This window comes from Kribbella sp. NPDC020701 (genome assembly GCF_055562215.1).
Map to the genome: position 1 here is coordinate 51,748 of NZ_JBVHFT010000008.1, position 111,310 is coordinate 163,057.

Below are 111,310 nucleotides of genomic sequence, written 5' to 3' on the forward strand. Positions count from 1 at the left end.
ACCGCACCCCCCCCCCCCCCCCTCCCCACCCCCCCCCCCCCCCCCCCCCCCCCCCCCCCCCTCCTCCCCCCCCCCCCCCCCCCCCCCCCCCCGGGGTCGTAGGGTCGGGTTGTGACTATGGACGAGCCCAGGGTGCGGCCATTGCGGGCGCCGACTGTGTATCGGTTCCCTCGGTCTGGTGAGGGGTTTGTGGCGTGGTCGGACGTCGAGGAACGGCTGAGCGCGGCCAAGAACTATTGGTTGGCTACCGTGCGGCCGGATGGGCGGCCGCATGTGACGCCGGTGTGGGGAGTCTGGGTGGACCGCGGGTTGTACTTCGACGGTCTGCCGACTACCCGGTGGGGTCATAACCTCGCTGCGAACCCGCAGGCGGCCGTGCACCTTGAGAGCGCCGACGACGTGGTGATTCTCGAAGGGCTGGTGGAGGACCTGGAGACGACCTCCGCCGAGCTCGGTGACCGGGTGGTCCGGGCGTGGACCGCGAAGTACGGGCGGCTCGAGCCGGAGCCGGTCGAGAGCGGCATCTTCCGCCTCCGCCCACACACCGCCCGCGCCTTCACCGGCTCCCTGGACCGCGGCTGCGCCTGGACCTTCGAGCCCACAAAGTAGACAGAACAGCAACCGTCGGGGCCGGGCGGCAGGTGGCTGCCCGACACCCCCGTCCGCAACCCCGTGAAAGTACCGGCAGCTCGCCGTCTGCGGCGGCGAGCTCCGGGTAATACGCGGGGCCTTCGGTGGTGATGCAGTGAGGTGAGGCCCTTGTCGTTCTAGGAAGACATCCAGGTCTGGATGCCTTCGATGGTGCGGGGCATGGCTTCGGAGAGGTTTTCGGCGGCGTCTTCGGTGACGAGGATGTCGTCTTCGATACGGATGCCGATGCCGCGGAGGTCTTCGGGGACGGTGAGGTCGTCGGCCTGGAAGTAGAGGCCGGGCTCGACAGTGAGGACGTAGCCGGTCTGCAGAGGGCCCTTGCGGTAGGTCTCGTCGCGGGCGGAGGCGCAGTCGTGGACGTCGAGGCCGAGCATGTGGCTGACGCCGTGCAGGGTGTAGCGCTGGTAAAGACGGCTCTCGGGGTCGAGCGCCTCGTCGGCCGAGACCGGGAGCAGGTCCATCGCGTCCAGCCCGCGCACGATCACCTCCATCGCCGCCTCGTGCGCCGCCCGGAATGCGGCACCCGGCTTGACCGCGGCGATGCCCGCGTTCTGCGCGTCCAGCACCAGTTGGTACAGGTCGCGCTGGCGCGGGGTGAACTCGCCGTTCACCGGCAGCGTCCGGGTGATGTCCGCGGTGTAGAGCCGGCGGTTCTCTACACCCATGTCGAGCAGCATCAGCGTGCCGTCGACGACCGGGCCGTCGTTCTCGATCCAGTGCAGCGTGGTCGCGTGCGGACCGGCCGCGGCGATCGAGCTGTACCCGACATCGTTGCCCTCGGCCCGCGCCCGGCGCCAGAACGTGCCCTCGATCCAGCGTTCGCCGTACTGCCGGACCTTGTCCATCTCGGCGAGCACGTCGGAGAAGCCGCGGTGCGTGATCGCGACCGCGTCCCGGAGCTGCTCGAGCTCGAACGGGTCCTTCACCAGCCGCAGCTCGGACAGCGTCGTGGCAAGCTCGTTGTCGCGAAGGTCATCGGTCTTCACGCCGGTCAGCAGGGACGCGATCGACTCGTCCTCGTCGCGCCGTACCCGGGTCGGTACGTCGCCCTTGAGCGCGTCCGCGAGCCGGTCGACGTGCCGGGTCTCGAGGCCGAACTCCTTGGCCGTCTCGGTCAGCGACGGGCGCCGGCCGGCCCAGAGTTCGCCGTACATCCGGTCGCGCCAGAACTCCTCGCCCTCGCTGCGGTCGGCGCGCGGGCGGAAGTACAGGACGGAGTCGTGGCCGCTGGTGCCGTTCGGCTCCAGCACCAGGACCGCGTCGGAGGATTGGTCGCCGGCCAGCCAGGCGTAGTCGGTGTGCGGGCGGAAGACGTAGTCGGTGTCGTTCGAGCGGACCTTGTAGGTGCCGGCCGGGATCACGAGCCGCTCGCCGGGGAACGCCTGCGACAGCGCGTCACGCCGCTTCGCCGCCCACACGCCGACGTCGCTCAGCGTCACGTCCTGCCGCTCGGAGTCGGCCCAGCCCGAGTTCATGAACGCGCGCAGCTTCGGGTTCGGCTCGTTGTCGTGCGAGGCCGTCTTCGGCGCGGCGTTCTCAGCGGCGCCGGCGGTCTCAAGGGTGCCGTTCTCAAGGGTGGAGTTCTCGGCGGCGGTGGTCTCGGTCGTGTCGGTCATCGTCGACCAGTCCTCATCTCGGCGCGGGCACTGCGGTTCAGGGCCTAGGTGTGCAGTTGATCGCCGCGGAGGGTGCCGGTGTCGGGCAGTGCCTCGGCGGGGTCCGAGCCGATGCGGGTGATCGCATTGTGCTCGTCCACGAAGACTACGCTCGGCTCGAACACCTTCGCCTCCGCGGTGTCGAACATCCCGTACGCGATCAGGATGACCAGATCGCCGGGATGGATCAGGTGCGCCGCGGCTCCGTTGATCCCGACCACCCCGGACCCGCGCGGCCCTTCGATCAGGTACGTCGACAGCCGGTTCCCGTTGGTGATGTCGACGATGTCCACCTTCTCGCCGGGCAGCAGATCGGCCGCGTCCATCAACTCGGCGTCCAGCGTGCACGATCCGACATAGTCCAGATCCGCCTGCGTCACCGTCGCCCGGTGCACCTTCGACTTCATCAGTTCGCGCCACATGCGGCCCCATGATCCAGCCGAACCGCACCCCTGTCAGTGGCCACCGTCACCCCACCAGTTCACGCTCCCGCTCGGCCGGGAGGTGGCGGCGGAGGGTTTCGCCCTCGACGTCGACGTTGGGGAGGAGGCGGTTGAGCCAGTGGGGGAGGTACCAGGCGGAGCGGCCGAGGAGGGCCATGACGGCGGGGACGATGGTCATGCGGACCAGGAAGGCGTCGATGGCTACCGCCAGGGCCAGGCCGAAGCCGATTTCGCGGATCAGGGTCTGGCTGGACAGGATGAAGCCGGAGAAGACGGCGGTCATGATGACCGCGGCGGCGGTGACGACGCGGGCGCTGTGGGCGAAGCCGTCGACGACCGCGGTGCGCGGCTCGGCGCCGTGGACGTGTTCCTCCCGCATCCGCGTGACCAGGAAGATCTGGTAGTCCATCGCGAGGCCGAAGACGACACCGATGAGGAAGATCGGAAGCATGCTGATCACCGGCCCGGTCTGCCCCTCGATGCCGAACAGCCCGGCCAGCCAGCCCCACTGGAACACGGCGACCACCGCACCGAACGTCGCCGCGACCGTGAGCAAGAAGCCGAGGGTCGCCTTCAACGGCACCAGCAGCGACCGGAACACCAGCATCAGCAGCAGGAACGCGAGCCCGACCACCAGCGACAGATAGGGGATGAGCGCACCGCCGAGCTTGTCCGAGAAGTCGATGTTGACCGCGGTCGCGCCGGTGACGGACACCTCCGCGCCACCGTTCTCCGGCAAGGCCCGGATCGCCTGGACCAGTTCGTTCGTCTGCGTCGTACTCGGGCCGCTGGCCGGGATCACCGTCAGCAGCGCGGTGTTGCCGGCCGGGTTGAACGTCGGCGGCGTCACCATCGTCACGTCCGGCAGCCCGCGTACGGCGGTCGCCGTGGCAGCGGCCGCCGCCTTCGGGTCCGGCGACACACCGGCGTCGACGACGACCATCAGCGGACCGTTGAACCCGGCACCGAACCCGTCGGACAGCAGTTCGTACGCTTTCCGCTGAGTCGAGTCCGGCGCGGCGGTGCTGTCGTCGGGCAACCCGAGCTCGAGGTCGGCCGCCGGGACCGCCAGCGCGCCGAGACCGATCACCGTCACGAGCAGCACGGCCACCGGCCGGCGGGTGACGAACCCGGCCCACCGGCGACCCGCGGAGAGTTTGCCGGTCGCCTCGGGGTCGCCGGACCGCAGCCCGGGGATCCGCCCACCGAGGACCCGGCGGCCCGCGACCCCGAGCAGCGCGGGCAGCAGCGTGAGGGCGATCGCGACCGCGAGGACGACAGTGAACGCGGCGGCCAGGCCCATCTGGGTGAGGAACGGGATGTTCACGATGAACATCCCGGCCAGCGCGATCACCACGGTCATCCCGGCGAAGACCACCGCCGACCCGGCTGTGCCGACCGCGCGGCCGGCCGCCTCCTCGGGCTCCAGCCCGGTACTCAGCTCGTGCCGGTAGCGCGACATGATGAACAACGCGTAGTCGATCGAGACCGCGAGCCCGATCATCAACGCCAGGATCGGCGTCCCCGAACCGATGTCGATGAACCCGGTCGCGGCGGAGATCGCGGTCACCCCGATGCCGACCCCGATGATTGCCGAGAGCAACGGTAGGCCGGCGGCGATGAGTGAGCCGAAGGTGATCAGCAGGACCACCGCGGCCACTCCGAGGCCGATCACCTCGGTCAGGCTCTGCTCGTCCTGCGGCTGCATGGCGTCCCCGCCGTACTCGACGGTGAGGCCGGCCGCGCGAGCGGGCTCGACCGCGGTCGCCACGGCCTCCTGTGCCTCCGGAGTGACCTCCGGTGAAGGTACGTCGTACGTCACCTGGGCGTAGCCGGTGCGGCCGTCGGCGGAGATCGCCTTGGCGGTGAAGGGATCGAGGACCCTCGCCACCTGCGGAGCGTCGGTGATCCGGCCCAGGGTCTGCTGTACCTGTGCGGTGTTGGCCGCGTCGGTGAGCTTCTGGCCGGCGGGTGCCTGGAAGACGATGCGGGCGGTGGCGCTGTCGGCATCGGCCTGCGGGAAGCGGTCCTGGAGCAGGTCGACCGCGCGCTGCGACTCGGTGCCCGGGATCGAGAAGCCGTTGGCGGTCGGGCCGGACAGGGTGGCCGCACCGGCGATGCCGGCGGCCAGGAGTCCTAGCCACACGAGCACGACGAGTCGGCGTCGGCGGAACGCGAACCGGCCGAGCCGGTACAGGTAGGTAGCCATGCTGCCGATCGTTCCGGTCGGGCCCTGTCATCCGCGTCTGCCAGGAGTGGGCTTCTCGACGTACTGCGGATGCCGTAGGTCCCTACTACGTTTGCGGTACCTCGGCCGGCGGCAGTGTCGTCCCTGGACGTACAAGACCGGTCTGGTAGGCGAGCACGACCAGTTGCGCTCGGTCCCGGCAGTCGAGTTTCATCATCGCCCGGTTGACATGCGTCTTCGCGGTCGACGGCGACAGCACCAGGCGTACGGCGATCTCGTCGTTGGTCAGCCCGAGGGCGACCAGGCCGACGATCTCGCGTTCCCGGTCGGTGAGGGCGTCGAGTGCGGACGGGCCGAGGTCCTGGCCGACCTGTGGTTCGGCGAGGAAGCGGTTCATCAGGCCGCGGACCGCCTTCGGGGAGAGCAGCGCGTCGCCGCGGGCGACGACCCGGATCGCGTCGATGAGTTCGGCCGGCTCGACCGACTTGCCGAGGAAGCCGCTGGCTCCGGCGCGGATCGCTTCGAAGACGTACTCGTCCACTTCGAAGGTGGTCAGCACCAGCACCTTCACCCCGGCCAGCGCTTCGTCCCCGGTGATGATGCGGGTCGCCGCGAGCCCGTCCAGCTCCGGCATCCGGATGTCCATCAGGATCACGTCGGCGCGCTCGGTCCGGGCCAGCTCGACGGCCTCCCGACCGTTCGACGCCTCAGCAACGACCTCCAAATCGGGTGCTGAGCTCACCAGCACCCGGAACCCGCTGCGGATCAGCGTCTGGTCGTCGGCCAGCAGTACCCGGATCGTCACCTACGACTCCCGTCTCGAGAGGAAGAACAGCATGCACCCCGAAGCCCCCACCCGCCTCCGGTCCGGTCGTCAACTCCCCACCCACCGCCGTGACCCGCTCCCGCATCCCCAGCAGCCCGTGCCCGGTGGTCGAGGGAGTGCTCTCCGGACCGAGGCCGGGACCGCCGGGGAGGCGAGGTGCCGGCGTGCTGGGGGAGGTGTTCGTGACGTCGACGGCCAGGAAGCCTGCGTGGCGGGCCAGGCGGACGCGGACTGTGGCGCCGGGGGCATGCTTCAGGACGTTGGTGAGGGACTCCTGGATCACTCGGTAGGCAGTCAGCTCGATGACATCGGGGAGCGAACCGATCGAGTCCGGAGGCTCCCAGTCGACCTTCACTCCGGCAGCGACGAACGACTCGATCATCGAGTCCAGCTCGAGCAGGGACGGCGCGGGTGCGGTCGGCGGGGCGGTGCCTTGACGGCGTAGTACTCCGAGCAGGACGGTGAGCTCCCGGAGAACCGTACGGCCGCCGGAGCGGACCAGGGCCAGCGCTCGTTCGGCCTCGTCCGGTTGAGTACGCAGGACGTGAGCCGCGACGCCCGCCTGCACATTCATCAGCGCGATGTGGTGCGCGATCACGTCGTGCAGCTCGTGAGCGATCCGCAGCCGCTCCTCCATCACCCGGCGCTGTGCCTCCTCGTCGCGGGACCGCTCCGCGCGGACGGCCCGCTCCTCCAGCTCCGCCAGATACTCCCGCCGGTACCGGACCGCTCCGCCGATGGCCGCCGCGAAGAGGACCATGAAGGTCATTCCGAGGTTGTCGAGAAGGTTTCCGCCGATGAAGACGGCCGAGGAGATCAGGGTCGCGGCCGCCGTGACGCAGACCGCGGTCGAACTGGTCCTCCGGTCGTTGCGCACCACGACCGTGTAGATCGCGCAGGCCATGAACAGGACGATCGGGCTCTTGCCCTGTTCGGCGATCGCATACGCGATCGCGACGCCGGTGGTGACTCCGAGCACCACCAGTGGCGCGCGGCGCCGGAAGGTGAGCGCGACGGTACCCACGACGGCAAGTGCCACGATCGTTTGGTTCAGCTCGATCCGTTCGCCCACATGCCGGCCGCCCGGCACGAAGAGGTTGATCGCCAGGACGACCAGCGCGAGGGCGAAGTCCACCGCCAACGGATGCCACTTGAGGTCGCGGCAGTACCGCAGGAACGCGCCCATTCCTTCACAGTACGTGTTCCCCGGCGGAATCCGCGTCGTCCTCCGGCCGTATCCCCGCCGTACCGCGAACGCGGTATCAGACGGCGGAAGCTTGGACCGCGAGCTCGCGCAGAGCCTCGTACCGCGTCCGCAAAGCGCCGACCCGCTCCACCTCGTCGTCCACCGGTGTGAGGTGCTCGCCGCCTGGGGCCGGGGACAAGTTGAGGGCCACGGCCGCGGCACCGCGAGCGCCAACCTCAGCCTCCGCGCAGACCGTTGTGGGTCGAGCGAAGGTCGCGGTCAGACAGCGGCGCCACCACTCCGAGGCGTCGATGCCGCCACCGCCCAGTACGACGTCCAACTGCCGCCCGAACAGCGAATCGAGCATCCGCAGCCCACGGTCGATCTCCAGCGACGCGCCTTGTAGCGAGGCGGCCAGCAGGTCCGCGGGGTCGTCGTCGAAGGACAGGCCGAAGTACACGCCGGATCCACTCGGTACGGTCGCCGGCGGCCTGGTCCCGGCCATGAACGGGATCGCGATCGCCCGCGACGCCCCGATCTCCACACCGGTCGGCTCGTCGGACTCCAACTGCAGTACGCCGGTCAGCCAGGCGTGCAGGTTCCCGGCCGCCGAGAACGCCATCCCGGTCACCGCTCGCTGGTCGTCGACCCGGTAGCGCCACAGCTCCCACGGCAGCTCCGGCGCGTCGTCGATCGGATGCACGACCCGGACGGCCGCCGATGTGCCCACGGTCACGGCCGCAGTGGTCTCGTCGTACCCGCCGGACCCGACGTTCGACGCGGCGCCGTCACCGGTCGGCGGATGGACGGGTACGCCGACCAGCCCGGGCCACCGGCGTTCGTACTCGGCGGACAACATCGCGCTCCACCCGGTCGGGACGATCGGCGGGAGCTGGTCGGCCTTCACCCCGGCGATCTCCAGCGCCTCGTCGTCGTACGAACCGCCGGCCAGGTCGAGCGTGCCGGTCCCGGAGGCGATCGAGACCGACGTGACGCGCTGGCCGGTCAGTCGCTCGAGCACCAGGTCGGGCAGTCCGGCAAACGCTGAAGGGGAGCCTTCCGACAGGAGCCACGGGATCCGCCGGGGCCAGTACAGCCGGTGCAGCCAGGAGCCGGTCCGGGCGTGGAACGCGTGCTCGTCGAACGATGACCCGAGATCGAGGTGGACCGAGCGGGTGTCCGCCCAGGTGATCACCGGCGTGAGCGCAGCACCTTTGTTGTCGAGGGCAACGATCGAGTGCCACTGCGCGGACAGGACGATCGCGCCGATGCCGTCCAGGTGGCCGTTCTGCTGGAGCTCGTCCAGGCAGCCAAGCAGGCCCTCGACGTACTCGTGCAGGTCGAGCGTCGCCGAACCGTCGGAGCCGTAGGCCGGGGAGATCTTGTGACGCGCTAACGCTCCTGCAAGTGGTGACGCGTCTTCAGCCGACAGGACCAGGGCACGAGCTGATGACGTGCCTAGATCCAAGGCCAAGACCCGTCCGTCAGTCTTCGTCATGCAGGGCTTTCAGGAACGACGCCGCCCAGACGTTCACGTCGTGCGCGGCCAGGTGCTTGCGCATCGCCTTCATCCGGCGGCCGAGCTGACGGTCGTCGGTGTTCATCGCGTCGACGATGGTGTCCTTCATCCCGTTGATGTCGTGCGGGTTCACCAGGAACGCCTGGCGGAACTCGTCCGCGGCGCCGGCGAACTCGCTCAGCACCAGGGCCCCGGTGTCGTCGTACCGGGTGGCGACGTACTCCTTGGCGACCAGGTTCATGCCGTCGCGCAACGGAGTCACCACCGCGACGTCCGCGGCCCGGAACAGCGCGGCCATCTCGGTCCGCGAGTACGACGTGTGCAGGTAGTTGATCGCCGGAGTACCGATCCGGCCGTGCTCGCCGTTGATCCGGCCGACCAGGAGCTCGATCTCGTCCCGGAGCACGCGGTACTGCTCGACGCGTTCGCGTGACGGCGTGGCCACCTGGATGAAGACGGCGTCGTCGACCGACACCCGGCCCTCGTCCAGGAGCTCACCGAACGCGCGCAGTCGTTGCCGGATCCCCTTGGTGTAGTCGAGCCGGTCCACGCCGAGCAGGATGTGCTGCGGATTGCCGACTTCCTCGCGCATCTCGGCGGCCCGCGCGAGGGTCTCCGGCTTGCGGGCCAGGTCCTCCAGCTCGCCGACGTCGATGGAGATCGGGAACGCCTTGGCCCGCACGATCCGGTCGTCGGGCAGGTGGATGCGGTCGCCGCGGGTTCGCAGGCCCATCCGGTTGCGGGCCAGGCGGGCGAAGTTCGACGCCGCGCCCGGGCGCTGGAAACCGACCAGGTCCGCACCCATCAGGCCGTCCAGGATCTGCCGCCGCCACGGCATCTGCGCGAACAGCTCGGTCGGCGGGAACGGGATGTGCAGGAAGAACCCGATCCGTACGTCGGGCCGCAGCCGGCGCAGCATCGCTGGGACCAGTTGCAGCTGGTAGTCGTGCACCCAGACGTCGGCGCCATCGGCGGCGGCATCCGCGGCCGCCTCCGCGAACCGCCGGTTCACCGCCACGTACGACTCCCACCACTCGCGGTGGAACTCTGGTGCCACGATCACGTCGTGGTACAGCGGCCAGAGGGTCGCGTTCGAGAAGCCCTCGTAGTACAGCTGGACGTCCTCGGCCGACAGCATCACCGGGACCAGGTGCATACCGTCGTTGTCGAACGGATCCACCTTCTCGTCCGCGCTGCCGGTCCAGCCGATCCACGCACCGTGGTGGCGCTGCATCACCGGTGCGAGGGCGGTGACCAGACCGCCGGGACTCCGGCGCCACGCCGTACTGCCGTCAGGCATCTCGATCCGGTCGACCGGCAGCCGGTTGGCCACCACTACGAAGGAACTCCGTCCGTCAGGCATCTGCTGTCATCCACCCAGGTCTTCGTCGTCACCGGGGTAGCGCACCCCGATCTGGCTACGGGTTTCGTCGAGCAGTTCGAGAACCTCGATCGTCGCGACATGCGGCAGCGACGGGACCTCGATCAGTCCGTTGCGCAGCGCACGCATCACGTCCCCCGCCTCATAGTGGTACCCAAGGCCATGCGTCGGTACGTCGATCCGCTCGCTGCCGGCCGCCGTACTGCGCACGTAGTACTCAGGATGGTGGAAGCGGTGTGGCAGTTGCAGACTGCCCTCCGGACCGCTCACTGACGCGACCCAGGGGTTCTGCGACTTGAGACCGCAGGTGAGCGCGGCGACCGCGCCGGAGTCGTAGCGCCAGGCCATGGCGACGTTCAGGTCGATGCCGTCCTCGTTGAGCGAGCCGACTGCCTTCAGCTCGGCCGGGCGGCCCAGCGCCAGGTAGGCGAAGGTCATCGGGTAGATGCCGCCGTCCATCAGCGAACCGCCGCCGAGCGCCGGGTCGAGCAGGCGGGCGGGCAACGATGGCTTGTGGAAGGCGAAGTCCGCGACGACCTGCTGTGGCTCGCCGATCACACCGCTGTCGAGCTCCTTGAAGAACGCCTGGATGACCGGGTTGGTCCGCATCCACATCGCCTCGGCGAACAGCGTCTGGTGCTCGGTGGCGACGGCGATCAGATCCCGGGCCTGCTTGGCGGTCAGGGTGACCGGCTTCTCGCAGAGTACGGCGATACCGGCCTGGAGTGCGGTCCGCGCGATCGCGTAGTGCTGTGGGTGCGGTGTACCGATGTAGATCACGTCGACCGTGCCGGAGTCGATCAGCCGGCGGTAGTCGTCGTACGCGTTCTCGATGCCGAACTCGGCGGCGAACCGGTCCGCACCGTCATGGGACCGCGACGACACAGCTGTCACCACGGCGTCGTCGCCGAGCAGCTTCAGATCCCTCGTGAACGACGTAGAGATGTTGCCCGTAGCAACGATGCCCCATCTGACGCGATCTACACCCACTGGGTTAACTCCGGGGTCGGGAACGGTCCGTCTGCAGCGATTCTCGCTGTTTCGAAGGCGTGAGCCAAGCGAATGAGCGTGGAGTCACTCCGCGCAGTGCCACTGAACGTGATCCCGACAGGCAGTCCTGCGACCAGTCCGGACGGCACGGAGAGCAACGGATACCCTGCCAATGCGGCATGTGAGGACGAACTGCCCAGTACGTGGTCACCGTTGACCAGGTCGATGGTCCAGGCCGGTGAGTACGACGGGCAGACCAGGGCGTCGAGCTGGTTGTCCCGGAGCAGATTGTCGATGCCGTCCCGGCCGGCTCGCAGTGCGGTCAGGCGGGAGGCGACGTAGATAGGGGAGCTCAGCCCCCCTGTGGCCGCGGCCCGCTCGAACAGCTCCTGGCCGAACCACTGCAGCTCGACGTCCGCATGCGCTCGGTTGAAAGCGATCAGATCATCCAGCGTCCGCGGGCCGCCGGGCACGCGAGTGGCCAGGTACGCCGCCAGGTCGACCTTGAGCTCGTGGGCCAGCACCTGGAGCTGGTCCTCGTCGCCACCGGGGGTCGGCAACGACAGCTGGTCGACCAGCGTGGCTCCACACCGGCTGAGCGTCTCCAGCGCGTGCTCACTGACCTCGTCGAGGCCGGTCGAGTAGCCCCAGAGCGGGCCGCGCGGTACGCCGATCCGCACGTTGCTGAGGTCCGTGCCGCGGCAGTACTCGGAGTAGTCGGTCTTGTTCCCGGTGAGGACTGTGAGCAGGGCTGCCGCCTGGGCGACCGTCCTGGTCATCGGTCCGGCGGTGTCCTGGGAGTGTGAGATCGGGACGATGCCCTGCTGCGGAATGAGACCCACAGTCGGCTTCAGACCGACGATGCCGTTCAGTGCGGCCGGGCAAACGATTGAACCGTTCGTCTCGGTGCCGATGGCGTAGTCGGCCAGCCCTGCGGCGACCGCTGCGCCGGATCCGCTCGAGGAGCCGCCGGCGGAGCGGTTCAGCGCGTACGGGTTCCGGGTGAGGCCGCCGTACGCGCTCCAGCCGGAGGAGGACGCCGAGCCGCGGAAGTTGGCCCATTCGCTCAGGTTGGTCTTGCCCAGGACGATGCAGCCCGCCTCGCGGAGTCGCCGTACCAGTGGGGCGTCTTCCGGTGGCGGTGGCTGGTCGGCCAGCGCCAGGGAACCGGCGGTGGTCGGCAGGTCGGCGGTGTCGATGTTGTCCTTGACCAGGACCGGTACGCCGTGCAGCGGGCCACGCACCCGCCCTTCGTCGCGCTCCGCGTCGAGGTGGGCGGCCTGAGTGAGAGCGGCGGGGTTCGGCGTGCAGATGGCGTTGACCAGCGGGTCCACCTCACGACTCTTGGCCCGCAGCTCTTCCACCAGCGCCGCTGCCTTGAATTCCTTCCCCACCCCACCACCCCGGCCGGAAAGAGTTGAGCTCACCCGTCGATCCTGCCAGAGTTGCCCCGGTCCGGCCGTCCGCCGGCGACACGCTCCGTGTCGCCTGACCGGTGAATGACATGGTTGTTGTTCAGCCGTACAGTGGGGCGCGGACGGACGATCACCGACCGCACAGGAGTCACCAGCAGATGGACAGCGCGAACGCCAGCTCTCCCGGCCCCGCCGAAGCTGCGCCGCCGGCCGTTGCCGGACTCACTGAGCGCGATGGGGCGATCCTCGCGTTCGAGCGGCACTGGTGGAAGTACGCCGGTGCCAAGGAGCAGGCGATCCGGGACCAGTTCCAGATGTCGGCCACCCGGTACTACCAGGTGCTGAACGCGCTGATCGACCGGCCCGAGGCGCTTGCTCACGACCCGCTGCTGGTCAAGCGGCTGCGCCGGCTGCGCGCGGCCCGCCAGCGCGCCCGCTCCGCACGCCGCTTGGGTATCGAGGTCTGACCATGTCCCGCCCGAAGGGCGACCAAGGCCAAGTCTTGTCGTCGCTCGTCGCTGTGGCCGCCGTCGTCGCGATCGTGGCCGGCCTGCTGGTGCTGTTCGGTACTCGCGGTCACGACAGCGAGGCCGACGAGACGTCGGGCGCGACCACCCTGAAGCCGAGCGCGAAGCCGTCCTCGGGGCCGTCGACGATCGCCGCCAGCATCCCCAAGCCGTCCTCGAAGCCGACCGAACCGGCCACCACGCCGACCGAGGCCCCGTCGTCCACTCCGACGACCGAGCCGACCACCGAGCCCAGCTCCGAGCCGACGCAACCGCCGTCGACCCAGTCGACGACGATCCCGGCGGCTGAGCGGCCCGCGGTCGAGGTCTACAACAACACCGCGCGCAAGGGCCTGGCCGACTCGGTCGCGGGCCGGGCGCGGCAGGCAGGCTGGACCGTGGCGGGTTCCCCCGACAACTGGCACGGCAAGATCGCCGAAAGCACCGTCTACTACCCGCCGGGCATGCTCGACGCCGCCAACCAGCTCGCCCGCGATCTCGGGGTGGGCCGGACCAAGGGCGCGCTGGACAACATGAAGAAGGATCGCCTCACCGTGATCCTGACTTCGGACTACGCAGGATGAGCACTCCGGTCATCCAGACCGACGCCGGACGCGAAGGCTGGGAAGCGATCGTCGCCGACCCGGCCACAGCAGCGGTCGCGTCCGACTTCGACGGCGTCCTGTCGCCGCTGGTCGAGGACCCGGCCCGTGCTCGCCCGGCCGAGGGTGCCCTCGACGCACTGGCACGGCTGGCCCGCTCGGTGAAGCAGGTGGCGATCGTCACCGGCCGTCCGGCACTCGTGGCCACGGAGCTCACCGGTGTGACCGGTCATCCCGGTCTGGGCAGTCTCGTCGTACTCGGGCACTACGGGCTGGAGCAGTGGGACGCCGCGACCGGGAACGTGTCCAGCGACCCGGTGCCGTCCGGTGTCGCCGAGGCTCGCTCGCGGTTGCCGGAGATCCTGCGCGCGGCCGGCGTACCGGATGCCTTCGTGGAGGACAAAGAGAGCTCGCTGGCGGTGCACACGCGCCGGCTGCCGGATCCGGTCGGTGCGTTCGAGAGACTGCGTACGCCGCTGACCGAGCTGGCCGAGTCGACCGAACTGCGCCTGGAGCCGGGCAACCTGGTGCTCGAGCTCCGGCCGCCCGGGATCGACAAGGGCGTCGCACTGCGCCGGCTGCTCGAGTCCACGGGCGCAAGGTCGATCCTGTACGCCGGTGACGACCTCGGTGACCTGGCTGCGTTCCGGGCGGTCGAAGAACATCGCAAGACCGGACTGCGCGCCGTACTGCTGGCCACGCGGTCGTCCAATGCCACCGAACTGATTGAGGCGGCCGATATTGTCGTCGACGACCCCGCCGGTGTGGTGACCGTGCTCACTGCCCTTTCGGACGCGATCGCAGCACGCTGAACGCCTGCGTCACGGTCTTGCCGAGCGGCTGGATCGGCCGCTCGACGTAGCCGCCGTCCTTGAGTCCGGCCAGCCGCTCGAACGGGTTCCGCGACGCCGGATCGCCGGTGAGCAGGAATGAGATGATCACGCCGACGACGTACAGCGGGAGCATGAACAACCCGATCAGGCAGAAGTACTGCCACGAGTGCCGCTCCTCGTGCCGCACCAGCGCCTCGTCCTCGAAGTACGAACGCTCGTGCTTGCTGAGGATGACGTTCCCGATCGTGAACGCCCCCGCCACCGGGAACCCCAGCTTGTACCCGTTCGCAAAGAACAACCCCCGCGGCCCGCGACTGAACCGAGCCCGCCCGATCACCCCGACCCCCAACCCCGCCAAGGTCGACAGATTCAGGAAGTTCCCCACCACCTTCACCCGCTGCCACCCACTCATGCGGCTCAGTATCGGCTCATGGCGCCCCTTTGTCTTGATGTCGCAAACATCAGGACATGGCGTACGATGTCCTAAGAATTGAGACATCGGGACATTGGGGGCCAATGACGATCTTCAGCACGCCGGAACTGGATCTCGAGGATCGACAGGTCCTCGAGCAGATTCACGCGTTCCGGTCCGAGCTCACCGACGTACTGCGGGTTCCCCGGCGGTGGGCCGGCGGCCTGCGGCGGAGCATGTTGGCGCGCGCGATCCAGGGGTCGAACAGCATCGAGGGGTACGACGTCAAGCTCGACGACGCCGTAGCCGCGCTGGACGACGAAGAGGCGCTGAGCGCCGATGAGCGCACGTTCGCCGAGATCCGTGGATACCGGCAGGCGCTCGGCTATGTCCTCGCAATGGCGAAGGATGCGGACTTCGGGCTGGATGCGTCGGCTGTCCGGGGCATGCATTTCATGATGCTCAGTCACGACCTGGCGAAGAGCCCCGGCAGCTACCGGCAGGGTGTCGTCTACGTGCATGACGAGGCAACCGGGGAGAACGTATACGAAGGTCCCTCGGCGGAGGATGTGCCGGGCCTGGTCGCCGAGCTGATGGACGGCCTGGCGGCCGACGGCGCGGCGGACCCCTTGGTGCACGCGGCGATGGCTCACCTCAACCTGGTCATGATCCACCCGTTCCGCGATGGGAACGGCCGGATGGCGAGAGCGCTGCAGACACTGGTCCTGTCCCGGAGTGGCATCGGAGAGCCGGCCTTCTCGAGCATCGAGGAGTGGCTGGGCAGCAACACCGAGGACTACTACCGGGTGCTGGCGGCGACCGGCGCCGGCGGGTGGCATCCGCGGCGATCAGCCGCGCTCTGGGTCAAGTTCAACCTGCGCGCGCACCATATCCAGGCCCAGACGGTGCGGAGGCGGTATCGCGAAGCGGGCAAGCTGTGGCTGGCCTTCGACGAGCTGATCGCGGAGTACGGGCTGGCGGAGCGCGTCGCCGACGAACTGTTCGACGCGTCCCTCGGCTTCCGCATGCGCCGCTCGACCTACGTACGCCGGGCCGGGATCGAGGAACGGACGGCCACCCGCGACCTCGCGAGGCTCACCGAACTGGAGTTGCTGCGAGCGGTCGGTGAGACGAAGGGGCGGCACTACGTGATGGGTGATCGCCTTGCCGAACTCGTCCAGGGCGCACTTTCCACTCGCGAGCCGCTGATCGATCCATACCCGTGGATGCGAGAGCGGCTGGCGGCGGCGCCGACACCGATCCGGTAGTTGTCCGTGGGGTGAGTAAGACTTGGGGGGTGAGTTCGCGGGTGCGGGTTTGGCGGGTTGGGCGGGTGGTGGATCCGCATTCGGTGATCGGAGGGTTGCGGAAGGGGCCGGGGGATCCGGCGTATGTGTTCGACCCGGGGCGGCGGACGGTGTGGCGGGCTACGCGGACGCCTGACGGGCCGGTGCTTCTGCGGCTGACGCCGTACGCCGGGGAGGTGGAGGCCGAGGCCTGGGGACCGGGAGCGTCGTGGGCGCTGGACGGGGTGCCGGAGTTGCTGGGGGAGGCGGACAGCTGGGACGGGTTCGAGCCGTTGCCGGAGCACGCGGCGTTGGTGGACGCGGCGCGCCGGTTCCCGCATCTGCGGGTGCCGCGGACGCGGGCGGTGTTCGAGGCGATGGCGGCCGCGGGGATCGAGCAGGTCGTCACGGGCAAGGAGGCGTTCCGGGGCTGGCGGCTGCTACTTCGTGAGTACGGCGAACCCGCGCCGGGCCCGAACGGTCCGGACGGACGGATGATGATGGTGCCGCCCGCGCCGGAGGAGTGGCGACTGATCCCGTCCTGGCAGTGGTTGCGGGCCGGCGTGGAGAACCGCCGGTCGCGCGTCGTCGTGACGGCCGCGACCCGGGCCAAGGCGCTCGAGCGGACGCTGGAGCTCACCGACTCGGCCGAGATCGAACGCCGGCTGCGATCGCTGCCCGGCGTCGGGGTGTGGACGGCCGCCGAGGTCCGCCAGCGGGCTCACGGTGACGCGGACGCGTTCTCGTTCGCTGACTACCACGTGTCGCGCAACGTGTCGTACGCCCTGATCGGCGAGGAGCTGGACGACGACGGCTGCGCCGAGCTGATCGAGCCGTATCGCGGTCATCGGTTCCGGGTGCAGCGGCTGCTGGAGCTGGCTGGAATCGCTCACCCCCGCTACGGCCCGCGCAAGTCCCTGCCCACGCACACCCCGGGCGCAACGCATCGCTTGAGGTAGCGCTGGGCACCGGGCCACCACGATGACGATCGACGGGGACGGGCTGTACCTGGTGGCCGGCCTGGCATTGCTGCTCGGTGCCGTCCTGCCCCGCCTCTTGCGCCGGTACGCCGTCTCCGCGCCGATCGGCTTCCTCGGCGCCGGCCTGCTCCTCGGTCTCGCCGTCAACCGGCAGCACCTCACCCCGCTCGCCGAACCCAAGCTCACCGAGCACCTGGCCGAGCTGACCATCCTCGTCGCGTTGATGGGCGTCGGGCTCGCGATCGACCGTCCGATCGGCTGGCGGCGCTGGAGCGTGACCTGGCGTCTCCTGTTCGTCGCCATGCCCGCCTGCATCGCCGCGGTAGCCGGCGTCGGCTGGGGGCTCGGCCTGGCTCCCGCGACCGCGCTCCTGCTGGGAGCCATCCTCGTACCGACCGACCCGGTGCTCGCCTCCGACGTCCAGGTGCAAGGCCCGACGACCGGCGAAGGCGCCGAGCCGGAGGAGGACGACGAGGTCCGCTTCGCGCTCACCTCGGAGGCCGGGCTGAACGACGGCCTGGCGTTCCCTTTCGTCTACGCCGCCATCTTCGCCGCAACCAAGGGCGCAGTCGGGGGCTGGGCCCTCGAGTGGCTCGCCTGGGACCTGATCGGCCGGACGCTGATCGGCGTCGCGGTCGGTGCCGGGGCGGGCTGGCTGCTCGGCAAGATGGCCTTCTCCGCGCCGTCCCGCGCCTTCCGGCTGGCGGACTCCCGCGAACCGGTACTGGCGCTCGCGATGACACTGGGCGTCTACGGCCTGGCCCAGGTGCTGCATGGCTACGGCTTCGTCGCGGTCTTCGTCGCGGCCCTGGCGCTGCGGGCGGCCGAGCGCAGCCACGACTTCCACGAGGAGCTGCACGGTTTCGTCGAGCAGCTCGAACACATCCTCACCTGGGGGATCCTGCTGCTGCTCGGCGTCGCGATCACGGCCGGGTTGCTGAAGCCGTTGACGCTGACCGGCATCGGAATCGGGCTCCTGCTGGTGCTGGTGATCCGTCCGCTGATCGCCTGGGTCGCGCTGGCCGGTACGCCGATGCGCCGCTCGGAGCGGTGGGTGACCGCCGTGTTCGGCGTCCGCGGCGTCGGGTCGGTGTTCTACCTCGCGTACGCCGGTGCCGACTTCCGCACCGACCTGCCCTGGCTATGGGCGACGGTCGGCTTCACCGTCGTCCTGAGCGTCGTCGTCCACGGGATCGCGGCGACTCCGCTGATGCGGATGCTCGACGTACGCCGGGATCGGGCTGCCTGAGCGCGACGCGCCGGTGGAGGAGATCGCGCTCGCGGCCGGGTTCGCCACTCCGGTGACGCTGCGGCACCATTTCGCGAAGCAGTTGCAGACCTCGCCATCGGCGTACCGGCGGGCTTTCCGGGCCCGGCAGGGCTGAGACCTCGCGTCTCGGATGGTGGGAACGGAAGACACAATATGGACCCGATTGGGTAGTCTCGGGGGAGCTCATCCAGAGGGACTGAGGGAAACGGCCCGTTGAAGTCCCGGCAACCCTCCCCGTTGAGGTCCCGCTCCCGGGTTCCTCGCGGCGGACCGGTGCCAAATCCGTCCCGCGCCGAGATCCGGTCCCGGGGAAGATGAGAGGGGAACCTCACTCATGAGCCTGACCGCCGCCACCCACACGATCCGTGAAGGTGCCTTCGGCAACGGTACGCACCTGAGCTGTCGCGCCTGTGGGGCGAAGTCGCCGCTCGGTCCGTTCTACGCCTGTATGGAGTGCTTCGGTCCGCTCGAGGTCGGGTACGACTACCCGACCATCACGCGGGAGCAGATCGAGGCCGGTCCCAAGAACATCTGGCGCTACCAGCCACTGCTGCCCGTCCCGGTGGACGTGGCCAGCTTCCCGAACACCGAGCCCGGCTACACCCGGCTCATCGACGCCAAGAACCTGGCCCGTGAACTGGGCCTGCGCAAGCTCTGGGTGAAGGACGACTCGGGCAACCCGACCCACTCCTTCAAGGACCGCGTGGTCGCATCCGCCCTGAGCGCCACCCGCGAGCTGGGCATGAAGGTCTTCGCCTGCCCCTCCACCGGCAACCTGGCCAACGCCGTCGCCGCGGCCGCCGCCCGGGCCGGCATCCGCTCGGTCGTCTTCATCCCCAAGGACCTGGAGCGACCCAAGATCATCACCACCGCCGTGTACGGCGGGACTCTGGTGGCCGTCGACGGCAACTACGACGACGTGAACAAGCTGGCCTCCGAGATCGCCGGCGAGGAGGAGGGCTGGGCGTTCGTCAACGTCAACGTCCGCCCGTACTACTCCGAAGGCTCCAAGACGCTGGCCTTCGAGATCGCCGAGCAGCTCGGCTGGCGAATCCCGCAGCAGGTGGTGATCCCGGTCGCGTCCGGCTCGCAGCTGACCAAGATCGACAAGGGCTTCACCGAGCTCGGCAAGCTCGGCCTGGTCGACGCCACCGACTACAAGGTGTACGGCGCTCAGGCCACCGGCTGCTCGCCCGTGGCGCAGGCCTTCCGGGACGGCCACGACGTGGTCAAGCCGGTCAAGCCGGACACCATCGCGAAGTCCCTGGCGATCGGCAACCCGGCCGACGGACCGTATGTGCTCGACGTCGCCCGGCGTACCGGCGGTGCGATCGAGGACGTCAGCGACGAGGAAGTCGTCGAGGGGATCCAGTTGCTCGCCCGGACCGAGGGCGTCTTCGCCGAGACCGCGGGCGGGGTGACCGTCGCGACGCTGAAGAAGCTGATCGCGACCGGGCAGCTCGACCCCGAGGCCGAGACGGTGATCATCAACTCCGGCGACGGGCTGAAGACGCTCGACGCCGTGGCCGACCGGGTCGGCCCCAAGGTGACCATTCCCGCGTCGTACGACGCCTTCGTGAAGGCAGGCCTGCAGTGAGCGTGAGCGTACGGGTCCCCACCATCCTGCGGCCCTACACCCAGGGCGTGTCCGAGGTCTCGGCCGAGGGCGGGACGCTGAGCGAGGTGCTGGAGTCGCTGGACGGCTCCTACCCCGGCATCAAGGGCCGGGTGCTGGACGAGTCCGGCGAGCTGCGCCGGTTCGTGAACGTGTACGTCGACGATGACGACGTACGGTTCGCCGACGGCCTGCAGACCGCGATCAAGGACGGCGGCCAGGTCTCGATCATCCCCGCGGTCGCGGGCGGCTGATCCTGCCGGTGGTTCCGGGCGTCTTTCGTCCGGAACCACCGCTACCGTCACCTGCATGGCGACGAAATGGACCATCGGCGGGGATGCCGCCGATCCGCAGAAGCTGGCCCGATTCTGGGCCGCGGCCCTCGGGTACGTGATCGAGCCCGGATTCGACGATCCGGACGGCTCGGGGATCATCGATCCCGACGACGTCGGGCCGGCGATCGGCTTCCTCCGCGTGCCCGAGCCCAAGACCGCGAAGAACCGTCTGCACATCGACATCCGCGTGGCCGGTCCCGGCGCCCGCGACGCCGCCTCCGCGGACCGCATGCGCACGAAAGCCGCGGAGTTGGTGGCGCTGGGGGCTGTTGAGGTCCGCGAGGACTTCTACGGCCCCGAACTCGGCCACATCGTGATGCTCGATCCCGAAGGCAACGAGTTCTGCGTCGGCTGACTACGATGCTCTGGTGCGCGCTGTTGTGATCGAGCAGTACGGCGTTCTGCCCGCCGTACAGGAGGTTCCGCGGCCTGAGCCGGCGGATGGCGCGGTCGTCCTGAAGGTGGAGGCGACCGGGCTATGCCGGAGCGACTGGCACGGGTGGATGGGCCATGACTCCGACATCGTGCTGCCGCATGTCCCGGGCCATGAGCTGGCCGGGACCGTCGCCGCCGTCGGGGCTGGGGTCTCTGGCTGGCAGGTCGGCGATCGGGTGACGACGCCGTTCATCTGCGCCTGTGGTCAGTGCGAGCAGTGCCAGGAGGGCAACCACCAGGTCTGCCCGAACCAGCTCCAACCCGGCTTCAACTACTGGGGCTCGTTCGCGGAGTACGTCGCTGTCCCGTACGCCGAGGTGAACCTGGTCCGCCTCCCCGACGACATGGACTTCGCCACGGCCGCGGGCTTGGGCTGCCGCTTCGCCACGTCCTTCCGCGCCATCCACCAGGTCGGCCGTGTGGCTCCGGGCGAACGCGTCACCATCTTCGGCTGTGGCGGCGTAGGCCTCTCCGCGGTGATGATCGCCGCAGCTCTCGGCGCCGAGGTGATCGCCGTCGACACGAACCCCGACGCCCTGAAGCTCGCCCGCGAGTACGGCGCCTCCCACACCATCCAGGCGTCACCGACGGTCGTCGACGAGATCCACGCCCTCGGTGGTGCCCACGTGACCATGGATGCGTTGGGCTCCAACGCCATCGTCCAACAAGCCCTACAAGCTTTGCGCCCGCGTGGTCGCCACCTCCAGGTCGGCCTCCTCCCCTCCGGCGTGCAGCTCGACGTCGGCCGGTTGATCGGCCAGGAACTCCAATGGCTGGGCAGCCACGGCATGCCCGCCCACGCCTACCCGGAAATGCTGTCGCTAGTTGCTTCAGGCAACCTAAAACCCGCCGAGCTGATCACCCGCACGATCACCCTGGAAGAAGCCCCCGCTGCCCTAGCCGCTTTGTCCAACGGCACCCCAGCCGGCGTCACCATCATCCAACCCACACCCCACTAACCACCCACGCGCTGCGTAGCACGCGGGGGTGTACTACAGGCGGATCAGATACACCGTCGGGGGACGCCCGGTGCGGCCGTGTTGCTGGGTGCCGGTGGGGGCGGCCAGGCCGGCTCGTTCGAGGCGTTTGAGGACTCGGCGGGCGGTGCGGAGCTGCACGGCCAGGTGGTCGGCGACGTCTTGGGTGGTGAGGCCGTCGGGGAGGGTGGCGGTGAGTTCGCGCATGCGGGCGAGAGTCTGGGTGTTGAGGCCGACGCGGCGGGCCAGGAGCGGGAGGCTTTCGGGGCCGCGGCGGGTGGCGGGCTGGTCGCCGGAGGGCTCGATGACGATCTCGACGTCGTCGGACATCGACACGACGCCGGCGACCGCGCCGATCGACTCGGCCCGGCTGACTGCGCGGCGGGCGAGTGCTTCCGCCTCGGCCGCCGTACGTCCGACGCCGAAACCGACGTACGCCGTGCTGTGCCGGGCCGCGAGGTGGTCGAGCAAGGGCATCCGGGTGAACTGCTCGGTTGCCTGCTCGAGCAGGCCGCGGGTGGTGACGACCAGATGCCGCCCGTCCGGCAGCGCGGCCAGGCTGCCGCCGAGCGTGATCAGATCACCGGCCAGTGCGTCGTCCGGCTCGGGCAGTGCGATCACGCCGAGCGCTACCTGCGCGTCACCGACGTGCTGCCCGGTCGTCGTCAAGACCAAGGCCTGCAACGTCGACCGGATCGAGTAACGGGAGGGCGCGAGCCGTACCGACGGCATCTCGTTCTCCAGCAAATGGAACGCCGAGCCGAGGCAGCTGATCGCGACCTTGGTGTCGTGCTTGTCGCGGGCGGTCCGGTGGAAGGCGACGATGTCGTCGGAGGTCAGGCCCGGCCGGTACGGCAGCACGTGGATCTGGTCGGTCGGGAGCTTGGCCTCGATCAGCGTCTCCAGCACCTCACTACGCCGCAGTGTGTCGATCGAGAACTGGGTGACGTTGTGCCCGAGCCGGAGCAGTTCGACGAGTGCACGGAGCAGCGTGGCGCCGTCGTACGACACGTACATGGCGGGCCGGTCGATCACGCCGGCCTCGGTGGCGATCGTGTACGGCACGACCCCGGTGAACAGCAGCGCGTCGACCTTCTCGTGCGCCTGCTCAACGAGGTCGACCGCCTCGGTCTCGTGCCGGTAGGGCAGCGGGAGCAGGGTCGCGCCGCTCGGCGGACCGACCGCGATCACCCGCAGCACCAGGTCCTCCGGACCGACGACGCCGACAGTGAGCGTCATCAGGCCACCGCGCCCGGGGCTGAGCTGATCTGCACGGCACTCCTTCGACGACTTCTGGTCTGGCCCTCAACTCGCAGAATAGCGCAGCCGGCCCCGGGCACTTGACGTTCAAGGCGGCTTCTCTTAGTTTCGGTCAAGACCACAATTGTCGCCACTCGAGGCGGTCGCCGGTGTGGGTGGAGCGTCGGAGGGAGCGAGCCACCTAACGGGCGAGATCCTCGAGGCAGCGGATGACCAGGTCGCGCTCACCAAAAGGCAGCGTCGGGCCGTAGGGGTCGTAGGCGGCTTCCGCTGGGAGCAGGCCTTCCCACTCGGCTGCCCAGAGCATGCGCTGCACGTAGCCCTCGATCGGGGCGTAGAAGGTGGCCGCGGCGAACCGGTCCAGCCGTTCTGAGGCGGTCAGGAAGCCACTGTGGTCCCCGGACGTCCAAGCCTCGAGGACGGCGGCGGACAGCGGGACCTGGGCCGCGGCGATCCCGACGAGGGCCGTATCCGCGCCCCACATGAACGAAGGCCCATACATCCGGTCCTCACCGGTGATGAGCAGCTTCCCGGTCCCACGCCCGGCCCAGATGGCGTCCTGGCACCCGATGGCCCGATCCAGCGTCGCGGTCTTCACCCCGAGCATGGACGGCAGCGATAACAGCTCACGGATCAGCGAGGGCGGGTACGGATACCCACCAGCCTCGCCATGGAGGTAGAAACCGACCAGTGGCAGCCCACTCTCCGCCGCCACCCGCTCGTGCAACGCCACCGCCTGCGCATGCCCGTCCGGCAACTCTCGGAGCGCAGCCAGCGGATAGACCATCACCGCGTCCGCTCCGCCCGCAGCCGCCTCCAGAGCCATCGCTACCGTCGCGTCAGTGGCCTCCCGCAGGCTCTGCGCCGACGAGGACCGCGGTACGCCGACTCCCGCGACGATGGGCACGTCCGTAGCCTGCCGCCACGTCTCCAGCACCTTGGACCGGTCAGCCGCGGACAGGTAGAGCCCACGCCCGGTGTGGGCCCACACTGCGACCCCACCGACGGACTCTGCCGTCAGAGCGCCGGCGTACGCGGTCAGAGCGTCGTACGCGACGACGCCCTCTGAGTCCATCGGAGTGACGACTGCGGGGAGCAGTGTGCCGCGGAGTCGTTCGACGAGCGGGTGCATGAGGGACCTCTCAGACGTCGTGGCCGAGGCCTGGGCGCTTGGGTACGTCGATCCAGCCGTCGCAGTCGGCGAACACACTCGGAGCCAGCGGGTCCTCGTCGACCATCAGCGGCCCGACCAGGTCGGCCGCGACGGTGGCACCCGGTACGGCGGCCGCCAGATGGACCGCGGCCAGGGTCGCCACCCCCAGCTCCGGCATCGAGCCTACCTTCACCGCGAGCCCGGCCGCCTCGGCCACGTTGGCGATCTGGAGGGCGCGATGCAGGCCGCCGACCTTGAGGATCTTGATGTTCAGTACGTCGGCCGCCCCACGGCGAGCGATCTCGAGAGCATCATGCAGTGAGTGCATGCTCTCGTCGACCATCACCCGGACGTCGAGCCGCTCACGCAGCCGCACCAGCCCGGCCAGGTCCCAGCGCGGCAGTGGCTGCTCCAGCAGGGTCAGACCGGCTTCGGTCATCTTGGCGAGGTAGGGCAGCGCTGTGGTCGCGTCGTACCCCTCGTTAGCGTCCAGGCAGAGCTCTGCGTCGGCAGGGATCGCCGCACGGACCGCACGGATCAGCTCGAGGTCCTTGGCGGGGTCTTGGCCACCTTTGACCTTCAGATGCCTGAATCCTTTACCGGCGTACTCCGCGGCCTCCAGAGCCATCTCGTCGAGCGTGCCGAGCCCGACCACCCACGTCGTCTGCACGCGTTCTCTGACACTGCCACCGAGGATCGCGTGCACAGGCCAGCCGCTCAGCCGACCGGCCAGGTCATAGAGCGCGATGTCCAGTCCGGACTTGGCTACCTGCTGACCGCGGAGCACGGCGTCCATCAGTACGTGCGCACCGGCCCGGTCGAGCGGGTCACGGCCGATCAGGGCCGGCGCCAGGTGCTCCTCGATGGCCGCGGTGACTCCGGCCAGCGTCTCACCGGTGTACGCCGTCATCGGTGAGGTCTCACCGATACCGACCGCGCCGTCGGCGGTGTGGATCTCGACCACCAGGCTGACCAGCTCGGTGCTGATCCCGCTGCTGATCTGGAACGGCCGACGGTACCGCGCACTGACCACGCGGGTCTTGATCGCGCTGATCGGACCTACTCCGGTCCCGGCCGGCAACCCGACCGGATGCGATGCAACACTCAATTCCGGCTCCTCGGGTCGCAATCTGATCGGAAAGCATTTACGGTCAAGACCGTAAATACCGCGAGCGCTCTCTGTCAACGGAAGGTGGCACCCCCGATGCGGCTGGGTCTCTATCTGAACCTCTACGGCACCCCGGACGAGCGCCCGCGGCTGGCCGACGCGGTCGAGCAGGCACGGCTGGCCGAGCAGGCCGGCTTCGAGTGGATCGTGCTCGGCGAGCGGCATCTGCACCGGCCCGGGTACCACGAGATCCTCACGTCGCTGACCTGGCTGGCGGCCCACACCGAGCGGATCGGCCTGGCCACCGCCGGGATCGTGGCCCCGCTGTACGACCCCGTCGTACTGGCCGAGACGCTCGCGCACATCGACGTACTGTCCGGTGGCCGGCTGACCGCGGGCTTCGTGCTCGGGTACCGGCCGGAGGAGTTCGCGCTGTACGGCGTGACGCAGGCCGAGCGGGTCGCGCGGTTCGAGGAGGGCCTGGAGATCCTGACCCGGTTGTGGACCGAGGACGAGGTCACGTACGACGGCAAGTTCACCAGCATCCGCGCGGCGTTCCTGTCGCCGCGACCGGTGCAGAGTCCGCGCCCGAAGCTGTGGAACGGCGGCCGCGTCTCCGCGATGCTCGAGCGGACCGCACGGATGTGCGACGGCTGGACCACGTCATTCAACGAGCTGGACTCCGACCTCCCGGCCAAGATCGCCGAGTACCACTCCTACCCGCGCGGCGAAGGCACCCTCGGCGCCGAGGTGATCCTGTGCCGGGAGGGTTTCTGCGCGCCGACGTCGCAGGACGCGCGGCAAGCCCTGGAGGAGCCGCTGCGCGACCTGTACGACGCCTACACCGGCTGGAAGCGTACGTCGGCCGACGCGAGCCGCTACACCCAGGGCTGGGACGAGATCGCGGACCGCAGTGTGATCGGGTCGAAGGCCGAGTGCGCCGAGCGGCTGGCGCACTACGAGGAAATGGGTGCCGACGGCATCATTCTTCGCATCCAGCCGCCTGGCATGCCGCAGCACGACGTACTCCGCTCGATCGAGGCCTTCGGAGAGCTCGTCAGCTAGCCGGCGCGCCGGCCTCCTCCGGTTGGACCGGCTCCGGCTCCGGAGCGGGTACGGCGGGCAGTTCCTTGACCTCGGCACCGGAGATCAGGCCGCTCATCCAGCGCGTCGACGGGTCGGCGTCCAGCAGCAACGCCTTGACCAGCAGCGACAGCGGGATGGCGAGGACGGCGCCGAGCGGCCCGAGGATCCAGGCCCAGAAGACGAGCGACAGGAACGTCAGCGTGGTGGACATGCCGACCGAGTCGCCGACGACCTTCGGCTGGATGATCGACTGGATGATGAAGTTGATCACGCTGTACGACACGATCACCCAGAGCAGGGTCTCCCAGCCGCCTTCGAGCAGGCCCAGCAGCGCCGGCGGGATGACCCCGATGAAGAACCCGACGTTCGGGATGTAGTTGGTGATGAAGGCGAGCAGCCCCCACAGCCACGGCAGCGGGATGTCGAGGATGTAGAGCACGCCGACGTCGATCACGGCGACGATCAGCCCGAAGACGCTCGAGACGACCAGGTAGCGCGTCGTACCGCGGGCGAAGCCGAGCAGGGCGCCGGAGACGTCGGGCCGGATCCGCGCGGCCTCGACCAGCCGGTCGGCGAAGTGGGTCGCGTCCAGACTCATGAAGAACAGCAGCACCACCACGAAACTGAGGTTGGAGATCACCCCGAGCAGCCCGGTCAGCCAGCCCTGCAGGACGCCGAGCAACTGCCCGAAGTCGACCTTCTGCAGCGCCGACTGGATCTCGTCGGTCCCGATCCCCCGATCGGCCATCCACCCGCGGACGTCGTCGACGATCCCGGCGAAGTCGTCCTTGTACGTCGGCAACAGGGTCGCCAGCTTGGCGACCGACAGGAACATCGCCGCCGCGAGCCCGAGCAGCACGACGTTCACCACGATGAGTGCGACCAGCCCGGCCACCCACTTGCGGGCGCCGCGCCGGATCAGCAGGCGGCGCAGCGGACTGACCGCGATGGTCAGGACCAGGGCGAGGAACGCGGGCCCGACGATCCCCGAGAAGGTGCGCAGGCCGGCGGCCGTGAGGACCGCGGCGCCCGTCCCGAGCAGGACGACGACGCCGCGCGGCAGCACCGGGACCGGGGCCGGCGGCTCGGCCGGTACTTCGGAGTCGGCGGCCGGCGGCGGATCGTCTCGGGGTACGGAGCGGTGCCCGGTCACTGTCGTGACCTCCCTCCCGGCCGGGATCGAGGGTTCGAACATCGCTCACATCCGCTCCACCGGCATCACTCACCCCGGATGAGACGGCGCCCGGACGTCGTCCGCCAAGGGTGAAGCGGGGCCGCCGGGCGCGCGCCTACTGTCGATGCGCACTCGACACGCAGTCGGCGTGCACCTCAGGGGAGGGGTGGCATTGATGACCCAGGAAGGCACCAACCAGCAGCAGAGGCAATCGCCGTGGGCCACGAGCGCTGTCACGTTCGCCGCGACCATGATGGTCCTGCTCGGAGTGTTCCAGGCGATCGAGGGGCTCGCCGCGATCATCGACGACCAGTACTTCGTCGTCGTCCGGGGGTACGCGTTCGACCTGGACACGACGACCTGGGGCTGGATCCACCTGATCCTCGGGCTGGCCATGCTGGCGGCGGGTATCGGCCTGTTCTACCGGACGGTCTGGGCCGGGGTGGCGACGCTGGTCCTGGCCGTACTCAGCGCGGTCAACAACTTCTTCTTCATCCCCTACCAGCCGGTGTGGTCGCTGCTGGTGATCGGCCTCAACGTGTGGGTCATCTGGGCCTTGACGCGGCCGAGAATGATTCGCACCTGACGGTCGGCAGACGGCCAGACGATGACCGGCCAGAGCGTCGCGGACTGGTTCCTGCTGCCGGACGAGCGAGGCAATCCGTGGACCTGCATCGACCGGATGGGCGACGTGGACGGGTCGTGGGTCGAGGGCAACCTGGTCCGGCCGCTGATCGAGGGCGTGACCTACTTCCACCACCTGTACGAAGAGCTGAGCGCCCTGCGGCCCGGTGATCGGGTCTACTTCACCGACTGGCGGGGCGACGCCGACGAGAAGCTGCTCCCCGACGGACCGACGGTCGGGGCCGTGCTGGCCGACCTGGCCCGGTCGGGCGTCGAGGTCCGCGCGCTGTTGTGGCGGTCGCACTCGGATCACCTGCAGTTCAACGCGCGCGAGAACCGGCGGCTCGGCACCAAGCTCAACGAGGCCGGTGCCGAGGTGTTGCTCGACCAACGGGTCCGGCGGCTCTCGTCGCACCATCAGAAGCTGTTCGTGATCCATCACCAGGGCGAACCGACGCGGGACGTCGCGTTCGTCGGTGGTATCGACCTGTCGCACCAGCGGCGCGACGACTCCGACCACCGCGGGGATCCGCAGCAGGCGCCGATGGACCGACGCTACGGCGATCGCACGCCCTGGCACGATGCCGCGCTCGAGTTGCGCGGGCCGATCGTCGGAGACCTGCTGCGGACGTTCGTCGAACGCTGGGACGACCACCATCCGCTCGACCGGCGGACGCCGTACCGGATGATCGTGCAGCGGCTGGCCCGGATGCCGCGGCATCCGAAGCCACTGCCGGAGGCGTTCCCGGATCCGCCGCCGGCCGGTCCACACAGCGTCCAGGTGTTGCGCACCTACGCGTACAAGCATCCTGGCTACCCCTTCGCGCCAGACGGGGAGCGCAGTGTCGCCCGCGCGTACGGCAAGGCGTTCGGGCGGGCGCGGCGGCTGATCTACCTGGAGGACCAGTACCTGTGGTCCGAGCTGATCGCCCAGGGGATCCACGACGCGCTCGAACGATCTCCTGAGCTGCGCGTGATCATCGTCGTACCGCGCTATCCGGCGTCCGACGGCGTGTTCAGCGGGCCGCCAGCCAGATTCGGTCAGCTGCGCGCGGTCCGGATGCTGCGCCGCACCGCGCCCGAGCGGGTGGCGATCTACAACCTGGAGAATGTCAGCGGCACACCCGTCTACGTCCACGCCAAGATCTGCGTGGTCGACGACGTGTGGTTCACGTGCGGCTCGGACAACTTCAACCGGCGCTCATGGACGTCCGACAGTGAGCTCACCTGCGCGGTCCTGGACACGACTCCCGACCATCGGCTGCCGGGCGATCAGGATGCCCGGCAGTTGGCCCGCGATCTGCGGCTGGACGTGTGGTCGGAGCACCTGGGGCTGTCGCGGGACGATCCGGTGCTGCTCGATCCAGGATCCGGCTTCGAGCTCTGGCGGCGTACGGCGGCGGCCCTGGGCGCCTGGTATGCCGGCGGGCGGCGCGGCGAGCGACCCGCGGGTCAGATTCGCCAACACGACCTGCAACCGCTGAGCAGATGGCAAGCTTTGTGGGCGGAGCCGCTCTACCGGATCGTCTACGACCCGGACGGAAGGCCTCGCCCGCTGCGTCGACGGGGCGAGTTCTGACCGTGCCGGGATGATGTTCAGGCAAAGGGAGGACGGATGGGCGTCGAGATTGTCTTCTGGTGCGTTGTCCTGGCGCGCTTCAGCCTGCCGCTGCTGATTCCGCGCTACCCGCTGCCGGCCATCATCGGCTGCCTGCTGCTCGACGGTGTCGACCAGACCATCTTCCAGACCTTCGGCTACGACCCACCGAACTATCAGAGCTACGACAAGGCGATGGACGTCTTCTACCTGGCGGTCGCCTACCTGGCCAGCCTGCGCAACTGGACGAACCAGCCGGCCGTCAAGATCAGCCGCTTCCTGTTCTTCTACCGGCAGGTCGGGGTGGTGCTGTTCGAGCTCATCGGTGCCCGCTGGCTGCTGCTGGTGTTCCCGAACACCTTCGAGTACTACTTCATCGCGTACGAAGGCGTTCGCAGCCGGCGGAACCCGCTGCGCTACACGATGAAGTTCTGGGTGCTGGTCGCCGGCGGGATCTGGATCTTCATCAAGCTGCCGCAGGAGTACTGGATCCACATCGCCCAGCTCGACCTGACCGACACGATCCGGGACGTCCCGTGGTTCCTGCCGGCCCTCATCGTCGCCGTACTGGCCCTGCTCGCGGTGGTGTGGTTCGTCATCCGTCCCCGGCTCCGGCCGGCCGACTGGCCGCTCCGGCTCGCCGCGGACCCGCTGCCGGTCGCGATCGACGAAGCGAGCGAGCGGGCCGCGTACCGGGCCGCGCACCAGAAGGTCTTCGACTGGGCCGCGGTGGAGAAGATCTTCCTGATCGGCCTGATCAGCGTGATCTACGGCCGGGTGCTGCCAGGCGTCGAGGCGAGTGACCTCGCGCTGTTCATCGGTATCGCGGTCTTCGTGGTGATCAACTCCGCGATCGGGCTCTGGTCGTCCCGGCGCGGCTACGGCTGGGACTCCGCGACGATCTCGTTCGCGGTCGTCTTCGCGACCAACGTCGTCCTGGTGTTCCTCGCCGATCTGCTGCTGAACCGGCGCAACGACGATCTGCAGCTGACGGACACGTTGTTCTTCGTCTTCCTGGTGAGCATCCTGACGATGCTGTACGACCGGTACCACCCGGTCAACGAGTACCGCGTCGCCCACGCCGTCAAGGACGACGTCAGTCCGTGATCCCGCTGTCGCAGAACCTGAAGGAGGTCACCCGGCGGTTGGAGGCGACGTTCGCCGGGCGTTGCGTCGGTGCCTTCATCGACCTGCGGGGGATCGACCGCGCCATGGTCATCGCCTCGCAGGCGCTCACCGCCCTGATTCCGTTGCTCATCCTGGTCTCGACGCTCGCGCCGGCGGATCGCCGCGATGTCGTCTCGCACGGGTTCATCCGCAAGTTTCACCTCAGCGGCAGCGCCGCCGAGGCGGTGACGGAGGTGTTCGCGCGGCCGGCCGGCGGTGCGAGCGTCGGCGCACTGAGTGTGCTGATCCTGGTGTTCTCGGGGTTGTCGCTGGCCCGGCGGATGCAACGGCTGTACCTGGAGGCATGGCACCTCGACCCGCTCTCCGGCGTGCGCGGCTCGTTCAACACGTTCCTGGGGCTGGCGGCCCTCGTGATCGACATCGGGCTGCTGGCGCTCGCGCGGAGCGTCGTGCGCGCTCTGCCCTTCGACTGGCTGTTCAGCCTGCCCATCTCGCTGGTGAGCGGTTTCCTGCTGTGGATCTCGATTCCGTGGCTGCTCCTCGACGGCCGGGTGCAGTGGCGACGGCTGGTGCCGACCGGCGTGATCGCGACCATCTGCGCCAGTGTCTACAGCCTGGTTGCCACGGTCTACATGCCCGCGCAGATGGAGACCTACAGCGAGCGGTACGGACTCTTCGGGGTCACGCTGGCGCTGGTCGGCTGGCTGCTCGCCGTGTCGCTCATCCTGGTCGCCGCGACCGTGGTCGCGGCCGAGTTCGATCGCAGCCAGGGTGTGTTCGCGCGCTGGGTCCGGGCCCGGCTTTCCCCCACCAAGGGTGATGCCGGGTGAGACGGTGGTGCCGATGATGGCCTCGTGGGTACTCCAGTAGATGACTCCGGGCTCCCGACCGACCCGGGGACCCTGGCCGACGGGCCCCCGGCAGACTCCGGGACCCCGGCCGACGGGCTCCCGGCAGACTCCGGGACTCCGATCGACGTGCCGCCGGAACCGTCAGCTCCCTCAGCACCGACGGCACCGGCAGCGCCAAGCCGCGAGCCGATCGACGTCGTCGATGTCATGGTCGGCGCCACGGCCCTCGCCGTCGCCGTCACGGGCATCGTCGGACGCCGGGTGCGGAGAGTGCTAGGTCCGGCGGTCGGCGTGCTCCGCAGGCCCCCGGTGGTGCCGACGCGCTACCACGCGGACACTGTGCTGGCGAATCTGGCCCAGTACGGCGCCGCAAATCGCCAGGAGCTGAGAGGCCAAGTGCTTGCGCTTCTCCAGCCGGTGGTGCCCAGGGTCGTCACCGTCCTGCTGGAACCGATCGACCTCACCCAGCTCGTCAAGGACAACGTGGACCTGAACGAGGTGGTCGCGTCCGTCGACATGGACGAGATTCTCGCCCGGATCGACATCGCCGGGATGGCCGAGGGGGTGATCGCCGAGGTCGACCTGGCCGAGATCATCCGCCAGTCCACCGGCTCGGTGGCCTCCGACTCGGTGCGCGGCGTACGGATGCAGAGCGTGGCGGGCGATGAGGCGGTCGGCCGGGCGGTCGGCCGGATCCGGCTGCGGTTCGGCCGGAAGGTGCCGGCGACGGAATCATGACCGTCGACGGGATCCCCATCGTCCCGAGGGAGGCCCGCTGGTTCCAGGGCCGGCCGGCCGGCCTGGTCACCCGGACGATCGCCGGTTTCGTCGATGCGATCGTGGTGGCCGCCCTGATCCTGATCGGCTACCTGGGCGTCAACGGGTTCCTGTTCCTGATCGATCCCCGGGGATTCCAGTTCACCGAGGCGTCACCGCTGCCGATGGTGACCACAGCGCTGCTGGCTGCGTTCCTCTACCTGTTCGCCGCCTGGTGGATCACCGGCCGCACCGTCGGCTGCCATCTGATGGGGTTGCGGGTGGTCAATCGTCACCGCCGGCGGCTGCCGGCGCACATCGCGTTCCTCCGGGCACTGTTGTACACGCTGTTCCCCATCGGGCTGGTGCTGTGCGCCGGCGGCCGCAACCACCGTTCGCTGCAGGATCTCGTCCTGCGCACCTTGGTCATCTACGACTGGCAACCCAGACACCTCGACTAGGAGTTCACCATGGCGGAGCCAGAGGTCACCACGTCCAGGGGCAGGCACGTGCAATCGTCGGGATCCGGCGAGGTCCAGGTGCCCGAGTGGCCGAGCAAATGGGTCGGCTGGATCCTGTTCGCGGGCGTGATGATGATCGTCGAGGGGATGTTCCACGCCTTCCAGGGTTTCGTGGCCTTGTTCGAGGACGACTTCTACCTGGTCGGCCGGCGCGGGCTCACCATTCACCTCGACTACACGGGCTGGGGCTGGATCCATCTGGCGCTGGGCGTGATCGTGATCGCGGCCGGGATCGGACTGCTCAACGGCCGGCTGTGGGGACGGATCGCCGGCGTGATCCTCGCCGTGGTCAGCATCCTGGTGAACGTCGCCTTCCTCGCGGCGTACCCGATCTGGTCGACGATCATGATCGCGGTCGACATCCTGGTGATCTGGGCGCTGACCGTGCACGGCGACGAGATGCTCGTGATGCGGGAGGAATCCGGTCAATCGTGACGGTGGCTGAGGCCCGCCTGCACGGCGGTCAGCAGCGCTTTGGCGCCGATACCGACGATCAGCAGGTCGCCGAACATCTGCACCATGGTGACCACGCGGGCCGCCTCGGAGACCGGGGTGATGTCGCCGAACCCGACCGTCGAGAAGACCGTCACGGTGAAGTACATCGAGTCGGTGCGGGTCAACGGTTCGGAGAAGCTCCCCCGGTGGGTCTGTTCGATGACGTAGTAGGTCGCGGCGAAGACGACCAGGAACAGGGGTACGGACGTGGCCAGCGCGCCGATCGCCCGGATCCGCGGGTACGGCGACCTGGCGATGTCACGGAGCTGCCAGAAGAGCACGAGGGTCACCACGACGAGCCCGACCAGCAGATAAACGGTCACGGCATCGTCGGCGAGGTTCATCGGGAGGACGTAGTAGCCGACGACGATGACCGCCGAAACCAGCAGGGAGCGCAGCAGCGACGTCCGCGCGAGCCGGTGTCGCTCGCCCTTGGAAAGGCGTCGGTAGGAGGCCTCGGCATCTTTCACCCCGCTCAGTAGAGCGCACCGGCGACGGTCCGGCATCCTCTCCGCTGGAGGAGATCGCGGCGGCTTCATCCGCCGTGGGTGATGCTCGCCCGCGGGCTCGGTTGTTGGCTGGACGGATATGCACGAGCACGACCGGAGGGGGCGCGACGGTATGGATGCACGTGGCACGACGGCGGTGCAGACGCCCACAAGCACGATCGGCCACCTGACGGTGCCGGCCGGCCGGCTGACCCCGGGGCAGCGGGCTCGCCGCGGACTCGCGGCACGCACGGTGCTGCCGCCGCGCGCCCAGGCGGAGCTGGTGCTGTCGCCGAAGCGGCCGGATCCGGTCGACGCGATGGAGGACCAGGCGCGGGACCGCGTTCCCGAGCTGGTGCCGGTGCGCCATGGCCGGATGCTGGAGTCCCCGTTCGCCTTCTTCCGGGGCAACGCCGCGGGGATGGCGGCCGACCTCGGCGCGGGGCCTGTGTCGGGTCTGGGCGCCCAGCTGTGCGGTGACGCCCACCTGTCGAACTTCGGCCTGTTCGGATCCCCCGAGCGCCGGCTGCTGTTCGACGTCAACGACTTCGACGAGTCCGCCCCCGGTCCGTTCGAGTGGGACGTCAAACGGCTGGCCGCCAGTCTCGCGGTCGCCGGCCGCGGCAACGGCTTCTCCGGCAAGGAACGGCGCAAGGTCGTTCGGGAGGCCGTCCGGCGGTACCGCGACGCCACCGCCGACTTCGCCACCATGCGGGCGCTCGACGTCTGGTACGCGCGAGCGGACATCGACGAGCTCGAGCAGGCGCTGCGCGACAAGCTGAGCTCGAAGCGGCGCAAGAACGTCGACCAGGCGTTGTCCAAGGCACGCAGCAGCGACAGCCTGAAAGCCTTCGCCAAGCTGACCGAGCTCACCGACGACGGGGTGCGGATCAAATCGGATCCGCCGTTGATCGTTTCGATGGCCGACCTGCTGCCCGACGCCAGCCGGGCGGAGCTCGAAGACCAGATCAGCAACCTGCTGCTGCGCTACCGCCGCACGCTGCCCAGTGAACGCCGGGCCCTCTTCGACGAGTTCGAGTTCGTCGACCTGGCCCGCAAGGTCGTGGGTGTGGGCAGCGTCGGTACGCGCTGCTGGATCGTGCTGCTGCGCGGCCGCGACGACGGCGATCCGTTGTTCCTGCAGGTGAAGGAGGCGGGTCCGTCGGTCCTGCGAGCGCACGTTCCGTCCGCCTTCCGGCAGCGCGGGCCGCGGAACGAGGGCGAGCGGGTCGTGCACGGCCAGCGGCTGATGCAGGCGGCCAGCGACATCTTCCTCGGCTGGCAGCGGGTCGAGGGCATCGACGGCCGGGAGCGCGACTTCTACGTGCGCCAGTTGCGCGACATGAAGGGGTCCGCCGAGGTCGAGCGGATGGATCCGAACGGGATGACGATGTACGGCGCGCTCTGTGGCTGGACCCTGGCCCGGGCGCACGCCCGCTCCGGCGACCGGATCGCCCTCGCGACCTACCTGAACAGCGACGACGCCTTCCCGGACGCGATGGCCGACTTCGGCGAGGCGTACGCCGACGTGAACGAGCGTGACTACACAGCGTTCGTCGACGCCGTCAAGAGCGGGCGCCTTCCAGCGGAGACCGGTCTGTAGGAGGCCGGCCGAGGAACTCGATCACGGCCACCGCGAACAGCACCACCAAGGCGATGACCACGACGACGGTGACGGTCGGCCGCGACCACAAAGTGAGTACGAGCGCGCCACCGACGACGCTGGCGATCAGGAGCAAACGCTTGTGCGCGTACGTCCAGCTTCCGACGCGTCCCGTGTTCAGACCGGCCGACTCGGCCGATCCACGCAGTGAGCCGATCCCCTTCTTGAACCCGGTCCGAGCGCGGACGGCGGAGACCGACGGGCCGCTGAAGAACGCCGCGATCGCGACGATGAGTGCGAGTGCCCCGACCGCGCGGATGCCGTACCGCAGGTATCGCACGATCGTGTCGAAGATGACTCCACCGGCGTCGCGGGACAGCACTTCGGGCGGCAGGGCGTTCAGGTAGAGCGCGCGCCCGACGGCCAGGCCGACTCCCAGCGCCAGCATGCCGGCCACGACGCCCAGCGCGCCGAGGAGGAGCGCTCGGCGGTGGTCCCGGGCGACGTACACCCCGGCGACGAACAGGATCAGGGCGATGATCGGCAGCCAGACACCGAGGGTGTTGAGCAGCCGGTAGAGGCCCTGGGCCTTCGTGACGCTGTCGGACTGCGCCAGTACGATCGATTTGTCGATCGTCGGAATGCGGTCGGCCAGGCCGAAGCCGCGGGCGACCAGCCGCTCCTTCACCTGCGCGATGATCGGCGCCAGGTTGAGCGTGACTGTGTCGTTCTGGGCGCTGAGGGCGCCACCCTGGTTGCCTTCGAGCATGTTGACCAGGGCCGTGTGCGCGGTCCGGTTCGCGGTCTGCCAGACGTTGGCGAACTCGGGGCTCGCGACGAAGTTGTTGACCTGGTCCCGGATGAACCCCTGCACACCGTTGGCGAGCGGCCCGCTGAGTGCCTGCAGGTTGCTCGCCACCCGCGGGGGCAGACCCTGCTGGGCGATCGCGTTGAGGGCCTCCGTGGTGATGCCCTGGATGTCGATGGCGTTGAAGATCTCGTTGGTCACCGCGTTGGCGACCGTGGCCTGCACGGCGGGGTCGCTCGCCAGCGGTGCGACGGTTTCGATGTACCGGTCGGTGTCGGAGATCTGCCGGCTGGCCCAGACGGCGGTGGCCGACAGTGGCGCGAGTACGCAGGCGAGCGTGATCAGCACCGCTGCCGAGATCGCCCGCCAGCGGTGGGCGCGCGTAGATCGTTCCGGGGCCCCTGGCACCTCGTGTTTCGCGGCGTCGAGCTCCACCTCGAGCTCCGCCACGCGCCGGCGCAGCTGTGCCAGCTCCTCGCTGTCACTCATGACCCCACAGTGGTGGCCGGGGGCCTGGACGTCCTCACCTGCAACGGATGATCTTCAGGCTTTCAGCCCCGACATCGCGATGCTGTCGGTCAGGTAGCGCTGTAACAGACCGAACACGAGCAGGCTCGGTACGACGGTGATGGTCGCGCCGGCCATGATCTCGTTGATCGGCACCGCCTGGGTCTGCAGCGTGGCCAGGCCGACGGTCAGGGTCTGCATCGTGCCGGACTGGCCGATCACGAGCGGCCACAGAAAGTCGTTCCAGTGCCACAGGAACACGAAGATCCCGAGCGTCGCGAGCACCGGGCGGATCAGCGGCAGCACGATCATCGTGAAGATCCGCCACTCCGGGGCACCGTCGATCTCGGCCGCCTCGAACAGTTCGTCCGGGAGCTGGCTGATGAACTGGCGCATCAGGAACACGGCCTGCGAGTTCGCCAGCGTGGGCACGATCAGGCCCCAGTAGCTGTCCACCCAGTCCAGCTGCGAGACCAGGATGTACGACGGGATCAGGGTCGCCTGGAACGGGACCATCAGCGTGGCCAGGAACGCCCAGAAGATGATCTCCCGGCCGGGGAACTTCTTCTTCGCGAACGCGTAGCCGGCCATCGAGGCGAACAGCAGCACGCACACGACCGACACCAGCGAGTACAGCAGCGAGTTGACCGTCCAGCGCGGGATGTCCGAGCTCGACAGCACCCTCGAGAAGTTCTCGAAGGTGAAGTGGGCCGGGTTCAGCGCGCCCGGGAAGGTCTGGCCGCTCGGCGGTGCGAACGCGACCAGGACCATCGCCGCGAACGGCACGATCGTGACGATCGCGGTCAGCGTCAGCAGGGTCGGCAGCGTCAGCCGGGCAGCCGGCCGCTGTCCGGCCGCCGAGGTCTCCTTCTGCTCCCGCACGGGTGGGCGGTCGAGCACGTTCACCATCAGTCGTCCCTCCCGACCAGCCGTCGCTGCACGAGCGAGACGATCAGCACGATCAGGAACAGCACCAGACCGATCGCGCTGGCATAGCCGAAGTCGAAGTACTTGAAGCCGCTGTCGTAGAGGAAGTACACGAGCGAGTAGCTGGAGCGGACCGGGCCGCCGCCGGTCATCACGTACATCGCGTCGAAGACCTGGAAGGCGCCGATGGTCTCGATGACCAGCACGAAGAACAGCACCGGGCGCAGTTGCGGCAGGGTGACGTAGCGGAACCGCTGCCAGGTACTGGCGCCGTCGATCATCGCGGCCTCCAGGTACGACTTCGGCACCGCCTGCAGGCCCGCGAGCAGGATCAGCATCGAGTAGCCGAAGCCCTTCCAGGCCGAGGTGACCGCGATCGACGGCAGCACCGACCCGGACTGGCCGAGGAAGTCGACCGGGCCGACGCTCACCAGCGCGAGGACGGCGTTCAGCAGACCGTCCTGCGCGTCGTAGATCCATTTCCAGAGCACCGCGGCCAGCACGATGCTGGTCACGTAGGGCAGGAAGAAGACGCCGCGGAAGAAGCCGCGCTTCCAGACCACCTGATGCAGCAGCACGGCGGTGCCGAGCGAGAGCAGCACCGTCAGCGGCACGAAGATCACCGTGTAGGTGATCGTCACCACCAGCGCCTCGTGGAACACCTTGTCCGAGAACAACCGCGTGTAGTTGTCAAAGGCAATGAAATCCCACGTGCCGCTGATCCGGTAGTCGGTCAGCGACAGGAACAGGGCGCCGATCGCCGGCAGGAAGCGGAACAGCAGGAACAGCAGGAACATCGGGGCGACGAACAGCAACCCGATCCAGGGCCTGCGCCGAGGCCCACCCCCTGAGCGCGACGACCGGCCGGCCGCGGGTCCCGCCCGACCCGCGACCCCGTCGGCCGATGCCGTCGGCACACTATCCGTCAACGTTGCCTCGCGAGCAGGTCGTTGGCCTGCTTGGCGGCGTCGTCCAGCGCTTGTTGCGGCTGCTTCTTGCCGGTCAGCACGGCCTGGATCTCGGTGCTCAGCATCGACATCACCTGCCGCGCGGACGGGTTCGCCTCACCGGGGACGGCGTACTGCAGGGCGTCCTTGAACTTCGCGGCGTTGGGGTCGGTCGACTCGTACTTCGCGTCCTTGCGCGGCGAGTAGTAGCCGGACGCCTTGCTGAGCGCGTCCAACTGGGCCGGCTGGACCATGAACGACAAGAACTTCTTCGCCCCGTCGGGGTTGCCCGTCGCGGCGTTCATCACGAGACCACCCGGGATCCCGTACCCGACCTGCTTCTTGTCGGTCAGCGGCGCGCCGACCTCGACGTTCGCCGCACCCCAGGTCTTCCCGACCGTGGCAGCGTCGGCCGGGACGCTGGTGAACGCCATCGCCACCTGCCCCTTGCCGAGCGCCGAGTCGGTGATCGTCTGCACGCTGGTGAGTGCGGTCTTCGAGATCGCGCCCTCGTCCCACAGGCCCTTCAGGAAGATCAGTGCCTCCAGACCCGGGGCCTGGTTGAACGCCACGGTCTTGCCGTCGTCGGCGAACACCTTGCCGCCGGCCTGCCAGAGCAGCGGGTAGAAGCTGAGGTTCAGCGTCGCCTCCGGCGAGGCCGAGTAGTCCAGCGTGGAGAACCCGGCGGCTTTGATCTTCGGAGCGGCCGCCTTGATCTCGTCCCAGGTCTCCGGCGGCGTGCTGATCCCGGCCTTGGTCAGGATCGTCTTGTTGTACATCGTCGTCGTGACGGTGTGGTAAATCGGTGCGCCGTACACCTTGCCGTCGACGGTCAGGCCCGGGATCGCGGCCGGCAGGAAGCTGTCCTTGTCCGGCTCGACCACGTCGTCGATCGGCTCCAGCGAGCCGCTCTTGACGTACTGCGGGATCTGGTCGGGGATCATCAGCAGCACGTCCGGGCCCTTCTTGCCCGAGAACGCGGCGGCGAGCTTCTCCTCGCGGTTCGCCCACGGCTGCATCTCGACCTTCAGGTCGATGCCGGAGTTGGCCGCCTCGAAGTCGGTCTCGACCTTCTTCCAGTAGGCGTCGCTGATCGCCTGGTCGGCGATGACCGGGTACATCCAGAGCGTGACGCTCTTCTTCTCCGACGAGGAGCCCGAGTCGTCGTTGCCGCAGGAACTGAGCGCGGCGGCGAGCACGAGCGCCATGAGTGGTGCCGCGATGCGGCGAACGGTCGAAATCATCACACCCCCAGGGTGTCCGGAAAGTCAGGGCCGGAAATAGGAGACCGAATAACGGTCAGGACCGAAAGTAGCCGGGTCGAATTTCGGCTGTCAACGGCTGATATCAACTCGGAACAGGGTGGAGCCACTGGTGAGCAGCAGCTGGTGATCTCCCCGGACGCCGAGCCGCCGGTGCGGGTGCTCGACGAACAGCGTCGGGATCGCCTTCTTTCCGGGCGCGATCCGGTAGATCTTGTTCAGGTCGATGCTCACGTAGACCGCCTCCGGGGTCGCCACGATGTCGCCGCTGGACGTCGTGCTCCCGAGCGTGAAGGACTTGAGCACCTTGCCGCCCTGCGGGTCGACGGCGAACACGGTCTTGCCGGCCACGCCCCAGAGCAGCCCGTCCGGTCCGATCGTCACGGACGATACCGTGGCCGCGCCGGGCACGGGGACGGTTTCCCACAGCTTGCGGGCCTTGGCCACGTCCCAGGCGAACACGGTGCCCGCGTCCCGGGTCGGTGGTGTGGTCGCGAGTCCGCCGGCGATCGACGTACCGCCGTAGACGATGCCGTGACTTGCGGTCAGGCCGAAGACGCTCTCGTCCTGGACCACATTGCGGTACTTCTGCGCCGTGGTGGTCTTCGGGTCGTAGATGACCAGCGCGCCGCCGAGCCGGTCGCCGTCGGGGACGGTGCCGACGGCAATCTTCCCGTTCACCTCGACCAGGGCACGCGCGCGGGTCTGCAACAGGTCAGGCTTGAGGTTCAGCAGTTGCTTGGGGTTGTCAGGCGTACCGGGCGGTCCGGGGGAGTACTCCGGACTGCTCCAGGGCTGGCTCTGGTCGTAGGCGTAGAGCCGGGCCTCGGGGTAGGCGCCGATCCACAGCTCGCCGTCGGACCCTTCCAGCAGGGCCTCGACCTGCGAGAACCGGTTGAAGGTGGCCGCGCCGGTGGACGGGTCGACCACGGACACGCCGCCGTTCAGGAAGCCACCGGCGTAGATCTTGTCCTTGCCACCGGCCACGGACAGGATCTCGATCGGCTCACGTCGTACCTGGGTCTGGAAGATCTCGGACTTGCCGGTCTGCGGGTTGTACCGGAACTCCTCGCCGCGCCAGAGCGTGCCGACCACGCTGGTGCCCGGGTAGTCGGGCAGGCCGAGGTCGGCGTACCCGATCGAGCGGGCGTTCTGGATCCGGCCGGTGAAGGTCAGCCCGGTCCCGGTCAGCGTCTTGGTGGCCGGGTCGTACTTCTTCAGCTCGCTCGCCTGGATCAGGTAGATCTCACCGTTCGCGCCGACCGGAGAGATGTCCAGGCCGTGGGCGTTCGGGATCTCGTCCACCCAGGTCCGGCTCGCGACGTCCCAGACGTAGAGCGGGCCGGGGAAGGCGGTGCTGATCCGGGCGTAGACGCGGCCGCCGCGGGCGTTCAGGTCGTAGACGACCTTGTCGGCCGGGTCGCCGAGTCCGGGCGGCGAGGGGAGCTCGGTGATCGCGCCCGTCGTGGCGTCGACCTCCATGATGTGCGCGTCGGGCAGCGAGCCGGTGTAGATCTTGCCGTCGGCGTAGTCGATGCTCTTGACGTACGTCTGGCCGGGTTTCACCGTGCCGTAGTCGCGGACGGCGCCGGTCTGGTCGTCGTACCGGAAGACCTTGCCGTTCGGGAACGTACCGCCGTACACGTTGCCTTGGTCATCGGTTGTGATGCGCCAGATGAAGCTCTCGGTCGCGATCGGCCGGCCGAGGTCCTCGACCGTGCCGCCCGGGCGTAGGCGGTAGAGGTGGCCGTTGTTGTACGTGCCGACATAGATCGTGCCGTCCGGCGTGGCGGCCACCGCGTAGCTGCCGTCGGCGCCGGGCAGCGCCGCGGAGAGCAGGCTGGCGCCGGTGGCCGGGTCGATGGCGTTCAGGTACGCCGGGCTACCCGTGGAGACGTTCCAGATCGCCGTCTTGCCGTTCGGGCCGGGAGCGACGGTGCCCCCGATCAGGAGTACGTCGGACAGCGGCGTACCGAGCGAGACGAGCGTGCCGGTCGGTGGACCGGGTTCGGCCTGCGCAGGTGTGGTCGGAGTGGTGACGAGTACGGCGGCGAGCGCCACCGCGATGAGCGAGCGGACTGATCGCATGCGATGCCTCCGGGGTGCCGTATTTACGGTCCTGTCCGAAAGTGAAGCTCTCACGGTGTGGCGAAGTCAACCACTCAGCCGGATTTGCCGCTACTGGCAGAGTTCGCCCGGTTTACGGCCTCGGCCGTTAAGTGCGTCAGGAGGTTGTCGAGCATCTCGCGGGTGGCGGCGAAGTAGCTGTTCTCCCGATGCAGTGCCCGGTGGAACGCGGCCAGCTCGGTCGGCGAGATCGTGTTCGAGAACGTGCTGATCTCGGTCAGGTCGAGCCGGCGGTTGAACAGGTGCACGGTGTCGCGCCACCGGTGCAGCAGGCCGACCAGCTCGGCATCGCGGCGCAGCCCGAGGGCGCCCGACACCAGAGCGAGGTCGACCGCGGACACCACCAGCCGCGGGTAGACCTGCCGGGTCGTCGGGGTGTTCGGCGAGAACCGGTCGTCGCTGAGCAGCCGGGTGTTCTCCCGCAGTTCGTCCGCGACCGCCCGGAGTACTTCCGTACGGCGTTCTGCCTCGGCAGTCAGCCGCTCGACGAAGATGCCGGTCAGCCCGGCGACCAGGGTGAGCGAGTTGACGGCCGGCTCCCACCGCGAGTTCTCCGGCCAGAAGAACCAGATGACGCCGAGTACGAACGCCAGCGCGAGCAGCCCGTAGCTGACCGCCGTGACCACTGTCCGCCGGTACGCCGCCCAGCGCGCGTCGACCAGGGGAAGCGCCAGCCGGAGCTGCCGTAACCGCGCAAGCACCCGTGACCGCGCGCGGCGCACCTCCGGATCAGGCACGCCATCACTCATGTGGACCAGATGTCGTCAGCCAGGCTCGAGGTGGTGAGGTCCCCGGCCGAGCCCGGCGCGAGGAGGAGCAGGTCGAGGCCGAAGGGACTCGGGCGGCGCGTGTACCGGAAACCGGAGTGTGCGTGCTCGATCGGCGTCAGGTCGCAGGCGGTGGTGAGCTTCTTCAGCCTCTCGGTGGAGAACTTCCGGGTGGTGTAGAGCAGGATCGTGTCCTCCGGCTCGAGCACCACCTCGGTGTGGTCCGGCAGCCCCATCACGATCGGCTCACCGGTGTTGTTCTGCCAGACGATCTTCACCCGCAGCGCGTCGTCGGTCTCGACCTCGCCGCGGAAGTCGATCCGGTCGTTGTCGATGGTCAGATCGGTGTTGTAGCGCAGGGCGCTGGTGACGAACTCGGCGAAGGCGCGGGTCTGGTGGTACTCGTCGGCGGCCGCCTTCGCCGCCTCCGGGTCCAGGCTGCTGGTGGTGGCGACCTCGAGCAGCAGCCGGTCCTGCGGCCGCAGCACCCGGGTGAGCGTGCTGAGCAGCTCCTCGTCGCTCTCGAAGTTGGCCAGCGTGTTGCCGGTCAGCGTGAACAGGATCGGGTCGTCGCCGACCAGCCGGGACAGCATCTGGGCGAGCTCGTCCATGTTGTCGGCCATCGAGAAGTCGAGCTGCACCGGCAGCACCTGCGACATCGGGAACCGGGCGCCGCGGACCGGCTCCAGAGTGCCCATCCGGAGCATCTCCGAGCTCATGTCGACCGGGATGTAGAACATGTCCCGGTTGTGCCGGCGCATGTCGCCGAGGATCGTGCGGTCCTTCACGCCGGTCCCGACGCCGAGGCTGACCAGGTGGAATCCGCCGTTGTCGACGTGCGGGCGGACCTTGCGCCAGTGCCGCAGGAATGACTCCGCGCCGGCCTTCATGACCAGGTAGAACGGGTCGTTGGTGGCGTTCGCCCAGGCGATCGTCGGGCCGATGCCCCAGTAGGAGAAGCCCGAGGTGATCTGCTTGCCGTCACCGGTCTTGGAGAACGGTCCGCGCAGGTCGCCGGTCAGCGTGGCGAGCTTGTCGGTCTGGTCCTCGCCGACCAGCAGCAGCGACCACGCGAAGTCGTCGTCGGACAGCGCCTGCTCGAGCTTGCGGATCACGGGTACCGGCTCTGTCACGTCTCCACCCCTCACACGGTGAGACGACAGGTTACCGGTTGTCGCGGATCGGTGCAGTCCGGAAACCCGGGTGCGGCGGCAACTGGTTGCGCCGCGCTCAGACCGGGGTGACGGTGTCGGCCTCGCGGCCCTTGGGGCCGTCGACGATCTGGAACTCGACCGGCTGGCCGTCCTCCAGGGTCTTGTAGCCGTCGGAGACGATCTTGCTCCAATGGACGAACACGTCGTCCTGGCCGTCGACGGCCAGGAAGCCGTAGCCCTTGTCGGCGTTGAACCACTTCACGGTGCCGCGCACCATCGGAACTCCTTGACCACGGGACCCGCTTGACCCGGACCCCTCGGGTACTCGCCCCCGGCCAAGAGCCGTCGAGCGGTCCACAAGCCTAGCCGAGCCCGCTTCTCACCCGAGCGACGATCCCACTGCAGAGTCAGCCGCGGTGCGAGGCGGCCAGGCCGATGACGCCGGCGGTGACGAGCAGGAGGGCGCCGGTGACGCCGAGGTCGTCGGTCTGCAGGATGCCGTTGTCGTTCAGCATCCAGATCGTCGCGGCGCCGGTCAGGATGGTGCCGGCGACGACGCCTGGCACATCCGCCTTGGTCCGCTTGTCGGGGTGCTTCATCGGCGCTCCACCTTGATACTGCCCAGCCTGAGGTCCAGGTCCAGGGTGACCTGCTCCGGGCCGGCCTTGCCGTCGGCGCCGAGGTCCTTCACGGTCAGCTCCGCATTATGGCCGCCCTTGTGCTCGTTCAGCCAGGCCACGTCGCCCATCTCGGTCGACAGTTGCCCGTCGACGTCGACGTTCTCCGGCAGCTTGACGACCACCTCGCCGACCCCGCCGTGCACCTCGACCTTGGCGCCCGGCGCGAACTTCGCCTTGGTCAGGTCCAGGATCACCGAGCCCGCGTCGAACTGGTAGCTCGTCCCGGTCGCGGTGATGGTCTGACCGACCGGCGCGACATAGTTGGTGTCGGCGAAGTTGCGGGGCCCGTTCGGGAACACGGTGCTCACCACCGCGCCGGCCGCGAGCAAGAGGCCCAGCGGCAGCAGCGCCAGCGTGCGGCCGACGAATCCACCGACCAGCATGCCCGCGCCGAGCGTGGCCAGGCCGATGATCAGCATGGTCGCCGTCGGCGCGCCCGCCAGCGCGGCGATCCCGATCGCGAGACCGGTCAGCAGTACGACGATCGACTTGATTCCGCGGACGCCCTTGGCGGGCGGTCCGGCCGGCTTCGTCCGGGCGGGCGGAGGCCCGGTCGGCGGCTCGTCGACGTACAGGCCGAGGGGGTCGTCCTCGGTCCACACAGCCTGGACCGGTTCGACGGTGCGGTCCTGGGGTCGCTGTGTGGCCGAGGACGCCGAACCCGTCGGGGGAGCTGACGGGCCGGTCTGAGGAGGCATGTACGCCGAAGTGGTGGGCTGCTGGTACGCGGCAGTCGTGTCCTGGGGCCGCGGTGGCTCACCGCCTTGCGGCTGGTTGTTCCACTGCGTCCCGGGGCCGTTCCAACTGACACCGCCGCGCCGGCCCTTGCGGTGCTTGGCGGCCAGCCAGATCACCGCGAGCACGATCAGCGGGCCGGGGACGAACCGGCCGATGTTGAACGACGACATCATCGCGATGGCCACGAACACGCAGACGCCGATCACGATCGGCCACAGCCACGGGTGGTCGGGCCGGACCCGGTCGCCGAGCAGACCCTGCGCCGCCGAGCGCTCACTGCCCTCGTCGGGCATCAGCACCCAGGCGGCGATGTAGAAGATGACCCCCGGACCGCTGATGATCAGGACTGCCATCACCACGCGGATCAGGACCGGGTCGATGTTCAGCGCGCGGCCGATTCCGCCGCAGACGCCGGCCACCCACCGGTCCGACCGGCTCCGCTGCCAGCTCTGCACGTTCTGCAGGCCGCCGCGGTCGAACCCACCGGGTCCACTCTGGTTCTGCTCCATGACATCGATAGTGGCGCGCCCGGCGCCCTGATCACATCGGGGATGCCCCCAGAGGACCCCGGAGTCACCCGGACGCCGGGCGCCGCCAGGCAGGCTTTCGGGGTTCTCCCGGAGGGGACCCTGAGCAGGGTCGACGGGTGCTGAGGAGACAGCCGGGGACAAGCCTGCTGGTGTCGGCCCCGTCCACATGTGACGATCGTTGTGATGAGCCAGCCAGCAGCCACGCCCTCGGGCGGGTCCTCCGCGAACGGAGCCCCTCCCGAGTCTCCGCCTGCGCAGGCTCAGTCTCCCGGCACGGACCAGTGGCAGTACAAGGGCTGGGGTCCGAAGGGGCCGAAGCAGTACCAAGGTCCGTACGCCGCCTACGCCGCCCGGCAGGCCGCCGCCGCGCAGGCCGCGGGAGCCGTGGCCGGGAACGGGTACGCCGGTGCGGGCGCGGCGTTCAGTGGACCGGCCGGGCCGGGCTACGGGCCAGGCTTCCCCGGGCAAGCGTCCGGCGGTCAGCCGGGTCAGCCGAGGCCGCCGATCGACGCACCACCTGTCCGCCGGGCGTATCGCCGTACCGAGGGACGGATCGTCGCCGGCGTCGCCGGGGGGATCGCGGATCACCTCGGTGTGTCGGACACGGTCGTCCGCTTGGTGCTGATCGCGGCCACTGTGTTCGGCGGGTTCGGCGTACTGATCTATGCGGCGTTGTGGTTCCTGATGCCGCTGGCGCCCCAGACCATGCCGGCCGCGCCAGGGCTGGCGGCGCACACGCGGAGCGGGATGCGCTCGGACGAGCCGCCACCGCCGGTGACCGAGGCCAAGGAGCGGAAGCGGGAGAAGAGCCGCGGTCAGGTGACGGCGCTGGTGGCCATCGGCGTCGGGCTGCTGCTCCTGCTGCAGGTCGCCGGGCTGGGGATCGCCGGGAAGATGTTCTGGCCGCTGGTGTTCGCCGGCACCGGTCTGGCGCTGATCTGGCGACAGGCTGACGAGAGTCAGAAGGCCGAGTGGACCAAGGGGATGCGCGTCCCGTTCCTCGGTGTCCTGCTCGGCAAGGGTGGCTGGAAGTCGCTGACCCGGATCGCCGTCGGCCTGGTCCTGATCGGGACCGCGGTCACCGTGTTCCTGGTGCAGAACGGCCGGCTCTCGATGGTCGGCGACGTACTGATCGCGCTGTTGCTCGCGGTGGTCGGGCTGGGTGTCATCGCCGGGCCGTGGGTGCACCGGCTGACTCGGGACCTGAACGCGGAGCGGGCCGAGCGGGTCCGGTCGCAGGAGCGCGCGGACATGGCCGCCCACCTGCACGACTCGGTCCTGCAGACGCTGGCGCTGATCCAGAAGCAGGCCGACGACCCGCGCGCCGTGGCCCGGCTTGCGCGGTCGCAGGAACGTGAACTGCGGTCCTGGTTGTACGACGAGGACGACATCACCGACCAGACACTCGCCGGTGCCGCCAAGCGGGCCGCGGCCGAGGTCGAGGACTCGCATGGCGTGCCGGTCGAGGTGGTGACGGTCGGGGACTGTGACCTGACCGAGGGGCTGGCGGCGATGGTCCGGGCCGCGCGCGAGTCGATGGTGAACGCGGCCAAGCACTCCGGTGCGGCGAAGATCGACGTGTTCGTCGAGGTGGACGGGGACCGGGCGGAGATGTTCGTCCGCGACCGCGGCAAGGGGTTCGACGTCGACGGCGTGCCGGACGACCGGCTCGGCCTGCGGCACAGTGTGATGGGCAGGATGGAACGGCACGGCGGCCGCGCGATGGTGCGGTCCGATCCGGAGACAGGGACCGAAGTGCGACTGGAGATGGACAGATGAGCAGCAGGCGCGTTGTCGTCATCGACGATCACGACATGTTCCGGGCCGGGGTACGCAGCGAGATCGGCGCCGCGGTCGACATCGTCGGGGAGGGATCCGACGTCGACACCGCGGTCAAGGCGATCGTGGGTACCGAGCCCGACGTCGTACTGCTGGACGTCCACCTGCCCGGTGGCGGCGGTATCGAGGTGATGAAGCAGGTCCACCAGCGGCACCCGGACGTCAAGTTCCTGGCGCTGTCGGTGTCGGACGCGGCCGAGGACGTGATCGGCGTGATCCGGGCCGGTGCTCGCGGCTACGTCACCAAGAACATCAGCGGCACCGAGCTGATCGACGCGATCAACCGGGTCGCGGACGGTGACGCGGTCTTCTCGCCACGGCTGGCCGGCTTCGTCCTGGACGCCTTCTCCGGCGCGATCGACATCGCGACGGTCGACGAGGACCTGGATCGCCTGTCCCAGCGAGAGCGTGAGGTGCTGCGGTTGATCGCGCGCGGCTATGCCTACAAGGAAGTCGCCCGCGAGCTGTTCATCTCGGTGAAGACGGTCGAGACCCACGTCTCCTCGGTGCTACGCAAGCTCCAGCTGTCGAACCGCCACGAACTCACCCGCTGGGCCACGGACCGCCGGCTCGTCTGACCCACCCAAGCCCTCTCCGCCCCGCATGCATCGTCACGCGTTCGAGGGGAGAACCTGGGCGTCGACAGGGGAGGGAAATGTCCCTCATAGGGGGTAAAACCCTCCCAGGTTGACCTGCCGGTCGCGGGCTCAGTCCGGTTGCCAGGACGTACGGCGGACCGACCTGGGGAGGCCGGTGGCACTGGGCGCACCGAGCACGCGTGAGATCCCGCGGGCGGCGGCCTTGATCAACGGGACCAGGGTCAGTGGATCGTGGCGCCCGTACGGGACGACCGTCGACACCGCGGCCACGACCCGGTCGTCGGCGCCGTACACCGGTGCCGCCACCGACAGGCTGATCTCCTCGATCGCGCGACTGCTGATCACATACCCGTCCCGCCGGATGTCCGCGAGCCGGCGCCGTAGCTGCTCGCCGTCGGCAACGGTATGACGGGTGAAGCGCTTGAGCGGTCCGGCGATCACGGTCTCCTGCAGTTCGCGGTCGGCGTGGGCCAGCAGCACCAGGCCCACGCCGGTCGCGTGCAAAGGCAACCGGCCGCCGACCCGGGTGAACACATGTACCGCACCGCGGCCGGAGATCCGCTCGAGGAACACGGCATCTGCCCCATCGAGTACGGCGAGCTGCGCATGCTGCCGGGTCGCCTCGAACACGTCCTCCAGGAACGGCATCGCGAGCTCGCGCAGTCCGAGGCCGCGCGGAGCCAGCGCGGCGAGCTCCCACAGCCACAGGCCGATCCGGTAGCGGCCGTCGGCGTCACGCTCGAGCGCGCCGCCCTGCAGCAGCTCGCGCACCAACCGATGAGTCGTGGTGAGCGGCAGTCCGGAGCGCCGGCTGATCTCCGAGAGAGTCTGCGACGGCGTGCGATGGCTGAAGGTGCGCAGCACCGCCAGCAGTCGCGAACTCACACTCGCCGTCATGCGCGCAGTATGGCGTTCGCTGAGCGGAAACCGTGTGCTTGCGGTGAGTGGAAGGTCAAACGCTCGTACGACGCTCAGCGGTTGGCCGACGTGTAGGGCAGGAGGGCCATCTCGCGGGCGTTCTTGATCGCCCGGGCGACCTGCTTCTGCTGCTGCACCGACAGCCCGGTGACCCGGCGGGAGCGGATCTTTCCGCGGTCGGAGATGAACTTGCGCAGCAGCGCGGTGTCCTTGTAGTCGATGTAGGTGATGCCGTCGCGGTCGAGCGGGTTCTGCTTCGGCTTGCGTTTGCTGGTCGGGGCCGGACGTCGAGGCATGGCCACCCCTCCTTTGTTGAATGTCGTTTTCATTTAGCATAACGCAAGGGCCTGCCGGTGGCGGGTTTTGGACAGGGCAGACATTCGCCACCCCGGCAGAGGCGGTACCGGCTTGGTCGCTGTTATACCGTCGACTGCTATGGAGCGGAATCTCACAGCCGAACAGCTCGCGCTCTTCGAGAAGGAGTTCGCGTCGAACCCGCAGTACCGGGTGATGCAGAACGCCGTCACGCAGACGCCGGTCAATACCATCGCCCTGGACCGACAGGTGGTCACCTCGATCGACCACTCGGTGTCGAACCTGCTGGACGACTGGAAGGTGACCAACCAGAAGAAGAGCGGCCGTTGCTGGCTGTTCGCCGGGTTGAACCTGCTGCGCGCCGGCGCGGCCGGGAAGCTCGGGGTCAAGGACTTCGAGTTCTCCCAGAACTACGTGTTGTTCTGGGACAAGTTCGAGCGGGCCAACTTCTTCCTCGAGGCGATCATCGACACCGCGGACCGCGACGCCGACGACCGGACGGTGGCGCACCTGCTGTCCGACCCGATCGGTGACGGTGGCCAGTGGAACATGTTCATCGCGGTCGTCCGCAAGCACGGCCTGGTGCCGAAGTCGGCGATGCCGGAGACCGAGAGCTCGTCCTCGACCGGGCAGATGAACGACATCCTTCGCAAGCTGCTCCGCCAAGGTGCGCGCGACCTGCGGGCGCTGGACGGCACGGAGGCGCGGCGCGACCGCAAGCAGGAGATCCTGACCACGGTGCACCGGGTGCTGAGCATCCACCTCGGCACGCCGCCGCAGAAGTTCCTGTGGCAGTGGAAGGACGGCGACAAGGCCTTCCACCGCGACGGCTGGACCACGCCGGCCGAGTTCGCGGCGACGTACGTGCAGCTGCCCGTCGACGAGTACGTCTGCCTCGTGCACGACCCGCGGGAGACCAGCCCGGTCGGCCGGACCTTCACCGTCGACTACCTGGGCAACGTCATCGACGCCCCGCCGGTGGTCTACCTGAACGTCGACATCGACCTGATGAAGCAGCTCACCCAGGACGCGGTCGTCGGTGGCGAGCCGGTCTGGTTCGGGTGTGACGTCGGCAAGCAGATGAACGCCGACCTCGGCTACTGGGACGCCAAGCTCTACGACTACGGCTCCGTCTACGACACCGAGTTCAGCCTGAACAAGGCCGACCGGCTGGTGCACCACGAGACGCTGATGACGCACGCGATGCTGTTCACCGGTGTGGACGTGCTCGACGGTCAGCCGCGGCGCTGGCGGGTGGAGAACAGCTGGGGCGACGAGAAGGCGGACAACGGCTTCTGGACCATGAACGACTCGTGGTTCGGCGAGCACGTCTTCGAGATCGCCGTCCGTCGGTCCGCCCTGCCCGCCGAGCTCCAGGCGCGGCTCGACGACGAGCCGATCGTCCTGCCGGCCTGGGACCCGATGGGCGCCCTCGCCGACTAGAGGATCAACCGCAACGCCTCGGACGGACGCTCGAGGGTCGGCAGGTGGCCGGCCCACGGGAGGTCGATCCGCTCGACGTTCGGCAGCCGCTCGGCCAGGTACGTCGCGGAGTCGGCGAAGAACTGGAAATCATGCGCGCCCGTGATCAATCGCACGGGCGCGCTGATCTTCTCCGGCTCGACGGCGTACTCCTCGTTGTCCACGTCGTCACCGGCGGCGATCTGCACCTCGTAGGCCCGCTTCTGCATGGCCCGGAGCAGCTCGCGTGCTTCATCGTCCGCGTCCGGCCCGATCCAGCTCCGCACCATCAGGTCGGTGGCCGCGTCGACGTCACCGGCCTCGAGGAACTGGTTCTCCTCGGCCCACACCGCCCGCAGGTCGTCCGTCGGTAGGACGTTGTCCGTCGGCGCGCAGATCAGCACCAGCCGGTTGAACCGCTCCGGCTGCCGGCTGGCCGCCTGCTGTACGACGTACCCGCCGAACGACGCACCGACCGCGGCCACGCTGTCCACGCCCAACTCGTCGAGCAGTTCCAGCAGATCGCCCGCGTCCGAGTACTTGGCGCCCGCCTCGAGGGGAGTCTCGCCGTACCCGCGCAGGTCAACCGTGATCACCCGGTGGTCCGCCTTCAGCTCCTCGACCTGCCGGCCCCACATCCGCGCATCCGCAACTCCCGCGTGCACGAGCAGCATCGCCGGTCCAGTCCCAACCACCGCATGAGAAATCGTCATGCCCGCACCCTGACTCGTCCGGCGGACAACCGCAAACCCGTTTAGCGCAGGCGGATGACGGTGAATCCTTCGGCGTAGCGGTTGGCCGGGAAACCCGCGGCGGTCGCCCGGCGGCGGCTCAGGGACCGCATGTGGTCGGCGAGCGTCTCGGGATCGCGGTGCTGGCTGGGGTGCGACATCAGGGCGGCGATCTTCTGGTCCATGGTGTCGGTGATGTCGACGTAGTGGTTGAGGTCGGCGTGCTCCATCATCCAGAGCTCGCCGACGTCCCACGCCTCCTCGACGAGTTCGGTGAAGGAGTACGGGTTGCCGGCCGCGGGGTAGAAGGCGCGGACGGTCGCCTCCGCGGCAGCGAGGTGGTCGGGGTGCGAGACCTGGAGACGGGACCAGTCGCGGTCGGGGGACTGAGTCAGCAAGCGCTGCGGGCGGATCCGCCGGATCAGCTGAACGATGTCCCGGACCAGGTCCGGAGTCGGCTCGACCGCGCCGTCGGCGTACCCGAGGAAGTGCAGGTCGGTGACGCCGACGTGCCCGGCCGCCGCGGTCTGCTCGGCCCGGCGGACCGCGGGGATCTCGGCCCGGTCCCGGTCCGGCTCGAAGCCGCCCTCCTGACCGTCGGTGACGATGCAGTAGTGCACCTCGATCCCGGCCTTGGTCCACATCGCGACCGTGCCGGCGCCGCCGAAGTCGATGTCGTCCGGGTGCGCGACGACCGCCAGCACCCGCTCGATCTCACTGTCCGGTCGTGGATTCCCCTCAGGCACGCTCACCCGTCGACCCTAACTGGGTACTTGCCTGGCACGGCAAGCTGGTTTCCAGGGAGGGGACGATGGACTTCGGCGGCGTGTGTGAACCACAGGACGTCGGCCTCGACGCCGGCCGGCTCGCTGCGGCGCTCGAGCTGGTCGAGGCTCGTGGAGCGATCGCGCAAGTGTGTGTCGTCCGCGACGGCCAAGTCGTGGTCGACCGGAGCCTCGGCTGTCCGCCGGACGCGCTGTTCTGGCTCTTCTCCGCGAGCAAGCCGTACGTCGCCATCGTCATCCATCACCTGGTCGAGTCCGGCCGTCTCCACCTGGACGATGCGGTGGCGGCGTACTGGTCCGGGTTCGGGCACAACGGCAAGCGCGAGATCACCGTCCGTCACGTGTTGCGGCATCGGTCCGGTGTGTCCCACGCCGGGTCGTACTTGGGAGATGTCCGTGCGATGGCCGACTGGGACCGGTCGCTGCAGCGGATCGAGGACGCCCGGCCACGCTGGCCGATCGGCACGGTCGCGTACAGCCCGCTGGCCTACGGGTTCATTCTCGGCGAGGTCGCCCGGCGCTGCGCCGGCCGGCCGATCGAGGAGCTGGTACGGCGCTCAGTCCTCGAACCACTCGGGGTCGCCGACACCTACCTGGGGTTGCCGGAGGACGAGTGGGAGCGGTCTGTCCCCATCCGTGCTGCCGGACCGGCCGGCCCGTTCATCCAGTCGGTGGTGAACCGCCGCAGTACGCGGGAGGCCGTCGTACCGGCGGCTGGGATCTCCACCACCGCGCGGGACCTGGCCGCGCTCTACCAGGCCCTGCTGCAGGGCGGGCTCGGTCCGGCCGGCCGGATCCTGCGGCCGGAGACGCTGGCGATCGCGGTCGAGCCGAGCAGCGAGGGCGAGTTCGACCCGGTCGCGCGGGCGCCGATCCGCTGGTCGCAGGGGTTCCAGCTCGGCGGCCCGCGCTCCATCCCGGGAGCGGTCAGCTCGCTCGGGTCGGCGAGCAGCCCGCGCGCCTTCGGTCACAACGGCAGCAACTGCTGTCTCGGCTGGGCCGACCCGGACCGGCGGATCGCCTACGCCTACCTCACCAATCGCGTCGGCCGCCCGAAAGCCGACCTCGCCCACCACGCCGCCGTCTCCGACGAGATCCTCGCCGCGGCGGACTGATCAGGCGAAGGCGGCGAGTGGGACCCGTTCGGTGATCACCTCGTCGACGATGCCGTACTCCTTGGCCCCTTCCGCGGTCAGCACGTGGTCCCGGTCGGTGTCGTGCCGCAGCCGCTCGATCGACTGCCCGGTGTGCCGCGCCAGGATCTCCTCGACCTGTCCACGGACCCGGACCACCTCGTCGGCCTGCAAGATCAGGTCCGGGATCGTGCCCTGGCCACGGGCGGCCGGCTGGTGCAGGACGATCCGGGCATGCGGCAGGACGGCGCGACGCCCCGGTGCACCCGCGGCCAGCAGCACTGCCCCGGCCGAGATGGCCTGGCCGACGCAGTACGTCGCGATCGGCGACTGGATGAACCGCATCGTGTCGTAGATCGCGAGCATCGCGGTCATGTCGCCGCCCTCGCAGTTGATGAAGATCCCGATCTCCTGCTCGGGCTTGTCCGCCTCCAGGTGCAGCAGTTGCGCGATCACGGCGTTCGCGACGCCGGAGTCGATCGCCGTACCGAGGTAGATGATCCGCTCACTGAGCAGATGCGAGTAGACGTCCATGATCCGCTCGCCGCGCGGGTGCTGCGCGATGACATTGGGAATCGTGTAGCTGCTCATGCGGCCGCCTTCCGTGCGGGCATCACTTGGTCGAAGGACTCGACGATGTGGTCGATGAAGCCGTACTGGCGGGCCTGTTCGGCGGTGTACCAGTGGTCGTGCAGGGAGTCCTCGTGCACCGTGTCGAACGGCTGCCCGGTGTCCTCCGCGATCAGCGCCAGGACCGTGTCGCGGATGTGCCGCAGGTCGTTGGCCTGGATCTCGATCTCCACCGCGGATCCGCCGATCCCGGCCGATCCCTGATGCATGAGCACCCTTGCGTGCCGCAGTGCGTAGCGCTTGCCCGGCGTACCGGCCGACAGCAGGAACTGTCCGGCGCTGCAGGCCAGTCCGATCGCCAGCGTCGACACGTTGCAGGGCACCAGCCGCATCACGTCCCGGATCGCGAGCATCGACGGCACCGAGCCGCCGAGCGAGTGGATCCACAACGCGATATCGGCGTCCGGGTCCTCGGCGGCCAGCGTCAGGATCTGGGTCGCCAGCAAGGTCCCGTTGTCGTCGTCGAGTGTTCCGTCCAGTACGACGATCCGCTGCCCGAGCAACCGCTGCCGGGCCGACTCGTTGAACAGCGGCGCTTTGTTGTCTTCTGCCATGTCTTCCACCCTGACCGGGCGAACCATGGTGACCCCAGCTTTTCTGCTGACGGCAAGTCTGCCCACAGCGGACAAGGTCCTGCTCTGGCTCGGCAACCCCGACCCGGTGGTGCTCCAGCTCACCCGCCAGCTGTCCTGAGGACCCGCCGTACCCGATCGGCGAAGTCCGCGGGGAAGGTGTGGCCGAGTCCGGGGATCCGCTCGATCGTGCAACCGTAGGCAGTCAGCCGCTCCTCGGCACCGTCCACGACCTCGAGCAGGTCGTCGCCGGCACCGATCCAAATCGTTGCCGGTGACAACGGTCCCGTCGCCTCCTCCGGAAGCTCACGCAGCGCGGGCGCCGAGTCGGGAGGTCTGTGTCATGGGCGGACCGCTCGGCCGAGGATGTGGGGGGCGGCTGGGTTGAAACCGGTGGGTGGGAAGTCGAAGCGGTCCAGCGTGGTGATCGTGAAGCCTGCGGCGGTGATGGCGGCCGCTGTGTCGCGGTGCAGGTGGCAGCCGCCGCTGAACCAGGGGTAGACGGTGGCGTCCGCGACTCGCTGGACCGTGGTCAGCCGGCTGCCGGCCGACCCCGCGACGTGTTCGTAGAAGCGGAGTTCCCCGCCGGGACGGAGGATCCGGAACGCCTCGGCCAGGGCGACTGCCTGGTCCGGGACCGAGCACAACACGAGCGACGTGACCACGGCATCGACCGAATCGTCCGCGAGCGGCAGGCGTTCCGCCGTACCGTTCACGACCTCCACGCGCACCGGCGCGACGGTGGCCAGGTGCTCGGCCTTGGCCCGCAGGTACGGCTCGGGCTCGACGGCGACGACGCTCGTCACCTCGGCCGGGTAGTGCGCGAAGTTCCCGCCGTCCCCGGCGCCGACCTCGAGCACCTGACCCGCCAGCCCGTCCAGCAGTTGCTTGCGGTGCCCGGCCACGCCGTGGTCGTCCAGCTGTGGCCGCACCCGCGCATAGAGCCGCGCGAACATCGGATGTCCCATGCCCACCCACCCTAAGGTGCCGAGGAGACACCCCGTTCGAACCGGCGTTCGGTAACTGTCGGAGGGAGCGCCTAAGGTGTTGGGTGATGACTACGCTGTTCTCGCCTGATGAGCTCCCGGTGCCGCTGGAAGAGCCGAAGACGCATCGGACAGATCCGGATGCGCTGCTGAAGGGGCTCAATCCGCAGCAGCGGGCCGCCGTCGTGCACGCGGGCAAACCGCTGCTGGTGGTGGCCGGTGCCGGGTCCGGCAAGACCCGGGTGCTGACGCGGCGGATCGCCTACCTGCTGGCGGCCCGCGACGCGCACCCCGGATCGATCCTGGCGATCACGTTCACCAACAAGGCCGCCGCCGAGATGCGCGAGCGGGTCGTGGACCTGGTCGGCCCGCGGGCGAAGCTGATGTGGGTCTCGACGTTCCACTCGTCGTGTGTGCGGATCCTGCGCCGCGACATCAAGCGGTTCGGGATCAACTCGACGTTCTCGATCTACGACGACACCGACTCGCGCCGGCTGATGACGCTGGTCTGCCGCGAGCTCGACCTCGACGTGAAGCGGTACAACCCGCGCGCCGTGCTGAACTGGATCAGCACCCAGAAGAACGAGCTGATCGACCACGAGACCGCGGCGGCGAAGACCGAGAACCATCTCGAGGAGACCTACGCCGAGTGCTACCGGGTCTACCAGGAGCGCCTGGCCCAGGCGAACGCGCTGGACTTCGACGACCTGCTGATGACCACGGTCAACCTGCTGCAGGCCTTCCCCGAAGTCCGTGAGTACTATCGCCGCCGCTTCCGCCACGTGCTGGTGGACGAGTACCAGGACACCAACCACGCGCAGTACACCCTGATCCGGGAGCTCTGCGGCGAGGACGACCCGAACTACAACGGCCCGACCGCACCGCCGGCCGAGCTGATGGTGGTCGGCGACTCCGACCAGTCGATCTACGCCTTCCGTGGCGCGACGATCCGCAACATCCTCGCCTTCGAGGAGGACTTCAACGGCGCCGAGACGATCCTGCTGGAGCAGAACTACCGCTCCACCCAGACGATCCTGACCGCGGCCAACGCGGTGATCAGCCGGAACGAGGGCCGCAAGGCGAAGAACCTCTGGTCCGACCAGGGCCAGGGCGAGCAGATCGCGGTGTACGTCGCCGACAACGAGCACGACGAGGCCCAGTTCGTCGCCGACGAGATCGACCGGCTTACCGACGCGGACGGGGTGAAGCCGTCCGACGTGGCGGTCTTCTACCGGACCAACGCGCAGTCTCGTGTTTTCGAGGAGGTCTTCATCCGCACCGGCCAGCCGTACAAGGTGGTCGGCGGCGTCCGGTTCTACGAGCGCAAGGAGGTCCGCGACGCGCTCGCGTACCTGCGCGTGCTGGTCAACCCCGAGGACACCGTCTCGCTGCGCCGGATCCTCAACGTGCCCAAGCGTGGCATCGGCGACCGGGCCGAGGCCGCGATCGAGGCGCTGGCGGCGCGGGACCGGACCTCGTTCGCCCAGGCGCTGCGCCGGGCCCAGGACGCGCCGGCGATGGCGTCGCGGTCGGTGAACGCCGTCCAAGCCTTCATCGACATCCTCGACGAGCTGACCGCGATGGTCGACTCGGGCGCCCCGCCGGACGACATCCTGGACGTCGCGCTGCACCGCTCCGGGTACTACGAGGAGCTGCAGAAGTCACCGGATCCCCAAGACGAGACCCGGCTGGAGAACCTCGACGAGTTCATCTCGGTGGCGCGCGAGTTCGTGGAGGAGCGGACCGCGGCCGGTGAGGCCGCCGATCTGCAGGCCTTCCTGGAGCGGGTCGCCCTGGTCGCGGACGCCGACCAGATCCCGGATGCCGTCGAGGACGGTGGCGTGGTCACGCTGATGACGCTGCACACCGCGAAGGGACTGGAGTTCCCGGTGGTCTTCCTGACCGGGATGGAGGACGGTGTCTTCCCGCACTCGCGGTCGCTGACCGATCTGAAGGAGCTCGAGGAAGAACGCCGGCTCGCGTACGTCGGGATCACGCGGGCCCGGCAGCGACTGGCGATCTCGCGGGCCGCCGTCCGTTCGGCGTACGGCGCTCCGCAGCACAACCCACCGTCGCGGTTCCTGGAGGAGATCCCGGCCGAGCTGCTCGACTGGCGCCGGGACGAGTCCGCGATCACCCGCTGGTCGGGCACCGGGACCACCCGCGGCAGCGGGATCTCGAGCCGCTACGAGCCGCCGCGCAAGACGGCCTCCGACAAACCGGTGATCAGCCTGAACCCGGGCGATCGCGTGGTGCACGACAGCTTCGGCATGGGCACGGTCGTCGTGGTCCGCGGCGAGGGTCAGCAGGCGCAGGCGGACATCGACTTCGGATCCGAAGGTGTGAAGCGGTTGCTGCTGCGTTACGCACCGGTAGAGAAGATCTGAGGCATATCTCCGTCAAGGTTTTGGACGTTTACCTTGTGTAAGCGCCGGAGATTGAGACAATCAAGGATCTCGCCCCCTCCCGGAAGCGTCCTCCCTGATGCCCAAGTCCTCGGCAGGCAGTCACCGCCGGATCATCCTGGCGGGGGCCAACCCTGGGCTGCGGCTGTTCGACGAGAACGGCAAGGTGACGGCGTACGCGTCGATCTGGATGGTCGACTGGTCCATCCGCGGCCCCGGTACGGCGGTGGTCCTCTGGTTCGACGGGATCGTCCGGGTGGTCTCCGAGGACGTCGACCTGGCCGCCTGGCTGGAGCGGTACTTCGTCCGTTCGTTCCTCGAGGTGCAGGGCCTGCCGTGGCACGAGCCCGCGATCGAGCGTGACCTGGTCCAGGTCTCGATGAACCTCGCCGAGGGCCTCACCGCCAAGGCGGCCGACATCCAGATCGAGATGGGCGGCGTCCTCGACCGCCGGCTGTTCGCGACCGACAACTTCCAGCTGGCCGACGGCAACCACAGTCTGAGCCTGGTGATCGCGCCGGTCCGGTCCGCCACGGTCTCGATCGGCGGCGCCTCGGTCCCGGGCTTCGTGCAGGTCGATGGCTCACCCGACAAGCCCGGCTCGTCCGCCTTCCTCACCACCGCCGAGGTCTGGCAGCGCTGACCCTCTGCCTTACGCTGTACGAATCGAGCGTAGGAAGGGGATACAGGTGGCGACCCAAGCGTCTGAGCCGCGGACTCCGCTGAGCCGGGACCGGGTACTGCGGGCCGCGGTGGCGATCGCCGACGCCGACGGGCTCGAGGCCGTCACGATGCGCCGGATCGGCGACACGCTCGGCGCCGAGGCGATGTCGCTGTACTACCACGTGGCGAACAAGAACGCCCTGCTCGACGGCATCGTCGACGTCCTGATGGACGAGCTCAACGCGGTCGTCGACGGTGACGACGCCTCCGGCGGCTGGAAGGCGGCGATGCGGCGCCGGATCCTGACCGCCCGGCAACTCATGCTGCGGCACCCCTGGGCGCCGCGGCTCCTGGAGAGCCGGACGACGATGCGACCGGCGGTGGTGCTGTACCACGACCGGCTGGTCGGCCTGATGCGCTCCGGCGGCTTCAGCTACGACCTGGCACACCACGCGCTGCACGCCTTGGGCAGCAGGGCGCTGGGCTTCTCGCAGGAACTGTTCGATCCGTCGGCCGGCGCCGGCGCCGAGTCCGAGCGCATGCTCGTCGACCTCGCCGACCAACTCCCGAACCTGGTGGGCATGCTGTCCGAGATCGCCCACGACGACCCGGACTCCACACTCGGCTGGTGTGACGACCAGGCCGAGTTCGAGTTCTCCCTCGACCTGATCCTCGACGGCCTCGATCGACTCCACTGACCCCTTGACTGTTCTTACAACGTAAGCCAACCTTACGACGTGAGACTTACGTTGTAAGGGGGCGGTTATGAAGGCCATCGTTCAGTACCGGTACGGATCACCCGACGGACTGGAGTTCACCGACATCGACCGGCCGGCGCCGGGCGATCACCAGGTGCTGGTCAAGGTGCGTGCGGCCTCGGTCAACGCCCGTGACTGGCACGTCATGCGGGGCGATCCGTACGTCGCTCGCCCGTCCGCCGACCTCGGCTGGCGCCGCCCCAACGTGAAGGTCCGTGGCACGGACTTCGCCGGCACGGTGGAGGCGGTCGGCTCCGCGGTGACCGGACTGCGGATCGGCGACGAGGTGTACGGCGAAGCGCCCGGAGCCTTCGCCGAGTACGTCGTCGCATCCACGGACAGGGTCGGCGCGAAACCGGCCAACCTCACCTTCGACCAGGCGGCGGCGATACCGCTGGCCGCGAACACCGCCCTGATCGGACTGCGGGACGTGGCCAAACTCCAGGCCGGGCAACACGTCCTGATCAACGGAGCGGCCGGCGGCGTCGGCACCTTCGCCGTCCAGCTCGGCAAGGCGCTGGGGGCCGAGGTGACCGGGGTCTGCAGCACCAGGAACGTCGAGCTCGTCCGGTCCCTCGGCGCCGACGAGGTCATCGACTACACCAGCACCGACTTCAGCCGCACCGACCGCCAGTACGACGTCGTCCTCGATCTCGTCGGCAATCGGTCCCTGACCGCCCTCCGACGAGCGGTGACCCGCAACGGCATCCTCCTGCTGTCAGGTGGCGGTCTGTTCACCGGCGGCAGCCTCTTCGGCCCGCTCGGCCTGATGATCCGAGGGATGGCCGCAGCTCCCTTCGTCCGCCAACGCGTGCTCCTCTTCAACGGCGCGGCGAGCAAAGCCAACCTGGTCGCCCTCCGCGAACTCGCCGAAGCCGGCAAGCTCACCGCGGCCATCGACCGGACCTACCCTCTCGCGGCCGCGGCCGACGCCATCGGTTACGTCGAGACCGGGCACGCCCGCGGCAAGGTGGTCATCACCGTCTGAGCGCCCACCAGTTGTCCATCCGCTCGATCGCGCGCTGATCACCGCCGAGCACGCGCTCGATCCGGAACAGGTACGCCGCGATCCCCGCTGCCCCCTGCATCCAGCCCACTCCCGGCGGCAGCAGCGGCTCGTCGTTGCGGTACTCGATGAAGCGCCAGTACGCCGCCGGCCCGTCGTGGATCGCCGGTTCCACCAGGGCATCCGCGAGCCGTACGGCGAACTCCAGGTCCTGCTCGTCACCGTTGCGGTGCCACGAATCCAGGCAGACGTCGCCGACTCCCGCCGTACCGCAGCAGCGGCCGTCGTTGTCCCAGAAGCCCGGGTGGATGCGCTCCGGGACACCCGAGTACCGCACGCTGTCGAGGCACCGCCGGTGCCAGGTCATCGTCGACTCACCGGCGACCTGCTTCACTCCGGCGTAATCGAGTGCCGTGAAGAGCAGCGACGTACCCGGAGCGCCGTGACACCAGTTGTAGGTGTACTCGTCGCCGTGGCGCTCCGCCCACGGGATCACCCGCGGTACCCGGAATCCCTTGTCGTCGTTGATCCCGAGCGTGACCAGATGTTCGGCGCCTCGCTGGGCAGCGGTCACGAGTTCCGGCCGTCCCAGCTCGACGCCGGCTGCCGCGAGTACCGCCGCGATCCCGGACAAGCCGTGCGAGAAGTTCGGCATCTCGACGGGCGGGTCGAGCACGAATCGGCGCGGCACGAACAGCCAGTTCAGGCCGCTCGGCGTCTCCTCCTGCTCGGCCAGCAGGTGATCGGCCGCCCGGTTGGCCAGTGGCCGGGCGGCCTCGCCGTGGCGGAGAGCCCACAGGGCGCCCATCAGGACACCGGCGGTCCCGAGGGTGGCGTCGTTGGCGACAGCGCCCGGGCGGTACTTCTCCTCGTTCTCCAGGTAGCTCTCGTGCCAGCCGTCGCCGGTGGCGAGCTCCAGGGCACGTTCGACTGCCGCAGCGGAGCCGGGCTCCCCCAAGGCTGTGAGGACTCCGATGCCGCTGGGCAGACCGTCGAAGTACGTGATGCTTGCCTCGGTCGGGATGGTGCTGCGGATGCGGTTGGCGATCGCGCTCGCCAGGTGCTGCTCGTCGTCCGTCCACGGGCGAGTCAGTTTGATCTCCGCCAGGGTGTGGGCGAGTCCGCCGAGGCCACTGTGCATGCCATCGGCGTACTCGGTCTGCCTCTCGCCGCCGGCCGACTCCGGGATCCAGGGGACGTCGTCGTCCCACTGCACCTGCTCGAGGACCCAGCCCCAGGCCCCTTCGGCAAGAGCGCCGTACGTCGTCATGGCCGGGCGTTCCGCATCCGGATGCCGCTCCACTCGAGCGTGCTGACGGTGACCTGGGACCAGAAGTCGTGCAGCCGTGTCAGCACGCGCAACTGGATGCCGGCTTCGTCGTGCAGCTCGAAGAGGTCGCCGACTCGCTCGGGCGGACCCAACGGCCGGACCTCGGTAGTCGCGACGACGGCCGCATCGTGCTCGACGAAGGCGTCGGCGGGCAGGCGGTAGGCGTAGAGCTCGACATTGCGCATCGCGTCCAGCCAGCCGTACTCGACGGCGTGCACGCGGGTGCCGGAACCGGCGCCGATGATGCGGTCGCGGTCATCGGAAGTGGTCGAGGGGCCGACCCACGCCATCGCGCGGGGGCACTGCCTCGGGAACCAGTAGTCGGGGGCTCGGTCATGGCCGACGGCCCACACGTAGGGGGTGACCTTCTGCGCCGTCTTCGCGACGTGCGGCCGGAAGACGTCGATGGTCGGGTCTTCGGAGAAATGCAGGACCTCACCAGATGCCGGGCGCATGCGCGGCAGCTTAGTCAGGTGTCAGCTGGTGGTGCCGGGATTTACCGGATCAGCCGGCGGTGTACGGGTCGAGGCCGCAGTGGTTGCGCAGCCAGGGTGCCGGGTCGATCGCTTCGCCGCCGTCCGGGTGGACCTCGAAGTGCAGGTGCGGGCCGGTGGTGTTGCCGGTCATACCGACCGCGCCGACCTGGTCACCGGCGTACAGCGTCTCGCCGACACTCACGCTGAACTTCGACATGTGGTTGTACCAGGTGACGGTGCCGTCCTCGTGCCGGACCTGGACCTGGCGGCCGTACGGGCCGGCCCAGTCGGCGAAGATCACGACGCCCTTCATCACGGTGTTGATCCGGGTGCCGATCGGGGCAGCGAAGTCGAGGCCGGTGTGGTTGTGGGCCCAGCGGCTGCCGCCCTGCCCGAACGTCGCGGTGATGTGGTAGCCGGTCAGCATGATCTCGCAGCGGGTGGCCGACTCGCGGGCCTTCTTCTCGGCCTCGTCGGCCTTGGCCTTCGCCAGGGCGAGGGCACTCGCGCGCTTGGCGGTCAGGGCCTGGCTGGCGGTGAGCTTGGCGGCCCGGGCCTTGGCCAGCTGGGCGGCCGCGGCCTGCTTCTTGTTCGTGCCGGTGTCGGCCAGCTGGACCCGGGAGGAGTCACGGGTGGCGAGCTGGCGGGCCTGGATGCGTGCCGTGGTGATGCCGGACAGATTCCCGTTGTCCAGGCTCAGGGCGGCAAGGTTCACCGCCGAGTTCGCCTGCGTCGGCGAGGCGAGCGAGCTGTGGCTGAATCCCACGGCTCCTGCCGCCGCGGCAAGCGCCGCGGTCAGACCGACGATCTGGGTACTGCTGGGAGTATTACGCCTGGCAACACGATGCTTGGCACTGTGACGTGATGCGCCGGGTTTGCGCGCAGCGTTGCCTGGCGTGTCGCGGTCGCCCGCGGCACGGTGCTGGGACACAACGTGGCCTTTCGGTCACAGGGGAGGGGCTAGGGGAGGGGGGCCGAAGCTCTCTTCCATCTCCTGCGGGGGTTTATTCCCGCTGGGGACTCACGCACGATAACGGATCAGTCACGAGCCCACAAACCCCGCCACCCACTTTTCCGCGCCACCTTCACGAAACTTTTGCATGAGCCGCTGCACGTGCATCTGGCGGAAGGCGTCCAGAAAGCTGCTTCATCAGGCAAAACTGAGCATGTCAGAACAAGGGGGGAGGTCAGGCGACCGTGTTCTGTCCGGCGTCCCGGCCATCGTCCCGCTCGTCCAGGTGAGCCAGCATCCCGGTGATCTGGTGCACGACGTCACCATGGAACGGCAGGGACAGGTGGCCGACGCCGCGGATCCGCACGTTGCTCGCGATCAGATCGGGATGCCGGATCCGGGCCCGCCGCTGCGGCACGATCAGCTGGTCGACGTCGCTGTAGAAAGCGACGAACCGGGTCCGGCAGTCCGGCGCTGGCTCGGCCAGCTCGGTCATCAGCTCGCTATCGGGCCGCACCTGCTTGACCAGCGGCCACGGCAGCAGCCGGGCGGCGACCGTGCCCTGGTGTGGTGTCCCGAGCGTGACGCAGGTGTGCACCCGCTCGTGACCGCCGAGCCGCTGGGTGTAGTACCGCGCGATCAGTCCGCCCAGGCTGTGCCCGACGACGTGGATCTGATCGGACCCGGAGGCTTCGCAGATCGCCTCGATCTCCTCGCCCATCCGTTCCGCGGTACGGCGTACGTCGACCGTCAGCGGTGAGTACGAGAACGTGTGGATGCTGCTGAACCCGCGCCGCTGCAGTTGCCGGCGCATCAGCGCGAAGATCGTGTGGTTGTCGATGATCCCGTGCACCAGCAGGATCGGCGTACCGGCCGCGCGGACGTCGCTGACCAGCAGGCTGCGCTGGGCCGGGGTCAGGCCGGCCAGGGTGAGTCGTTCGGTCCGGGAGCCGGAGCTGCCGACCAGGCCAAGCGGATACATGGCCAGATGCGTGGTGAGCCAGCCGATCTCCACGGCCGCGCCGTGCAGTACCCGGGGCGTCAGGGCGGAGCGGGCGCCGTACGCCAGTCCGTCCAGCGCGCCGCGGATGTCGTCCTGCCAGGTAGTCATGGGCGACTCCTCACAAACCAGACCCCCCGAATGGTCCGATCTCTTTCAAGGTAACCGGTTCCCTTCGCGCGTGTCGGGGAACACACACCTTCGTGTCTTATCCGTGAGGTACGGACCGGTTAGCCTGCGAGCATGCCTGCTACGAGTCCTCTGCGCGTCGTCGTCGCCAAGCCTGGCCTGGACGGCCACGACCGTGGCGCGAAGGTCGTCGCCCGGGCCCTCCGGGACGCCGGGATGGAGGTCATCTACACCGGCCTGCACCAGACCCCGGAGCAGATCGTCGAGACCGCCATCGCCGAGGACGCCGACGCGATCGGGCTGTCGGTGCTGTCCGGTGCGCACATGACCCTGTTCAAGCGGGTCCGCGAGCTGCTGACCGAGCGCGACGCCGAGGACATCGTGGTGTTCGGCGGCGGAATCATCCCGGACGCCGACCTGCAGCCGCTGGCCGAACTCGGTGTGCACAAGATCTTCACCCCCGGCGCGACCACCACCGAGATCGTCGAGTGGGTCCGCAGCAACGTCGGCGACGCCTCGGCCTCACCGGCCTGAGTACCGGAGGTGCCCGGATCCGCTCCGGAGCGTGATGACGACTGCCCGGAGTCGTTCTGAACGGTTACGGCGCGTTCAGTAAGGTTACTTGCGGGTAATACCGAATCGTTAAGAAATACCTGGTTGTGCGGGCTGTCGAATCGCGGTCGCATACAGCCATGCGGCTGTCTGTTTCAGAGACCGTCGAGTGGAGACGTTGTGTGTGGCTCAGAACACATCGGCCCCGTTCTCGGTTACTGTCCGGACAGGGCGGATCGCAGTGCGGTGGGGACTGTGACCCACTGACGCAGGACCAAGCGAGTCCCATCGGGAGAGGGCAGGTAAACGATGAGGTTTGAACGATCACACACACGCAAGGCGGCTTTCGTGGCCGTCGCAAGCAGCCTGGTGTTGCTGGCGTCCGCGTGTGGTGGCGGGAACGATGAGAGCAGCGGAGGTACCTCGACCGGGGGAGCGCTTGAGGGTCGCGGCCCGATCAACTTTGCCACCGGCAAGGACACCTCCGGGAACCTGACGAACCAGGTCGCCGCGTGGAACTCGCAGCACCCGGACGAGAAGGTCACTGTGTCGGAGCTGCCCGAGTCCGCGGACCAGCAGCGGGCACAGATGATCTCGAACGCGCAGAACAAGTCCGACGCGTTCAGCGTGCTCAACCTGGACGTGGTCTGGACCGCGGAGTTCGCGGCCAACCGCTGGGTGACGGAGTTGCCGGCGGACCAGTTCCCGGATCTGAACAAGTTGCTGCCGTCAACGGTCGACACCGCGAAGTACCGCGACAAGCTGTACGGCGTGCCGGTGACGTCCGACGGTGGTCTGCTGTACTACCGCAAGGACCTGCTGGACAAGGCCGGTCTGCAGCCGCCGAAGACCTGGGAAGAGATGGTCACCGCCTGTGCCAAGGTGAAGGCACTGCCGGAGGGCAAGAACATCGGCTGCTACGCGGGCCAGTTCGAGAAGTACGAAGGCCTGACCGTCAACTTCTCCGAGGCCGTCAACGGTGCCGGTGGAGTCGTCGTCGGTGACGACGGCAAGCCGAACGTCGACACCCCGGAGGCGCTCGCCGGTCTGACCGCCCTGACCGAGGGCTTCAAGACGGGCTTCATCCCGAAGGCCGCCATCACCTACACCGAGGAGCCGGGCCGCCGGGCGTTCCAGGAGGGCAACCTGCTCTTCCACCGCAACTGGCCGTACGTGTACGCGCTGGCGAACAAGACCGACGGCTCGTCGAAGATCGCCGGCAAGTTCGCGGTCGCGCCGCTGCCGGGTATGACCGGCGCGGGCGTGTCCACCCTGGGTGGTCACAACTACGCGATCTCGGAGTTCGCCAAGAACAAGGCGACCGCGGCGGACTTCATCAAGTTCATGTCCAGTGAGGAGCGGCAGAAGGCGAACGTCGAGAAGACGTCGCAGGCACCGACCTGGGCCTCGCTGTACGACGACCCGGACCTGAACAAGCAATTCCCGTACCTGGCGCCGCTGAAGGCCTCGATCGAGGGCGCGAAGTCGCGGCCGAAGGTGGTCAAGTACGGCGACGTCACCACGGCGATCCAGGAGGCGGCGTACGGCGCTCTGACTGGCACGATGACGCCGAAGGACGCATTGACCCAGCTGCAGACCAAGTTGAGCTCGCTCATCACGCAATGACCGAAGCGGCGGGGCCGGTGCGCAGCTTCACAGCTACGCGCCGGCCCCGGCCTGTCGCTGCCCGCAGGCGGGCAGAGAGAAGGAGGCAGAGGTGAGTACAACCGCCCCGGTCGCAAAGCGGCCGACGTCGGAAACCACCAAGAAGCCCAAGCGGCGGAGCTCGTTCAACGAGGGAACCGGCCGGCTGGCCGCGCTGCTGCTGTCGCCGACCATGATCGTGCTGATCCTCGTGGTCGGGTTGCCGATCCTCGCGGCGTTGCGCGAGTCGCTGTACACGAGCGGTCAACAGATCGACGAGTCGGGCTTCATCGTCCAGGGCTCCAAGTTCGTGGGGCTCGACAACTACACGGCGATCTTCTCCGGCGAGACCGGCACCCGATTCTGGAACGCCTTCTACAACACCACGTTCTTCACCGTCGCCTGTGTGGTCCTGGAGACCGTCCTGGGTGTCATGATGGCCCTGGTGATGCACAAGGCGTTCAGGGGCCGCGCCATCGTGCGGGCCAGCATCCTGGTCCCGTGGGCGATCCCGACCGTCGTCTCGGCGCTGCTGTGGAAGTGGATCTTCCAGGCCGACGGCATCGCCAACGAGATGCTCGGCACCCAGATCCTGTGGTCCACCGAGGGCTGGCAGTCGGTGGTGTCAGTCATCGTCGCCGACACCTGGAAGACCGCGCCGTTCATCGGGCTGCTGGTGCTCGCGGGCCTGCAGACGATTCCGGACGAGGTCTACGAGGCCGCGAAGGTCGACGGCGCGAAGGCGTGGTCGGCGTTCGTCCACATCACGATGCCGTTGGTGAAGCCGGCGCTGCTGGTGGCAGTGCTGTTCCGCATCCTCGACACGCTGCGAATCTTCGACCTGCCGTTCGTGCTGGTCGGCCCGAACAAGGAGTCGGTCGAGACGCTGTCGATCTTGGCGTACCTCGAAGCCAACCAGACCCGGTACGGGCCGGCGGCGGCGTACGCGACTTTGCTGTTCATCTACGTCGCTGTGGTCGCGTATGTGTTCGTGAAGCTGCTGGGTGCCGACGTGTTCGGTGACGCCATCCAGCGGAAGTCGAAGAAGAAGAACGGCAGGAATGGTCGCGCCCAGGCCAAGCAGACCGACCAAGGCGCCCCGGTGGCCGGACTGACCGCCGGTGGCGGCTTAGGAGGTGAATGATGACTGTTGCTGAGAAGGCCCCGAGGGCGATCGACATCAAGGCGGCCGAGGCACCGTGGTACCGGCGCTGGCTGCCGCTGATCGGTGTCGCGGTGATCGTGCTCTACTGCCTGGTGCCGTTCTTCTGGATGGTGGTGTCGTCGCTGCGCCGGCCGACCGACCAGTTCGACAACTCGATCATTCCGTCGCCCATTTCGTTTACCAACTTCACCGACGTGTTCAAGCCCGGCACCGGGTTCCAGCGTGGTCTGCTGAACAGCCTGATCGTGGCAGGTACGGTGACGATCCTGACGCTGATCATCGGGATGGTGGCGGCGTACACGCTGGCCCGGCTGGAGTTCCGGGGCAAGAACTTCGTGCTGGCGATCATCATCGTCACCTCGATGTTCCCGGGCATCTCGCTGGTGATCCCGCTGAAGAAGCTGTTCGTCAACATCGACTGGATCAACACCTACCAGGCGATGATCGTGCCCAGCCTGTCGTTCGCGCTGCCACTGGCGGTGTGGCTCCTGACCGCGTTCTTCCGGCAGATGCCACGAGAGCTCGAGCAGGCCGCGATGGTGGACGGCTGTACGCCGGCCCAGGCGTTCCGCAAGGTGATCCTCCCGCTGGCCGCACCGGGGGTGTTCACCACCGCGATCATCACCTTCATCGCGGCCTGGAACGAGTTCCTGATCGCGCTGAGCATGGTGAACAAGAAGGAGTACCAGACCGCCAACGTGGTGATCTCGCAGTTCACCGGTGCGTCGGGACGTGACCAACCGTTCGGCAGCCAGATGGCCGCCGGTGTGGTGGTGACGATCCCGCTGGTGATCGCCGTGCTGCTGTTCCAGCGCCGTATCGTCGCCGGCCTCACGGCAGGTGGCGTGAAGTGAGCTGGTTCCGCCGTCGTGCGGAAGAGCGTGACCGCCGGGACCGCGACGACCGGGACCGGCGGGACCGCGAGGATCGGGACCGGCGCGACCGGGAGGACCGGGAGCGCTGGGAACGGGACGAACGGGATCGCCGCGACCGCGAGGATCGCGCCCGATACCGTTAGGTACTCGCAGAAACGGCCGGAGCTGCTGCTCCGGCCGTTTCTCTTTTCAGATCTCCAGCCAGGCAGTGGCATCCGTTGGCAGCTGGGTGCCGGTCAGAGGCTCACTGGTGAGCAGGATTCGCTGGTGGGGCGGGAGCTCGACGGGGGCATCGGCGAGGTTGACCACGCAGCGGAAGCTGGGATCGCGGGTGAAGGAGAGGACGCCGGGGACGGCCTCCTCGTCCCAGGCGAGGCGGCCTTCGCCAAGCGCCGGGTTCTCGCGGCGGACTCGCAGGGCGGCCTTGTAGAGGTTGAGGTGGCTGTCCGGTGCGGGTGCCTGCGCCTCGGCGGTCAGCGGAGCCCAGTCGGCGGGCTGGGGCAGCCAGGGCTGATCGGTACCGGGACCGAAACCGTACGGCGGTTCCGAGCCGGACCACGGGATCGGGACGCGGCAGCCGTCGCGACCGCGGACGGTGTGGCCGGAACGCTCCCAGGTGGGGTCGTCGAGGACGTCCTCCGGCAGGTCCTCGACCTCGGGGAGACCAAGCTCGTCGCCCTGGTAGACGTAGGCACCGCCGGGCAGGGCGAGCTCGAGGAGGACGGCGGCCCGGGCGCGCCGGCGGCCGAGCTCGAGATCGGTGGGTACGACGCCCGCACCCTTCAGCGCGTCCCGCTTGTTCCGGCCGTACCGCGTGCGATGCCGGATCGTGTCGTGGTTGCTCAGCACCCAGGTCGCCGGTGCCCCGACGGCCCACAGGTTGTCCGTGGTGTGGTCGATGACTTCACGCAACTCCGTCGCGTCCCAGGCACATTGCAGTACGTCGAAGTTGAACGCGGAATGCAGTTCGTTCGGCCGCACGTACTGCGCGAGCCGCTCCGCCGGTGACAGCCACGCCTCCGCCACGAACACCCGGGGGCCTTGCGGCGTATCGGCGTACTCGTCGGCGATCGCCCGCCAGCGCTGGTGGATCGTGTGCACTCCCGGCTGGTCGTAGAACGGGTGGCCGACGTACTTCTCGTGGGTCGGATCGCCGTTGTGCAGCAGCTCCACTTCAGGCATGGCCGGATCCTTGGCCATCGAGTCGGCCACGTCGATCCGGAACCCGTCGACGCCACGGTCGAACCAGAACCGCAGGATCGCGTCGAACTCCTCGATCACCTTCGGGTTGTCCCAGTTCCAGTCCGGCTGGGAGATGTCGAACAGGTGCAGATACCACTGCCCGTCCTCGATCTGCTGCCACGCGCCGCCGCCGAACGCGGCCGGCCAGTTGGTCGGCGGCAGCCCGCCCTTCTTGCCGTCGCGGAACCAGAAGAGGTCGCGCTCCGGAGAGCCCTTGCCCGCCGCCAGTGCGGCCTTGAACCACGGGTGCTCCCAGGAGCAGTGGTTCGGCACGAGGTCGATCAGGATCCGCAGCCCGAGGGCGTGCGCCTCCGCGATCAGGGCGTCCGCGTCCGCCAGGGTGCCGAACTCCGGGTTGATGTCCCGGTAGTCGGACACGTCGTACCCGCCGTCGAGCAGCGGAGACGGGTACCAGGGACTGATCCAGATCGCGTCGACGCCGAGGTCGGCCAGGTACGGCAGCCGGGCCCGGACGCCGTTCACGTCACCGGTCCCGTCGCCGTCGGCGTCGGCGAAGGAGCGCGGGTACACCTGGTAGACGACGGCGCTACGCCACCAGTCGTCAGCTGGTCTGGTTCCTGGGTCACTCATGTGACCTAGCCTGACACGAGGAGCCGGACCGGCTGTGACGGTCGTCTCAGCGACGACCCCGACTGTTGCCCCGAGCGCGAGGGTGGCTAGTGTCAGGATCCCGTACAGGCGAGAGAGGGACCACACTCGTGGATCTGATGGAATTCCAGGCGAAGACGGTCTTCGCCAAGCACGGAGTGCGGACGACCGTGGGTGCGGTCGTCACCACGCCGGAGGAAGCCCGCGCGGCGGCCGAGAAGATCGGCGGCCGGGTGGTCGTGAAGGCCCAGGTGAAGACCGGTGGCCGCGGCAAGGCCGGCGGCGTCAAGCTGGCGAGCAGCCCGGACGAGGCCGAAGAGAAGGCCCGCGAGATCCTCGGCCTGGACATCAAGGGTCACGTCGTCAAGATCCTGAACATCGTCCCGGCCGCGGCGATCGCGGAGGAGTACTACTTCTCCTTCCTGGTCGACCGGGCGAACCGCAACTACCTCTGCATCGCGTCGGCCGCCGGCGGCATGGAGATCGAAGAGGTCGCGCACACCAACCCGGACGCGGTGGCGCAGATCTCGATCGACCCGGCCACCGGAGTGGACGAGGCGAAGGCGCGTGAGATCGCCGTCGCGGCGAAGTACCCCGCCGACGTGATCGACGCCGTCGTACCGGAGATCGTCAAGCTGTACGGCGTCTTCATCGCCGAGGACGCCTCGCTGGTCGAGGTGAACCCGCTGGTCAAGCTCGCCGACGGCAACGTCGAGGCGCTGGACGGCAAGGTCACCCTGGACGAGAACGCGGACTTCCGGCACCCGGACCACGCCGAGTTCGAGGACATCTCGGCGGCCGACCCGCTGGAGGCCGCGGCCAAGGCCAAGGGCCTGAACTACGTCAAGCTGGACGGCTCGGTCGGCATCATCGGCAACGGCGCCGGCCTGGTCATGTCCACGCTGGACGTGGTCGCGTACGCGGGTTCGTCGTACGGCGTGAAACCGGCCAACTTCCTCGACATCGGCGGCGGTGCGAGCGCCGAGGTGATGGCGAACGGGCTGGAGATCATCATCTCCGACCCGCAGGTGGAGAGCGTGTTCGTCAACGTCTTCGGCGGCATCACCGCCTGCGACGCGGTCGCGAACGGCATCGTGCAGGCGTTCGAGTTGCTGGCGAGCCGGGACGAGCACGTCACCAAGCCGATGGTCGTCCGGCTGGACGGCAACAACGCCGAGGAGGGCCGCCGGATCCTCGACGAGGCGGGCCTGGCCGGTCTGGAGCGGGTCGACACGATGGACGGCGCCGCCAAGCGCGCCGCCGAGCTGGCTGCGAAGTAAGGGATCGCCGAACAATGTCTATCTTCCTGACCAAGGACAGCAAGGTCATCGTCCAGGGCATGACCGGCTCCGAAGGCACCAAGCACACCACCCGGATGCTTGCCTCCGGCACCAACATCGTCGGCGGCGTGAACCCGCGTAAGGCGGGCCAGAGCGTTGAATTCACAGCCTTCGACGGCCCAAGTGTCGCAGTGCCGGTGTTCGGTACCGTCGCGGACGCCGTGAAGGAGACCGGCGCGAACGTGTCGGTCATCTTCGTGCCGCCGAAGTTCACCAAGGACGCGGTGCTGGAGGCGATCGAGGCCGCCGTACCGCTGGTCGTGGTGATCACCGAGGGCGTGCCGGTGCACGACACCGCCGCGTTCTTCGCCGCCGCGCAGGCCTCCGGTACCACCCGGATCATCGGCCCGAACTGCCCCGGCATCATCACCCCGGGCGCGTCGAACGCCGGCATCATCCCGGCCGACATCGCCGGCCAGGGCCGGATCGGCCTGGTCAGCAAGTCCGGCACGCTGACCTACCAGATGATGTACGAGCTGCGGGACTTCGGGTTCTCCACCGCGATCGGCATCGGCGGCGACCCGATCATCGGTACGACGCACATCGACGCGCTGGCCGCGTTCCAGAACGACCCGGACACCGACGCGATCGTGATGATCGGTGAGATCGGTGGCGACGCCGAGGAGCGGGCGGCCGCGTTCATCAAGGAGAACGTGACCAAGCCGGTCGTCGGCTACGTCGCCGGCTTCACCGCGCCGGAGGGCAAGACGATGGGCCACGCGGGCGCGATCGTGTCCGGCTCGTCCGGTACGGCGGCCGCGAAGCAGGAGGCCCTCGAGGCCGTCGGCGTGAAGGTCGGCAAGACGCCGAGCGAAACCGCCAACCTGATGCGCGAGATCATGCAGGGCCTGACCAAGTAACCCAGGCACCAAGAGAACGGGACCTGCGCTCGCAGGTCCCGTTCTCTCGTACTACTTGTACGACGCCGATCGTTCGGCGGCCCGGATCACGGTCTCGTTGAACGCCGTGTCCGAGATGTCCAGGTCCTTCAGCACCGGGAACAGCACGTAGACCGCGCGATCCCCGGACCCCGCGATGCCGATCCGGTAGGTGAACTTCTTCCCGTTCCCGGTGTCGTACGTCGCCAGCCAGCTCTCGCCCTTGATCGTGCTGGTCGCGATCGAGCCGGTGGACTCCACCCTCGCGTTCGAGACCGCCTTCTCACAGCCGTCGACGTTCTTGCGGATCTGGGTGACGAAACCGGCCGCCGCCGTCGGGGTGGCGAACTTCGCGACCGTGTCGTCGAGGCCGAACTCGGTCGGCACCTTCGCCTCCGGCGTGACGTAGGTGAGCGTGCCGTACTTCGTTGCCTTCGCGGTCTTGAAGTTGATCTTCTCGCACCCGGTGCCGGCAGTGGTCTTCGCGCCCGGGCTGCTGACCCACGGCTTGTCGATGTCGGCCAGCACCGGCAGGTCGACCGGCGCCATGTACCCAGGAGAGTCGGTGGCGGGCAGCAGGCCGGCCGTCGCCACCGGTGCCGTGGTGCCGCAGCCGCCCGACTGGGCGCAGATCTTCTTGACTCCGAGATTCGCCGCGGCCAGGACCGCGTCCGGCTTGGGCGGCGTAGCGGAGATGGTGTCGTGCTCGAGCACCACGGTGGCCTGGCCGGCCAGCGAGACCGCGATCGTCTTGTACTTCGTCTTGGTGCCGGACGGCTGGCCGAAGACCGCGAGCACACCGCGCTCGCCGACCCCGGTGGTGACGTAGCTCGCGGTGAGTCGGGTCTGCGCGGCCGAGCACTGGCTCAGCCAGCCGACGATCGAGCTGTACGCCTTACCCGCGGCGGCCTTGTCGTTCGACACCTCGACGTACTGGACCGCGGTGTCCTTGGTGGCCGAGTTCTGGAGCGTGCGGACCCAGGTGCGCAGCCCGGCCGGGTCGGCGAACCGCTGGGACTGGCAGACGAACGCCCTGTCCGGGGCGGTACCGCCGTCGTCGGTCTTGGTGACCGCCCAGGCGCCGGTCGCGGACAACGGCTTCGCGCTGGTGCCGTCGAGCAGCACCTTGTTGTCGGCCAGCATGTCCGGGTTGGACGGCTTGTCGTCGGACGGGCCGTTGCCGACCTTCGGACCGGACGAGTTGTCGCCGCCGAACGCGTTCAGCGCCGCGACGCCGCCGCCGCCGACCAGCACCACGACCGCCGCACCGGCTGCGATCGTCTGGTTCCGCTTGCGCGCCTTCTGCCGGCGCGCTTCCCGGGCAGCGGCGCGACCGCCGCCGCGCGGTGCGCGGTGGGAACCGGCCAAAGCTCGACCTCCTGACTGATTCCACCCGACAGTACCCGGTGGACCCTTGCCGCTCACAAACAGCTACCCACAGGTCAAGAAGCGGGAACCGAGCGTGAGCGAGCGGGCTGAAGTCTTCCATATCCGGCGTGTCAGGACGAGTGGTGTCCAGCGACGGGGTGACGATGGATGTCAGATGACCGACATGCTGAGCCGCCCGGGTGCCCGTGACGGCGGACCACACCAGGCTCCCGGGCCCGCCCCCGAGGTCACTGCCCCGACCAAGCCCGTGGTCGTCTCGGCCGTGATCTCCGCCGGCGCCTGCCTGCTCACCGGACTCCTGACGTGTGCGGCGGTCGCTGTGATCGGTTGGCTGGCCGCGACCTTCGGTGGCGCCTCCGGAGCGATCCGCGCGGGCGCATCGGCCTGGCTGGTCGCCCACAAGGCCGGAGTGACGCTCGGGAGCGGTTCCCTGACGGTCGCACCGCTCGGTCTGACCTTCTTCTTCGCCTGGTGCCTGTATCGCGGTGGCAAGTCCGCCGCCCGTAGCAGCGCGGCCGACCGGACCAAAGACCTGATCCTGCTCTCCGGGGTGTTCGCCGGCGTGTACGGACTCGGTGCGCTCGTCGTGGCGTTGCTCACGGCCGACGGTGCGCTCAACGTGTCCCCGCTGTCCGCGTTCCTCGGGGCCGCCTCAATCGCCCTGGTCGCCGGCACCCTCGGCGTACTGGTCGAGTCCGGTGCGGCCCAGGACATCGCCGACGCGACTCCCAAGGGGTTGCGGGACACCGTGCCGGCCGCGGTCGCCGCCGTACTGACCGTGATCGCGATCGCCTCGGTCCTGTACGGCGTACTGCTGGCGATCCACTTCTCCCGGATCACCGGGATGCTGGAGCTGCTGGACGCCGGTGTGATCGGGTCGGTGGTGCTGTTCGCCATCTGCCTGATGCTGGTGCCCAACATGGTCCTGTACGTCGTCTCCTTCCTCGCCGGACCCGGATTCCAGCTGGGAGTGGGTACGACGATCGCCCCGACCGGAGTGGATGTCGGGAACCTGCCCGCGCTTCCGCTGCTGGCCGCCGTACCCGCGGACGGCGCGACGCCGACATACTTGCTCGCACTGACCGCCGTGGTGCCGCTGGCCGCTGGCGTGGTCGCCGGACTGGTCGTGGTGCGGCGTGGGCTCGCGGATCAGGACGCTGACGCGCTCGGCTGGGATGCGTTCGCGCTGCGTGGCGGTATCGCGGCCCTGCTCGCCGGGGTGCTGCTGTACGCGCTGATGGCGATGTCGGGTGGTTCGGCCGGACCAGGCCGGATGTCGGCCGTCGGGATCCCGGCCGCGCTGCCGGCGGCCGGCGTACTGGCCGCGGGGATCGCGATCGGGGCCTCGATCACGGCCGCGGTGGCCGCCTCCCGCCGACCGGCTGACAGCGAGGCCGACGCCGCGGGATAAGGTTTGGCGCGTGACAGACCCGGTTGCGCCCACGCCCGAGCCAGCACGCCTCGTCGTGCTCGTGTCAGGGTCGGGTTCGAACCTGCAGGCACTCCTGGACGCCTGCGCCGACCCGGCGTACGGCGCTCAGGTCGTCGCCGTCGGTGCCGACCGGGAGGGGATCGCCGGGCTGGACCGGGCCGCGACCGCCGGAGTGCCGAGCTTCGTGCACAAGGTGAAGGACTACGCGGAGCGGGCCGACTGGGATCGTGCGCTGACCGCGTCGGTCGCGGAGTACAAGCCCGACCTGGTGGTGTCGGCCGGGTTCCTGAAGCTCGTCGGTGACGACTTCCTCGAGGCCTTCGGCGACCGGTACATCAACACGCACAACGCGCTGCTGCCCGCCTTCCCCGGCATCCACGGACCCCGGGACGCGCTCGAGTACGGCGTGAAGGTCGCCGGGGCGACGTTGTTCTTCGTGGACGGCGGCGTCGACACCGGGCCGATCATCGCGCAGGTCGTCGTAGACGTTGCCGACGACGACACCGAAGAAACCCTGACCGAACGGATCAAGGAGGTCGAACGCCGCCAGCTGGTGGAGTGGGTCGGCCGCCTCGTCCGCGAGGGCTGGACCATCACCGGACGAAAGGTTCGACTGAAGTGAGCACCGACCGCAGGCCGATCCGCCGGGCGCTGATCAGCGTCTACGACAAGACCGGTCTGGAGGAGCTCGCAAAGGCACTGTCCGAGGCCGGTGTCCAGATCGTGTCGACCGGTTCCACCGCGGGCCGGATCGCGGCGGCCGGCGTACCGGTGACCAAGGTCGAGGATCTGACCGGGTTCCCGGAGTGCCTGGACGGGCGGGTCAAGACGCTGCACCCGATGGTGCACGCCGGTCTGCTCGCCGACGTCCGCAAGCCCGACCACGTCGAGCAGCTGGCCGAGATGCGGGTCGAGCCGTTCGACCTGCTGGTGAGCAACCTGTACCCGTTCACCGAGACCGTCGCGTCCGGCGCGTCGGCGGACGAGTGCATCGAGCAGATCGACATCGGTGGGCCGTCGATGGTGCGCGGCGCGGCCAAGAACCACGCCAACGTGGCTGTCGTGGTGTCTCCTTCGCGGTACGGCGAGGTCGTCGCGGCCTTGGGTGAGGGTGGCTTCTCGCTGGAGCAGCGGCAGCGGCTGGCGGCGGATGCGTTCGTACACACTGCGGAGTACGACCTGGCCGTCGCATCGTGGATGGGCAACGTGCTGACCGACACCAGCGACGGGACCGGGTTCCCGCGCTGGATCGGGTCGGCTTGGGACCGGTCCGCCGTACTGCGGTACGGCGAGAACCCGCATCAGCCGGCGGCGCTCTACCGCAATGGCTCGGACGGTCTCGCCGCGGCGGCGCAGCTGCACGGCAAGGAGATGTCGTACAACAACTATGTCGACGCCGACGCTGCCCGTCGTACCGCCTATGACTTCAGTGAGCCGGCGGTGGCGATCATCAAGCACGCGAACCCGTGCGGGATCGCGGTCGGCAAGGACATCGCCGAAGCGCACCGCCGGGCCCACGAGTGCGACCCGGTCTCGGCGTACGGCGGTGTGATCGCGACCAACCGGCCCGTGTCGGTGGACATGGCCAAGCAGGTCGCGGAGATCTTCACCGAGGTGCTCGTCGCACCGGCGTACGACGACGGCGCGGTCGAGATCCTGCAGGGCAAGAAGAACATCCGGCTCCTGGTCGCGCCTTCGGCCACCGAGGGCGACGCCGTCGAGATGCGGGCGATCAGTGGTGGCCTGCTGCTGCAGCACCGCGATCGCTTCCAGGCGTCCGGCGACGAGCCGGCCGCGTGGACCCTCGCGGCCGGCGACCCTGCCTCCCCGGAGGTCCTCGCCGACCTCGCGTTCGCCTGGAAGGCCTGCCGCGCGGTCAAGTCCAACGCGATCCTGCTGGCTTCCGACGGCGCCTCGGTCGGCGTCGGCATGGGCCAGGTGAACCGCGTCGACTCCTGCCGCCTGGCCGTCTCCCGAGCCGGCGACCGCGCCACCGGCTCCGTCGCCGCCTCCGACGCCTTCTTCCCCTTCCCCGACGGCCTCGAGGTCCTCATCGAAGGCGGCGTCAAAGCAGTCGTCCAGCCCGGCGGCTCCATCCGGGACGAGGCAGCCATCGAAGCCGCCGCCAAGGCCGGCATCACCATGTACTTCACCGGCACCCGCCACTTCTTCCACTAGAACGCAAGCAGGCACGACACCCGGTGCCCCCCGTGCCAGGCACCGGCCCAAAGCACGCCAGGGAAACCCCACGGCTAGTTCGGGACTATGAGGCCCAGGGTGATGATTGCGGCGCCGGTGGCCAGCAGGAAGGCGGTGTCGAACATGCGGCCTCGGACGTGGAGGAGGCCGGCGGCGGTGTCGGAGAGGGTGGCTCGGAGGAGGCCGGCGAGGACTACGCTGCCGGCGAAGATGATGACGCCGTTGCGCCAGTTGTAGAAGGTGAGGACGACGAGGCCCGTCGCCGCCACCAGCAGCGACAGGACCAGGGGCCATTCGTTGCGGCGCTGGGCTTCCCCCGCCATCAGCACGTCACGCTCGTCTCGATCGTCCGGCCGCCGCTCATCCGGCCAGGCTCGCTTCGGCGGCTTCGACGACGTTGGTGAGGAGCATCGCGCGGGTCATCGGGCCGATGCCGCCGGGCATCGGGGCAATCCAGGCAGCCTGCTCACGGGCGGCCTCCTCGATGTCGCCGACGATCTTGCCCTCGGCGTTCCGGCTGGTGCCGACGTCGAGGAGTACGGCGCCCGGCTTCACCATGCCGGCGGTGATCAGGCCGGCCGAACCAGCCGCGGCGATCACGATGTCGCCCGTACGGACGACCGCGGCGAGGTCGGTGGTGCCGGTGTGGCACTGGGTCACGGTCGCGTTCTCGCTCCGCCGGGTGAACAGCAGCCCCATCGGCCGGCCCGCGGTGACGCCGCGGCCGACAACGACCACGTGGGCTCCGGCGATCGGTACGTCGTACCGCCGCAGGATCTCCACACAGCCCTTCGGCGTGCACGGCAGCGGACCGTCCTGGCCGAGGACGAGCTTGCCGAGGCTGACCGGGTGCAGGCCGTCGGCGTCCTTGACCGGGTCGATCAGGCCGAGGATCTCGTTCGTGTCGACGTGCTTGGGGAGCGGCAGTTGGACGATGAAGCCGGTGCAGTCCGGGTTCTCGTTGAGCTCGCGGACCTTCGCGGCGATCTCGTCCTGGGTCGCGGTCGCCGGCAGCACGACCTGGATCGACGAGATCCCGACCGCCGCGCAGTCCCGGTGCTTACCCGCCACGTACGCCCGGCTGCCCGGGTCGTCCCCGACCAGGATCGTGCCGAGCCCGGGTACTACGCCCTGCTCGGCCAGCTTCGCGACCCGGACCTTCAACTCGTCCTTGATCGCCGCCGCCGTCGCCTTACCGTCCAGAATCTGCGCCGTCACGCCACCAGAGTCTGCCATGCGGTCCACTGCCGCCCGCATCCCAGGCCCCGATGGCGCTCGCTGATCCCGGTGGGCCGGACCTGCGCCACTCACCAACCCCGGCTGCGGGGGCAGGTGGCGGTTCGTCAGCTGACCAGGTTGTAGACGGTGGTGTTGCCGACGGTGGTGGCGGTGTAGTTGGCGGTGACCCAGGCTTGGATCTCGGAGGCTGCGGATGAGTTGCCGCCGCCTCCGCCTTGGCCGCCGGAGATGTAGTAGGCGATCTTGCCTTCGGCGACCCATTCCTTGAACTGGGCCAGGGTCGGCGCGTCATCGGTGCCGCTGAAGCCGCCGATGGCGATGACGGACTTGCCGGTGGCGAGCTCGAGCGAGGCCGCCGACTGGGAACCACTGGTGGCGGCAGCCCAGGTCGTGGTGGTCTTCTCCAGCAAAGCAGTCAGCTCACTGCTGGCCGAGGCATCCCCACCCATCCCGCCGCCCGCCTGCTGCTGGGTTGTGGTGGAGCCGGTTGTGCCCTGGGTGGAGCCGGAGCGGCTTGGCGGGGTTCCGCCCGAGCCGCCGCCGTCGCCACGGGTCCCTCCGCCCATTGCGCTGCTGCTGGGGCCTGACGTCGGGATCGAGCCGTTGTGGGCGTGCGATGCAGTCGACACCGCGTACGCCGTACTCCCGAGCCCGAGCGACACCACCAACGCCAGCACCACAGCCGGCACCAGCCGCCGCACCCGACGACCACCGACCACGAGCGCCGCGCCGACCACACCACCCGCGAGTACGACGTACTTCGCCCAAGGCACGAAGTCCGCGGTCCGGACGAGCAACACGTAGTCCCACGCGCCCGTCGCCAGCACCATCGCAGCCAACGTCAACCGCGCCGCCAGCGAAGCCCGCTGCTGCCAAGCGATCCGAACCCCCATCGCCACCAGCCCCGCGATCGCGGGCGCCAGCGCGACCGCGTAGTACGGATGAACGGTCCCACTCATGAAGCTGAAGACGAGCGCGGTCACGATCAGCCAACCGCCGAACAGCACCAGCCCGGCCCGGACAAGTGAGGTCCGCGGTGCACGACGCGTCAGCCACAACCCGCCGACCAGCGCGATCAACGCCGCAGGCAACAACCAAGAGATCTCGGTACCGAACGCGTCACCGAACATCCGCGTGATCCCCGTGCTCCCACCAAACCCGGTGTTCGCACCGCCGCCTCCGCCACCACCGTTGCCCGAGCCACCCAACAGCCGCCCGAGCCCGTTGTAGCCGAGCGCAAGCTCCAGCAGCGAGTTGTTGGTAGACCCACCGATGTACGGGCGACTGGACGCGGGCCACAGTTCCACCAGCGCCACGTACCAACCGGCACTCACGATCACCGCACCCAAGGCACCGAACAGATGCAGCAACCGTCGCCGCACGGACGTCGGCGCCGCGATCAGATACACCAGCGCGAACGCCGGCAGCACCAGGAACGCCTGCCCCATCTTGGTCAGGAACGCGAACCCGATCGCCACCCCCGCCAGCACCAGCCACCGCGCCGACGCCTTCTCCAGCGAACGTACGACGAAGTACGCCGCTGCCACCATGAGCAGCACGAGCAGCGCATCGGGATTGTTGAGCCGGAACATCAGTACGGCGACCGGCGTCAACGTCAGCGTGGTCCCGGCGATCAGCCCGGCCACCGGACCGGACACGCGCTTCACGGTCAAATAGAGCAGCCCGACAGCGGCGATCCCCATCAGCGCCTGCGGCGCCAGCACGGTGAAGCTGTTGAACCCGAAGACCCGCGCGAACGCGGTCGCGACCCAGAGCGCGGCCGGTGGTTTGTCGACCGTGATCGCATTCCCCGCGTCGAGCGAGCCGAACAGCCAGGCCTTCCAGCTCTGTGTCCCGGCGAGCTCGGCCGCGGCGTAGAAGCTGTTGCCGTACCCGGAGGCGGTCAGGTTCCACAGGTAGAGGAAGGCCGTGCCGATCAGCAGCGAGAGCACAGCCGGTCGAACGTACGCCGCCTGTTCAGCCGGCCCACGCATGAGCCGCCGGAGCCGGCCTGGTGGTCGCGCCGGCGGGTCGGTACTGAGCGGCTCGGCGGTGGTGCGGGCTCGATCGAGCACGGTCGTCATCGGTCTTCTCCAGTCCGTTCGAGAGGTTCCACTCGAACGATGACAAGCCGGACTCCCACCACCCTGGACGTGCGCTGGGAGCTTCCTGTGAGCCCATCCGGGAATGCGCACTCGCTTGCCCCGGTTGGAGCAGATAGTTTATTCTTGAACTACCTGAGCAAGGAGAAACCATGCCCGCCGTGACCGTCAGTGACATCACTGTGTTGCCCCGCGTTCATCAGCCGGATCCGGCCGTCGCGCAGGAGCGGGCGGTGAAGTCGGTGACCTCCGCCCCGAGTGGATACGAAGGTGAGGGGTTCCCGGTCCGGCGCGCGTTCGCGGGCGTGGATCTGCGCGATCTGGACCCGTTCATTCACATGGACCAGATGGGTGAGGTCGAGTACGCGCCGGGTGAGCCGAAAGGCACGCCGTGGCACCCGCACCGCGGGTTCGAGACCGTCACCTACATGCTCGACGGGATCATGGAGCACCAGGACTCCAACGGCGGCGGCGGTGTGATCAGCAACGGCGACACCCAGTGGATGACTGCCGGAAGCGGACTTCTGCACATCGAGACCCCGCCGGAGCACCTGGTGCTGAGCGGCGGCCTGTTCCACGGCATCCAGCTCTGGGTGAACCTGCCGAAGGCGCAGAAGTGGGCGCCGCCGCGCTACCAGGACATCCGGGGCGGTGACTCGGCCCTGCTGTCCACCGCGGACGGCGGCGCGCTGATCCGGGTGATCGCGGGCTCGGTCGACGGCCACAACGGCCCCGGCTCGACTCACACCCCGATCACCTTGGTGCATGCGACCGTCAGCCCGGGTGCCGAGCTCGTGCTCCCGTGGCAGCCGGACTACAACGCGCTCGTCTACGTCCTCGCCGGTCAGGGCACCGTCGGCGCCGAGCGCCGGCCGATGCGCAAGGGTCAGCTGGCCGCGTTCGGCCCCGGCGACACGATCCGTACGGCGGCCAGTACGTCGCAGTCGCAGGCCGAACCCAACCTCGACGTCCTCGTCCTCGGCGGCCGCCCGATCCGCGAGCCCGTCGCGATGGCCGGACCGTTCGTGATGAACACGCGTGCCGAGGTCATCCAGGCCTTCGAGGACTTCCAGGCCGGCAAGCTCGGAACCATCCCGGCGGTCCACGGTGCGCCGACGGAGCTGCGCAGTACCGAGTAGGCCTGACCTGGACAACCTGAAGCCCCGGTTCTACCTTAAAAACAAGGGGATCGGGGTTTCAGGGGGGCAACATGTCGCGTTTCCGTAAGCCGGCGCGGGGCGCGCCCGCAGTGGCGCTGGCGACCAGGCCGACAACACCGTTCCCGGCCTCGGTTCCTTTGCCGGTCGATTTCCAGCCCGACGGCATCGCCACCGGCCCGAACGGCACGTTCTACGTGGGATCGCTGACCAGCGGTGACATCTATCGAGGAAGCCTGCGGACCGGTGCCGGGCAGATCTTCGTCCACGCGCCGCCGGGCCGGGCGGCCGTCGGGATGAGGGTCGGGCGGTCCGCCAAGCGGCTCTGGGTCGCCGGCGGTGCCACTGGACACGCGTTCGTGTACAGCACCAACGGCGGTTCGACGGTCGCGGACCTGACGCTGACCCGCACCACCAACACCTTGATCAACGACGTCACGGTGACCGGCAACGCCGCCTACTTCACCGATACGTTCAAGCCGGTGGTCTACAAGATCCCGATCGGCCCTCGCGGCTGGATCGGCGCACCGCGGACCGTGCAGCTGAGCGGACCGGCCGCGGTGATGGACGACAGCCCGAACCTGAACGGCATCGACGCCACCCGCGACGGCAGACGGCTGATTCTCGCCCACTCCTCCCGCGCCACGCTGTACCTGGTCGACCCGGCAACCGGCGCCAGCCGGGCCATCGACATCACCGGCGGGGAGCTCACTGCTGGTGCGCCGGGCGGCATCCTGCTGGACGGCAGGACCTTGTGGGTCGTGGAGAACTTCGCGAACCGCCTGGTCAGGGTGAAACTCAGCCGCGACCTGACCAGGGGCCGCATCACCGAGGTCGTCACCGACGACCTGTTCCGGATGCCGACCACGATCGCGGAGGACGGCCACCGGCTCGCGCTGGTCAATGGGCGCCGCGACCTCGGGACCCCGCCGCCGTTCGGGCCCGGCGCTCCGCCCGGTACCGACTTCGACGTGGTCCAAATCGGCAAGTCCTAGCCCTCGGGGCAGAACAGGAACAGGGTGCATCCCGCCGAGGTCTGAGGTACGTGCGACGACCCGGCAGGGCAATGGATGAACGAGCCGGCCGGGTAGTCGCGCGTCCCGTCGTTGAAGACGCCGTCGACGACGTAGACCTCCTCTGGCCCGGGCTCGTGGACGTCGATGCCCTCCCAGCTGGAGCCGGGGGCCATCTCGAGCACATGGGCCGTGGCGACGCCGCCCGACCACAGCGACCGCAGCCTGATGCGGGGAGCCCGCCTGGTCAGCATCTGCTCGGGGGCGTACGCGCTGGCCGCGACCGGCCTGCTCGACGGCCGCCGGATCACCACCCACTGGCGGTACGCCGATGAACTGCAGCGCAGCTTCCCCGCTGTGCAGGTGGATCCCGATGTGCTCTACATCGACCACGGCGACATCGCGACGAGCGGCGGCTCCGGCACCGGGATCGACCTGTGCCTCCAACTCGTCCGCAACGACCACGGCGCCGCGTACGCCGCTCAGGTTGCCCGGCGGATGGTGATGCCGCCGCATCGCGAGGGTGGTCAGGTGCAGTACCGGACCGAGGCAACGCAGTCCACCCAGTCACTGGGCGGCGTACTCGACTGGGCCACCGACAACCTCGCCGAGCCGATCACCGTCGACGACCTCGCGGCCAGACTCAACGTCTCACCGCGGACGCTCGCTCGCCGCTTCGACGAGCAACTCGGTACGGCGCCCGGACAATGGCTGCTCGCCCAGCGCATCGCCAGAACCCGAGTCCTGCTGGAGGAAACCGACCTCCCGGTCGACACGATCGCCACCCGCGTCGGCCTGTCGTCGGCCACCAACCTGCGCCGCCGCTTCCGCACCGCCCTGCGAACGACCCCCAGCGCCTACCGTCGCGCCTTCCGCGCTCAGAAGTCCCGGCCGGCGGTGCGCCGTACTGGGGATTGAGCTCGCCGCGGACGCTCTTGAACATCAGCGCGAGATCGTCGTACCGATCTCCGGCGCCGAGTCGGCTGAGGTCGAGAATGCCGGTGAAGCGAAGTGTTTCGGGGTCGATGACGCGTCACGCCCCGCGAGCTCGCTGGTCAGCAGCTAGTTGTTGCCACGGTCAACGATCTGCGGAGAGGGGAACCCGGTTCCCGAGATGGATCGGCTCGGCGCCGGCAGCGCCGAACCGATCCACCAGGGCGTCAAGATCCAGTCACCGAAGATTACGGTGCAACGCCGAGATCAGCTCCCCATTTGCTGTGTCGCCGTCGAGCGACCAGATCATCGCGCCGCCGAGATCACGGTGCGAGATGTACTGCGCCTTGCGCTTCATCTCGACCGGGTCGTCCCAGGTCCAGAACGTCGTACCGTCGAACAGCCAGGCGAATCCGGCCTTGTTGTCCCGGTAGACGGTGTAGTTGGACAGGGTCGCCTTGAGGTAGCGGTAGTCCTCGGTGCCGGCCTCGAATGTCGCTGGTGCAGGCCCGGTCGACGGCTGGAACAGGCCGTTGTTCTGGTTCGTCACGCCGGTCCAGCCGTGGGAGTAGAACGGCACGCCCATCACCAGTTTGCTCCGCGGCGCACCGCGGGACAGGTAGGCGTCGATCGTCACCTGCGAGCTGAACTCCGGCGTGGTCGGATCGGCTTTCGGTCCGTCGATGGCCGACTGCTGGTTCGTCAGTTGTTCCCAGGGACCGTGGTAGTCGTAACCCTGCGTCGTACCGAAGGTCAGGTCCTTGAACAGCTTGCGAACCTCGAAGCCGTTGTCGATCATCGTCGGGTTCGCCGGCAGGAACGCGGTCAGGTTGTAGCGACCGGGCCGGGACAGGCGGTCCAGTTGCGTGCGGTACTCGTGCACGAGGGCGGTGAAGTTCTGCTTGTCCTCAGGCCGGATCACGTTGCCCGGGTTGCCTTCGCTGCCGGGCCATTCCCAGTCGAGGTCGATCCCGTCGAAGATCCCCTTCGCCGCGCCCGCGGGCAGGCCGGGCAGGTTGCCCTTCAGCCACATGTCCAGGCAGGACTTCACGTGCGCGGCCCGCGAGGCCGGAGTGAGGGCGGCGTCGGAGAAGGTGGCCGAGCCGGTCCAGCCGCCGAGCGAGATGCTGATGTGCAGCTTCGGGTACTTCTGCTTCAACTGCTTGAGCTGGTTGAGATTGCCGTTGAGCACCTGCCCGGGTGCGTCGGCCGTGCCGTTCACGCTCTGCTCGGCGGTGAACGGGCGCTGGTAGTCGGCCCACGGGTCGCTGCTCACGCAGTTCCCCTGTGCGTCGACGAATCCGAACGCGTAGTTGATCTGGGTCAGCCGGGCCGCCGACCCGTTCTTGACCAGATCGCTGACCAGGAAGTTCCGGGCGTACCCACTCCAGTTGGTGTAGTACCCCACCACGCGCTTGTCGCTGCCGTGTGCTTCGGCCGGTACGGCGGAAACCCCCGCCAGCACCACCGCGGACGCCACCAGCAAACCCACGCTCCGACGTTTCATTTCCAACCCCCACGGGACGGTCCAAGGGACGAATTGCGCTCACAGTAGGCCGGTTCCGTGGACTTACACAATGTCTCTGCAAAAAGTCTCTGCAAAAACTAGTCTGGGGTGGTGATCAGACCTGCGACCGAGTCCGATGCCGAGGCAGTCACGGCGATCGCCCAAGTGGGGGCCGGGAGACCGTCGGCGACCGGCACCGCGTCTTCTTCCGGAAGAGCCTCACGTAGGGTCCCGGTATGACGAGTGTGCGTGAGGATCTGGCGCCGTCCGGCGTACTGCGGGCGTCCATCAACCTGGGGAATCCGGTGCTGGCGCAGGGGACGCCGGAGGAGCCGGCCGGGGTGACCGTCGACATCGCGCGCGAGCTGGCCCGGCGGCTCGAGGTGCCGGTGGAACTGGTGTGTTTCGACGCGGCCCGGAAGTCCTTCGAGGCGATGACGACCGGTCAGGCCGACATCTGCTTCCTCGCGATCGACCCGGCGCGTGCGGGTGAGGTCGCGTTCACCGCGCCGTACGTCGTGATCGAAGGCGTCTTCGCCGTTCCGGCCGGGTCCGGGCTGACCGCGGTCGCCGAGGTGGATGCTCCTGGTGTCCGGATCGGGGTGCGGAAGGGGTCGGCGTACGACTTGTACCTGACCCGCGAGTTGCGGCAGGCAACGGTTGTCCGGAGTGACGAAGGTGTTGACGTGTTCCTGGCCGAAGGGCTGGAGGCAACGGCCGGGGTCCGGCAGCCGATCACCCAGTTCGTGGCCGAGAACCCCGGGGTCCGGCTGATCGACGAGCGATTCATGGAGATCCGGCAGGCCGTCGGTACCACCAAGACGCGCAGTTCCGAGACCGTTGCCTACCTCCATGGTGTGGTCGAGGAGCTCAAGGCGAGCGGCTTCATCGCCGAATCCCTGATCCGCTCGAACCAACCCGACGCCGCCGTCGCCCCGCCCGCCTGATGCCGCTGCCCTAACGGGCAGTGAGCAGGCAACTTCATGCCGTGGCTTCGCGACCCCCCAAGGGCACCACGATCTCCCTCAAGTCCCACCTGCTAGACGCCACAGGCAACACCACGGACCTGACGGTGATCAACGCCTACCCAGTCCGATAAAGCCCGCGTGCCCCGGGCTCCGCCCGGGGCACGCGGTAACAGAAGAGCCGAGGAGGCGCGAGGGGCGCCGCAATGGTTGCTGCGGCGTGCGGCTTCTCCAACTAACTCGCGCCCCGGGCGAAGCCCGGGGGGGGGTTTTGGGTTTGTTTTGGTGGGGTCAGCCCAGAAGTTTGAGGGCGGCTACTGCGTCGCGTTCTTCGGCGAGTTCGGTGGTGCTGGCGTCGATCCGGGTGCGGGAGAAGTCGTTGATGTCCAGGCCCTGGACGATCTCCCAGTTGCCGTCCTTGGTGGTGACGGGGAAGGAGGAGATCAGGCCCTCGGGGACGCCGTACGAACCGTCGGACACGACCGCCATCGAGAGCCAGTCGCCGTCGGCCGAGCCGCGCAGCCAGTCGCGGGTGTGGTCGATGGTGGCGGCCGCGGCGGACGCCGCCGACGACGCGCCGCGCGCCTCGATGATCGCGGCGCCGCGCTTCTGCACGGTCGGGATGAAGTCGTTCTCCAGCCAGTCCTGGTCGTTCACGACCTCGGCCGCGTTCTTACCCGCTACCTCGGCGTGGAAGATGTCCGGGTACTGGGTCGCGGAGTGGTTGCCCCAGATCGTCACCTTCTTCAGGTCGGTGACGTGCGTACCGGTCTTCTTCGCCAGCTGTGCGAGCGCGCGGTTGTGGTCCAGCCGGGTCAGCGCGGCGAACCGCTCGGCCGGGATGTCCGGCGCGTTGCTCTTCGCGATCAGCGCGTTGGTGTTGGCCGGGTTACCGGTCACGGTGATCCGGATGTCGTCCGCGGCGTGCTCGTTCAGCGCCTTGCCCTGGACGGTGAAGATCGCGCCGTTCGCCTCCAGCAGATCGCCGCGCTCCATCCCCTTGGTCCGCGGCCGCGCACCCACCAGGAGCGCGACGTTGGCACCGTCGAAGATGACGTTCGGGTCGTCGCCGATCTCCACGCCCGCCAGCGTCGGGAAGGCGGAGTCGTCGAGCTCCATCACGACGCCCTCGAGTGCCTTCAGTGCCGGGGTGATCTCCAGCAGCCGGAGCTCGACCGGCGTGTCCGGCCCGAGCAGTGCGCCGCTCGCGATCCGGAACAGCAGGCTGTAGCCGATCTGACCAGCGGCCCCGGTAACGGCCACCTTCACCGGTGTAGTGCTCACGACACGCTCCTCGAACTCATTTGACTGTGTGCTTCGGACGCTAGCAAGCCGCGCGCCCAACCCCAACGCTGGGGGCGGACCGAATTGCTCACATCCCGATGCATCATTCACCGACCGGCCATCCGGCGTACGTGGGGCCGCCGCTGCGGTGCCTGAGGGTTTCTCCCAATTCCTGATTTGTAAGGATGGGCGCCGACTTCATCGAGCCCGACCTGGTCACCACCAAGGACCGCGTCCTGGTCGCCCGGCACGAGCCGGAGATCGGCGGTACGACGGACGTCGCGGCGCACCCCGAGTTCGCCGGGCGGAAGAAGACCAAGCTGCTCGACGGGGTCGCGGTCGCCGGCTGGTTCACCGAGGACTTCACGCTGGCCGAGCTGAAGACGCTGCGTGCCAAGGAGCGGATCCCGGCGATCCGGCAGCACAACACGGTGTTCGACGGGCATTACCAGATCCCGACGTTCCAGGAAGTGATCGACCTCAGCCGCCGCCTCTCCAAGGAACTCGGCCGCCCGATCGGGATCTACCCGGAGACCAAGCACCCGACCTACTTCCAGCAGCAGGGCCTGGCGCTCGAGCCCGAGCTGGTCAAGGTCTTGAACCGCAACGGCCTGAACCGTAAGGACGCCAAGGTGTTCGTGCAGTCCTTTGAGGTATCCAATCTGAAGGCCCTGCACCAGCAGCTCCGGGTCCCGCTGGTCCAGCTGACCAGCTCGGCCGGCGCGCCATACGACTTCGTCGCGTCCGGCGACAAGCGCACGTATGCCGACATCGTGAGCGCCGCCGGGCTCCGTGAGGTCGCGAAGTACGCCGACGGCCTCGGTCCCTCGAAGGATCAGGTGATCCCGCTCGACGCGACCGGCAAGCTCGGCAAGCCGACCAGCCTGGTCGCCGACGCGCACCGGGCCGGCCTGGTCGTCCACCCGTACACCTTCCGGGTGGAGAACTCCTTTCTCCCGGCCGACTTCGACAGCTCCGCGGTGCAGACCGACTCGGGCAATCTGTTCGGCGAGATCGCGGCGTACCGCAAGGCCGGGATCGACGGGCTGTTCACCGACAACACCGACATCGCGGTCGCGGAGGAGCGGGAGGCGCGCTAGCTGAAAGGATGGGTGGGTGGAACGCAAGGTCGAGACCGGGACCGCGAGTGTCGAGGCGGCGGCTGATGGCACCTTCGTGCTGCGGGTCGACGGGTCCCTGCAGTCACAGGTCGATCTTGCGGATCCCACCCACCTGGCCTTCGAGTACATGCGCCGGATCGGTGACGTCGTGGACGCCTTCGCGCCGCGACGTCAGCCGCTCGCCGTCGTGCACGTGGGCGGCGCGGCGCTCAGCCTGCCGCGGTACGTCGCCACGACGCGCCCCCGCTCCCGGCAGATCGTCCTCGAACCGGACGAGGACCTGACCGAGTTCGTCCGTGAGGCGCTCCCGCTGCCGAAGCGCTCCGGGATCAAGGTGCGCGGCGTCACCGGCCGGGCCGGGATCACCGAGCTGTACGACGACTCGATGGACCTGATGATCCTGGACGCGTTCGAGAACGAGGCCGTCCCGGCGAACCTGGTGACCACCGAGTTCTTCACCGAGTGCGCGCGCGTCCTCCGGCCGACCGGCGTACTGGTGGCGAACCTGATCGACGGATCCGCCGGCCTGCCGTTCATCCGCCGTACGGCGGCGACCGTGCGGACCGTGATCGGCGACGGCGTCGTACTCGCGGAGCGGAAAGTCCTGCGGGGCAAGGGATTCGGCAATGTCATCCTGGTCGCGTCACGCCGGCCCGTCCCCGATCTCACCGCGGCCGGCCGTCGGGCTCAGCCGCCGTACGACGTGATGCCGCTGGCTGACCTGGCCGGGAAGGCGGCGCCGCTCACCGACGCCGAGGGTTTCGTCACGCCGCCCGCGCCGCCCGGCACCTTCCGGAGCTGAGCCGGTCGAGCGCTTGCGCGACCGCCGCTCGCTCGGTGCGTGTCGCGCCGACCGCGTGGACGAGGTGGTCGAGGCGATCCCGTCGGGCCAGCCGAGTGCCCTGGAACCACGCCTGGATGGTGGCCCGGGGGATGCCGGTGAGCTGCTCCAACGCCCGCAGCGACCGCGGGCGGGCGAGTGCGGACAGCGCGCTGCCCAGGTCTTCCAGGGTCTCGGTGGTCTGCAGCAGTTCGACGATGTCCTGGGGGTCGCGGCTCGCGGACTCCCAGTGCCGCCGCCAGACCGGCAGGAGGTCGGCGGCCACTCCGCACCCGGTCACGAAGGCGGCGGTGACCTCCCAGGTCGGCAGCTGGTTGCCGCTCGCCGCGCGCACCAGATGGGCGTGCGAGTAGTGCGCCTGTCCGGCCAGTTCGCGATACGTCAGGCCGGAATGCCGTCGTACTCGCTGTAACGCGGCGGCCAGGGCCTCTACATCCTGCACGTGATCGAACATAACTCAACATGATCAAACAGATCAAGTGACAAGGGTCAAGTTACGATTGGGCCATGTCTGCCGCGAGGGTTGCCGCTCTGACCTATTACCCGGTGAAGGGCCTGTCCGGCGTGTCCGTCGACCGGGCCGAGGTCGGACCGGCCGGCCTGCGCGACGACCGGTGCTTCATGCTCGTCGAGCCGGACGGCACGTTCCTCAGTCAGCGCAGCCTGCCCGCGATGGCGTCACTGCGCGCCGAGATCGCCGGCGAGGCGCTCCGGCTGTCCGGTCCCGGCGCCCCGGATCTCGAGATCCCGATCCAGTACGACGGCAAGCGGCGCGACGTCAGCCTGTTCGGGAAGTGGTTCGGCCAGGGCGTTGTCCAGGACCCGGTCGCCGACGAGTGGTTCACCGACCGCCTCGGCAAGCCGGCCGCGCTGGTCCGGGTGACCCCCGAGCACGATCGGCCCGGCTGGGGTGTGCACCGGGGTCAGACCGGGTTCGGCGATGCGCATGCGCTCATGATCGCGTCCCTGTCCTCGCTGGACGGACTGAACGAGCGGATCGTCGAGCGTGGCGGTGACGCCATCCCGATCAACCGCTTCCGGCCGAACATCGTCGTGGCCGGCTGGTCCGAGCCGCACACCGAGGACAAGGTGCTGCGGATGTCCGCAGGTTCGGTCGGGATCGGGTACTCGGCGCGTTCGATCCGGTGCGCGGTCCCGACCGTGGACCAGGCGACCGGTGAGAAGTGTGGTCCCGAGCCGACCCGGACGCTGGCGTCGTACCGGCGGCAGCCCGACTACGGCGGCGGGGTCAGCTTCGGGATGAAGGCCGCGGTGCTTGCCGAGGGCACCATTTCGGTCGGCGATGAGATCGCGGTCCACGAATGGATCCCGGCCGGAACCGATCCGGCGCCCGACCGCCGGTAGCTTCCTGCGGTGGACCGCACACGCCCCCCCGGCGGTCGCACACGTTGGCCGTCACGATCCGTGCTCGTCAAGTGCTCAACCAACACTCGTCGCGACCCCGTGCTCGAGCAGCCTGACGCGGTCCGCCAGACCGGCGTCGGCGAACGCCTTCACGAACTGATCCGGGCCTTCGGTGAAGTGGGCCCAGCCTTCGGTGTGGACGGGCACGATGGTCGCGGAACCGAGGAGGTGGGCGGCCTCGACCGCGGCGTCGGAGGTGAGCGTGAGCGCCGCGCCGTCGAGGAGGGCCGTACGCGCGCCACCCGCGAACAGTACCGCCACGTCGATCGGCCCGAAACGATCGGCGACCTGCTTGACCACGTCGACCGACGCGTTGTCGCCGGAGACGTACACGGTCGGCAGCCCCTCGCCGCTCAGCACGAATCCGGTGACCACACCCAGGACCGCCTCCGCGCCCTCAGGGCCGTGCAGTGCGGGTACGCCGGTCACCCTGATCACACCGCCGTCCGGACGCGGCAGTTCGATCGTCTCCCAGTTCGCCAGGCCTCGTACGCCGGGAATCCGGGTGGCCGCTCCTGGAGTCGACAACACGGTCGGTACCGACGGCAGCAGGGCGCGGCCGGCATCGTCCAGGTTGTCCTTGTGCTCGTCGTGCGAGAGCAGGACGACGTCGATCGGACCGAGCTCCGCGGCCGGGATCGCCGGGCCGATCAGCTTGGTCATCACCCGGCCGGGCAGTTGGTAGTCCCGGGGCTCGTCGAACGCCGGGTCCGTCAGGAACGTCAGGCCACCGAGACTGAGGACGGCGGTCGGGCCGCCGATGTGCGTGATCTTCATGTCCACGATCCTCGGCTCCGCCCCGCGGATCCACCATTGGCCCGAGAGCCACAGTTCCTGAAGATCGGGCCATACTGTTCCCATGCGTACAGTCGCCGTCCTCGCCTACGACGCGATCAGCCCGTTCCACCTGTCCGTGCCCTGCCTGGTCCTCGGCGATCGGCACGTCGCGCCGAGCCGGTACGACGTACTCGTCTGTGCCGAGCAACCGGGATCACTGCGGACGAATGCCGGCTTCGGCGTCACGGTCGACCGCGGGCTCGACGTGATGGACGAGGCCGACGTGGTGGTGCTGCCGAGCTGGGATCCGGGTCGCGAGGCGTCCGCCGTACTGATCGATGCGATCCGGCGGGCGCACGCGCGGGGAGCGACCGTGGTCGGGTTGTGCGTCGGTGCGTTCCTGGTCGCGGCGAGTGGGATCGCGGACGGGCGGGAGGTGGTGACGCATTGGCGCTGGGCGGAGCAGTTGCAGGCGCGGCATCCGGAGCTGACCGTACGGGCGGATGTGCTCTGGTCGGATCTCGGTGATCTCATCACGTCCGCGGGGACGGCGGCGTCACTCGACTGCTGCCTGCATCTGGTGCGCACGCATCATGGCGTCGAGGTGGCCGAGCGGCTGGCCCGGGACATCGTGGTCGCTCCGCATCGCAGTGGTTCGCAGGCGCAGTACATCCCGGTGCCGGTGCCACCGGATCCCAGCGACGACGTGATCGAGAAGGCGATGGTGTGGGCTCGCGCGCGGCTCGATCAGCCCGTGTCACTGGACGAATGGGCGACTGCGGTCGCGATGTCACGGCGTACGTTCACGCGGCAGTTCCGCGCCCGGACCGGAAGCTCGGGGCAGGCCTGGCTGCTGCGCCAGCGGCTGGACCGGGCTCGGCTCTTGCTGGAGACGACCGATCATCCGATCGAGCGGGTCGCGGGTGAGAGCGGCTTCGGCAGCAGCGCGGCGCTACGGCATCACTTCCATGCGGTGCTGGGGACGACGCCGCAGCGGCATCGGCAGGAGTTCGGTGCTCTATAGCACCAGGAGAAGCATGTAGAAGGCCGGTGCGGCGAAGGTGATCAAGAGGATCCAGGCGATCATCCGGTGCCGGGGCTTGTCCCGGCTGAGGGAGGACGCGAAGTAGAGCACGGCGCCTTCCTCGGTGTGCCGGCTCAGCCCCATCCGCCGGGCCTCCTCGGGGCGCGGATCCGGGCGCTCGTCCGGCAGCGCGTCCGGCGGAATCCCGAAATGCGCGGGCCGGGCCGGTTCCAGATCATCGCGTTCGCCGAACATCCAGCCTCCCGCAGGTTGGTGCGACCATGAGCAGTCTCCCCATGGTCGCACCAACCCCCAGCAGGTCCTACGAGAAATCCGCCACCCACGCGACCCGGGTCTTGCTGGAGCAGATCAGCGGGCACAGGATGCCGCTGTCGTACGGCGATCCTTGGGCGCCCACACCCAGCGTCGTCAGACCGCAGTTGAGGACCGTGCTCCTGTTGCTGCTCATCATCTGGTCGAACGCCTGTTGCGCGGACATGTTGTCACCGCCGGCGCCGGTCTCCGACCCCGAGCTCTTGTTGAGGCTCTTGCCGGACGCCGCCCGGTCGCCGGCCTCCTCGCGTGCACCGCCGGTGAGGTTGGGGTCCTGCTTGAGCGGTGCGCATCCGCTGTTGACGCGGGCGTTGTCGATCAGGTTGAACAACTGCTTCTCGTCGCCCGTCATCTGTCCGTCAACCGGCGGAGGCGGCGCAGTGGTCGTCGGGCGGGGCTGGGTCGTCGAGACCGTGCGGCCCGGGGACGTCGGGGCCGTTGTCGGCGTCGTGGTCGCCCGATCTTTGGTGGGGGTACCGGTCGGGCCGTCCGTCGGGCTGGTGCTGGTCGACGGGGTGTCGGTGGGGGTGGCCGTCGGGGTCTGGGTGGGGGTCGCCGTCGGAGGCACCGTGGGCGGGGTGCTCACGCGCGAGCTCGGGGGAGCGACCACCGGCTTCGTGGTCGGGGTGATGTAGGTGTCGTCGGTCCGCGTGACGATCGGGACGGAGGCATCCGCCGGGTCGTTCTGCGGCTGGTGCAGCAGGATCCACGAGATCGGGGTGATCACCAGCAGTACGGACGCGATCCCGATCACGGTCCGCCGGGTCCGCGCGGCCTTCCCAGCTGCCGCAGACCGAGCTGCCGCCCGAGACCCGCCACGCCCCGGACCGGACGAACCACGCCCGCCGGCCCCGGACCCGCCACGCCCCGGACCTCCAGAAGATCCACCACGTCCACCGGCCGCGCCGTTGGAGCGGGCCGCACTCGAGGAGCCGATCGTCCCGGTGGAGTCCATCGCGCTCGCGGAGGCGGCCGAGCCGATCCCGACCGACCCGGTGGAGCCGCTCGCAGTCAGACCGTCGGCAGTCGTGCCACTTGCCGGCGCAGTTGTCGAGCCGTACGCCGACTCGGCGCCGACCGCACCAGCAGTCGACCCACCCAGCAAAGCCCAGTCATCGGCCGCGCCGGCCGACTGTGAGTCCGCCGTACTGGCGCGCCGCGCCGACCACGCGCCCGCGGTGTCGCCGAGGCCCGAGGGGCGGGTCTCGGTGGCGGGCGGCGCGTCTGTGGTTCCTCGGCTTCGGCGACCGGCTGCTCGGCGGGCCGGGCTGGGAGCAGGTGTCGGGTCGGTGCCGGCGATGGATTGGGATACCCAGGAGGGGGAGCCGGCCGGGCGGGAGCCCAGGCCTGAGGAGTCCGCGTCCGGCGGGCTGTAGCTGGGCATAGCCGGCCGCGGTGCGTACTGCGGAGTGGCCGGACGGGACTGGGCGTCGGCCCAGAACGGGGATTCATTGGCGGCACCCGCGGACTGCGCGGTCGCCCAGAACGGGGACTCGTCGCTACCGCGCGGTGCGTACCGGGGTGGTTCGGGCGGGGGCGCTGGCGTGGTGTCAGCCGGAGGTGTGGACCGGTTGCCGGCCCGCGACGAGCGCGTGGCGGCGCGGGTCGCCTTCCTGCGTGGCTTGTACCGGCTGTTGCCGGAGTCGGACATTATTTCGTTGTTCCCTTCACTGTCTCGCCCCCAAGACGTGCCTCATCAGTCGTCTCACCGGAGCCCCCCAGGACGGGCCGGCGACATGACAAGGACGGATCTACCCGCAGTGACCGGCCGTGAACCGGCCGGACATTGTGGCCGTGAGACAACATCTCCGCCACACTCGGTGTGTTCGACACAATGACAACCCGGCCTCAGCTGCGACCGAAGTCCTGGACCCAGCTGCCCGGTCCCCAGTCGGACCTGACCTGCCCCGAGTCGTATCCGATGCCGATCGAGGTGAACCGGCAGTTCAGGATGTTCTTGCGGTGGCCGTCGCTCTGCATCCAGGCCGCGACCACCTTCTGTGCGCTGTCGTAGCCGGCCGCGATGTTCTCGCCCCAGCTCGATCCGCGGTACCCGGCGGCCGCCATCCGATCGCCGGGGTCCTGTCCGTCGGGGTTCGTGTGGTCCAGGTAGTGCCGGCGGACCATGTCCGACGCGTGCCTGCCGGCGGCCGCGACCAGGCTGCTGTCCAGCCGGAGCGGGCCGCAGCCCTGCTGCTGACGGATCTGGTTGGTGTAGTCGAGCACCTGGCGCTCCTGCGAGCTGGTTCCACCACCACTTGCCGGCGGCTGCTCGGTGTCCCTCGGCGTCGGCTCGGTCGTCCGCGTCTTCGTCGGCGTACTGCTCGACGGCCGCGACTTGGTCCTCGGCGCATCCGGGGTCCGCTGCGTCGAAGGCCGCATCGTCACGGTCGTCACGCCGACAGTCGGAGCCGTCGGCGTGGTGAGGCTGTTCGTGGGCGTGCCGCTGGTGACCGGGGTGCCCGGCGACGTGGAGACGGAGGTGGCCGCTGACCCGAGAACCGGCGTACCGACGACGGGTGTGGTCACGCCGTTCGGCAGCGTCTTGGTCACGGTGACACCGGGTACGCCGGCAGTCGTGCCCTCGACCTCGGATGGGCCGGAGTCCTGGCCGGTGTCCTCGGAAACGTTGAGCACCTTGGTGGCGTCCTCGACCGTCGAGTGGTCGCGAGACATCAGCCAGAGCACCGGGCCGATGGCGAGCAGTACGGACAGCGCGCTGACGATCGGGCCGATCAGGCCACGGCTCCTCCGGGGAGCACGTCGACTTCCGCGGTGTCGCCGGGGGGTAGGCGAATCCGTCATGGGTGGGCGAATCCTCTTCGTTTTCGTCGTACCGAGTGCTTCGTCGTTTCCCGTGGTTGCTGCCAGGTCCCCCCTGGTCACCGAACAGTGACCTTAACCGATGGGTAAGGTCACCGTTACAGGTTCGCGACGGCTCTTAACGTTCCCCGAAGGTTCTCCGGGAAACGATTAACGACGCGGCCTCAGCCGCCGAAGTCCTGCACCCAGCTGCCGTTGCCCCATTCGGGCTTCACCTGGCCGGAGTCGTAGCCGATCCCGATCATCGTGTAGCTGCAGTTGAGGATGTTCTGGCGGTGGCCCGGGCTGTTCATCCAGCCCCTCACGACGGCCGCGGCACTGGAGTAGCCGACGGCGATGTTCTCGGCCATCGCACCGCCCTTGAACCCGGCCGCCTTCATCCGGTCGAACGGGCTGCGGCCGTCCTGGCTGTCGTGCGCGAAGTAGTGCTTGTCGACCATGTCCGCGGCGTGCGCCTCGGCCGCGTTCGTCAGCGCGCTGTTCGTCCGCAGCGCCCCGCAGCCGGCCTTGGCCCGCTCTTGGTTGGTGAGGGCAAGCACCTGTGCCTCGGCGGTTCCCGACCCGCCGCCCGGCTTGGTGGTCGGCGGCTTCGACGTCGTGGTGCGGGTCGGCCGCGGCGACGGCTTCGGGGTCCGGGTCCCGTCACGGCTGGGCTCCGTACTCGATCGGGTCGGCGTCGGCGTCGGGCTCTTCGTCTTCGATCGGGTCGGCGTCGGGGTCGGCGTCGTACGACGAGGTGTGACGGACGGACTGGTCGGCCGGATCGGGGTCACCGGGGTCGTGAGCGGGGCGTCGTCGGACGCCGTGGTGACCGAGGTCACCGGGTTCGCCTGGCCGGTGGGCTTGCGGTCACCGGTGTCATACAGGACGAACCAGCTGATGCCCACCAGGAGGACCAATGCGGACAACGAGGCGATGAGAGGTCCGGCCACTCCTCTGCCAAGTGACCGTTTGTGGTTCGTCATGGTGAGCAGCCTTGCCCAGGTCAGCGCTTGCCCACTCCCGCACGGGACCGCACTTCACGAACCTTTGACTATCTCAGCCGTTTGAAACGCGCCCTTCAGCGCGATCGGGCGATGACGATGTCTGCGATGACCTTCCAGCCCAGACTTCGGTAAAGGCGCAGGCCGTCGATCGAGGCGATCAGGATGCCGCGCTTGGCGCCCTGGGCCGCGGCCGTCTCGACCAGCGAGGCCATCACGGCACTGCCGAGGCCACGCCGCCGGTGGGCCGGGTCGGTCTCGATCCGGTCCGCGACCGCGTCCTCACCGACCACGGCCATCCGGCCGCTCGACACCACCCCGCCGTGCAGTGTGGCCCGGGTGATGATCAGGTCGGACTCGAGCTCGGTGTGCAGGGCATAGCGCTCGTGCAGTTTCAGGGCAGGCTGCTCCGACAGCTGAATCGTCATCAGCCAGTCCTGGTCCTGCTGGACCTCGAGGCCGAGATCCTCCAGCTGCTCGATCCGGGCCTCTTTGTCGTCGGTGGCCAGCGCGATCCAGCCGGCGCCACGGCCACCGCCTCCGGCTGATGCGAGCTCGGCGGCACGCTCGACCCGTTCCGGTTTGTCATCGGCATCCAGTACGACGTACTCCGTGGCGCGGTTCTCCTCACCCGCACGGACGACCAGGATGCCGTCGTTGTCGTCCTCCACCGTGGTCCAGCCCCGCGAGACGGACCACCCGGCCTGCCAGCGGCGGACGAGTTCCTCACGATCTCTCACCCGTCGATTCAAGCAGTCAGAACCCGCCACGGCGAGGGGAACTTGTGTCGCTTGACACCAACTGGCCGTATTCCGTCGCTTTCGGGCGGTCACCACTACCGCTCCGGCAGCCCCGTCCGCAACCCCACCCACCCCGGCGCCCGGACCAAATTCCAGGGGGCCGGCGGGTCACGGGCGCGGGTCGGTGGCGAGCAGGTCGTAGCCGAGGAGATCCAGGTACTCACCATCGCGCCGGGGCGAGGCCAGCCGCTCGGTGCTCACCCGGGTGAAGCCGTTGACCTCGGCAACGTGCGCCGACGCGGTGTTGCCCTCGGCAGCGAAGATCGTCAGCCGGCGCCGGCCCAGACCGCCCTCGGCGACCGGCCGGAAGGCGTGGCCGATGACCAGCCCGACCGCGGTCGACATCACCTTGCGGCCGCGCGCCTCGGGGTGCAGCCAGTAGCCGATCTCGCCGACGGTCTTGTCGATCCTGTTGTTGAGATCGAAGGCACTCACGCAGCCGAGCAGCTGATCGGACGCCGCATCGGCGATCGCCCACGACACCCCTTCGCCGTTCGCGAGGTTGTCCTGCCGGGTTCGCATGAACCCCTCGGCGTCGCTCAGCTGGTACGGCGACGGCATGCCGGCCAGCCAGTACTGCGTCCGTTCGTCGTTGCACGCCTCCGCGATCCGTGGCGCATCCGCCGGCTGGAACGCGCGCAACCGGATCCCGCCGTCCTCGAGCTCCGGCACGGACCACCAGTTGCCCTGCGGCTCTAGGTCGTCGTCCTTCCCGACCGTGGCGATCCACTCGTCCCGCCGGACGTCGCGGGCCAGTCCGCCCTCGGGTACGACGACCACGCCACGGAACCCGCACTTCCACGCGACCCGGCGCGAGGCCCAGTTACCGGTGAACGCCCGCCAGATCACCCGGTTCCAGCCGAAGACGTCGAACGCGTACCGCAGTACGAGCTTCACCGCGCGGGTCATCACCCCGGCGCCCCGGGCCCAGGGCGCGACCGAGAACCCGATCTCGCCGACCTTGCCCTGCCCGTCGTGCAGATCGACGGTGCCGCTGAAGCGACCGTCGTACTCGATCGCCCAGGCCCAGGAGCCACCGTCGCGCCAGCCCATCGGGACGATCTGGGTTACGAAGGACTCCGCGTTCTGGCGGTCGTACGGCACCGGGATGGTGGTCCAGTGCTGCATGTCCGGGTCCTGGCACATGTCGTAGACGCACTCGATGTCGTCCGTCGTGTGTGCACGAAGGGTCACCACGCCATCGGTCAGAACCGGGACGTCCTCGGGGAATCGCATGCTTCAGCGTGACGCGGTGCGACCGGCGAGGCAACGTCATTTCCCTGACAGCGCCGGAAATCGAGATTAGGCTGGGGGCGTGAACGCAGCCGGAACAGAGCCGTCGCGGGGCCGGGGTGGGCAGCTGGCCGCCCAGCGACAGGCCACGATCGTTGCCGAGGTCAACAGTCGTGGCGCGATCACGGTCGCCGAGCTGGTCGACCGGTTCGGGGTGTCGGACATGACGATCCGGCGCGACCTGGACGCGCTCGACTCCAGCGGGCTACTGCACAAGGTGCACGGTGGCGCCACGTCGGTGGGGCTGCGCAGTGCGCACGAGCCCGGCTTCGACGCCAAGCTGACCCAGGAGTCCGCGGCCAAGCAGGCGATCGCGGCGGAAGCGGCCGGCCGGGTCCAGCCCGACAGCGCGATCGGTATCGGTGCCGGGACGACGACGTACGCGCTGGCTCGTCAACTGCTGCGCGTGGAGAACTTGACAGTTGTCACGAACTCGGCGCGCATCGCCGACGTGTTCCACGGCAACGGCCGCTCGGATCGTACGGTCGTCCTGATCGGCGGCATCCGGACTCCGTCCGACGCGTTGGTGGGTCCGATCGCCACCGCCGCGCTGGCCTCGCTGCACCTCGATCTGCTCTTCCTCGGCGCGCACGGCGTCGACGCCGAGCACGGGCTCAGTACGCCGAACCTGATGGAGGCCGAGACGAACCGGTCCTTCATCGCCGCGAGTCGTGAGGTGATCGTGGTCGCCGACCACACCAAGTGGGGGACCGTCGGCCTGAGCACGTTCGCGAACTGGGCCGACCTCGATGTCATCGTCACCGACAACGGCCTTTCGACCGCGGCCCGCAAAGCCATGCGCGACACGGGATGCGAGCTCGTCATCGCCTCTTAGCTGAGCCGGGACGCCCCTGCTGAAGGGGTTGCGGCGAGGGCGTTGGGTGCGGTGAAACCGTGCTCTGCAAAGGCCTTCTCGATCGCGGCCAGGACGGACTCGGCCGCGTCTGCCTCGACCAGGGCGATGATGCAGCCGCCGAAACCGCCGCCGGTCATCCGCGCTCCGAGGGCACCGGCCTCGAGGGCGGTGTCGACCGCGACGTCCAGCTCGGGGACGGTGATCTCGAAGTCGTCGCGCAGTGACGCGTGCGACGCGGTGAACAGCGGACCGACCTCACGGAGCCGGCCGGCGTGCATCGAAGCCACGGCTTCCTCGACCCGGCGGATCTCGGTGACCACGTGCCGTACCCGGCGCCGTACGACGTCGTCGCTCAACCGGGCGAGTGCGTCGTCCAGGGCGTCGTACTCGATCGATCGCAGTGCTGGTACGCCGAGCTCGGCCGCGGCCTGTTCACAGCTCTTCCGGCGGGCGGCGTACTCACCGTCGACGTGCCGGTGGGGTGCCTTCACGTCGACGACCAGCAGCGCGAGGCCGTCAGCCGCCGGGTTGAACGGGATCTGGTCGGTCGACATCGCGCGGATGTCGAAGTACAGGGCGTGGCCTTCGGTGCAGCACATCGACGCCATCTGGTCCATCAGTCCGACCGGTGCGCCGACGTACTGGTTCTCGGCCCGCTGCGCGAGCCGGGCGACCTCAGCGGGGTCGACGTCGATGTTGCGCAGGCCGAGCAGGGCCACGGAGGTCGCGCAGAGGAGTGCGGCCGACGACGAGAGGCCGGCGCCGGACGGCAGGTCCGAGTCGACCAGCAGGTTGGCGCCGCCGATCGGGTAGCCGGACTCGCGCAGGATCCACGCCGCACCGGCCGGGTACGCCGCCCAGTCGCCGACGGATCCCGGGGTCAGTTCGTCGATCGCGAACTCCGTGATGCCTTTGTGCCCGCTGGACGCGACCCCGATCCGGCCGTCGTCGCGCTTGGACGCGGTCACCACGATCCGGTTCGGCAGGGCGATCGGCAGCACCAGGCCGTCGTTGTAGTCGGTGTGCTCGCCGATCAGGTTGACCCGGCCGGGTGCCCGCCAGCTGCCGTCGGGCGCCGTACCGAAAACAGTCTCGAAACTCACGAACCGACCTTCCGCAGGGTCTCGGCCACATCCTCGGGCCGGGTGTCACTGATGAACGCGCCCATACCGGACTCCGAGCCGGCCAGGTACTTGATCTTGTCGGCGGCCCGGCGGATCGACAACACCTCGAGGTGCAGGTAGCCGAGCTCGCGGTCGATCCGGACCGGGGCCTGGTGCCAGGCCGCGATGTAGGGCAGCGGATCGCCGTACAGGCCGTCGAGGCGGCCGAGCACCTCGAGGTACAGCTCGGCGAAGTCGTCGCGCTCGCCGACCGACAGGTCGTCGATACCGAGCACCTGGCGGTGCGGGTAGAGGTGCACCTCGACCGGCCAGCGGGCTGCCTCGGGCACGAACGCGGTCCAGTTGCCGTTCGCGGCGACGACCCGGGTGCCCTCCTTGCGCTCGGCGGCCAGGACATCGGCGAACAGGTTGCTGCCGGCAACCTCCTGGTGCTGCCGGGCCCGCGCCATCAGGGTGCGCATCCGCGGCGGCAGGAACGGGTAGGCGTAGATCTGGCCGTGCGGGTGGCTGAGCGTCACGCCGATCTCGCGGCCGCGGTTCTCGAACGGGAAGACCAGTTCGACGTCGTCGCGGGCGCCGAGCTCGGCGGTCCGGTCGGCCCAGGTGTCGACCACCAGGCGGGCCTGGCCCTGGGACAGGTTGGTGAACGACTGGTTGTGGTCGCTGGTGAAGCAGACCACCTCGGTCCGGCCCGGACCGGCGAAGGAGGGGAACCGGTTCTCGAACACGGCGACGTTGTAGTCGTGGTCCGGGATCTCGGTCGGGTTGCCCGGCTTGCTCGCGCACAGCGGGCACTGGTCGGCCGGCGGCAGGTACGTCCGGGTGTTGCGGTGGGTCGCGTAGGTGATCACGTCACCGGTCAGCGGGTCGGTCCGCAGCTCGACCTGGGGTTGCGGGGCCGGCAGCCCGCGGGTGTCCTCGAGCGGCACCCGGACCGGGGCATCGGCCGGGTCGTAGTAGATCAGCTCGCGTCCGTCGGACAGCAAGGTGTCGGTCCGCCGGGCACCGCGCGGTGTCTTCATCGTGTGACCCTCCCAGGACGTCCGACGTGGACGGCCAGGAATCATCGTAAACCAACAAACTCGAACATGCACCGTGGGACCCGCCACCGCTACAGTTACTCAATGGACGACTACGCCCAACGCACGCCCTCTCGACGTTCGACGAGAGGGCGCTAGGAACTCCCACCCATGAACGACACCCTGCTCAACATCGTCCTGATTCTCGTCTTCGTGCTGATCGGTGGGGTTTTCGCCGCGGCCGAGATGGCCCTGGTCTCACTGCGCGAGAGCCAGCTCAAGTCGCTGTCGCACCGCGGCCGGCGCGGCGAGATCGTGGCCAAGGTGGCCGCCAACCCGAACCGGTTCCTGTCCGCCGTCCAGATCGGTGTGACCCTGATGGGCTTCCTGTCCGCCGCCTTCGGTGGCGCGACACTGGCCGATGGCCTGGCCCCGAAGCTGGAGAACATCGGTCTGCCCGAGTCGGTCGCGAACACCGTCGCCCTGGTGCTGATCACGATCGCCATCTCCTACGTCTCGATCGTGCTCGGTGAGCTCGCCGCCAAGCGACTCGCGCTGCAGCGGGCCGAGACGTTCGCGCTCGGCCTGGCACCGCTGGTCGACAAGATCGCCTCCGGCGCCCGCCCGGTCATCTGGCTGCTGTCGAAGTCGACCGACCTGGTGGTCCGCGCCCTCGGTGGCGACCCGAACGCGAACCGTGAGGTGATGAGCGACGAGGAGCTGCGCGACCTCGTCTCGGCCCATGAGTCGCTGGGTGAGGAGGAGCGCCGGATCGTCGACGACGTGTTCGAGGCCGGCGGCCGGCAGTTGCGTGAGCTGATGCTGCCGCGCACCGAGGTGGACTTCGTCGACGCGGAGATGCCGGCGTACAAGGCGGTCAAGTTCGCCGCCGAGCGGCCGCACTCGCGCTACCCGGTGATGAACGGCTCGGCCGACGACATCGCCGGCTTCGTGCACGTCCGGGACCTGTTCGACCCGGCGGTCGCGTCCCGCTCGGTCCGGGTCGGCGACCTGGCCCGCGAGGTGCTGATGCTGCCGGACACCGCGAAGCTGCTGCCCACGCTGACCGAGATGCGCCGCCGCTCGACGCACCTGGCCATCGTCCTGGACGAGTACGGCGGTACGGCGGGCATCGTCACGATGGAGGACCTGGTCGAGGAACTCATCGGCGACATCAAGGACGAGTACGACGAGGAGTCCACCGAGACGACACGGTTGCGCAGCGGCGACATCGAGGTCGACGGCCTGCTCAACCTGGACGACTTCGCCGACGAGACCGGCCTCGAGCTCCCCGACGGCCCGTATGAGACCGTCGGCGGCTTCCTCGCCGCCCAGCTGGGCAAGGTCCCCAGCAAGGGCGACGAGGCCCGGGTCGACAGCCACACCATCACCGTCCTGGAGATGGACGGCCGCCGGGTGGCCCGGGTCCGCATCCACCGGGTCAGGCCGGCTGGGGAAGAACCGGCTCCGGGCGAGGAACCAGCACCCGCCGCCGACTGAGGATCACCACGCCGCCGACCACGTAGCCGAGGCCCTGGAAGACCAGGACCGGAATGATGCCGACGGCATCGCCGAGGAAGCCGGCCGAGGTGATGCCGATCAGGACGGCGATGCTCTCGGTGGCGGTGATGGCGCCGAAGATCCGGCCGCGGGTGCCGTCCTCGGTCAGGTTCTGGAAGACGGTCATCATGCCGGCCACGGTGAACGCGCCGGGCAGGCCGACGATGATCATGCAGGCGAAGGCCGGGATCAGGCTGTTCGCGAGCAGCGGGTAGCAGAACAGCGTCAGGTCGACCAGGCCGAAGAAGAACGCGCCGACACCCCACATTGTTGCTGCAGGCAACCGTGAGCCGATGGCGGCGGCAACCAGGCCGCCGACGATGCCGCCGATCGCCTGCGACGACACGATCAGGCCGTACGCCGTCCCGTCGCCACCGAGCTCGGCACTGACAAAAGGTGCGAACAGCGTGCTCATGATCCCTTCGCCGACGCCGGTGACGAGGCAGAAGACGAACAGCAGCCGCATCGCCTGACCCGCGACACACAGCCGCAAACCTTCGGTCCACTCGGCCCGCAGGCGGCGGATCGCCCCGCCCGCCTCCTCGGCCGCGGTCGCGTCGTCGTGCTCGTGCTCGTGCTCGTGCTCGCGCGGGGCCGCAGTGCGGCGGTGCCGCATGCCGACGATCAAGACGACGGCGATCAGGAAGGTGCCGGCATCGGCCAAGGCGAGCAGCGTGAGACCACCGACGGCGGCCAGGACGCCGCCGAGGGCGGCGCCGACCAGGCGGGCGAGGTCACGGATCTGGCTGTTCAATGCATTGGCCGTCACTAGTTGCTTGGAGTCGACCAGCACCGGGACGAGTGACTGCTCGGCCGGGCTGAAGAACTGCTGCAAACAGCTCTGCGCGAGGACGACGCCGTACACGATCCAGATCGCGCTCTCGTCGCGCACCGCCAGCAACGGCAGCAGCACCACCGCGTTCAGGATGTTCGTCACGATCATCGTCTTGCGCCGGTCCCAGCGATCGACGAAGACCCCGGCCAGTGAGCCGAGCAGGACCGGCGGCACGAACGAGGCCAGCAGCAGTCCACCGGAGGCCAGCGTGGACCCGGTCAGTACGTACACCTGGAACGCGAGTCCGGTCCGCAGCAGCCAGTCACCGATCAGCGAGATCAGCCCGGCGCTCAGCATCAGCCGGTAGTCGCGCTGCCGCGCGAGGACGCCCCACAAGTCCTTCATCGCTACTGCTCCTCAGGGGTGATCGTGACGATCTGGGTGATGGAGACGTGCCGGCTGCCCGGCGGGCGGGTGGACTTGTCGTCGATCGGCCGCTCGTCGACGTACCGCTGCAGCAGGGCATCGATCTGGGTGACGAGCTCGGCCAGTTCGTCGCTGGTCAGGTAGAACCCGCTCTGGCCGATGCCCGAGTTCTCCCGCCAGACCGTGTCCTCGGTGGTGCGGTCCTGCCGCCACTGGCTGAGTCGCTCGAGCGCTCGCTCGGCCAGCAGTTGCTCGAGGACGTCGGCCGCCGCGGCGCCCTCGGGAGTCGAGGCGGCGTCGCGCCACGACTGCGAGGTCGACACCAGTCGCCACGGCCGTTCCCGGTTGTCCTTGCCCGGGGCCGGCTCGACGAAGTCGTACTTCGCCAGCTGCCGCAGGTGATGCGATGCCAACGCCTGGCTGATGCCGAGGCGCCGGGCCGCGTCGGCCGCGGTCATCGGCCCTTCCCGCCCAAGCAGGGACTGCAGGTCCAACCGGACCGGGTGGGCCATCGCCCGAATCGCCAACGGATCGGCCAGCAGTCGCGTCCGCCGCGGATCCTTCTCCAAAGACATGCTTGGAATATGCATCGGCCTGAATCTGATGTCAAGCCATTGCTTGGAATGTGGTTTGTGTACCGACGGACGGGTAGTGGTCGGTGTCACCCACCGCGGAGGGGTCGGCTCCCGCCGCGGAGTGGTTGGCCGGGGGTGACCACTACCCGTTCGTCGGTACAGGTCAGCCGGTCTGCTCGCGGATCCACTCGAGACCGGACTCGGCGTGGGCCAGGACCGAGACGTGGCCGAGGCCTGGGTAGAGATCGAGCTTGGCGGTCGGGAGGTGGTCGGCCAGCCATTGCCCGTGGAGACTGGGGATGATGCCGTCGTCGGTGCCGTGGGCGAGGAGGGTCGGGGCAGTGATCTTGGCGAGGTCGCAGCCCCACGGCACTACATAAGAACAGTCGTCGTCGATCAGACCGTCCGGGCCGTTCGGCATCGACTTGTCACCGGCGACCGAGCCCAGCCAGCCCCACGGGCCGTCGAACATGGCCAGGTCCGCGGTGGTGAACTCCGGGTCGTACTCGACGCCCGAGGTCTCGTGCCGCACCTTCGCGTCTCGCCCCGCGGCTGCCGCCCGGAGTGACGCGAGTCCGGACGGGATCATGCCGTCGTACCAGTCGAGACCGTCGGCGTCGTACGGCGCGATCGCCGCGAAGGTGGCGACGGCCTCGACCCGCTCGCCGAGGACCGCGGCCGCCCCGAGCGCGTACGACCCGCCGCCGGAGTAGCCCATCAGCGCGAAGCTGCCGACCCCGAGGGCGTCCACGACCGTGGTCAGGTCGGCCGCGACCGAGGCCATCGTGCGTCCGGGGGCCGCGGTCGAGCCGCCGTACCCGGGCCGGTCGAAGCCGATCCACCGGATCCCGAGCCACTCACCGGCCTCGAACAGCGGCTCGGGCGGGACGCCGAGGTTCGGCGTGCCGTGGTGCCAGACGACCGCGAGCCGGCCGTCGTCGCCGGGCGCGCTGTCGTATACGTGCAGGGTCCGGCCGTCCGCCAGCCGGAGGTCCGCCTCGTCCATGTCGCTCACCTTAGGTTCGTCGGGGTCTTGCCGAGCGGTACGTCGGACACCCGCGGACGGACTCGACATTCGGAGGCAGCGGATCCTGCCCGAAGGTGAAATGTCGAGTCCGCCCGGTGGTCTCCGACCTCTGCTGCGAAGATCCATCCAGACTCCGAAAGGAACCGTCATGAAGTACCTGCTGCTGATTCACAGCAACCCGATCACCTGGGGCCACCCGTCCTTCCTGAACACCGAGGAAGGTCAGGCGCTCCCGAAGAAGGCCCGCGACGCGCTGGCCGCGCAACTGGAAAAGCTCCTCCAGGAACTGGACGACTCCGGCGAGCTCATCAACGCCGTACCGCTCGACGCGCCGTCCGACACCCGCGTGGTCCGGGTCCGCAAGGGCATTCGCGCCACCACCGACGGCCCCTACTCCGAGGCCAAGGAGCAGCTCGCCGGCGTCTTCCTGATCGACGTCGACACCGCCGAGCGGGCCGAGGAGATCGCCGCGACGATCCCCGAGGCCGAGTTCTGCGCAGTGGAAGTCCGCAAGGCGTCAGTGTTCGACTAGGTCAGGGCTGCACCAAACGGGTGTGGTTCGCCCGGGTAGCAAGGGCGGGGTCGAGGGCGCCGAGGGCAAGCCAGGTGGCGCCGCCGACCCCGTCCCGCGCGGTCAGCACCTCACCGGCGAAGCCCTGGTGAATGGTCTCCCGGATCAGCCGGCCGACCGGTGAGGATCCGCCCGCGACACTGCCCGCGAGGACCATCGGGCCGTTGTCCGACGTTGTCCTGAGCTGCCCCACTGTTTCTATGAGCAACTCGGCTGCGCGTTTCACCAGCGCGTGTGCCGTTTCGTCGTTCTGCTCGTACGCCGCCACGACGGGCTGCGCCAGTTCGGCGAGCAGGACGGGTGGCCGGCTGTTCACCGTTCTGATCAAATCGTCACGCAGTACGTCGTAACCGGCCCGCGACACGGGTGCCTGCTCGTCGCGGTCCGGCAGGATCGCCTGGACGACCGCCTCCCCGAGGAGACCGATCGGTTCGCCGAGGTCGAGAGCGTGCAACACGCTGCGCACAGCCTCGCGGCCCAGCCAGAACCCGGAACCTTCGTCGCCGAGCAGCCAGCCGTGGCCGCCCGCGGTCCGGATCAGTTGGTGACCCTGGACCAGGCCGGCGTTGCTCCCGGTCCCCGCGATCAGCACGGTGCCGTCGGGCTCCGCCGTACCGGAGGCGAAGGCGACCTCGAGGTCGCCGATGAAGTCGGGCTTGGTGATCAGCCCGGCGCCGGACCACGCGGCGTCGAACTGGGCCGCGACGTCGGGTCGTGCCAGCGCCGAGCCGCCGGCCGCGCCGACCACCGCCGCCTTGACCGCGGTCGGGTCCAGCCCGGCCAGCGCCGCGTGAAGCGCCTGACCGAAGTTGGCTGCCGCACTTACGGGGTGACTGGTCGGGTTTCCGCCCGCGGCGGCACCCCGGCCGACTACGTTGCCCTCAGCGTCCGCGATCACGATCCGGGTGGAGGTGCCGCCGAGGTCGCCGCCCAGGACCAGTGCTGTGCCTGGCATCAAGACCACCGGGTCGGCAGGTTCCGGCAGCGAGCGTTCGACCGACATACGCAATGCTCCAAACTGCTCAAAAGAGCCTCTTAACAAGCACAAAAGTACAAGGTTACGCAACGGTCCCGATCTGGCAGAAAGAGTGAGATGAGCCTTGACTTTAGCTGCCAGTTGAGAAAAGTTCTGTCCAGCAAACCGCAAACTTGCGCACTTGTCGGCACCAGGAGTGTCGCATCGAACAGATTAATCGAGGGGTGGGGCCGCTGATGGCCAGCAGTAAGCACGGGGGATCGGGCCAGACGAGCGGGGTGAGCGCGCAGTCCTATGTTCACGTCCTCACACCGATTCTGGCCGCCGTCACCGAGCAGATCGACGGCCCGATCCAGCAGGCTGCCGACCTGATGACCGCGTCGCTGCGCGCCGACGGCGTCATCCAGGCCTTCGGTTCCGGCCACTCGGAGGCGCTCGCGATGGAGATCGCCGGCCGCGCCGGTGGCCTGATCGCGACCAACCGGATCGCGCTGCGCGACCTGGTGCTGCTCGGTGGCGAGCCGCCGGAGCTGCTGCGCAGCGCCGAACTCGAGCGCGACCCGAAGTACTCCCGCAAGCTGTACGACCTGTCCGCTGCCCGCGAGGGTGACTTGTTCGTCATCGCCTCCAACTCCGGGGTGAACGGTTCGATCGTGGAGCTCGCGAGCGTGGCCAAGGAACACGGCCACCCGCTGATCGCGATCACCTCGCTGCAGCACACCGGCGGGATGGAGTCCCGGCACCCGTCGGGCAAGAAGCTGATCGACTTCGCGGACGTGGTCCTGGACAACCACGCGCCGTACGGCGACTCCGTACTCGACCTCCCCGACGGCGGGGGCAAGGTCTGCGCGGTATCGTCCATCACCGCCGCGCTGATCGCCCAGATGCTGGTCGCCGAGGTGCTGCGCCGGATGACCGACGCCGGCGAGACGCCGCCGGTCTACCTGTCCGCGAACATCCCTGGTGGCGACGAACACAACCACGCCCTTGAAGCACGGTATGCCGGTCGCATCCGGCGCACTGCGTGAAACACTCCTTGGAAGGCGGGACCAATGACCACTCCCAACAACCTGTCGCGGCGCCTGTTCCTGCAGCGCGCAGCGGTCGGCACCTTGCTGGCGACCGGCGGCAGCACGCTGCTGGCGGCCTGTGCCGGTAGCGGCAGCGACGACAGCGGTTCCAGCGGCGGCGCCGCCGACAAGACCGCGGACAACCCGTTCGGCATGGCGGACAAGGCGACCGTCGACGCGGTGATCTTCAACGGTGGCTACGGCTACGACTACGTGTCGTTCGCGGCCAACATCGCGCAGCAGAAGTTCGCGGGCTCGACGTTCAAGGTTGCTCCGTCGACCCAGATCGCCCAGCAGCTGCAGCCGCGCTTCGTCGGCGGCAACCCGCCGGACCTGATCGACAACTCCGGCGCGAACCAGATCGGCTTCAACACGATCCTGGACCAGCTGGCGACGCTGGACGACGTCTTCGAGGCCAACAACTACGAGGGCACGAAGATCGCCGACACCCTGTACCCGGGCGCCAAGCTCCCCGGTACCTTCGACGGCAAGTTCGTCGCCATGAACTACGTGCTGACCCTCTACGGCCTGTGGTACTCCGACAGCCTGTTCAAGGAGAACGGCTGGGAGCCGCCGAAGACCTACGACGCGCTGCTCGACCTCGGCGCCAAGGCCAAGGCGAAGGGCAAGTACCTGTTCGTCTGGGGCAAGGAAGCCGCGACCTACTACCACACCCTGGCCGTCGACTCCGCGATCAAGGAGGGTGGCGACGAGGTCCGGCTGGCGCTGGAGAACCTCAAGGAGAACTGCTGGTCGCTGCCGCAGCTCCAGAGCGTCTTCAAGGCCATGGAGACCATGGTCAAGAACGGGTACTTCGTCCCCGGCGGCGCCGGCACCCAGTTCACCGCCGCGCAGGCGAAGTGGAGCAACGACCAGCAGGCCATCCTCTACCCCTCGGGCTCGTGGATCGAGAACGAGATGAAGAAGGCCACCAAGTCGGGCTTCAGCATGAAGGGCATCCCTGAGCCGACGCTCACCGACAGCCCGAAGCTGCCGTACGAGGCGCTGCGCAGCGCGGCCGGCGAGCCGTTCATCGTCCCGTCGAAGGGCAAGAACGTCGCGGGCGGCAAGGAGCTCCTGCGGGCCATGCTGTCCAAGGAGGCGGCGACCAACTTCGCCAAGACGCGGCTGGCGCCGACGATCGTCAAGGGTCTTGTTCCCGCGGACGGTTTCGGTTCGACCGCGCTGCAGTCGCAGACCGCGATGCTGGACGCCGCCGGCACCAACATCTTCGACTACCAGTTCGTCGGCCTGTACGGCATGAACACCGACAACCTCGTGGTCTGGAACTCGTTCCTGTCCGGTCAGCTCGACGCAGCGGGCCTGACGAAGGGCCTGCAGGAGATCACCGACAAGGTCCGTAACGACAGCTCCGTCAAGAAGATCCCGGTCACGAAGTGACCATGACGCAAGAGGCTGTGCCGGGAGGCGGACCCAAGCGGTCCGTCACCCGGCGCCGCCGGCCGTTGACCTTCGACCGGGCCAGCTTCATGGTCGTGTTCCTCGGCCTGCCGCTGGCGGTCTTCGTGATCTTCGTGGTCTCTCCGTTCGTGCAGGCGCTGTACTACTCGCTGACCGACTGGTCGGGGTTCAGCGCGGGGCAGAACTTCGTCGGCTTCGACAACTACGTCAAGCTGTTCCACGACGACATCTTCCTGAAGGCCGTGCGCAACAACATCCTGCTCGCGATCGTCGTGCCGATCGTGACGATCGTGCTGGCGCTGACCCTTGCCACGCTGGTGACGATCGGCGGCTCGGGAACCGGGACCGTCCGCGGACTGCGCAACTCCGGCTTCTACCGGATCGTCTCGTTCTTCCCGTACGTGATCCCCGCGATCGTGATCGGCCTGATCTGGGCCCAGGTGTTCACGCCGGGCTCGGGCGTGCTGGACGCGGTGCTGT

General features: G+C 68.8%; 113 protein-coding genes and 1 riboswitch (1 of these 114 cut by a window edge). Of the genes, 54 read left to right on the forward strand and 59 right to left on the reverse strand.

Annotated features, from left to right (window positions below):
* Positions 1-189: 189 nt before the first annotated feature.
* A complete protein-coding gene (locus tag ACZ3HV_RS20195) occupies positions 190-609 on the forward strand; it encodes a pyridoxamine 5'-phosphate oxidase family protein (RefSeq protein ID WP_465686430.1) in 420 nt (139 codons plus the stop codon).
* A gap of 158 nt (positions 610-767) precedes the next feature.
* On the opposite strand, the gene ACZ3HV_RS20200 is transcribed toward ACZ3HV_RS20195, so the two are convergent.
* The 9 genes from ACZ3HV_RS20200 to ACZ3HV_RS20240 all read right to left on the reverse strand — a co-directional run bounded on the left by ACZ3HV_RS20200 (position 768) and on the right by ACZ3HV_RS20240 (position 12,233).
* The gene (locus ACZ3HV_RS20200) at positions 768-2,267 is read right to left on the reverse strand and encodes an aminopeptidase P family protein (RefSeq protein ID WP_465686432.1); all 1,500 of its coding nucleotides are present in this window, start codon (positions 2,265-2,267) and stop codon (positions 768-770) included.
* A gap of 44 nt (positions 2,268-2,311) precedes the next feature.
* Complete coding sequence (gene panD, locus ACZ3HV_RS20205; RefSeq protein ID WP_465686435.1) at positions 2,312-2,728, reverse strand: aspartate 1-decarboxylase; 417 nt, start codon at positions 2,726-2,728, stop codon at positions 2,312-2,314.
* Positions 2,729-2,774: 46 nt separating this feature from the next.
* Positions 2,775-4,958 (reverse strand): MMPL family transporter, encoded by a 2,184-nt coding sequence (locus ACZ3HV_RS20210; protein WP_465686437.1) that lies wholly within the window; start codon positions 4,956-4,958, stop codon positions 2,775-2,777.
* A gap of 85 nt (positions 4,959-5,043) precedes the next feature.
* Positions 5,044-5,742 carry a response regulator transcription factor gene (locus ACZ3HV_RS20215; protein ID WP_465686440.1) on the reverse strand — a complete coding sequence of 233 codons (699 nt, stop codon included), beginning with the start codon at positions 5,740-5,742 and terminating at the stop codon, positions 5,044-5,046.
* Complete coding sequence (locus ACZ3HV_RS20220; protein ID WP_465686442.1) at positions 5,645-6,949, reverse strand: sensor histidine kinase; 1,305 nt, start codon at positions 6,947-6,949, stop codon at positions 5,645-5,647. Before ACZ3HV_RS20220 ends, ACZ3HV_RS20215 begins: the two co-directional genes overlap by 98 nt.
* A 76-nt stretch (positions 6,950-7,025) precedes the next feature.
* On the reverse strand, positions 7,026-8,447 hold the full coding sequence (locus ACZ3HV_RS20225) for an FGGY family carbohydrate kinase (RefSeq protein ID WP_465686444.1): 1,422 nt from the start codon (positions 8,445-8,447) through the stop codon (positions 7,026-7,028).
* The gene (locus tag ACZ3HV_RS20230; RefSeq protein WP_360362944.1) at positions 8,434-9,831 is read right to left on the reverse strand and encodes an alpha,alpha-trehalose-phosphate synthase (UDP-forming); all 1,398 of its coding nucleotides are present in this window, start codon (positions 9,829-9,831) and stop codon (positions 8,434-8,436) included. Before ACZ3HV_RS20230 ends, ACZ3HV_RS20225 begins: the two co-directional genes overlap by 14 nt.
* A gap of 6 nt (positions 9,832-9,837) precedes the next feature.
* On the reverse strand, positions 9,838-10,839 hold the full coding sequence (locus tag ACZ3HV_RS20235; RefSeq protein WP_465686447.1) for a Gfo/Idh/MocA family protein: 1,002 nt from the start codon (positions 10,837-10,839) through the stop codon (positions 9,838-9,840).
* On the reverse strand, positions 10,830-12,233 hold the full coding sequence (locus ACZ3HV_RS20240) for an amidase (RefSeq protein ID WP_465686449.1): 1,404 nt from the start codon (positions 12,231-12,233) through the stop codon (positions 10,830-10,832). Before ACZ3HV_RS20240 ends, ACZ3HV_RS20235 begins: the two co-directional genes overlap by 10 nt.
* A 179-nt stretch (positions 12,234-12,412) precedes the next feature.
* On the opposite strand from ACZ3HV_RS20240, the gene ACZ3HV_RS20245 reads away from it, so the two are divergent.
* The 3 genes from ACZ3HV_RS20245 to otsB are packed head-to-tail and all read left to right on the forward strand — an operon-like array spanning position 12,413 to position 14,174.
* A complete protein-coding gene (locus tag ACZ3HV_RS20245) occupies positions 12,413-12,721 on the forward strand; it encodes a DUF3263 domain-containing protein (RefSeq protein WP_360362949.1) in 309 nt (102 codons plus the stop codon).
* A 2-nt stretch (positions 12,722-12,723) separates the two neighbouring features.
* Positions 12,724-13,344: a LytR C-terminal domain-containing protein gene (locus ACZ3HV_RS20250; RefSeq protein WP_465686452.1), complete on the forward strand. Its 621-nt coding sequence runs from the start codon at positions 12,724-12,726 to the stop codon at positions 13,342-13,344.
* Positions 13,341-14,174, forward strand: coding sequence for a trehalose-phosphatase (otsB, locus tag ACZ3HV_RS20255; protein WP_465686455.1), 834 nt, complete (start codon positions 13,341-13,343; stop codon positions 14,172-14,174). Before ACZ3HV_RS20250 ends, otsB begins: the two co-directional genes overlap by 4 nt.
* Here otsB and ACZ3HV_RS20260 read toward each other — a convergent pair.
* Positions 14,140-14,607, reverse strand: coding sequence for a hypothetical protein (locus ACZ3HV_RS20260; protein ID WP_465686457.1), 468 nt, complete (start codon positions 14,605-14,607; stop codon positions 14,140-14,142). The two genes, otsB and ACZ3HV_RS20260, sit on opposite strands and share 35 nt — an antisense overlap.
* A 104-nt stretch (positions 14,608-14,711) precedes the next feature.
* On the opposite strand from ACZ3HV_RS20260, the gene ACZ3HV_RS20265 reads away from it, so the two are divergent.
* From ACZ3HV_RS20265 to ACZ3HV_RS20300, 8 genes are all read left to right on the forward strand, one after another.
* Positions 14,712-15,875: a Fic family protein gene (locus ACZ3HV_RS20265; RefSeq protein ID WP_465686459.1), complete on the forward strand. Its 1,164-nt coding sequence runs from the start codon at positions 14,712-14,714 to the stop codon at positions 15,873-15,875.
* Between the two features lie 29 nt (positions 15,876-15,904).
* The gene (locus tag ACZ3HV_RS20270) at positions 15,905-16,852 is read left to right on the forward strand and encodes a DNA-3-methyladenine glycosylase family protein (protein ID WP_465686461.1); all 948 of its coding nucleotides are present in this window, start codon (positions 15,905-15,907) and stop codon (positions 16,850-16,852) included.
* A gap of 22 nt (positions 16,853-16,874) precedes the next feature.
* The gene (locus ACZ3HV_RS20275; protein WP_465686464.1) at positions 16,875-18,122 is read left to right on the forward strand and encodes a cation:proton antiporter; all 1,248 of its coding nucleotides are present in this window, start codon (positions 16,875-16,877) and stop codon (positions 18,120-18,122) included.
* Between the two features lie 13 nt (positions 18,123-18,135).
* Positions 18,136-18,258, forward strand: coding sequence for a hypothetical protein (locus tag ACZ3HV_RS20280; RefSeq protein ID WP_465686466.1), 123 nt, complete (start codon positions 18,136-18,138; stop codon positions 18,256-18,258).
* 65 nt (positions 18,259-18,323) lie between these two features.
* A riboswitch (SAM riboswitch) is annotated at positions 18,324-18,464 on the forward strand.
* Positions 18,465-18,477: 13 nt separating this feature from the next.
* Positions 18,478-19,740, forward strand: a complete 1,263-nt coding sequence (gene thrC, locus ACZ3HV_RS20285; RefSeq protein ID WP_465686469.1) for a threonine synthase — start codon at positions 18,478-18,480, stop codon at positions 19,738-19,740.
* Positions 19,737-20,012, forward strand: a complete 276-nt coding sequence (locus ACZ3HV_RS20290) for a MoaD/ThiS family protein (RefSeq protein WP_360362965.1) — start codon at positions 19,737-19,739, stop codon at positions 20,010-20,012. Before thrC ends, ACZ3HV_RS20290 begins: the two co-directional genes overlap by 4 nt.
* Positions 20,013-20,067: 55 nt before the next feature.
* Positions 20,068-20,448 carry a VOC family protein gene (locus tag ACZ3HV_RS20295; RefSeq protein ID WP_465686471.1) on the forward strand — a complete coding sequence of 127 codons (381 nt, stop codon included), beginning with the start codon at positions 20,068-20,070 and terminating at the stop codon, positions 20,446-20,448.
* A gap of 13 nt (positions 20,449-20,461) precedes the next feature.
* Positions 20,462-21,487 carry a zinc-dependent alcohol dehydrogenase family protein gene (locus tag ACZ3HV_RS20300; RefSeq protein ID WP_465686473.1) on the forward strand — a complete coding sequence of 342 codons (1,026 nt, stop codon included), beginning with the start codon at positions 20,462-20,464 and terminating at the stop codon, positions 21,485-21,487.
* 33 nt (positions 21,488-21,520) lie between these two features.
* On the opposite strand, the gene ACZ3HV_RS20305 is transcribed toward ACZ3HV_RS20300, so the two are convergent.
* From ACZ3HV_RS20305 to ACZ3HV_RS20315, 3 genes are all read right to left on the reverse strand, one after another.
* Positions 21,521-22,744 (reverse strand): hypothetical protein, encoded by a 1,224-nt coding sequence (locus ACZ3HV_RS20305; protein WP_465686476.1) that lies wholly within the window; start codon positions 22,742-22,744, stop codon positions 21,521-21,523.
* Positions 22,745-22,946: 202 nt separating this feature from the next.
* A complete protein-coding gene (locus tag ACZ3HV_RS20310; protein ID WP_465686478.1) occupies positions 22,947-23,897 on the reverse strand; it encodes a dihydrodipicolinate synthase family protein in 951 nt (316 codons plus the stop codon).
* Positions 23,898-23,907: 10 nt separating this feature from the next.
* The gene (locus tag ACZ3HV_RS20315) at positions 23,908-25,026 is read right to left on the reverse strand and encodes a mandelate racemase/muconate lactonizing enzyme family protein (protein WP_465686481.1); all 1,119 of its coding nucleotides are present in this window, start codon (positions 25,024-25,026) and stop codon (positions 23,908-23,910) included.
* A 96-nt stretch (positions 25,027-25,122) separates the two neighbouring features.
* On the opposite strand from ACZ3HV_RS20315, the gene ACZ3HV_RS20320 reads away from it, so the two are divergent.
* Positions 25,123-26,091, forward strand: coding sequence for an LLM class flavin-dependent oxidoreductase (locus ACZ3HV_RS20320; RefSeq protein WP_465686483.1), 969 nt, complete (start codon positions 25,123-25,125; stop codon positions 26,089-26,091).
* Here ACZ3HV_RS20320 and ACZ3HV_RS20325 read toward each other — a convergent pair.
* Positions 26,084-27,307 (reverse strand): AI-2E family transporter, encoded by a 1,224-nt coding sequence (locus tag ACZ3HV_RS20325; protein ID WP_465686485.1) that lies wholly within the window; start codon positions 27,305-27,307, stop codon positions 26,084-26,086. The genes ACZ3HV_RS20320 and ACZ3HV_RS20325 overlap by 8 nt on opposite strands.
* A gap of 154 nt (positions 27,308-27,461) precedes the next feature.
* On the opposite strand from ACZ3HV_RS20325, the gene ACZ3HV_RS20330 reads away from it, so the two are divergent.
* Genes ACZ3HV_RS20330 through ACZ3HV_RS20360 form a run of 7 tightly spaced genes read left to right on the forward strand, consistent with a single transcriptional unit; the run spans position 27,462 to position 33,198 of the window.
* A complete protein-coding gene (locus ACZ3HV_RS20330; protein ID WP_465686488.1) occupies positions 27,462-27,872 on the forward strand; it encodes a DUF7144 family membrane protein in 411 nt (136 codons plus the stop codon).
* Between the two features lie 21 nt (positions 27,873-27,893).
* The gene (locus ACZ3HV_RS20335; protein WP_465686490.1) at positions 27,894-29,489 is read left to right on the forward strand and encodes a phospholipase D family protein; all 1,596 of its coding nucleotides are present in this window, start codon (positions 27,894-27,896) and stop codon (positions 29,487-29,489) included.
* Between the two features lie 36 nt (positions 29,490-29,525).
* Complete coding sequence (locus ACZ3HV_RS20340) at positions 29,526-30,614, forward strand: hypothetical protein (protein ID WP_465686492.1); 1,089 nt, start codon at positions 29,526-29,528, stop codon at positions 30,612-30,614.
* Positions 30,611-31,465 carry a YhjD/YihY/BrkB family envelope integrity protein gene (locus tag ACZ3HV_RS20345; protein ID WP_465686494.1) on the forward strand — a complete coding sequence of 285 codons (855 nt, stop codon included), beginning with the start codon at positions 30,611-30,613 and terminating at the stop codon, positions 31,463-31,465. The genes ACZ3HV_RS20340 and ACZ3HV_RS20345 overlap by 4 nt, the downstream gene beginning before the upstream one ends.
* A 24-nt stretch (positions 31,466-31,489) precedes the next feature.
* Positions 31,490-32,224, forward strand: coding sequence for a hypothetical protein (locus ACZ3HV_RS20350; RefSeq protein WP_465686496.1), 735 nt, complete (start codon positions 31,490-31,492; stop codon positions 32,222-32,224).
* Positions 32,221-32,703, forward strand: a complete 483-nt coding sequence (locus ACZ3HV_RS20355; RefSeq protein ID WP_465686498.1) for an RDD family protein — start codon at positions 32,221-32,223, stop codon at positions 32,701-32,703. The genes ACZ3HV_RS20350 and ACZ3HV_RS20355 overlap by 4 nt, the downstream gene beginning before the upstream one ends.
* 9 nt (positions 32,704-32,712) lie before the next feature.
* Complete coding sequence (locus ACZ3HV_RS20360; RefSeq protein ID WP_465686501.1) at positions 32,713-33,198, forward strand: DUF7144 family membrane protein; 486 nt, start codon at positions 32,713-32,715, stop codon at positions 33,196-33,198.
* Here the strand turns inward: ACZ3HV_RS20360 and ACZ3HV_RS20365 are convergent.
* Complete coding sequence (locus ACZ3HV_RS20365) at positions 33,189-33,728, reverse strand: potassium channel family protein (RefSeq protein WP_465686504.1); 540 nt, start codon at positions 33,726-33,728, stop codon at positions 33,189-33,191. The two genes, ACZ3HV_RS20360 and ACZ3HV_RS20365, sit on opposite strands and share 10 nt — an antisense overlap.
* Positions 33,729-33,879: 151 nt before the next feature.
* Between ACZ3HV_RS20365 and ACZ3HV_RS20370 the strand changes: the two genes are divergently transcribed.
* A complete protein-coding gene (locus ACZ3HV_RS20370; protein WP_465686506.1) occupies positions 33,880-35,349 on the forward strand; it encodes a DUF2252 domain-containing protein in 1,470 nt (489 codons plus the stop codon).
* On the opposite strand, the gene ACZ3HV_RS20375 is transcribed toward ACZ3HV_RS20370, so the two are convergent.
* From ACZ3HV_RS20375 to ACZ3HV_RS20420, 10 genes are all read right to left on the reverse strand, one after another.
* Positions 35,312-36,646: a hypothetical protein gene (locus ACZ3HV_RS20375; protein WP_465686508.1), complete on the reverse strand. Its 1,335-nt coding sequence runs from the start codon at positions 36,644-36,646 to the stop codon at positions 35,312-35,314. The two genes, ACZ3HV_RS20370 and ACZ3HV_RS20375, sit on opposite strands and share 38 nt — an antisense overlap.
* 54 nt (positions 36,647-36,700) lie before the next feature.
* Complete coding sequence (locus ACZ3HV_RS20380; RefSeq protein ID WP_465686510.1) at positions 36,701-37,573, reverse strand: carbohydrate ABC transporter permease; 873 nt, start codon at positions 37,571-37,573, stop codon at positions 36,701-36,703.
* Positions 37,573-38,406 carry a carbohydrate ABC transporter permease gene (locus tag ACZ3HV_RS20385; protein WP_465686512.1) on the reverse strand — a complete coding sequence of 278 codons (834 nt, stop codon included), beginning with the start codon at positions 38,404-38,406 and terminating at the stop codon, positions 37,573-37,575. The genes ACZ3HV_RS20380 and ACZ3HV_RS20385 overlap by 1 nt, the downstream gene beginning before the upstream one ends.
* Positions 38,407-38,516: 110 nt before the next feature.
* Positions 38,517-39,782, reverse strand: a complete 1,266-nt coding sequence (locus ACZ3HV_RS20390) for an extracellular solute-binding protein (RefSeq protein WP_465686809.1) — start codon at positions 39,780-39,782, stop codon at positions 38,517-38,519.
* 90 nt (positions 39,783-39,872) lie between these two features.
* The gene (locus ACZ3HV_RS20395) at positions 39,873-41,888 is read right to left on the reverse strand and encodes a hypothetical protein (protein ID WP_465686514.1); all 2,016 of its coding nucleotides are present in this window, start codon (positions 41,886-41,888) and stop codon (positions 39,873-39,875) included.
* A gap of 74 nt (positions 41,889-41,962) precedes the next feature.
* Positions 41,963-42,664, reverse strand: a complete 702-nt coding sequence (locus ACZ3HV_RS20400) for a hypothetical protein (RefSeq protein WP_465686516.1) — start codon at positions 42,662-42,664, stop codon at positions 41,963-41,965.
* 8 nt (positions 42,665-42,672) lie between these two features.
* Positions 42,673-43,827: an L-histidine N(alpha)-methyltransferase gene (locus ACZ3HV_RS20405; protein ID WP_465686518.1), complete on the reverse strand. Its 1,155-nt coding sequence runs from the start codon at positions 43,825-43,827 to the stop codon at positions 42,673-42,675.
* Positions 43,828-43,924: 97 nt separating this feature from the next.
* On the reverse strand, positions 43,925-44,125 hold the full coding sequence (locus ACZ3HV_RS20410) for a cold-shock protein (protein WP_360363007.1): 201 nt from the start codon (positions 44,123-44,125) through the stop codon (positions 43,925-43,927).
* Positions 44,126-44,255: 130 nt separating this feature from the next.
* On the reverse strand, positions 44,256-44,447 hold the full coding sequence (locus tag ACZ3HV_RS20415) for a hypothetical protein (protein WP_360363009.1): 192 nt from the start codon (positions 44,445-44,447) through the stop codon (positions 44,256-44,258).
* Positions 44,444-45,775: a PspC domain-containing protein gene (locus ACZ3HV_RS20420; protein ID WP_465686522.1), complete on the reverse strand. Its 1,332-nt coding sequence runs from the start codon at positions 45,773-45,775 to the stop codon at positions 44,444-44,446. The genes ACZ3HV_RS20415 and ACZ3HV_RS20420 overlap by 4 nt, the downstream gene beginning before the upstream one ends.
* Positions 45,776-45,979: 204 nt before the next feature.
* On the opposite strand from ACZ3HV_RS20420, the gene ACZ3HV_RS20425 reads away from it, so the two are divergent.
* Positions 45,980-47,575 carry an ATP-binding protein gene (locus ACZ3HV_RS20425; protein ID WP_465686524.1) on the forward strand — a complete coding sequence of 532 codons (1,596 nt, stop codon included), beginning with the start codon at positions 45,980-45,982 and terminating at the stop codon, positions 47,573-47,575.
* Positions 47,572-48,213 carry a response regulator gene (locus tag ACZ3HV_RS20430; protein WP_465686526.1) on the forward strand — a complete coding sequence of 214 codons (642 nt, stop codon included), beginning with the start codon at positions 47,572-47,574 and terminating at the stop codon, positions 48,211-48,213. Before ACZ3HV_RS20425 ends, ACZ3HV_RS20430 begins: the two co-directional genes overlap by 4 nt.
* Positions 48,214-48,342: 129 nt before the next feature.
* Here the strand turns inward: ACZ3HV_RS20430 and ACZ3HV_RS20435 are convergent, their stop codons facing one another.
* Entirely contained in the window at positions 48,343-49,131 is a 789-nt protein-coding gene (locus ACZ3HV_RS20435) for an IclR family transcriptional regulator (RefSeq protein WP_465686528.1), read from the reverse strand.
* Between the two features lie 74 nt (positions 49,132-49,205).
* Entirely contained in the window at positions 49,206-49,448 is a 243-nt protein-coding gene (rpsR, locus tag ACZ3HV_RS20440) for a 30S ribosomal protein S18 (protein WP_465686530.1), read from the reverse strand.
* A gap of 139 nt (positions 49,449-49,587) precedes the next feature.
* Between rpsR and ACZ3HV_RS20445 the strand changes: the two genes are divergently transcribed.
* Positions 49,588-50,910 (forward strand): C1 family peptidase, encoded by a 1,323-nt coding sequence (locus ACZ3HV_RS20445; protein WP_360363019.1) that lies wholly within the window; start codon positions 49,588-49,590, stop codon positions 50,908-50,910.
* Here the strand turns inward: ACZ3HV_RS20445 and ACZ3HV_RS20450 are convergent.
* Complete coding sequence (locus ACZ3HV_RS20450) at positions 50,907-51,641, reverse strand: alpha/beta fold hydrolase (protein ID WP_465686532.1); 735 nt, start codon at positions 51,639-51,641, stop codon at positions 50,907-50,909. The two genes, ACZ3HV_RS20445 and ACZ3HV_RS20450, sit on opposite strands and share 4 nt — an antisense overlap.
* Before the next feature lie 41 nt (positions 51,642-51,682).
* Complete coding sequence (locus tag ACZ3HV_RS20455; RefSeq protein WP_360363023.1) at positions 51,683-52,411, reverse strand: PIG-L deacetylase family protein; 729 nt, start codon at positions 52,409-52,411, stop codon at positions 51,683-51,685.
* 59 nt (positions 52,412-52,470) lie between these two features.
* On the opposite strand from ACZ3HV_RS20455, the gene ACZ3HV_RS20460 reads away from it, so the two are divergent.
* Positions 52,471-53,559, forward strand: a complete 1,089-nt coding sequence (locus ACZ3HV_RS20460; RefSeq protein ID WP_465686534.1) for a serine hydrolase domain-containing protein — start codon at positions 52,471-52,473, stop codon at positions 53,557-53,559.
* On the opposite strand, the gene ACZ3HV_RS20465 is transcribed toward ACZ3HV_RS20460, so the two are convergent.
* Both ACZ3HV_RS20465 and ACZ3HV_RS20470 read right to left on the reverse strand, forming a co-directional pair.
* The gene (locus ACZ3HV_RS20465) at positions 53,560-54,168 is read right to left on the reverse strand and encodes a ClpP family protease (RefSeq protein WP_360363027.1); all 609 of its coding nucleotides are present in this window, start codon (positions 54,166-54,168) and stop codon (positions 53,560-53,562) included. It abuts the gene before it with no gap.
* The gene (locus ACZ3HV_RS20470; RefSeq protein ID WP_360363029.1) at positions 54,165-54,761 is read right to left on the reverse strand and encodes a ClpP family protease; all 597 of its coding nucleotides are present in this window, start codon (positions 54,759-54,761) and stop codon (positions 54,165-54,167) included. The genes ACZ3HV_RS20465 and ACZ3HV_RS20470 overlap by 4 nt, the downstream gene beginning before the upstream one ends.
* Between ACZ3HV_RS20470 and ACZ3HV_RS20475 the strand changes: the two genes are divergently transcribed.
* On the forward strand, positions 54,760-54,900 hold the full coding sequence (locus ACZ3HV_RS20475) for a hypothetical protein (protein WP_465686536.1): 141 nt from the start codon (positions 54,760-54,762) through the stop codon (positions 54,898-54,900). The genes ACZ3HV_RS20470 and ACZ3HV_RS20475 overlap by 2 nt on opposite strands.
* Here the strand turns inward: ACZ3HV_RS20475 and ACZ3HV_RS20480 are convergent.
* Positions 54,881-55,060, reverse strand: coding sequence for a hypothetical protein (locus tag ACZ3HV_RS20480; RefSeq protein ID WP_465686538.1), 180 nt, complete (start codon positions 55,058-55,060; stop codon positions 54,881-54,883). The genes ACZ3HV_RS20475 and ACZ3HV_RS20480 overlap by 20 nt on opposite strands.
* Before the next feature lie 60 nt (positions 55,061-55,120).
* Positions 55,121-55,747 carry a class I SAM-dependent methyltransferase gene (locus ACZ3HV_RS20485; protein WP_465686540.1) on the reverse strand — a complete coding sequence of 209 codons (627 nt, stop codon included), beginning with the start codon at positions 55,745-55,747 and terminating at the stop codon, positions 55,121-55,123.
* 86 nt (positions 55,748-55,833) lie between these two features.
* Between ACZ3HV_RS20485 and pcrA the strand changes: the two genes are divergently transcribed.
* From pcrA to ACZ3HV_RS20505, 4 genes are all read left to right on the forward strand, one after another.
* Positions 55,834-58,152 (forward strand): DNA helicase PcrA, encoded by a 2,319-nt coding sequence (gene pcrA / locus ACZ3HV_RS20490; RefSeq protein ID WP_465686542.1) that lies wholly within the window; start codon positions 55,834-55,836, stop codon positions 58,150-58,152.
* Between the two features lie 97 nt (positions 58,153-58,249).
* Positions 58,250-58,813, forward strand: a complete 564-nt coding sequence (locus ACZ3HV_RS20495; protein ID WP_465686544.1) for a hypothetical protein — start codon at positions 58,250-58,252, stop codon at positions 58,811-58,813.
* A gap of 46 nt (positions 58,814-58,859) precedes the next feature.
* Positions 58,860-59,531, forward strand: coding sequence for a TetR/AcrR family transcriptional regulator (locus tag ACZ3HV_RS20500; protein WP_465686546.1), 672 nt, complete (start codon positions 58,860-58,862; stop codon positions 59,529-59,531).
* 67 nt (positions 59,532-59,598) lie between these two features.
* Positions 59,599-60,579 (forward strand): NAD(P)-dependent alcohol dehydrogenase, encoded by a 981-nt coding sequence (locus tag ACZ3HV_RS20505; RefSeq protein ID WP_465686548.1) that lies wholly within the window; start codon positions 59,599-59,601, stop codon positions 60,577-60,579.
* Here the strand turns inward: ACZ3HV_RS20505 and ACZ3HV_RS20510 are convergent.
* The 4 genes from ACZ3HV_RS20510 to ACZ3HV_RS20525 all read right to left on the reverse strand — a co-directional run bounded on the left by ACZ3HV_RS20510 (position 60,569) and on the right by ACZ3HV_RS20525 (position 64,466).
* Positions 60,569-61,867 carry a lanthionine synthetase LanC family protein gene (locus tag ACZ3HV_RS20510; protein ID WP_465686550.1) on the reverse strand — a complete coding sequence of 433 codons (1,299 nt, stop codon included), beginning with the start codon at positions 61,865-61,867 and terminating at the stop codon, positions 60,569-60,571. The genes ACZ3HV_RS20505 and ACZ3HV_RS20510 overlap by 11 nt on opposite strands.
* Positions 61,864-62,382, reverse strand: coding sequence for a DUF6886 family protein (locus tag ACZ3HV_RS20515; RefSeq protein ID WP_465686552.1), 519 nt, complete (start codon positions 62,380-62,382; stop codon positions 61,864-61,866). Before ACZ3HV_RS20515 ends, ACZ3HV_RS20510 begins: the two co-directional genes overlap by 4 nt.
* A gap of 49 nt (positions 62,383-62,431) precedes the next feature.
* Entirely contained in the window at positions 62,432-63,169 is a 738-nt protein-coding gene (locus ACZ3HV_RS20520; protein WP_465686554.1) for a M23 family metallopeptidase, read from the reverse strand.
* A 421-nt stretch (positions 63,170-63,590) separates the two neighbouring features.
* Positions 63,591-64,466: an esterase/lipase family protein gene (locus ACZ3HV_RS20525; protein WP_465686556.1), complete on the reverse strand. Its 876-nt coding sequence runs from the start codon at positions 64,464-64,466 to the stop codon at positions 63,591-63,593.
* 132 nt (positions 64,467-64,598) lie between these two features.
* Here ACZ3HV_RS20525 and ACZ3HV_RS20530 point away from each other — a divergent pair, with 132 nt between their 5' ends.
* The 5 genes from ACZ3HV_RS20530 (at position 64,599) to ACZ3HV_RS20550 (ending at position 68,863) form a co-directional block, all read left to right on the forward strand.
* Positions 64,599-65,018, forward strand: coding sequence for a cobalamin B12-binding domain-containing protein (locus ACZ3HV_RS20530; protein WP_360363050.1), 420 nt, complete (start codon positions 64,599-64,601; stop codon positions 65,016-65,018).
* Between the two features lie 366 nt (positions 65,019-65,384).
* Entirely contained in the window at positions 65,385-66,662 is a 1,278-nt protein-coding gene (locus ACZ3HV_RS20535) for an ABC transporter substrate-binding protein (protein WP_465686558.1), read from the forward strand.
* 91 nt (positions 66,663-66,753) lie between these two features.
* Complete coding sequence (locus ACZ3HV_RS20540; RefSeq protein ID WP_465686560.1) at positions 66,754-67,824, forward strand: carbohydrate ABC transporter permease; 1,071 nt, start codon at positions 66,754-66,756, stop codon at positions 67,822-67,824.
* Positions 67,821-68,699 carry a carbohydrate ABC transporter permease gene (locus ACZ3HV_RS20545; protein ID WP_465686562.1) on the forward strand — a complete coding sequence of 293 codons (879 nt, stop codon included), beginning with the start codon at positions 67,821-67,823 and terminating at the stop codon, positions 68,697-68,699. Before ACZ3HV_RS20540 ends, ACZ3HV_RS20545 begins: the two co-directional genes overlap by 4 nt.
* Complete coding sequence (locus ACZ3HV_RS20550; protein ID WP_465686564.1) at positions 68,696-68,863, forward strand: hypothetical protein; 168 nt, start codon at positions 68,696-68,698, stop codon at positions 68,861-68,863. Before ACZ3HV_RS20545 ends, ACZ3HV_RS20550 begins: the two co-directional genes overlap by 4 nt.
* A 46-nt stretch (positions 68,864-68,909) precedes the next feature.
* On the opposite strand, the gene ACZ3HV_RS20555 is transcribed toward ACZ3HV_RS20550, so the two are convergent.
* On the reverse strand, positions 68,910-70,553 hold the full coding sequence (locus tag ACZ3HV_RS20555) for a glycoside hydrolase family 13 protein (protein ID WP_465686566.1): 1,644 nt from the start codon (positions 70,551-70,553) through the stop codon (positions 68,910-68,912).
* 128 nt (positions 70,554-70,681) lie between these two features.
* On the opposite strand from ACZ3HV_RS20555, the gene sucC reads away from it, so the two are divergent.
* Together sucC and sucD are read left to right on the forward strand one after the other, a co-directional pair.
* Complete coding sequence (sucC, locus tag ACZ3HV_RS20560) at positions 70,682-71,851, forward strand: ADP-forming succinate--CoA ligase subunit beta (protein WP_465686568.1); 1,170 nt, start codon at positions 70,682-70,684, stop codon at positions 71,849-71,851.
* A 14-nt stretch (positions 71,852-71,865) separates the two neighbouring features.
* Positions 71,866-72,771, forward strand: coding sequence for a succinate--CoA ligase subunit alpha (gene sucD / locus ACZ3HV_RS20565; RefSeq protein ID WP_465686570.1), 906 nt, complete (start codon positions 71,866-71,868; stop codon positions 72,769-72,771).
* A 51-nt stretch (positions 72,772-72,822) separates the two neighbouring features.
* On the opposite strand, the gene ACZ3HV_RS20570 is transcribed toward sucD, so the two are convergent.
* The gene (locus ACZ3HV_RS20570; protein WP_465686572.1) at positions 72,823-74,157 is read right to left on the reverse strand and encodes a hypothetical protein; all 1,335 of its coding nucleotides are present in this window, start codon (positions 74,155-74,157) and stop codon (positions 72,823-72,825) included.
* Between the two features lie 175 nt (positions 74,158-74,332).
* On the opposite strand from ACZ3HV_RS20570, the gene ACZ3HV_RS20575 reads away from it, so the two are divergent.
* The 3 genes from ACZ3HV_RS20575 to purH are packed head-to-tail and all read left to right on the forward strand — an operon-like array spanning position 74,333 to position 77,788.
* Positions 74,333-75,589, forward strand: coding sequence for a cell division protein PerM (locus ACZ3HV_RS20575; protein WP_465686574.1), 1,257 nt, complete (start codon positions 74,333-74,335; stop codon positions 75,587-75,589).
* 10 nt (positions 75,590-75,599) lie between these two features.
* Positions 75,600-76,232 carry a phosphoribosylglycinamide formyltransferase gene (gene purN / locus ACZ3HV_RS20580; RefSeq protein WP_465686576.1) on the forward strand — a complete coding sequence of 211 codons (633 nt, stop codon included), beginning with the start codon at positions 75,600-75,602 and terminating at the stop codon, positions 76,230-76,232.
* A complete protein-coding gene (purH, locus tag ACZ3HV_RS20585; RefSeq protein WP_465686578.1) occupies positions 76,229-77,788 on the forward strand; it encodes a bifunctional phosphoribosylaminoimidazolecarboxamide formyltransferase/IMP cyclohydrolase in 1,560 nt (519 codons plus the stop codon). The genes purN and purH overlap by 4 nt, the downstream gene beginning before the upstream one ends.
* Positions 77,789-77,862: 74 nt before the next feature.
* Here purH and ACZ3HV_RS20590 read toward each other — a convergent pair whose 3' ends face one another.
* From ACZ3HV_RS20590 to ACZ3HV_RS20600, 3 genes are all read right to left on the reverse strand, one after another.
* Positions 77,863-78,132 (reverse strand): DUF3017 domain-containing protein, encoded by a 270-nt coding sequence (locus ACZ3HV_RS20590; protein WP_360363273.1) that lies wholly within the window; start codon positions 78,130-78,132, stop codon positions 77,863-77,865.
* Between the two features lie 37 nt (positions 78,133-78,169).
* Entirely contained in the window at positions 78,170-79,027 is an 858-nt protein-coding gene (locus ACZ3HV_RS20595) for a bifunctional methylenetetrahydrofolate dehydrogenase/methenyltetrahydrofolate cyclohydrolase (RefSeq protein WP_465686580.1), read from the reverse strand.
* Between the two features lie 125 nt (positions 79,028-79,152).
* Entirely contained in the window at positions 79,153-81,132 is a 1,980-nt protein-coding gene (locus ACZ3HV_RS20600; RefSeq protein WP_465686581.1) for an ArnT family glycosyltransferase, read from the reverse strand.
* A gap of 170 nt (positions 81,133-81,302) precedes the next feature.
* On the opposite strand from ACZ3HV_RS20600, the gene ACZ3HV_RS20605 reads away from it, so the two are divergent.
* Positions 81,303-82,289: a pirin family protein gene (locus ACZ3HV_RS20605; protein WP_465686582.1), complete on the forward strand. Its 987-nt coding sequence runs from the start codon at positions 81,303-81,305 to the stop codon at positions 82,287-82,289.
* Positions 82,290-82,360: 71 nt separating this feature from the next.
* Entirely contained in the window at positions 82,361-83,302 is a 942-nt protein-coding gene (locus ACZ3HV_RS20610; RefSeq protein WP_465686583.1) for an SMP-30/gluconolactonase/LRE family protein, read from the forward strand.
* On the opposite strand, the gene ACZ3HV_RS20615 is transcribed toward ACZ3HV_RS20610, so the two are convergent.
* Positions 83,299-83,496 (reverse strand): cupin domain-containing protein, encoded by a 198-nt coding sequence (locus tag ACZ3HV_RS20615; RefSeq protein ID WP_465686584.1) that lies wholly within the window; start codon positions 83,494-83,496, stop codon positions 83,299-83,301. The two genes, ACZ3HV_RS20610 and ACZ3HV_RS20615, sit on opposite strands and share 4 nt — an antisense overlap.
* A gap of 16 nt (positions 83,497-83,512) precedes the next feature.
* On the opposite strand from ACZ3HV_RS20615, the gene ACZ3HV_RS20620 reads away from it, so the two are divergent.
* Entirely contained in the window at positions 83,513-84,238 is a 726-nt protein-coding gene (locus ACZ3HV_RS20620) for a helix-turn-helix domain-containing protein (protein WP_465686585.1), read from the forward strand.
* 253 nt (positions 84,239-84,491) lie between these two features.
* Here ACZ3HV_RS20620 and ACZ3HV_RS20625 read toward each other — a convergent pair whose 3' ends face one another.
* Positions 84,492-85,745: a glycoside hydrolase family 18 protein gene (locus ACZ3HV_RS20625; RefSeq protein ID WP_465686586.1), complete on the reverse strand. Its 1,254-nt coding sequence runs from the start codon at positions 85,743-85,745 to the stop codon at positions 84,492-84,494.
* Positions 85,746-85,996: 251 nt separating this feature from the next.
* Between ACZ3HV_RS20625 and ACZ3HV_RS20630 the strand changes: the two genes are divergently transcribed.
* Complete coding sequence (locus ACZ3HV_RS20630; protein WP_465686587.1) at positions 85,997-86,707, forward strand: transporter substrate-binding domain-containing protein; 711 nt, start codon at positions 85,997-85,999, stop codon at positions 86,705-86,707.
* Between the two features lie 309 nt (positions 86,708-87,016).
* Here ACZ3HV_RS20630 and ACZ3HV_RS20635 read toward each other — a convergent pair whose 3' ends face one another.
* On the reverse strand, positions 87,017-88,009 hold the full coding sequence (locus tag ACZ3HV_RS20635) for a malate dehydrogenase (RefSeq protein WP_465686588.1): 993 nt from the start codon (positions 88,007-88,009) through the stop codon (positions 87,017-87,019).
* A gap of 185 nt (positions 88,010-88,194) precedes the next feature.
* Here ACZ3HV_RS20635 and ACZ3HV_RS20640 point away from each other — a divergent pair, with 185 nt between their 5' ends.
* Together ACZ3HV_RS20640 and ACZ3HV_RS20645 are read left to right on the forward strand one after the other, a co-directional pair.
* Entirely contained in the window at positions 88,195-89,109 is a 915-nt protein-coding gene (locus ACZ3HV_RS20640) for a glycerophosphodiester phosphodiesterase (protein WP_465686589.1), read from the forward strand.
* A gap of 16 nt (positions 89,110-89,125) precedes the next feature.
* Positions 89,126-89,932, forward strand: a complete 807-nt coding sequence (locus ACZ3HV_RS20645; protein WP_465686590.1) for a spermidine synthase — start codon at positions 89,126-89,128, stop codon at positions 89,930-89,932.
* On the opposite strand, the gene ACZ3HV_RS20650 is transcribed toward ACZ3HV_RS20645, so the two are convergent.
* Complete coding sequence (locus ACZ3HV_RS20650) at positions 89,895-90,413, reverse strand: helix-turn-helix domain-containing protein (protein ID WP_465686591.1); 519 nt, start codon at positions 90,411-90,413, stop codon at positions 89,895-89,897. The genes ACZ3HV_RS20645 and ACZ3HV_RS20650 overlap by 38 nt on opposite strands.
* A gap of 65 nt (positions 90,414-90,478) precedes the next feature.
* Between ACZ3HV_RS20650 and ACZ3HV_RS20655 the strand changes: the two genes are divergently transcribed.
* Positions 90,479-91,336 (forward strand): MOSC domain-containing protein, encoded by an 858-nt coding sequence (locus tag ACZ3HV_RS20655; RefSeq protein ID WP_465686592.1) that lies wholly within the window; start codon positions 90,479-90,481, stop codon positions 91,334-91,336.
* Between the two features lie 75 nt (positions 91,337-91,411).
* Here ACZ3HV_RS20655 and ACZ3HV_RS20660 read toward each other — a convergent pair whose 3' ends face one another.
* The gene (locus ACZ3HV_RS20660) at positions 91,412-92,173 is read right to left on the reverse strand and encodes an MBL fold metallo-hydrolase (protein WP_465686593.1); all 762 of its coding nucleotides are present in this window, start codon (positions 92,171-92,173) and stop codon (positions 91,412-91,414) included.
* A gap of 82 nt (positions 92,174-92,255) precedes the next feature.
* Between ACZ3HV_RS20660 and ACZ3HV_RS20665 the strand changes: the two genes are divergently transcribed.
* The gene (locus ACZ3HV_RS20665) at positions 92,256-93,197 is read left to right on the forward strand and encodes a GlxA family transcriptional regulator (RefSeq protein WP_465686594.1); all 942 of its coding nucleotides are present in this window, start codon (positions 92,256-92,258) and stop codon (positions 93,195-93,197) included.
* Here ACZ3HV_RS20665 and ACZ3HV_RS20670 read toward each other — a convergent pair.
* The 6 genes from ACZ3HV_RS20670 to ACZ3HV_RS20695 all read right to left on the reverse strand — a co-directional run bounded on the left by ACZ3HV_RS20670 (position 93,192) and on the right by ACZ3HV_RS20695 (position 99,372).
* Positions 93,192-93,452 carry a hypothetical protein gene (locus ACZ3HV_RS20670; protein ID WP_465686595.1) on the reverse strand — a complete coding sequence of 87 codons (261 nt, stop codon included), beginning with the start codon at positions 93,450-93,452 and terminating at the stop codon, positions 93,192-93,194. The genes ACZ3HV_RS20665 and ACZ3HV_RS20670 overlap by 6 nt on opposite strands.
* Positions 93,453-93,519: 67 nt before the next feature.
* A complete protein-coding gene (locus ACZ3HV_RS20675; protein WP_465686596.1) occupies positions 93,520-95,181 on the reverse strand; it encodes a CAP domain-containing protein in 1,662 nt (553 codons plus the stop codon).
* A 197-nt stretch (positions 95,182-95,378) separates the two neighbouring features.
* Positions 95,379-96,335, reverse strand: coding sequence for a CAP domain-containing protein (locus tag ACZ3HV_RS20680; protein ID WP_465686597.1), 957 nt, complete (start codon positions 96,333-96,335; stop codon positions 95,379-95,381).
* 182 nt (positions 96,336-96,517) lie between these two features.
* Entirely contained in the window at positions 96,518-97,261 is a 744-nt protein-coding gene (locus ACZ3HV_RS20685; RefSeq protein ID WP_465686598.1) for a CAP domain-containing protein, read from the reverse strand.
* Positions 97,262-97,413: 152 nt separating this feature from the next.
* Complete coding sequence (locus tag ACZ3HV_RS20690; protein WP_465686599.1) at positions 97,414-98,076, reverse strand: GNAT family N-acetyltransferase; 663 nt, start codon at positions 98,074-98,076, stop codon at positions 97,414-97,416.
* Between the two features lie 168 nt (positions 98,077-98,244).
* Positions 98,245-99,372, reverse strand: coding sequence for a GNAT family N-acetyltransferase (locus ACZ3HV_RS20695; RefSeq protein ID WP_465686600.1), 1,128 nt, complete (start codon positions 99,370-99,372; stop codon positions 98,245-98,247).
* 79 nt (positions 99,373-99,451) lie between these two features.
* Here ACZ3HV_RS20695 and ACZ3HV_RS20700 point away from each other — a divergent pair, with 79 nt between their 5' ends.
* On the forward strand, positions 99,452-100,264 hold the full coding sequence (locus tag ACZ3HV_RS20700) for a DeoR/GlpR family DNA-binding transcription regulator (protein WP_465686601.1): 813 nt from the start codon (positions 99,452-99,454) through the stop codon (positions 100,262-100,264).
* On the opposite strand, the gene galK is transcribed toward ACZ3HV_RS20700, so the two are convergent.
* Both galK and galT read right to left on the reverse strand, forming a co-directional pair.
* Positions 100,261-101,388 carry a galactokinase gene (gene galK / locus ACZ3HV_RS20705; RefSeq protein ID WP_465686602.1) on the reverse strand — a complete coding sequence of 376 codons (1,128 nt, stop codon included), beginning with the start codon at positions 101,386-101,388 and terminating at the stop codon, positions 100,261-100,263. The two genes, ACZ3HV_RS20700 and galK, sit on opposite strands and share 4 nt — an antisense overlap.
* On the reverse strand, positions 101,385-102,431 hold the full coding sequence (galT, locus tag ACZ3HV_RS20710) for a galactose-1-phosphate uridylyltransferase (RefSeq protein WP_465686603.1): 1,047 nt from the start codon (positions 102,429-102,431) through the stop codon (positions 101,385-101,387). Before galT ends, galK begins: the two co-directional genes overlap by 4 nt.
* Before the next feature lie 168 nt (positions 102,432-102,599).
* Here galT and ACZ3HV_RS20715 point away from each other — a divergent pair, with 168 nt between their 5' ends.
* Complete coding sequence (locus tag ACZ3HV_RS20715) at positions 102,600-103,928, forward strand: hemolysin family protein (RefSeq protein WP_465686604.1); 1,329 nt, start codon at positions 102,600-102,602, stop codon at positions 103,926-103,928.
* Here the strand turns inward: ACZ3HV_RS20715 and ACZ3HV_RS20720 are convergent.
* The 3 genes from ACZ3HV_RS20720 to ACZ3HV_RS20730 all read right to left on the reverse strand — a co-directional run bounded on the left by ACZ3HV_RS20720 (position 103,870) and on the right by ACZ3HV_RS20730 (position 106,770).
* Positions 103,870-105,168, reverse strand: a complete 1,299-nt coding sequence (locus ACZ3HV_RS20720) for an MFS transporter (RefSeq protein WP_465686605.1) — start codon at positions 105,166-105,168, stop codon at positions 103,870-103,872. The two genes, ACZ3HV_RS20715 and ACZ3HV_RS20720, sit on opposite strands and share 59 nt — an antisense overlap.
* Positions 105,169-105,170: 2 nt before the next feature.
* A complete protein-coding gene (locus ACZ3HV_RS20725; RefSeq protein WP_465686606.1) occupies positions 105,171-105,764 on the reverse strand; it encodes an ArsR/SmtB family transcription factor in 594 nt (197 codons plus the stop codon).
* A gap of 163 nt (positions 105,765-105,927) precedes the next feature.
* A complete protein-coding gene (locus ACZ3HV_RS20730) occupies positions 105,928-106,770 on the reverse strand; it encodes an alpha/beta fold hydrolase (RefSeq protein ID WP_465686607.1) in 843 nt (280 codons plus the stop codon).
* Between the two features lie 169 nt (positions 106,771-106,939).
* Here ACZ3HV_RS20730 and ACZ3HV_RS20735 point away from each other — a divergent pair, with 169 nt between their 5' ends.
* Positions 106,940-107,323, forward strand: a complete 384-nt coding sequence (locus tag ACZ3HV_RS20735; protein ID WP_465686608.1) for a YciI family protein — start codon at positions 106,940-106,942, stop codon at positions 107,321-107,323.
* 1 nt (position 107,324) lies between these two features.
* Here the strand turns inward: ACZ3HV_RS20735 and ACZ3HV_RS20740 are convergent, their stop codons facing one another.
* The gene (locus ACZ3HV_RS20740) at positions 107,325-108,365 is read right to left on the reverse strand and encodes an N-acetylglucosamine kinase (RefSeq protein ID WP_465686609.1); all 1,041 of its coding nucleotides are present in this window, start codon (positions 108,363-108,365) and stop codon (positions 107,325-107,327) included.
* A gap of 209 nt (positions 108,366-108,574) precedes the next feature.
* Between ACZ3HV_RS20740 and ACZ3HV_RS20745 the strand changes: the two genes are divergently transcribed.
* The 3 genes in view from ACZ3HV_RS20745 to ACZ3HV_RS20755 are tightly spaced (at most 24 nt apart) and all read left to right on the forward strand, a layout consistent with a single transcriptional unit that may run on beyond the window.
* On the forward strand, positions 108,575-109,366 hold the full coding sequence (locus tag ACZ3HV_RS20745) for a sugar isomerase domain-containing protein (protein WP_465686610.1): 792 nt from the start codon (positions 108,575-108,577) through the stop codon (positions 109,364-109,366).
* A 24-nt stretch (positions 109,367-109,390) separates the two neighbouring features.
* A complete protein-coding gene (gene ngcE / locus ACZ3HV_RS20750) occupies positions 109,391-110,809 on the forward strand; it encodes an N-acetylglucosamine/diacetylchitobiose ABC transporter substrate-binding protein (protein WP_465686611.1) in 1,419 nt (472 codons plus the stop codon).
* Between the two features lie 2 nt (positions 110,810-110,811).
* Positions 110,812-111,310: the 5' portion of a carbohydrate ABC transporter permease gene (locus ACZ3HV_RS20755; protein ID WP_465686612.1), read on the forward strand. The gene runs 497 nt beyond the window's last position; only the first 499 of its 996 coding nucleotides appear in the window; its start codon is at positions 110,812-110,814; its stop codon lies beyond the right edge, outside the window.

Excerpts from the sequence above, each read along its gene's own strand:
- ACZ3HV_RS20495 (WP_465686544.1), top strand. The coding sequence starts at position 58,250 with ATGCCCAAGTCCTCGGCAGGCAGTCACCGCCGGATCATCCTGGCGGGG.
- ACZ3HV_RS20575 (WP_465686574.1), top strand. The coding sequence starts at position 74,333 with ATGACCGACATGCTGAGCCGCCCGGGTGCCCGTGACGGCGGACCACAC.
- ACZ3HV_RS20335 (WP_465686490.1), top strand. The coding sequence starts at position 27,894 with ATGACCGGCCAGAGCGTCGCGGACTGGTTCCTGCTGCCGGACGAGCGA.
- ACZ3HV_RS20730 (WP_465686607.1), bottom strand. The coding sequence starts at position 106,770 with ATGGACGAGGCGGACCTCCGGCTGGCGGACGGCCGGACCCTGCACGTA.
- ACZ3HV_RS20355 (WP_465686498.1), top strand. The coding sequence starts at position 32,221 with ATGACCGTCGACGGGATCCCCATCGTCCCGAGGGAGGCCCGCTGGTTC.
- rpsR (WP_465686530.1), bottom strand. The coding sequence starts at position 49,448 with ATGCCTCGACGTCCGGCCCCGACCAGCAAACGCAAGCCGAAGCAGAAC.
- ACZ3HV_RS20615 (WP_465686584.1), bottom strand. The coding sequence starts at position 83,496 with ATGGCCCCCGGCTCCAGCTGGGAGGGCATCGACGTCCACGAGCCCGGG.
- ACZ3HV_RS20260 (WP_465686457.1), bottom strand. The coding sequence starts at position 14,607 with ATGAGTGGGTGGCAGCGGGTGAAGGTGGTGGGGAACTTCCTGAATCTG.
- ACZ3HV_RS20395 (WP_465686514.1), bottom strand. The coding sequence starts at position 41,888 with ATGCGATCAGTCCGCTCGCTCATCGCGGTGGCGCTCGCCGCCGTACTC.
- ACZ3HV_RS20435 (WP_465686528.1), bottom strand. The coding sequence starts at position 49,131 with ATGACGGCGAGTGTGAGTTCGCGACTGCTGGCGGTGCTGCGCACCTTC.
- ACZ3HV_RS20515 (WP_465686552.1), bottom strand. The coding sequence starts at position 62,382 with ATGCGCCCGGCATCTGGTGAGGTCCTGCATTTCTCCGAAGACCCGACC.
- ACZ3HV_RS20200 (WP_465686432.1), bottom strand. The coding sequence starts at position 2,267 with ATGACCGACACGACCGAGACCACCGCCGCCGAGAACTCCACCCTTGAG.
- ACZ3HV_RS20380 (WP_465686510.1), bottom strand. The coding sequence starts at position 37,573 with ATGGTGAACGTGCTCGACCGCCCACCCGTGCGGGAGCAGAAGGAGACC.
- ACZ3HV_RS20525 (WP_465686556.1), bottom strand. The coding sequence starts at position 64,466 with ATGACTACCTGGCAGGACGACATCCGCGGCGCGCTGGACGGACTGGCG.
- galT (WP_465686603.1), bottom strand. The coding sequence starts at position 102,431 with ATGAAGACACCGCGCGGTGCCCGGCGGACCGACACCTTGCTGTCCGAC.
- ACZ3HV_RS20475 (WP_465686536.1), top strand. The coding sequence starts at position 54,760 with ATGTCTTCCACCCTGACCGGGCGAACCATGGTGACCCCAGCTTTTCTG.
- ACZ3HV_RS20510 (WP_465686550.1), bottom strand. The coding sequence starts at position 61,867 with ATGACGACGTACGGCGCTCTTGCCGAAGGGGCCTGGGGCTGGGTCCTC.
- ACZ3HV_RS20545 (WP_465686562.1), top strand. The coding sequence starts at position 67,821 with ATGATGACTGTTGCTGAGAAGGCCCCGAGGGCGATCGACATCAAGGCG.
- ACZ3HV_RS20720 (WP_465686605.1), bottom strand. The coding sequence starts at position 105,168 with ATGAAGGACTTGTGGGGCGTCCTCGCGCGGCAGCGCGACTACCGGCTG.
- ACZ3HV_RS20460 (WP_465686534.1), top strand. The coding sequence starts at position 52,471 with ATGGACTTCGGCGGCGTGTGTGAACCACAGGACGTCGGCCTCGACGCC.
- ACZ3HV_RS20265 (WP_465686459.1), top strand. The coding sequence starts at position 14,712 with ATGACGATCTTCAGCACGCCGGAACTGGATCTCGAGGATCGACAGGTC.
- ACZ3HV_RS20715 (WP_465686604.1), top strand. The coding sequence starts at position 102,600 with ATGAACGACACCCTGCTCAACATCGTCCTGATTCTCGTCTTCGTGCTG.
- ACZ3HV_RS20420 (WP_465686522.1), bottom strand. The coding sequence starts at position 45,775 with ATGGAGCAGAACCAGAGTGGACCCGGTGGGTTCGACCGCGGCGGCCTG.
- ACZ3HV_RS20680 (WP_465686597.1), bottom strand. The coding sequence starts at position 96,335 with ATGACGGATTCGCCTACCCCCCGGCGACACCGCGGAAGTCGACGTGCT.
- ngcE (WP_465686611.1), top strand. The coding sequence starts at position 109,391 with ATGACCACTCCCAACAACCTGTCGCGGCGCCTGTTCCTGCAGCGCGCA.
- ACZ3HV_RS20390 (WP_465686809.1), bottom strand. The coding sequence starts at position 39,782 with ATGATTTCGACCGTTCGCCGCATCGCGGCACCACTCATGGCGCTCGTG.
- ACZ3HV_RS20370 (WP_465686506.1), top strand. The coding sequence starts at position 33,880 with ATGGATGCACGTGGCACGACGGCGGTGCAGACGCCCACAAGCACGATC.
- sucD (WP_465686570.1), top strand. The coding sequence starts at position 71,866 with ATGTCTATCTTCCTGACCAAGGACAGCAAGGTCATCGTCCAGGGCATG.
- ACZ3HV_RS20375 (WP_465686508.1), bottom strand. The coding sequence starts at position 36,646 with ATGAGTGACAGCGAGGAGCTGGCACAGCTGCGCCGGCGCGTGGCGGAG.
- ACZ3HV_RS20665 (WP_465686594.1), top strand. The coding sequence starts at position 92,256 with ATGCGTACAGTCGCCGTCCTCGCCTACGACGCGATCAGCCCGTTCCAC.
- ACZ3HV_RS20325 (WP_465686485.1), bottom strand. The coding sequence starts at position 27,307 with ATGTTCGAACCCTCGATCCCGGCCGGGAGGGAGGTCACGACAGTGACC.
- ACZ3HV_RS20695 (WP_465686600.1), bottom strand. The coding sequence starts at position 99,372 with ATGCGATTCCCCGAGGACGTCCCGGTTCTGACCGATGGCGTGGTGACC.
- ACZ3HV_RS20410 (WP_360363007.1), bottom strand. The coding sequence starts at position 44,125 with ATGGTGCGCGGCACCGTGAAGTGGTTCAACGCCGACAAGGGCTACGGC.
- ACZ3HV_RS20660 (WP_465686593.1), bottom strand. The coding sequence starts at position 92,173 with ATGAAGATCACGCACATCGGCGGCCCGACCGCCGTCCTCAGTCTCGGT.
- ACZ3HV_RS20740 (WP_465686609.1), bottom strand. The coding sequence starts at position 108,365 with ATGTCGGTCGAACGCTCGCTGCCGGAACCTGCCGACCCGGTGGTCTTG.
- ACZ3HV_RS20670 (WP_465686595.1), bottom strand. The coding sequence starts at position 93,452 with ATGTTCGGCGAACGCGATGATCTGGAACCGGCCCGGCCCGCGCATTTC.
- ACZ3HV_RS20340 (WP_465686492.1), top strand. The coding sequence starts at position 29,526 with ATGGGCGTCGAGATTGTCTTCTGGTGCGTTGTCCTGGCGCGCTTCAGC.
- ACZ3HV_RS20250 (WP_465686452.1), top strand. The coding sequence starts at position 12,724 with ATGTCCCGCCCGAAGGGCGACCAAGGCCAAGTCTTGTCGTCGCTCGTC.
- ACZ3HV_RS20555 (WP_465686566.1), bottom strand. The coding sequence starts at position 70,553 with ATGAGTGACCCAGGAACCAGACCAGCTGACGACTGGTGGCGTAGCGCC.
- ACZ3HV_RS20655 (WP_465686592.1), top strand. The coding sequence starts at position 90,479 with ATGTCTGCCGCGAGGGTTGCCGCTCTGACCTATTACCCGGTGAAGGGC.
- ACZ3HV_RS20725 (WP_465686606.1), bottom strand. The coding sequence starts at position 105,764 with ATGTCTTTGGAGAAGGATCCGCGGCGGACGCGACTGCTGGCCGATCCG.
- ACZ3HV_RS20320 (WP_465686483.1), top strand. The coding sequence starts at position 25,123 with ATGCGGCTGGGTCTCTATCTGAACCTCTACGGCACCCCGGACGAGCGC.
- thrC (WP_465686469.1), top strand. The coding sequence starts at position 18,478 with ATGAGCCTGACCGCCGCCACCCACACGATCCGTGAAGGTGCCTTCGGC.
- ACZ3HV_RS20220 (WP_465686442.1), bottom strand. The coding sequence starts at position 6,949 with ATGGGCGCGTTCCTGCGGTACTGCCGCGACCTCAAGTGGCATCCGTTG.
- ACZ3HV_RS20230 (WP_360362944.1), bottom strand. The coding sequence starts at position 9,831 with ATGCCTGACGGACGGAGTTCCTTCGTAGTGGTGGCCAACCGGCTGCCG.
- ACZ3HV_RS20450 (WP_465686532.1), bottom strand. The coding sequence starts at position 51,641 with ATGACGATTTCTCATGCGGTGGTTGGGACTGGACCGGCGATGCTGCTC.
- ACZ3HV_RS20225 (WP_465686444.1), bottom strand. The coding sequence starts at position 8,447 with ATGACGAAGACTGACGGACGGGTCTTGGCCTTGGATCTAGGCACGTCA.
- ACZ3HV_RS20590 (WP_360363273.1), bottom strand. The coding sequence starts at position 78,132 with ATGGCGGGGGAAGCCCAGCGCCGCAACGAATGGCCCCTGGTCCTGTCG.
- ACZ3HV_RS20505 (WP_465686548.1), top strand. The coding sequence starts at position 59,599 with ATGAAGGCCATCGTTCAGTACCGGTACGGATCACCCGACGGACTGGAG.
- ACZ3HV_RS20530 (WP_360363050.1), top strand. The coding sequence starts at position 64,599 with ATGCCTGCTACGAGTCCTCTGCGCGTCGTCGTCGCCAAGCCTGGCCTG.
- ACZ3HV_RS20445 (WP_360363019.1), top strand. The coding sequence starts at position 49,588 with ATGGAGCGGAATCTCACAGCCGAACAGCTCGCGCTCTTCGAGAAGGAG.
- ACZ3HV_RS20430 (WP_465686526.1), top strand. The coding sequence starts at position 47,572 with ATGAGCAGCAGGCGCGTTGTCGTCATCGACGATCACGACATGTTCCGG.
- pcrA (WP_465686542.1), top strand. The coding sequence starts at position 55,834 with ATGACTACGCTGTTCTCGCCTGATGAGCTCCCGGTGCCGCTGGAAGAG.
- ACZ3HV_RS20745 (WP_465686610.1), top strand. The coding sequence starts at position 108,575 with ATGGCCAGCAGTAAGCACGGGGGATCGGGCCAGACGAGCGGGGTGAGC.
- ACZ3HV_RS20630 (WP_465686587.1), top strand. The coding sequence starts at position 85,997 with ATGACGAGTGTGCGTGAGGATCTGGCGCCGTCCGGCGTACTGCGGGCG.
- ACZ3HV_RS20465 (WP_360363027.1), bottom strand. The coding sequence starts at position 54,168 with ATGAGCAGCTACACGATTCCCAATGTCATCGCGCAGCACCCGCGCGGC.
- ACZ3HV_RS20310 (WP_465686478.1), bottom strand. The coding sequence starts at position 23,897 with ATGCACCCGCTCGTCGAACGACTCCGCGGCACACTGCTCCCCGCAGTC.
- ACZ3HV_RS20640 (WP_465686589.1), top strand. The coding sequence starts at position 88,195 with ATGGGCGCCGACTTCATCGAGCCCGACCTGGTCACCACCAAGGACCGC.
- ACZ3HV_RS20245 (WP_360362949.1), top strand. The coding sequence starts at position 12,413 with ATGGACAGCGCGAACGCCAGCTCTCCCGGCCCCGCCGAAGCTGCGCCG.
- ACZ3HV_RS20425 (WP_465686524.1), top strand. The coding sequence starts at position 45,980 with ATGAGCCAGCCAGCAGCCACGCCCTCGGGCGGGTCCTCCGCGAACGGA.
- ACZ3HV_RS20675 (WP_465686596.1), bottom strand. The coding sequence starts at position 95,181 with ATGTCCGACTCCGGCAACAGCCGGTACAAGCCACGCAGGAAGGCGACC.
- ACZ3HV_RS20605 (WP_465686582.1), top strand. The coding sequence starts at position 81,303 with ATGCCCGCCGTGACCGTCAGTGACATCACTGTGTTGCCCCGCGTTCAT.
- ACZ3HV_RS20275 (WP_465686464.1), top strand. The coding sequence starts at position 16,875 with ATGACGATCGACGGGGACGGGCTGTACCTGGTGGCCGGCCTGGCATTG.
- ACZ3HV_RS20485 (WP_465686540.1), bottom strand. The coding sequence starts at position 55,747 with ATGGGACATCCGATGTTCGCGCGGCTCTATGCGCGGGTGCGGCCACAG.
- ACZ3HV_RS20600 (WP_465686581.1), bottom strand. The coding sequence starts at position 81,132 with ATGACGACCGTGCTCGATCGAGCCCGCACCACCGCCGAGCCGCTCAGT.
- otsB (WP_465686455.1), top strand. The coding sequence starts at position 13,341 with ATGAGCACTCCGGTCATCCAGACCGACGCCGGACGCGAAGGCTGGGAA.
- ACZ3HV_RS20470 (WP_360363029.1), bottom strand. The coding sequence starts at position 54,761 with ATGGCAGAAGACAACAAAGCGCCGCTGTTCAACGAGTCGGCCCGGCAG.
- ACZ3HV_RS20295 (WP_465686471.1), top strand. The coding sequence starts at position 20,068 with ATGGCGACGAAATGGACCATCGGCGGGGATGCCGCCGATCCGCAGAAG.
- ACZ3HV_RS20305 (WP_465686476.1), bottom strand. The coding sequence starts at position 22,744 with ATGACGCTCACTGTCGGCGTCGTCGGTCCGGAGGACCTGGTGCTGCGG.
- ACZ3HV_RS20610 (WP_465686583.1), top strand. The coding sequence starts at position 82,361 with ATGTCGCGTTTCCGTAAGCCGGCGCGGGGCGCGCCCGCAGTGGCGCTG.
- ACZ3HV_RS20415 (WP_360363009.1), bottom strand. The coding sequence starts at position 44,447 with ATGAAGCACCCCGACAAGCGGACCAAGGCGGATGTGCCAGGCGTCGTC.
- panD (WP_465686435.1), bottom strand. The coding sequence starts at position 2,728 with ATGTGGCGCGAACTGATGAAGTCGAAGGTGCACCGGGCGACGGTGACG.
- ACZ3HV_RS20210 (WP_465686437.1), bottom strand. The coding sequence starts at position 4,958 with ATGGCTACCTACCTGTACCGGCTCGGCCGGTTCGCGTTCCGCCGACGC.
- ACZ3HV_RS20735 (WP_465686608.1), top strand. The coding sequence starts at position 106,940 with ATGAAGTACCTGCTGCTGATTCACAGCAACCCGATCACCTGGGGCCAC.
- ACZ3HV_RS20330 (WP_465686488.1), top strand. The coding sequence starts at position 27,462 with ATGACCCAGGAAGGCACCAACCAGCAGCAGAGGCAATCGCCGTGGGCC.
- ACZ3HV_RS20360 (WP_465686501.1), top strand. The coding sequence starts at position 32,713 with ATGGCGGAGCCAGAGGTCACCACGTCCAGGGGCAGGCACGTGCAATCG.